The following is a 110,817-nucleotide window of genomic DNA, read 5'->3' as shown; positions in this document are numbered from 1 at the left end:
GCCCTGGTTCTTGGCGATCAGGCCCGAGGCGGCGGCCAGGATGTGGCCCGTCGAGCGGTAGTTGCGCTCCAGGCGGACCACCACGGCACCGGGAAAATCGTGCTCGAAGCGCAGGATGTTGTCGACCTCGGCCCCGCGCCAGCCGTAGATCGACTGGTCGTCGTCGCCGACGCAGGCGATGTTCTTGCGCACCTGCCCGAGCAGCCTGAGCCAGAGGTACTGGGCGACGTTGGTGTCCTGGTACTCGTCGACGAGGATGTAGCGGAACCGGTCCTGGTAGTTGGCCAGCACGTCCGGATTCTCGCGCCACAGCTTGAGGCAGAGCAGCAGCAGGTCGCCGAAATCGACCGCGTTGAGCGTGACGAGCCGGGCCTGGTAGGCGGCGTAGAGGTCGCCGCCCTTGCCGAAGGCGAAGGCCTGCGCCTCGCCGGCCGGGATCTGGTCCGGGCCGAGGCCGCGGTTCTTCCAGCCGTCGATGACGTGGCCGAGCGCGCGTGCCGGCCAGCGCTTCTCGTCGATGTTCTGGTCCTTCAGCACCTGCTTCATCAGGCGCAGCTGGTCGTCGGTGCCGAGGATCGTGAAGTCGGATTTCAAGCCCACCAGCTCGGCGTGGCGGCGCAGGATCTTGGTGCCGATGGCGTGGAAGGTGCCGAGCCAGGGCATGCCCTCGCCGGCCGGCCCGATCAGCGTGCCGATGCGGTGCTTCATCTCCCGCGCGGCCTTGTTGGTGAAGGTCACCGACAGGATGTCGAACGGCCGCGCCCGGCCGGTCGTGATCAGGTGGGCGATGCGGGTCGTCAGCACCCGCGTCTTGCCGGTGCCGGCGCCGGCCAGCACCAGGACGGGGCCCTCCGTCGCCTCGACGGCGCGGCGCTGCTCATCGTTCAGGCCGTCGAGATAGGAGGACGCGCTCGGGCGCAAGGCCCCCATGGCGCGGGCGGCGATGGAGCTGGAGCCACGCTCCGCGTCGGAAGGCGGCGTCGCATGCGAAGAGTTCGGCATGGGCAATCCCTGGACCAAAACGCGAACGGCGTCGAGACCCGGACGCCGAGGCCTCGACGCTGAGGCGCGATCGCCGAGGCCCGGAGCCCGAGGCCCGGACGCAATGTCGCCGCCCCGCGCGGCCGCCGGGCGGGAACTTGAAGCAGGCCGGCCGCTTGCTCACATCATCGACAGACATCCCCCACACAGGAGCGCCCGATGCGCATCGTGCCGATCGCCATCATCGCCGCCCTCGCCGCCACGCCCGCCCTCGCGCAGGTCCGGCAGGGCAACCCCGACGCCGCCAACGAGTCCTTCGCCCGCCAGGGCGAGTCCCGGGCGCTGCAGCAGAACCTCACCTCGCAGAACAACACCACGCGCATGGAGATCCAGCGCAGCCAGCAGATGCAGGCGCCCCAACCCACCCCGGGCGTGATCGTCGCCCCCCGGCGCTGAGCCGAGCCCGCGGGCGTTGAACCAAGGCCGCGGGCGCCCTGGCGCCTGCGGTCCCGCGCCGTGCTATGCCCGCCGTGAACCCGCCGGGTGGCGCGGGGTGCATGCGGAACGATCACGGTGCGTGACCTCCTGACCGCGCTCGCGGGCGCCGTCATCCTGATCCTCGTCGCGGCGCTCGCGGTGCCGCCCTTCATCGACTGGCCGACCCATCGCGCCTTCGTCGACGCGACCGTGAGCCGGTCCCTCGGCCTGCCGGTGCGCAGCGAGGGCCGCATCGACGTGCGGCTGCTGCCCTCGCCGCGCCTGCGCCTCGACCGCCTTCATCTCGGCGACGAGCCGGGACGGCCCGCCCTCGATCTGCGCTTCGTCAAGGCCGAGCTCGGCCTGAGCCCGCTGCTGGCGGGCGCGTTCCGCTTCACCGAGACCCGGATCGGCCGCGCCGAGGTCAAGCTGCCGGTGACCGAGGGCGACGCCCTCGTGGTGCCGGCCGGCCTCGGCGAGGCCCTGCGCGGCCGCGACCTCGCGATCGAAGACCTCCACGTCCAGCAGCTGCTGCTGACCACGGTGGTGCCCGCGACCGGGCGCACCGACCAGTTCTACGCGGAAGCCGTGCAGATCCAGGCGCCGGCCCTCGTCGGCCCCTGGCGGGTCGCGGGCACCAGCGGCGGCCTGCCGTTCACCCTGGTCAGCGGCGAGCCGGCGGCGGACGGCGCCGTCGCCCTGAAGCTCTCGGGCGGCGGCGACGCCCATCCGCGCTTCGAGGCCGACGCCCGCGTCGCCTTCGTGCCGGCGGATCCGCGCGGCGGCGCCCGCAGCACCGAGCCGCGCCCGCTCGTCGCCGAGGCCGAGGGCAGCGCCCGCCTCGTCGTCGGCCCGCCGGCCCAGGCCGCCGGCGCCTACCTGCCGTTCGCGCTGGGCGGCAAGTTCAAGGCCCGCGGCGCCCTCGTCCGGTTCGAGGGCGTCAACGCCGAGATCGATCCGGGCGGGCAAGCCTTGCGGCTTTCCGGCAGCGGCCAGATCGACCTGCGCCGCTGGCGCGCGGGGCTGACCCTGGAGGCGCGCCGCCTCGACCTCGACGCCTTCCTGCTCTCGCCGGGCGGGCAGGCCTTCGTGGCGCGCGGGCTGCCCAAGGTCGGCGCGAAATCGGGTGGCGGCCTGCCGGTGATGCTCGACCTCGACCTCTCGGTCGAGGCGGCCGTGCTCGGCTTCGAGGAATGGTCCACCCTCAAGGCCACGGGCACCCTCGACCGCACCGGCGGCCTGCTGCTGCGACGCTTCTCGGCCGTGGCGCCGGGTGCGGCGACCGTCACGGCCAGCGGCGAGATCGACACCGATCCGAGCCCGCGCTTCACCGGCCCGGTCGCGCTCGCGGCCCCGGCCTCCGACGGGCTCGGGCGCTACCTGCGCCGGCTCGGCCTCGACGGGCCGCCGACGGCGCTGCTCGACGGGCGGCCGGTCGAGGTCTCGGCCGAGGTCTCGGCGGCCGGCACCGCGTTCTCCCTGCGCAACCTCCGGCTCGCGCTGGGCGAGGCGCAGGTCACCGGAAATGCCCGCTACACCCCGGCCGAGGGCCGGACCCGCGGCCGGTTCGACGCGCAGATCCGCGCCCGCGGCCTCGACGTTGCCGGCCTGCCGCCGCTCGGCAACGCGCTCGCGGGGCTGCACGGGCACGACCTCGGCCTGACCATCGAGGCGCGCGACCTGCGCTACGGCGTGACCGGCACCGGGAACGGCACGCTCTCGGCCAGCATCCAGTCGGACGGCGCCGCCCTCGTCGTCGACAGCCTCGACGTGACGGACCTGGCCGGCGCCAACGCCAAGCTGTCCGGGCGGATCGGCGCCGACGGCACGGGGCGCGTCGCCGGCCGGCTCTCGGCCCCGGTGGCGGCGCCGCTGCTCGCCCTGGTCGACCGGGTCTGGATCGCGGAGACGCGCCTGATCCCGGCCTTCCTGCGCGCCGGCGCGCTCGACCTCGCCGTCACGCTGGAGCGCGACGCGGGCGACGCCGACGCGCTGCGGCTCGCCGCCACGGGCCAGGCCGCGGGCGGCAGCCTCGACCTGTCGCTGGTCAGCCGCGCCGGCGCGGTCGAGGGGGCGAGGATCCGCCTCGCGACGCCGCGGGCCGGCACCTGGCTCGGCCGCACCGACATCGCCGGCCTGCAGCAGCCCGCCGACCTGAGCCTGGTGGCGGCCCGCGCGGCCGACGGCGGCCTGACGCTCCAGGCGACCGGCACGATCGCCGGCGCCACGCTGTCGACCGCGACGCCGCTGCGGCTTCCCACCGAGGGCGGCCCGCCCCGATCCGGCGCGCTGCGGATCGAGACCGCCGACCTCGCGCCGTTCCTGACGCTGGCGGGCGCCGCCGCCCTCGCGCCGGGGCCGTGGCCGGCCGACCTTTCCGTCGCGCTGACCCGGCAGGGAGACGACGCGCGTGCCGCGCTCGCCGGCCGGATCGCGGGGGCGGCCCTCGATGCGACCCTCGTCCGCGCGCCGGACGGGGCGCTGTCGGGAGCGGCGCGCCTCGCCCGCCTGTCCCTGCCGCACCTCGCGGCCGCCCTGGCGATGCCGGCGGGCGCCGCCGGCCGGTTCGGCCCGGTGCCACCGCCGGGACCGCCGGTCTCCCTCGACCTCAGGGTCGACCAGCTCGAGCTCGGGCGCGGGCTCACCGCCTCGGGCGCCGCCATGGCGTTGGGGTTCGAGGAGGGGACCCTGACGCTGCGCGACCTCTCGGCCAGGCTCGCCGAGGGGCGGATCGCCGGCTCGGCGACCCTGTCGCGTCGCGGCGGCCTCGCCTCGATCGCGGGCGAGGGTACCGTCGCCGAGCTGTCGATCCCGGCGCTCGCGGGGGGCGGCCCGCTCGGCGGGCGCCTGTCGGCGGCGCTGCGCTTCGGCACCTCCGGCGAGACGCCCGGCGCGCTGGCGGCCAACCTCTCGGGCACCGGCAGCCTCACGCTCGCCGCCCTCAACCTGCCCGAGACCGATCCCGCCGCCGTCGGGCGCGCCCTCGTCCGCGCCCTGCAGATCGAGGACCCCTTGCGCGACGGCCGGCTCCAGGCCCTCGTCGCCGAGGAGCTGTCGAAGGCCGCTGCCGGCACGACGCAGCCGGCCTCGGCGCCGGCCACCATCATCGGAGGGGTCGTGCGCGCCGGGCCGCTCGACCTCGATTTCGGCGCGGCGCGCTGGAACGGGACGCTCGGCTACGATCTTCGAACGAGCCGGCTCGACGCCCGCGGCACGCTCGGCGGCGGTGTGGCGCCGAAGGGCTGGAGCGGCGGGCCGCCCGCGATCCAGCTCGGCTTCGCCGGCCCGCTCGCCGCGCCCGAGCGCAGCCTCGACGTCGGCCCGCTCACCACCGGGCTCGCCGCCCTGGTGCTGCAGCGCGAGCTCGAGACCATCGAGCTGATCGAGGCCGACCAGATCGAGCGCCAGCGCCGCCGCGCCCGGATCGAGATGGACAAGGCCCGCGCCGCCGCCCTCAAGGCCGCCGCCGAGAAGGCCGCTGCGGAAAAGGCGGCTGCGGAGAAGGCGGCCGCCGACAGGGCCGCGGCCGAGGAGGCCGCCCGCCAGGCCCGGCTCAAGGCGCAGGCCGCCGAGGAGGCTGCCCGCCGCGCCCGCGCCGAGACCGCCGAACCGCCGGCCGAGCGCCCGCTCGACATCCGCCCGCCGCCCGCCCAGCCGTGATGCGCGTCCTCCCTCCCCCGCAGTGGGGGGAGGGCGTGTTCCTATCTCGGCGGCGCCACCCCGCGTCCCCTCAAGCCTTCCCCACCGCCGCCAGCGCGAAGCCGTAGATCAGCGCCACCTCTTCGAGCCGGTCGAAGCGGCCGGCGGCGCCGCCGTGGCCGGCCTCCATGTTGGTGCGCAGCAGGACCGGGCCGCCGCCGGTCATGGTCGCGCGCAGGCGCGCCACCCATTTCGCCGGCTCCCAGTAGGTCACGCGCGGATCGGTGAGGCCGCCGAGCGCCAGGATCGCCGGATAGGCCTTGGCCGCGACGTTGTCGTAGGGCGAGTACGACAGGATCGTCCGGAACGCCGCCTCGCTCTCGGCGGGGTTTCCCCATTCCGGCCATTCCGGAGGGGTCAGCGGCAGCTCGGCGTCGAGCATGGTGTTGAGCACGTCGACGAAGGGCACGTCGGCGATGATGCCGGCGAACAGCTCGGGGGCGAGGTTGGCCACCGCCCCCATCAGCATGCCGCCGGCGCTGCCGCCATGCGCGACGATCCGCTTCTCCGACGTGTAGTTCGCGGCGATCAGCGCCCGGGCGCAGGCGACGAAGTCTGAGAAGGTGTTGGGCTTCTTCTCGCGCTTGCCGTCGAGGTACCAGCGCCAGCCCTTCTCGGTGCCGCCGCGGATGTGGGCGATGGCGTAGACGAAGCCGCGGTCGACCAGGCTCAGCAGGTTGGTGCGGAACGCCGCCGGCATCAGCGTGCCGTAGGCGCCGTAGCCGTAGAGCAGCAGCGGCGCCGACCCGTCGAGGACGAGGTCGCGCCGGTGCAGCAGCGAGATCGGGACCTGCTCGCCGTCGGCGGCGGTCGCGAACAGGCGCCGGGTGACGTAATCCTCCGGCGCGTGCCCGCTCGGGATGGTCTGGCGCTTGCGCAGGAGCCGGGCGCGGGTGGCGCAATCGTAGTCCCAGGTCTCCGTCGGCGTCGTCATGGACGAGTAGGCGAACCGGATCGTCGCCGTCTCGAACGCGTAGCCGGGCTGGAGGCCGAGCGAGTAGGCCTCCTCGGCGAACGCCACCGCATGCTCCTCGCGGGTCGCGAGGTCGCGCACGATGATCCGCGGGCGGGCGTTCTCCACCTCGAGGCGGACCAGATGCGCCGCGAGCACGTGCAGGTGGCGGATCATGGTGCCGGCGCGGTGCGGCACGAGGTCGGTCCAGTGCGCCCGGCCCGGGTCGGCCACCGGGGCTGTGACGATTTTGAAGTCCTCGGCGCCGTCGGCGTTGGTGAGGATGTAGAGATCCGTCCCGCGATGCTCGACCGAGTAGATCAGCAGCGGCTCGCGCGGCTGCACCACGCGCAGGCGCCCGTCCGGCCCGGCGCGGTCCAGGAGGTGGACCTCCGAGGTCTCGTGGTCGCTCGCGGTGATGGTGAGGTAGCCGCCCGACTGCGTCGCCCCGATATGGACGAAGAACCCGGAATCGCGCTCGGTGTAGACCGCGAGGTCGTCGGCCTGGTCCGCGCCGAGGCGGTGGTACATCACCCGTGCCGGCCGGTGGTTGGCGTCGACCGCCACGTACCAGAAGCCCATGCCGTCGGCCGACCACACCGCCTCGCCGGAGGTCGCCTCGACCCGGTCCGGCGCGTCGGTCCCGGTGGCGAGGTCGCGTACGCGGATGGTGTGGAGCTCCGAGCCCTTGGTGTCTGCGCCCCAGGCCAGGCGGGCGTGGTCGTCGGAATGGGCGGCCCCGGCGATCTCGAAGAACGCCTGGCCCGCGCCCTCCTCGTCGCCGTCGATCAGGATCTCTTCGGCCCCCGCGTCGTCGACGGAACCGGTCGGCCGGCGACAGATCAGCGGGTGCTGGCCGCCGTCGCGGTGGCGGTTGTAATAGGCGAACGGCCCATCCGGGGTCGGCACGCCGCTGTCGTCCTCGCGGATGCGGCCGCGCATCTCGGCGACCAGGGTCCTGCGCAGCGGCGCCGCGTCGGCGAGCGCAACCTGCGCGTAGTTGTTCTCGGACTTCAAGTAGTCCGCGATGTCCGCGGGCAGGGCTGCCGGGTCCTTGAGGACATCCTGCCAGTTCTCGGCCTTCAACCAGGCGTAGTCATCGGTGATGGTGCGGCCATGGACGACGTAGCTGTGCGGCCGGCGCGGCGCCTTCGGTGCGTCGGATGCGGGCGGGACGTGAGCCGTTTCGAACGCCATCTGAAATTTCCCGTGGAGAATCTTCGAGCCTGCGCATGTGCCGTGCGGCCCGTTCCCGGACAAGACCCGGCGTCGAAACGCTCGCGATCGGATGGTGTTGGCCGGGCGGGGCATCGCGCGGACGGGGTGCCCGGGCCGAGCGCGGCCGCGCCAGGGTTTGACCAGGACGAGGGCTTGGCGAGGACGAGGGCTTGGTGCGGACGAGGGCTTGATGCGGACGAGGACTTGGCGAGGACTTGGCTTGACAGCTTTCGCCGCGAGGCTCTCGGTGGCGGGCGGCGGCGTGGCGTCCGCCGAGGGAGGCGCAATCAGAGGTAGCGAAACTCGTCGCCAGCACTTCGCCCTTGAGTAGGCATCTGTTTGAGCGATGTCGGCAAGCTGAAATATTCTTCCGGATAGTTGACGTTGCGTATCCAAGCTGCCGTCGAGCAACTTGCGGCCGATCTGCAAATATCCTATTGAGATGTCGTGGCGAAAGGGGTCGCCGCATTTCACTCAGCACTTGCGGGCAGGACGACCATTGTTGCGGGAATGCCCGCATCGCACCACGAGACGTCGGGGCCGAGGGTCCGCGCCGCTCGGGACGCGTCGACTGCCTCAGCGTCCAGGGGACATCGCCGAACATGAACGACACAGACACCACGGTCGATTACGTGGAACTCGCCGCCGACATCGTGTCGGCTTACGTCAGCAACAATCCGGTCCCCCCGGGCGAGCTGGCGCAGCTGATCGGCCGCGTCCACGCTTCGCTGGTGCAGGTCGCGGGCGGGCAGGTCGAGGCGGCCGCCCCCGCCGGTCCGCTGACGCCGGCCGTGCCGGTGAAGAAGTCCGTCACCGCGGACCACATCATCTGCCTGGAGGACGGCCGGACCTTCAAGTCGCTCAAGCGCCACCTGCGCGCCAAGTACGACATGAGCCCCGAGCAGTACCGCGCCAAGTGGGGCCTGCCGCCGGATTACCCGATGGTCGCACCGAACTACGCCAAGGCCCGCTCAGACCTCGCCAAGGCGATCGGCCTCGGCCAGACCCGCAACGGCAACTACGACGAAGCCGCCTGAGGCGGCCGGAGGCGAAGCCGGGGCGCACCCGGCTTCGCTCGCGCTGCCAGAGGAACGAACCTTGCACTGCCTCAGTCCTGTCCCGTGAGCGGTCTGTTCCGATGAGCGATCCCAAGATCCCCACCGACGACCTCGACAAGGCGAACGACGTCCTGGCGGAGTGGGCCGCCCGGTCCGCGGCCGACAGCGACGGGCTGGTCGAGCGGCTCGCCGCGATGGGCTACGACGTTCGCGGCAAGTCCGAGGACGAGATCGCCGAGGTGCTGAAGCATCCGCCGACCCAACCCACGGCGTGAGCTGCGTGACGCTCCACAGCGCGCGGGCCGTCAAGTCTTGATCTAGGACGATTTTCAAGACTCTCCTGTTTCCTTCGCCGTGACGAAGATCGTTCGCGTTGGGAACAAAACATGAACAAAACTCCTCAGGCCCGGACCGCCCGCCCCGTGGCCGTGCCGCGCGCGGAGGCCGCGCTCGGGCGCGCCGGCGAGCGGCTGCTCGCGGCGCTCGCGCCCGAGGGCGCCTACGCCTTCCCGGACCCGGTCGAGGATGCGATGCTGATCGTGCGGTGCGGCGGCGGCGTCTCGCTCGGCGGCGGGCGCTTTCCCGCGGCGTCGGGCGAGCGCCTGCTGGCCGCGGACCTCGCCCACCGCGAGCCGGGTCCGCGCGGCCGCATCCTGCTGGCGCCGGCCGGCCGTGCCCGCCTCAGGCGCGGCGACGCCCCGGCCGGCGAAGCGTTCCGCGGCCAGCATCTCGACCTCGTGGTGGAGGGCGAGGGGGCGGAGCGACGCCTGCGCGACGCCGCCGAGAGCCCGATCGCCTGGATGGTGCGGCGGCGCGGCCGGGACGGGGCGCCCCTCCTCGACCGGGCCTCGTTCGAGGCCGGCGAGCGTCTGCGCCGCGACATCACCACGGGCCTGATGATGCCACGAATGGGCATCGACTGGAGCGCGATCCGCGTCGACGGTTCCGGCCCGCGCGACGCCGCCGGCGCCTCGGATGCGATGATGGCGGCCCGTGCCCGGGTGGAGCGGGCGATGGCCGCGGTCGGCCACGACCTGTCGGGCCTGCTGATCGACCTGTGCGGCCACGTGAAGGGGCTCGAGCGGATCGAGGAGGAGCGCCGCTGGCCGGCGCGCTCCGCCAAGGTGGTGGCGAAGATCGCCCTCGGGCGCCTCGCCGAGCATTACGGCCTGCAGCGCGAGGCGGTCGGGCCCGACCACGCCCGGATGCGGCTGTGGCGGGACCGGGCGTAAGCCCCGCGCGCTCAGGCGGCGAGGCGGACCGCGTCGCGATGGATGCGGTCCGCCATGGCGCGGACCCCGTTCGAGCGCTGCGGCGTCAGGTGCTCGCCGAGGCCGAGCTTGGTGTAGAGCGCGAAGGCGTCGGTGTCGGCCGCCTCGCGCGGGGTCTTGCCGTTGAACAGCGCCACCATCAGCGCGACGAGGCCGCGCACGATGTGGGCGTCGCTGTCGCCGCGCAGGTGCAGGCGCGGCACGTCGCCCGAGGCGTCGACGTTCAGGTCGATCCAGACCTGGCTGGCGCAGCCGAGCACCTTGTTCGACTCGGCATGCAGGGCCGGGTCGGCCGGCGGCAGGGTGCGGCCGAGCTCGATCAGGTAGCGGTAGCGTTCTTCCCAGTCGTCGATGAATTCGAAGTTCTCGACGATGGTCTCGATCGGAGGCAGCATGCTCGGCCGGTTTCGTGTCGGGGGGCGCGGGATATCCCGGATATAGGTCGCCGCCCCGGCCGATGCGAATCGCGACGCCCGCTCAGGCCGGGTCCTCGACCCGCGCCTCCGGCAGCTGCAGCCGCAGCGGATCCTCGGCGGTTGCGACGCCGGTGACCGCGATCTCGGCCTGGGCGGCGTAGGCCGCGATCAGCCGCGGCCCCAGCTTCGGGATGTTCGGCCGACCCGACTCCGCCTGGTCGCCGGCGCCGGAGACGATCGAGAGACGCACCGGTGCACCGGGGGCCGCGTCGATGTCGATGGCGATCGCGCAGGCGACGCTCTCGGCGGTGGCGTCGAGGCATTCGGCGACGATCTCGGCGACGATCATGCCGAGGGCGTTGGCGGTGCGCGGCTCGACCAGGCTGGTGCCGGCGCCGCCGAGATGGACGCCGATGCGGCCGGCCCGGCGCAGCTGGCCGAGGCCGGAGGCGAGCCGGTGCAGGTAGTCGCGCAGGTCGATCGAGGCGATGTGCGGCGCCTCGTGCAGGTGCTGCTGCACCAGCGCGATCGCCCGCACCCGCTGGCCCAGCGCCTCGAAGCTGCCGCGGCAGGGCTCGGGCGCCGCGCGGCCGTAGAGCCCGATCAGGCTGACCATCACCTGGAGGTTGTTGCGGACCCGGTGGTAGACCTCGGCGAGCAGGGTCTCCTTCTCCTGCAGCGCCTCCTCGATATGCACCTCGGCATGCTTGCGGTCGGTGATGTCGAAGCACGAGCCGAGATAGCCGCGGAACTCGCCGTCCTCGGTCAGCGGCCGGGCGGTGTCGAGCAGCCAGCGATAGGCCCCGTCGTGGCGCCGCAGGCGGAACTCCACGGTGAACGGCTCCCGCGCCGTGAACGCGGCCGAGACGATGCGCGCGTGGCGCTCGAAGTCGTCCGGGTGGAGCCCCGTGCGCCAGCCGGCGCCGAGCTCCTCCTCCAGCGGCCGCCCGGTGAACTGGAGCCAGCACTCGTTGTGATGGATCGCGTGGCCGAGATGGTCCGAGCGCCACATCATCAGCGGAACGTCGTCGGCGAAGCGCCGGAACTCCGCGCTGACCATGGGCGCTCCCGGCTCGCTGTCCTGACCGCCCGCACCGGCCGGCTTCGACTCACCGTTCATGATCTTCCCGATCCGCCCCTGTTCCGACCTGATGTGCGCTAGGCAAGCGCCGGTCAACGTGTCGGGCGATGGGCCGTTCCGATAGGGACGACGTCCTGTCACCCGCGCGGCCCCGCCCGGCCTCCCGGGCCGGCGGAACCGCGCGGTGGGCCGCGTCTCAGCGCGGGTCCGGCGGACCCTCGCCCTTGCCGACGAAGGGGATGCCGTCGATCGGGCATTCCTCGGTGCCGACGCCCTGCCGGGTGATGGCGCGCACCGCGTCGCGGGTGGCGTCGGGGTCCTCGATCCAGCGGCGGTAGAAGTCGTAGGGGCATTCCGACAGCCCGTGCCGGTTCTCCTTCGAGTTGATCATCCCGGTGTAGCCGCGGTGCAGCAGCTTGAAGAGGTGGTTCTCCGACTGCCCGTGCGCACGGAAGTCGCGGATCAGGAACTTCGACAGCGCCGCGTACTGGATGCCCATCTCCTCCTCGCCGCACTCGCCGAGGGTGCGCCCGTCGAAGCCGACGATCGCGGAGTGGCCGAAGTAGCTGTAGACCCCGTCGAAGCCGGCCGCGTTGGCCACCGCCACGTAGGTGTTGTTGGCGAAGGCCATCGCCTTCGACATCAGGATCTGCTGCTCCTTGGCCGGGTACATGTAGCCCTGGCAGCGGATGATGAGCTCGGCCCCGCGCATCGCGCAGTCGCGCCAGATCTCGGGATAGTTGCCGTCGTCGCAGATGATCAGGCTGATCATCAGGCCCTTCGGCCCCTCCGAGACGTAGGTGCGGTCGCCCGGGTACCAGCCCTCGATCGGCGTCCAGGGCATGATCTTGCGGTACTTCTGCACGATCTCGCCCTGGTCGTTCATCAGGATGAGCGTGTTGTAGGGCGCCTTGTTCGGGTGCTCCTCGTGGCGCTCGCCGGTGAGCGAGAACACGCCCCAGACCTTGGCCTTCCGGCAGGCGGCGGCGAAGATCTCGGTCTCCGCCCCCGGCACGGTGGAGGCGGTCTCGTACATCTCGCCCGCGTCGTACATGATCCCGTGGGTCGAGTATTCGGGGAAGATCACCAGGTCGAGGCCCGGCAGGCCGGCCTTCATCCCGACGATCATGTCGCCGATCTTGCTCGCGTTCTCCAAGACCTCGGCCTTGGTGTGGAGGCGGGGCATCTTGTAGTTCACCACCGCGACGCCGACGCTGTCGGCGCTGGACGAGATGTCTCCGTGCATCATGGCGTGGGTTCCTCCTGGCTTGGGTTCTTGCCTCCCCCGCGAGAGGGGGAGGGTGAGCTGCAGCCTAGTGGCTGATCATCCACGGCCGCGCGTTCGGAAAGCTCTTGGCGGCCGTGGGGTTGGACTTCGCCTTGGTCCCGCTGCAGCAGCCGCAGCCGGCCCCGTGCGCGGACGACTTGCGGGGCGCGTGCGCGCTGCGCTCGTTGGTGGCGAAGGCCTTGCGCCGGCCCGCATCCATGGAGGCGAGGTTCGGCGCGGTGAGGAAGGCGCGCCCGCACGCCGCCCCGCAATCGGGACAGTCGTGCGGGTCCCTGAACTGCGCCATCGGGCGCAGCACCGTGAACGGCCCGCAGGCCTCGCAAGCGTAATCGTAGACGGGCATTCGAGCGCTTTCAGGCAGGGTGCACGCGGTCTGCCGCCCGGAAGGCGCGGCAGACCCGAAGACTACAGATCCGGCGAGAGCGGCATCTGGATCGAGCCGTCGAGGAACTTCGTCGGCCCGGCAGCAGTGGGATTGATGTCGAACTCGAAGATCTTGGTCGGAATCCACAAGGTCGCGCAGGCGTTCGGGATGTCGACGACGCCGGAGATGTGGCCCTGGACCGGCGCGGTGCCGAGGATCGAATAGGCCTGCGCGCCCGAGTAGCCGAACTTCTTGAGGTACTCGATCGCGTTGAGGCAGGCCTGGCGGTAGGCCACCGTCACGTCGAGGTAGTGCTGCTTGCCGTGCTCGTCGACCGAGACGCCCTCGAAGATCAGGTGGTCGTCGAACTTCGGGGTGATCGGCGACGGCTTGAAGATCGGGTTCTTGATCCCGTACTTGGCCATGCCGTCCTTGATCAGGCTGACCTTGAGGTGGACCCAGCCCGCCATCTCGATCGCGCCGCAGAAGGTGATCTCGCCGTCGCCCTGGCTGAAGTGCAGGTCGCCCATCGAGAGGCCGGCGCCGGGCACGTAGACCGGGAAGTAGATCTTCGAGCCGCGCGACAGGTCCTTGATGTCGCAATTGCCGCCGTGCTCGCGCCCCGGCACCGTGCGGGCGCCGGCGGCCGCCGCCTTGTCCTTCGCCTCGCCCTTGAGCCGGCCCATGTGGGCGGTCGGCGCGAAGGGCAGGGTGGCCAGCGCCGGTACGCGGTTCGGGTCGGTGTCGAACAGCGCCTTCTCGCGGGTGTTCCAGGTCTCCAGCATCTTCGGGTCGGGCAGGCAGCCGATCAGCCCCGGGTGGATCAGGCCGGGGAAGCGCACGCCGGGGATGTGACGCGACTTGGTGAACATGCCCTCGAAGTCCCAGATCGACTTCTGCGCCTGGGGGAAGTGCTCGTCGAGGAAGCCGCCGCCGTTGTTCTTCGAGAAGAAGCCGTTGAAGCCCCACTGGCTCTCGGGCTTGGCGCCGATGTCGAGGAGGTCGACCACGAGCAGGTCGCCGGGCTCGGCGCCCTCGACGCCGATCGGGCCGGAGAGGAAGTGGACGATCGACAGGTCGATGTCGCGGACGTCGTCGGCGGAATCGTTGTTCTTGATGAAGCCGCCGGTCCAGTCGTAGGTCTCGACGATGAAGTCGTCGCCGGGCTTCACCGTCGCGACCATCGGGATGTCCGGGTGCCAGCGGTTGTGCACCATGTCGTTGTCGTAGGCCGATTGCGTCAGGTCGACCTTGATCAGCGTCTCGGGCATGTCTCGACTGTGCTCCCTGTTGTTCGAAAATCCGGGGCTTGGCGCATCCCCGCCCGGCCGGCGCACCGGCCGAAACCGTTCAGCTCGCGAGCAGCTCTTTGAGCGCGTCGTCGAGGGTCTTGATGTCGTCGGGGCTGGTGCCGGGGCCGCCGGCGAAGTGGCCCCACCAGGTGTCGATGACGCGCAGCTCCGCGTTCGGCATCGACTCCGCCTCGATGCGGTTGTCCTCGGGCGGGAAGTACAGGTCGGTCGAGGCCGGCATCAGGATCGCCTTGGCGGTGATCGCGCGAAGCGCCGCCTTGGTGTCCCCGTGGAAGGTGTCGTTGGCGCCGATGTCGCCGTTCTGCCAGGTCCACAGCATCGCGAGCAGGTCGTTGGCGTCGCGCGTGTAGAACAGCCCCTCCCAGAACCCGACGAGGAAGTCCTCGAGCGAGGCGTAGCCCATGTGGGTCTTGTCGGCCTCGATCCGGTAGAAGGTCTGCGACAGGCCCCAGCCGGCATAGACCCGGCCGAAGGCGCGCAGCCCCTTGTTCGGCGGGCTCGCGTACCAGCCCTCGGCGAAGGCGGCGTCGGCCTGGAGCGCGGCCTTGGCGCCTTCGAGGAAGACGAAGTTGTGCCGCGAGCACTTGGCCGAGCCCTGGAACGGCAGGATGCGCGGGACCAGGTCGGGATAGAGCGCGCCCCAATGGTAGGTCTGGAGCGCTCCCATCGACCACCCGGTCACCAGCACCAGCTTATCGATGCCGAAATGCTCGGTGACGAGCCGGTGCTGCGCGCGGACGTTGTCGTAGGCGGTGACGTTGGGGAAGCGCGGCCCGTTCCAGGGGGCCGGCGTGTTGCTCGGCGAGGACGAGAGCCCGTTGCCGAACATGTTCGGGATGATGATGAAGTACTTCTCGGGGTCGAGCGCCTTGCCCGGCCCGATCAGCCACTCGTTCTCGGTGTGCTGGCCGGAATACCAGGTCGGGTAGACGATGGCGTTGTCGCACGCCGCGTTCAGCGTGCCGAAGGTCTTGAACGCGAGCTTGGCGTTGCGCAGCGTCTTGCCGCATTGGAGAACGTGGTCGCCGAGCTCGAAGATCTCGTAATCGGCCATGATGTCCTCGTTCAGACCGAGAGGAAGCGGGCGACCTGGGCCTCGTCGATGTCGGCGCGCAGCGATTCGTGGACGATCTCGCCGTTCTCCATGACGAGCACCCGGTCGGCGACGTCGAGGGCGAAGCTCAGGACCTGCTCGGAGACGACGATCGACAGGCCGCGCGCGTCGCGGATCTTCTTCAGGGTCCGGCCCATCTCGCGGATGATCGACGGCTGGATGCCCTCGGTCGGCTCGTCGAGGAGCAGCACCTTCGGCTTGCTCGCGAGCGCGCGGGCGATGGCGAGCTGCTGCTGCTGGCCGCCCGACAGATTGCCGCCGCGCCGTCCCTTCATCTCGAGCAGCACCGGGAACATCTCGTAGAGGTCCTGCGGCACCTTGCGGGCGCCGGTGACGGTGAGCCCGGTCTCGATGTTCTCCTGCACCGTCATGGTCGAGAAGATCATCCGGCCCTGCGGCACGTAGGCGAGGCCCTTGGCGACCCGGGCGTGGCTCTTGAGGGCGCCGATCTCGGTGCCGTCGACGCGGATCGAGCCGGCCTTCACCGGCACGATCCCCATCAGGGTCTTCATCAGCGTGGTCTTGCCCATGCCGTTGCGGCCCATCACCGCGACGATCTCGCCGGGCGCGACCTGGAAGTTCAGCCCGTGCAGCACCTCGCTCTGGCCGTAGGCGGCGTGCAGGTCCTCGACGCTTAAGATCGGCGCGGCCGAGGGGAGCGTGGTGAGCGGAGGGGCCTTGGCCAGGGGGGGATGCGCGGTCTGCAGCATGATGCTCAGTGTCCCAGATACACTTCGATGACCTTCGGATCGTTCTTGACCCGCTCCATCGAGCCCTCCGACAGGACCTTGCCCTGGTGCAGCACGGTGACCCGGTGGGCGATGTCCTCGACGAACTTCATGTCGTGCTCGATCACCAGCACCGAGCGGCCGACGATGATCTGGTTCAGCAGCTCGGCGGTCTTGATGCGCTCGCCGACGCTCATCCCGGCCACCGGCTCGTCGAGCATCAGCAGCTCCGGGTCCTGGATCAGCAGCATGCCGATCTCGAGCCACTGCTTCTGGCCGTGGCTGAGGAACTCGGCCCGCTCCAGCAGCTGGTCCTTCAGGAAGATCGTCTCGGCGATCTCGTGGATGCGCTCACGGACCTGCGCGTCGCGCTTGAAGGTCAGCGCCCCGAACACCGAGCGCCCGCGCGGGAACGAGATCTCCAGGTTCTCGAACACGGTCAGGTCGTCGTAGATCGACGGGGTCTGGAACTTGCGCCCGACGCCGGCCTGGACGATCGCGCTCTCGGTGAGCTTGGTCAGCTCCTGGCCCTTGTACTTGATCGACCCGGCGCTGGCGCGCGTGCGCCCGCAGATCAGGTCGAGCACCGTGGTCTTGCCGGCGCCGTTCGGGCCGATGATCACCCGGATCTCGTTGGGGTCGACGTAGAACGAGACGTCGTTGACCGCCTTGAACCCGTCGAAGGAGACGGTGAGCGCGTCGACCGCCAGCAGGTATTCGGGGGCGTTCGGGTTGGCACCGATGACGGAGCCCGGGAGGATCGCGGCGTTCATGCTGTTCTCACTCGGCCGGTGCGCCGTGGGGGACGATCGCGGGGGGCGGGGCGCGCAGACCCTTCACCCGGCGCGTCAGGCGCGGCTCGACGTGCTCGCGCCAGATGCCGGCGAGACCGTTGGGGAAGGCGAGCACCACGGCGATGAACAGCGCGCCGAGGCCGAACAGCCACAGGTCGGGGAAGGATTCCGAGAAGCTGGTCTTGGCCCAGTTGACGAGCAGCGTGCCCCAGACCGCGCCGAACAGCGACATCCGCCCGCCGACGGCGGCGTAGATCACCATCTCGATCGAGGGCACGATGCCGACGAAGGACGGCGACATGAACCCGACCTGGAGGGTGAACATCGCGCCGCCGATCGCCGCGAAGGCGGCGGCGAGGCAGAAGGCGAAGACCTTGAACCCGGCGACCGAGTAGCCGGAGAACCGCACCCGGTCCTCCTTGTCCCGCATCGCGACCAGGATGCGCCCGAGCTTCGACTTCTTCACGAACTGCGCGATCAGGATGCAGCCGATCAGCAGGCCGCCGTTGACGAAGTAGAGGATGGTGTGGGCGCCGTCGGTGCGGATGTCCCAGCCGTGCAGCGTGCGCAGGTCGGTGATGCCGTTGATGCCGCCGGTGTAGCCCTGCTGCCCGACGATCAGGATCGTCAGGATCGCGGCGATCGCCTGGGTGATGATGGCGAAGTAGGTGCCGCCGACCCGGCGCTTGAACATCGCCGCCGAGATCACGAAGGCGAACAGCACCGGCACCGCGACGACGAGGATCAAGGTCAGCGGCAGGCTCTGGAACGGCTTCCAGAACCACGGCAGCGCCGTGATCTGGTTCCAGTCCATGAAGTCGGGGATGCCCGGCGTCGACTGGATCTTCGTGTTCTCGACGCTGGACGCCTCGAGCTTCAGGTACATCGCCATGCAGTAGCCGCCGAGGCCGAAGAAGCAGCCCTGGCCGAGCGACAGGATGCCGGCATAGCCCCAGCAGATGACGAGGCCGAGGGCGACGAAGGCGTAGGTGAGGTACTTGCCAACCAGGTTGAGCCGGAAGGCGTCGAGCAGGCTCGGCAGCACGACGAGCAGCACCAAAGCCAGCACCGCCAGGCTCAGCCACTCGATCGGCTTCATGAACGGGTTGTCGTTCACGGTGACGGACTTGGTCAGGGTCTGGACGGGGTTCTTCATCGTCGAAATCCTCAGCGCCGGACCTTGAGGGTGAACAGGCCCTGCGGCCGCAGCATCAGGATGCCGACCACCGCGAGCAGGGTGAGCACCTTGGCCATCGAGCCGGAGAGGAAGAATTCCAGCGTCGACTGGGTCTGGGAGATCGAGAACGCCGAGGCGATGGTGCCGAGCAGGGAGGCCGCCCCGCCGAAGACCACGATCAGGAAGGTGTCGACGATGTAGAGCTGGCCCGAGGTCGGCCCGGTCGAGCCGATCATCGTGAAGGCCGAGCCGGCCACGCCCGCGATGCCGCAACCGAGGCCGAACGTGTAGCGGTCGACCTTCTCGGTATCGATGCCGACGGCGCCCGCCATCGGGCGGTTGGCCATCACCGCGCGGACCTGCTGGCCGAAGCGCGAGCGGTAGATCAGCAGCGCGACGCCGACCGTGATCAGCGTGGTGACCGCCATCACGAACAGGCCGTTGATCGGGATCTCGATCGAATCGGTGACCTGCACCGAGCCGATCAGCCAACTCGGCAGCTCGACGCCGACCTCGCGCGCGCCGAAGATCGAGCGGTAGGCCTGCTGCAGGATCAGCGACAGGCCCCAGGTGGCGAGCAGCGTGTCGAGCGGGCGCTTGTAGAGGTGGCGGATCAGCGCCCACTCCACCAGCATCCCCAGCGCCCCGGAGGCGCAGAAGGCGAGGATCATCGCCAGGAAGAAGTATGCCGGGAACAGCGCCGGCAGGTAGGTCTGGAAGAAGGACGAGCACAGGTAGGTCATGTACGCGCCGAGGATCATGAACTCCCCGTGCGCCATGTTGATCACGCCCATCTGCCCGAAGATGATCGCCAGCCCGAGCGCCATCAGCACGTAGACCGAGAACAGGATCAGGCCGGCGAAGCCCTGCATCGCGAAGATCGCGCCGAGATCGCCGAGGGAATAGTCACCGAACATCCGTGCGCTCCGAGCCGTCGGGAATGCCGGAGGGCCGTGGCCCGCCGCTTTGCGCGATCGCCGTCTCCCACCCGCCCACCTCATCCTGAGGTGCCAGAGCGAAGCGGAGGCCTCGAGGGAGCCCTCCGGCGCGCTCGGCGATCCCCGGAGCCCTCCTTCGAGGCCCGCCGTCGCGGGCGCCTCAGGATGAGGTCGGGGGATGGGGGATCGTCGAAAGGCCGTCTGCAAATCGCGCGCCGCATCGGCGGCGCGCGCATGCGGCCTACTGGTAGCCCTTCGGGAACGGGTCGGGCTTGATCAGCTCGGGGCTGGTGTAGACGATCTCGAACTGACCGTCGGTCTTGGCCTTGCCGACCCGGGTCTTCGACCACAGGTGGTGGTTCGGGTCGATCCGGACGTAGCCCTCGGGGGCGCCCTTGAACTCGAGATCGGGCGAAGCGGCGACGACCTTGTCGACGTCGAACGAGCCGGCCTTCTCGCAGGCCATCTTCCACAGATAGGGCCCGAGATAGGCGGCCTGGGTGACGTCGCCGATGACGGTCTTCTCGCCCCACATCTTCTTGAAGTCGGCGACGAACTTCTTGTTGTTGTCGTTCTCGATTGACTGGAAGTACTTCATGCACGAGTACGCGCCGGCGATGTTGTCGCCGCCGATGCCGTCGATCTCGTCCTCGGTGACCGAGATCGTCAGCAGCACCTGCTTCGAGAGGTCGATGCCGGACGCCTTGAGCTGCTTGTAGAACGCCACGTTCGAGCCGCCGACCACGTCGGTGAAGATCACCTTCGGCTTCGTGAGCTTGATCTTGTTGATCACCGAGTTGAACTGCGTGTGACCGAGCGGGAAGTATTCCTCGCCGACGACCTTGCCCTTGAGCACGTTCTCGACGTGCTTGCGGGCGATCTTGTTCGAGGTGCGCGGCCAGATGTAGTCCGAGCCGACGAAGAAGAACGTGTCGCCGCCCTTCTCCTTGTGCACCCAGTCGAGGCCGGCGAGGATCTGCTGCGTCGCCTCCTGGCCGGTGTAGAACACGTTCTTGGACTGCTCCAGGCCCTCGTAGAAGGTCGGGTAGTACAGGAGGCCGTTGTACTGCTCGAACACCGGCAGCACCGCCTTGCGCGAGGCCGAGGTCCAGCAGCCCATCACCGCCGCGCACTTGTCGTTGACGAGGAGCTTCTTCGCCTTCTCGGCGAAGGTCGGCCAGTCGGAGGCGCCGTCCTCCTGGATGATCTTGATCTTGCGGCCGAGGATGCCGCCGGCCTCGTTGATCTGCGCGATGGCGAGCTTCTCGGCCTGCTGGGCGCCGGTCTCCGAGATCGCCATGGTGCCGGTGATCGAGTGGAGGATGCCGCAGGTCACCTCGGTGTCGGTGACGGCGAGGCCGGTGGTGCTGACCGCCGAGGTGGCAGGCCCCGCCGCGAACGCGGTGCGCGGCAGGAGCGAGAGGGCGGGCGCGGCCGCCAGCCCCATCAGCAGCTTGCGCCGCAGGGGCGAGCGCAAGCCGCGGTCCATGCCCCGATCCAGATCGTGATCCCCGTCAGCCATCGTGCCTCACGCCTCGCATCTCGCGTCCGGCGGCTCATGGAACGGCCGCGGATCGTGGAGCGCAGGCTAGGGGCTCGGTTGCGTTGCAGCATATACGCTGTTTTGCGTATGGCCGCCGGCGCCCGGGCGGCGCAGTCTGCTCCACCCTCGACGCCCGGGAACCGGCACGGCCGGATTAGTACAGCGGCTGCAGCCGCACGTTCGGGATCGCGATCGGCCCGAACATCATCCGGCCGTCGGCGAGGCGCAGCGGCGGCAGCGGCTTGAGCGGCACGTCGCCCCCCGGCTCGCCCTCGGGCTGGCGCCGAAGCCCGAGCAGGCCGCCGACGAGGTTGCCGATGAGCGCGCCGCGATCGGCGCCGAAGCGCTGCCCGACGACCGACGCGACCAGCGCCTCGACCCCGGCGGCCCGCAGGTCCAGCTGGCCCTCGACGCGATGATCCTGGTCGATCCCGAGATTGCCCTTGGCCTGCAGGCGGCGCGCACCCTTGGCCAGCGACAGCCCGGCGACGTCGAGGCTGCCGTCGGCCTGGCGCCAGCGTTCGAGCTCGCGCGCCACCGTGCCGGTGCCGAGCATCGCCGCCCGGTTGACCGTGGCGTCGAGGGTGAGGTCGGCGGGATCGGCGTTGCCGATCAGCGCATCCGCCATCGGCGCCAGGGCCTGCGACAGGCGCAGGCTGAGGTCAACCGCGCCGTCCGAATCGAATCGTCCCGGCGTCGGCCGCGCATGCAGCTCGAGGTGGCGGGCGGAGACGGCGATCGGATCGGGCGCCGCGCCGGCGACCGTCACCGAAGGCCCGTCGACCACGAGCGAGGCGCGCACGAACCCGTCCGACGCGCCGTGGAAGCTGCCTTCCAGCATCGTCCAGGTCGCGTCGCCGACGAGGTCGCCCTGTTCCACGTGAAACGGGCCCTCGGCGAGCATCAGCACGTGCCGGGGTTGGTAGACCTGCGTCACCGCGGTCAGCGGACCCAGCCGGAAGCGGCCATCGGCACGCGCGAGGCTGACCGAGGCGCAGCGCAGCTCGATCCGGAACGGATAGCCGGTGATCGACCGGTCGGCGCAGGTCCAGGTCCGGCCGGCCGCGGCCTCGCGGGCGACCCAGCCGTCCATCTCGGTGGCGGCGCGGCCGCGGAGGTAGACCCAGCCCGCCGACCACAGCAGCACCAGCGTCAGCAGCAGGATGTAGGGGAGGAACAGGCCGCGCCGGGAACGCGGCGCCTTCGGCGGGATCGCGGCGGGCTCGGCCGGGGCTTGCCCCGAAGGATCTTGCCGTACCGGATCCTGCATCGTTCGCTCCGCGCTCTCGCCCCGTCGCGGGTTCGTCCGCGATCGTCCATGCCGCACAAGGCATGAGGGGAGGCTCGGGGCGAAACTGGGGCGTGGGCGGCGTGATCCAAATCCGCATCACCTCGCCGGACCGGCGGATTCGGCCTTCGATCGCGCGCGGGCCTGCCGGATATGCCGACCGCCCTGATCGAGCGGAGGGATATCAGGCGTGCGCCGGATCCGCGCTCTCCATCGAGAGATCGTCGACGATGGCCTTGCGCTCGGCCTCGTCCTCGGCGAGCCGATGCACGTGCATCTCGGTCGCGCCGCCCTTCCGGGCGCGGGCGAGCCAGGTCCGGTGCAGGCGCTCGCGGGGGCTCTCGCCGGAGGCCGACACCGCGACCAGCTCGGCGATGCCGGCGGGATCGCGGCGGACCGCGATCACCACCGCCTCGCCCATCTCGTCGAGCTCGGGCGCGCTGAGGTCGTGGACGCCGACGACGTAGCGCCGGCCGGAACGTCCGCGCCAGGCGCTGAGCGCCAGGGCGGGGGTGCCGCGAAGGCCGGCGGTGGTCCTCAAGCGCTCTTCCCGCACGTCCTGTCTCCGTGTCCGCTCGTCCTTCAGGTCGCGCAGGGCGGCCGACCAGGACAAGGCTCTCTTGTTCGCCATTTGTTCCAACCTAGATCGGGCATCGCGCGCCCGTCAAGCGATTCGTCTCGTTCAATGGAAATGGGAATTCGCAGGCCGATTCGCAACGTCCCGACGGTTCTCTGCGCGCACGAATCGGGCGCGCGGGTCAGGCCGGACGCGAGGTTTCGCGGCGCGGCTCCGGGACCGTGCGGGCGGCCTGCCCGAGGTCGGCGAGGCCGGCCGCGAGCAGGGCCTTCGAGGCGGTCTCGATGCGGTCCTCGACGAGGTCGAGGAAGGCGGCGCGTGCCAGCCCGGGCGGGATCGGCGGCAGGAACTCGATCACCGTGGTGCCCGGGCGGCGGACGAAGCTGCGGCGCGGCCAGTACAGCCCGGTGTTCAGCGCCACCGGCAGGCACGGCACGGAGAGCGCGGCGTAGAGGTGGGACAGGCCCTGCTTGTAGGCCGGGGCCGCGCCGGGCGCCGTCCGGGTGCCCTCGGGGAAGACGATGAGCTGGCGCCCCTGCGCGATCGCGTCGGCGGCGGCCGCGTTCATCAGGCTCATGGCGCGCGCGCCCTTCGACCGGTCGATCGCCACCATGCCGCTGCGCGACAGGAACCAGCCGATCAGCGGGATGAACAGCAGCTCGCGCTTCAGCACGTAGGCGAATTCGGGAAACACCGTGCACAGGGCCAGGGTCTCGAGCGCCGACTGGTGCTTGGCCCCGACCAGCATCGCGCCGGACGGGATGTTCTCCAGCCCGCGGAACTCCACGCGGGTGCCGGCGACCACGCGCAGCAGCCACAGCGTCACCCGCCCCCAGAACCGCGCCAGCCGCATCACCGCCCGCCCCGAGACCAGCGTCGGCAACCCGCCGAACGCGATCAGCGTCGTGGCGGCGTAGAAGCAGAGATTGAACGCGAGGGAGCGGACGGCGAGCATCGGGACCTTCTGTGACGCTCGTCCTTTAGCGCGGGGGTGCGGCCAGGGCCAAGGGCGCATCGGGCGTGACGCTTGAGGTTGTCCCCGGCCCCACCTCAATACCCTTCGGCGAGCGTGTCGCGCTGGCGCGGGTCCGCGGCGCCCGAGAGCAGGCCGCCGCTGCGCAGGATCGAGTTGGCCGAGCCCGAGCTCGACCCGACCCTGACGTCGTGCCCCCGCGCCCGCAGGAGGGCGAGGGTGTCGGGCGACAGGCCCTGCTCGACCCGCAGCACGTCGGGCTTCCACTGGTGGTGGATGCGCGGCGCGTCGACGGCCTCGGCGAGGTTCATGCGGAAGTCGATCAGGTTGACGATCACGTCGAGCACGGTGGTGATGATGCGGCTGCCGCCGGGGCTGCCGGTGACGAGGTAGAGCTGCCCGTCCCGGAACAGGAAGGTCGGCGTCATCGAGGAGAGCGGTCGGGCGCCCGGCGCCACCGCGTTGGCGTCGCCGCCGACGAGCCCGTAGGCGTTCGGGGTGCCGGCCTTGGCGGAGAAGTCGTCCATCTCGTTGTTGAGCAGCACGCCGGTCCCCTCGGCCACCAGCCCGATCCCGTAGGAGAAGTTCAGGGTGTAGGTGTTGGCCACCGCGTTGCCCGCGGCATCGACCACCGAGAAGTGCGTGGTCTGGTCGGGCTCGGGCGGCAACGGGTCGCCGGCCGCGATGCTGTCGGCGGGCCGTGCCCGCTCCGGGTCGATCGCCCGCCGCAGCCGCGCCGCGTAGGATTCGGCGGTGAGGCCCTGCACCGGCACGCGGACCCGGTCCGGGTCGCCGAGCCAGGTCGCCCGGTCGGCGTAAGCCGGCTTCATCGCCTCGGCCAGGGTGTGGATCGCGGCGGCGCTGCCCGCACCCATCGCGGCGAGGTCGAAGCCCTCGAGGATGTTCAGGATCTCGATCAGGTGGACGCCGCCGGACGAGGGCGGCGGCATCGAGACCACCTCGTAGCCGCGATAGGTCCCGCGCACGGGCTGGCGGACCACCGGCCGGTAGGCGGCGAGATCGGCCTCCGTCATCGGGCCGCCGGCCGCGCGCACCGCCGCCGCGATCCGCCCGGCGATCGGGCCGGCATAGAACGCGTCCGGGCCGCCCTCGGCGACGGCGCGCAGCGTGTCGGCGAGGTCCGCCTGCACGAGGCTGTCGCCGCGGGGCAGGGGGACGTCGCCGCGGAAGAAGATCCGGCGGGTCGAGGGCCAGCGCCCGAGGAGGCCGGCCGACCGCGGCAGGGAATCGGCGAGGCCGCCGGTGACCGGGATGCCGGCGCGGGCCAGGGCCTCGGCCGGCGCGATCAGCTCGGCGAGGGACAACTTTCCCGATCCGTAGAGGCGGTGCGCCTCCGCCAGGCCCCGCACCGTGCCCGGCACGCCGACGGCCTTGCCGCTGCGCCGCGAGGCGGCGCGGTCCGGCTCGCCGCCGGGCGCCAGGAACATGTCGGCGGTGGCGGCCTGCGGCGCGGTCTCGCGGTAGTCGATCGCCACGGTCTCGTGCCGGTCCGCCAGGTGCACCAGCATGAAGCCGCCGCCGCCGAGGTTGCCCGCCTGCGGCAGGGTCACCCCCAGCGCGAAGCCGACGGCGACCGCGGCGTCGACCGCGTTGCCGCCGCGCTTGAGGATGTCGACGCCGATCCGCGTCGCCCGCGCCTCCTGGCTCGCGACCATGCCGTGCGCGGCCTGCACCGGCAGCATCCGTGCGTCGTCGGAGGGGATCGGCGGCCCCGAGCCCTGCGGGAGGGCGGGGCCGCCCAGCATGAGGAGAACGGCGAGGGCGGCGCGGATCGATCTCATTCGCTTCCCGATAGCACGGCCGCGACCGTCCGGCAGGCGCCGGTCATTCGCCCTGGCGCCGCGTCACCAGCGTGCGGCTCGGCTCCACCTCGTCCTTGTCCTGGTAGAGCGGCACGATCGCGCGCAGCCAGCCGCGGGTCTCCCGGCCGCCGTAGTTGCGCTCGACCACGTCGCGCGTGAGGTAGGCCTGCAGGTTCACCGGGCCGAAATTGTAGCCGACGAGGCCGCCCACCGCGATCTGCCCCTGGGGCCGGTCGCTGCCGACCCCGGTCGGCAGGTCGGTCGAGCCGAAGGCCACGGCGCCGACCTGCCACTGGCCGAGCTTCCTCGTCGCGGTGAGGTCGAGGTTGAGGTAGTCCGGGTAGAGCGTGCCCGTGGGCGAGCGGTCGTCGATGAAGATCCCGTGCAGCAGGTTGGCGGTCAGGTTCCAGCCGTTGCCGGTGTAGCTGACCGCGAAGCGCTGGGTGATCGAGGCCGACTGCGTCAGGAAGCGGGTCTCGATCGGCAGGTAGCCGCCGAACAGGTAGCTGAACCCGAGGTCGTTTCCGAGGTCCCAGGCGAGCTGCGCCGCGAGCAGCGGCTGCCCGACGCCGCTCTGGTAGGGCGCGCCGCGCCCGCTCGAGGCGACCACCGGCTGCGTGACGAAGAACTGCAGCCGCGCGTCGGCGATCGTCCACGGCGTCGCCCAGGCGAAGGTCGGCAGGTTGACGTTCGATTCCGAGTCCAGGGGCCGCGTGTCGCGGACGCCGAAGCTCGACAGGTTCACGAAATAGAACCCGACCGGCAGTTGCGCCCCCACCGGCAGGCCGACGGTCTGGCCCGGCTGCGCCGCCGAGCCGGCCCAGGCGGGGCCGCCGGGCAGGAGGGCCGCGAGCAGGGCGAGGGCGGTCCGGGTCGTCCACGGGCGGCGTGCGATCATCGTTCGTCCCTCGTCGCCGCCAGGGGGATCCTGCGCGGGCCGACCGGGGTTCGACGGTTCGACGCATCCGAAGCATCCCGCCGGGCCGCCCCGAAGCGCGCCCGTGTCGCGGAAACGTCACGCCCGCGTCGGGGGCCGCCCGGCGCTTCGCCCGGCGATCAGCCAGTACACGAGCCCGGCACCGGCGCCGGCGAGGAACAGGATCGCGGTGACCCGCGCCTCGGCCGCGAGCGCCGTGCCGCCGGGGTGCACGGCCCCGCGCGCGAGCCAGGGCAGGGCGGCGGTGATCAGGCCGCACCCGGCGCCGTACCAGAGCAGGCCGCGCCAGCGCAGGGTCTCGCCGACCAGCGCCACCAGGGCCGGCGGCACCGCGAGCAGCACGAAGGACGCCTTCGCCAGCCCCGCGAGGACCCACGCGAAGCTCTCCGGCGGCAGGCCGGCGGCGAGGTCCGACAGGCCGGCATCGAGCCCGGCGAGCGCGCCTTTCGTCAGCCAGACGCTCGCCACCGGATCGAGCACGAGCGCCATGAGCAGGATCGCGCCGCCGCTCGGGATCGCGAGGAGCAGGGCGAGGGAGCCGAGGAGAAGGCGGCCGAGGATGCGCATCGGCGCGGTATAGCTCGGCTGATCGGCTCGGGCCGCATCGCCCGGCGGGACGCCGCGCCGGCCCCTCCGCCGAGCCTCGCCGCGCCGGCCCGCAGCTTCGACCTGCCCGGCGCCGAATTCCGATGGGCGGTCGGCGCCGGGCGGGTGTAGGCTCGCGCCCATGCCCCTGCGTGCGCCCTTTCCGAAGACCGTCTTCGTCCTCACCGGAGCCGGCGTCTCGGCCGAGAGCGGGCTCGGCACGTTCCGCGACCGCGGCGGGATGTGGGCGCGGTTCGATCCGATGCGGCTCGCGACGCCCGAGGCCTTCGCGGTCGACCCCGGCACCGTCCTGGACTTCTACAACCTGCGCCGGCGCGGGGCGGTCGCGGCCGCGCCGAACCCGGCCCACGTCGCGCTCGCGCAGGCCGAGGCGGCGCTGGCGGAGCGCGGCGGGCGGCTGTTCCTGTGCACCCAGAACGTCGACGACCTGCACGAGCGGGCGGGCTCGCGTGCCGTCGTCCACATGCATGGCGAGCTGCTGAAGGGCCGCTGCACCGCCTGCGCCGGCACCTTTCCCTGTCCCGGCGACCTCGACGTCGCCGATGCCTGCCCGCTGTGCTCGGCGGTCGGCACGTCGCGGCCCGACGTGGTGTGGTTCGGCGAGATGCCCCACCACCTCGACGCGATCCAGGCGGCGCTGTCGGCGGCGGACCTGTTCGTCGCGATCGGCACCTCGGGGGCGGTCTACCCGGCGGCCGGCTACGTGCGGCTGGCGCAGGCGCGGAACATCCCGACCTGCGAGCTGAACGCCGAGCCCTCCGACAACGCGGACGCGTTCGACGAGGCCCGCTACGGCCCGGCCAGCGAGACGGTGCCGGCCTTCCTCGCCACTCTCACATCGTGATCCGATGCAATGGCGCAGGAACACCTGCAGAATAACGCAGGCTGCGACCGCACAGGTTTGAAAAACCACGGGAATTGCGTTCGGAAACTCAATATCCGCTTGCGCGCAATCGGACTTTCTCGGCCGAATCACGCAGGATCGCCGTGTCAAGACATGGACGCTCACGGCGCTGTGCGTACAATGGACAAGCTTGGTGCGGTTGCCGCGGCACGTACCGGCGTTCGATGAAGCCACACGGGAGCCAAAAGCCCATGCAGAACTTCACGGTCACGGCCCGCGAGCGCGACACCGTCCTGGCGGCCCTGCGCTATTACCAGTTCTACCGGATGCAGGGTCATCCGTTCGACCCCCGCCAGGATCACCTCATCGACGCCATCGCCGCCGAGACCGGCGAAGCCCTCGACGTCGCCGAGATCGACGACCTCTGCGCCGGGCTCAACGGCAACGCGCACGCCCTCGGCGCCGCCTCCGCCCGCCTAGCCTTCGACGCGATGGCCTGACGAAGCCTCCGCGGGGCGAGGACACGGTCTCCGCCCCCGACCCACGATCGTTTCGCCGCGACCGACCGTTTCGCAAACCGTTTCACCGCCGCCGGCGTCGTCGCCGCAAACGGTTTTTTTCAGCCCGCCGCACGTCCGCGCCCGACCGGCTCCGCCCCCCATGGGTCCTTCCGATCCGGCGCGCGAACCCAACCGAGCCTCCACCGGCCCCCGCATCCGACGGACGACGGCGGAGGCTCGCGCATCCGGCGGAGGCTCGTGCTTACGGCGCCGCCTTGAGCTGCGCCTCGGCGCGGGTCAACGCCGCCTCGCAGGCCTTGGCGTCGCCCTTGCCGTCGGCGGTGCGGGCCTCGTCGAGTGCCACCTTGGCCTGCTGGGCGGCGTCGCCGCCCTTTCCGGCCTCGGCCGACTTCTCCGGCGGGGCCTGCGGCGACTGGCCGGGCGCGTTGCCTTCCGTGCCGGTCACGCCCTCGCCGCCGCGCTTGGCCGCGGCGCCCTGGCCGCTGGTCGAGGCCGAGATTGCCTCGGTCGACTCCGCCTTCACCCGCTTCTCCAGCCCGGCGATCCGATCCGAGCAGGGCGAGGCCGAAGCCGGCCCAATCAGGCCGGGCGCCGCGAGCGCGGACACGGCGAGCAGGGTGGCGAGGTACGCAGGACGCGTCATCGAATGAGATCTCCGGTGGTTGGGAGCCGAGAGGGACCGACAGGACGATCCCGGTGGCTCCGTGACGGAAACGCGGCATCCACCGGCAAGGCTCCGTCGAAACGCGACGTCGCGGGAAAACAGAAGCCTCGGACACGGAGCTTTTCGCAAAACGCCGAGGGGCCCGCTCGTCCGGTGGAAGAGGGGCCCCTCGGTCGTCCGGTCCGTCGCCGCGCCGGCGGGCGGCGCGGCTTCCTTGGCTCAGGCGCTGAGCTGATCGCGGATCGGCAGCTGCCGCACGCGGCGGCCGGTGGCCGCGAACACCGCGTTGGCGATCGCTGGCGCCACCGGCGGAACGCCGGGCTCGCCGACGCCGCCGAGCGGCCCGTCCCAGGTGCCCGAGTTGACGAGGTGCACGCGGATCACCTTCGGCGCGGCGTCGATCCGGATGATCTCGTAGCCGTCGAAGTTGTTCTGCTGCGCCCGGCCGTTCTTGAAGGTGATCTCGGAGGTGAGCGCGAGGCCCATCCCCATCACCACGGCGCCTTCCATCTGCGAGCGGATGCGCTCCGGGTTCACCTGCGGCCCGCAATCGATCGCGATGTCGACCGCGACGACCTTCACGCCGCCCTTCGGGTCGACTTCGACCTCCGCCGCGACCGCGGTGTGGGTGACGAAGCTGTAATGCCCCGCGATCCCGAGGCCCCGGCCCTTCTCGAGCTTGCGGCCCCAGCCGGCGCCACCGGCCGCCGTCTCGATCACCCGGCGCAGGCGCCCGGTATCGATCGGGTAGAGCTTGGGATCCTCGCCGTGGTTCCAGACATCGCCGATCGAGGTGGGATCGATCTTGCGCGCCGGCCCGATCAGGTCGAGCAGGTAGTCCTTCGCGTCGCGCCCCGCCGCGTGCGCCAGCTCGGCGACGAACGACTGGATCGCGAAGGCGTGCGGGATGTTGGAGACCGAGCGGAACCAGCCGATCCGCACGTGGGCGGCCGCCTCCGGGTTCTCCAGCCGGATGTTCGGCACCGCGAACGGCGTGTTGACCAGGCCCATGCCGAGCTCGAACGGCAGCTCGTGCTTCGGATCGGGCGCGAAGATCGAGCCGATCGTCGGCGCCGCCGAGCGGTGGAGCCAGGCCACCGGCATGCCCTTGTCGTCCAGGCCCGCTTCGAGGTGCTCGGCCGAGATGGTGTGATAGTAGCCGTGGTGGATGTCGTCCTCACGGGTCCAGGTGAGCTTCACCGGCGCGCCGCCGACCTCGCGCGAGCAGAGCGCGGCCTCGACCACGTAGTCGGGCTTCGACTTGCGGCCGAAGCCGCCGCCGAGCAGCGTCACGTTCACCCGGACCTTGTCGGCGGGAAGCCCCAGCGCCTTGACCAGCCGGTCGTGCGCCGCCTGCGGCCCTTGCGTGCAGGCCCAGGCCTCGCACGCGCCGTCCTTCACCTGCGCCACCGCCGCCGGCGGCTCCATCGGAGCCTGGACGAGGTGGGGCACGAAGTAGTCGGCCGTCAGCTTGGTCTTGGCCTTGGCCATCGCCCCGTCGACGTCGCCCTGGTTGCGCACGACCTTGCCGGGCGCGCGCGCCGCCTTCTCGAGCTCGGTGCGGAACGCGTCGGTGTCGTAGCCGGCGTTCGGGCCGTCGTCCCAGACGATCTTCAGCGCCTCGCGGCCCTTCATCGCCGCCCAGGTGTTCTTGGCCACCACCGCGACGCCGCCGAGCGGCATGAACTCCGAGGGGATCTCGCCGCCGTCGATCTTGAACACCTTCACGACGCCGGGGACCTTCCGGGTCTCGGTATCGTCGAAGCTCACGACCTTGCCGCCGTAGACCGCCGGGCGCGCGACCAGCGCGTACAGCATGCCCTCGCGCTTCGTGTCGAGGCCGTAGACCGCCTTGCCGGTGGTGATGTCGCGGTTGTCGATGATGCCGATCTGGCCCTTGCCGATGTAGCGGAAGGCCTTGGGGTCCTTCAGCACCACGCTCTCGCGGGCCGGCACGGGCAGCTCCGCCGCGATCGCCGCGACGTCGCCGTAGCCGAGCGTGCGCTTCGATTTGGCATGCGTCAGCACGTGGTTCTCGGCCGTCACCTCGGAGGCCGGCACGTTCCACTGCTTGGCCGCCGCCTGGATCAGCATCAGCTTGGCCGCCGCGCCCGCGTGGCGGAAGTGCTGGAAGAAGTGGCGCAAGCTGCGCGAGCCGTCGGTGTCCTGGTTGCCGAAGCGCTCCTCGTCGCCCCAGGCCTGCACCACGCCGACCTTCGACCAGTCGGCCTCCAGCTCGTCGGCGACGACGAAGGCGACCGAGGTGCGCACGCCCTGGCCCATGTCGGAGCGGTGGTTGGTCACGGTCACGCGGCCGTCGGCGGCGATCGCCACGAAGATCTTCGGGTCGTCGCGCCAGCCGTGCGGCATGCCGTCGGCGCCGAACTTCGCCGGCTCCTGGGCCTTGGTCTCGGCCTTGGCGGTGTCGCGCAGGTTCACCGCGAGCACGAAGGCGCCGAGCCCGCCGAGGATGGCGCGGCGGCTGACGTTGGCGATCAGGGCCGGCCGGGTCGGCGCCTCGGCGGCGAGGTCGGCCATCATCTTTGCGTCATGGATCACAGGCGCTCTCCCTTGCTGGCGGGCGCCTGACCGGCGGCCTGGTGGATCGCGGCGCGGATGCGCGGGTAGGTGCCGCAGCGGCAGATGTTGCCGCTCATCTGCTCGTCGATCTGCGCGTCGGTCGGCTTCGGCGTATCCTTCAGGAGCGAGGCCGCCTGCATGATCTGGCCGCACTGGCAGTAGCCGCACTGCGCCACGTTGAGGTCGCGCCAGGCCACCTGCACCGGGTGGTTGCCGTCGGGGGAAAGCCCCTCGATGGTCGTCACCTCCTGGTCGGCCGCGGCCGAGATCGGGGTGGTGCAGGAGCGGGTCGCGGTGCCGCCGAGGTGGATCGTGCAGGCGCCGCACAGCGACTGGCCGCAGCCGAACTTGGTGCCGACCAGGCCGAGCTCGTCGCGCAGGTACCACAGCAGCGGCATGTCGGGGTCGCCGTCGAAGCTGCGTGGCGCTCCGTTCACCGTCAGTTTGATCATTCGCAAACGTCCTGTGTGAATGCGGATCGCACCGGGACGGCGCGACGGCCCGGGCGACGCGAAGGCCTCCCATGCCGCGACGCCCCCCGGGTCCGCATGTCGTTCTCAGAATGAATTCAATCTACGGCATGCCTGCTGCGCGGTGCAACGCGGGCAAACGACCGCACGCGGCCCGAGCCCGGCGCCTGGGGCATGCCGTGTGCGTTGGCGCACGCACACGGTGGAGGGCGCGGGTGGATAGCCGAAACCCGATCCGCCACCTACGATGATCAGCTCGGTGGTCATTGAGGGCGAGGGAGATGGTGAGCTCGGCAGAGGCAAAGGCGCGCCTCAGCGCGCTCGTCGACCGAATGGTCGCCGGCAAAGCCGCTGTCGTAACGCGTCGCGGGCGCGCGGTGGCACGGCACAGTGCCATGCCGGGACCGAAGCGGCCGATCGATCTCGAGACCCTCCGGGCCGTCACCGCCGCGATGCCGCTGCAGCCGGAGGGTGCCGCGACGTTTGTGCGCGCGATGCGGGACGACGAACGGTACTGATGCCGTATCTCGATACGTCGGTCTCGGTCGCGGCGTAGACCGAGGAGCGGGAAACCGCCCGGATGCAGGCTTGGCCCACCGCCTGGGCAGGCGGGGACCTCGCCATCAGTGCCTGGGTCGCCACCGAGTTCTCGGCACCGCTCTCGATCAAGTTCCGCACGGGCACGATCGATTCGCAGCATCGTTCGGTGTCCCCGTCGTCGTTCACGCGCCTGACGGCTACGTCGCTCGTGATGCTGCCGATCGACGAGAGGACGTTTCGGACGGCGGCACGCTTCGCGGACCAGACCCATCCCGGCTTTCGCGCTGGAGATGCGCTTCATCGGGCGATCGCCGCCGATGCCGGCCTGACGCTCGCGACCCTCGACACGCGCCCCGCAGAGGCGGGTGCGGCCGTGGGCGTGCCCGTCGAACGCCTGTGACATCGAGCGACGATGCGCGCCGCCATCCCGGCTGGCCTGGAAGTGGGGCGCCTCAGACCGTGACCTGCGTCCCCACCTCCACGACCCGGCCCGTGGGGATCTGGAAGAAGTCCGTCGCGTCGTTGGCGTTCTTGGCGAGCGTGATGAAGATCCGGTCCTGCCACAGCGGCATCCCGGAATGGGCGGCCGGGCGGATCGAGCGGCGCGACAGGAAGAACGACGTCGCCATGATGTCGAACTTGAAGCCCTCCTTGCGCAGCAGCACGAGGGTTTTTGGGATGTTCGGCGTCTCCATGTAGCCGAACTTCATCACGACCTTGTAGAAGCCCGGCCCGATCGGCTCCAGCCGCACCCGGTCCGGCCCGTTGGCGCGGGGGGTGTCGACGGTCTCGACCGTGAGGATGACGTTCTTCTCGTGCAGCACCTTGTTGTGCTTGAGGTTGTGCAGGAGGGCCGCCGGCGCGATCTCGGGATCGCTCGTCAGGAACACCGCGGTGCCGCGCACGTGGTGCGGCGGGCTCTTCTCCAGCATGCCGACGAGCTCGAGGATCGGCACGTCGGTCTTGCGGGTCTTGTTGAACAGGATCGTGACGCCCCGCACCCAGGTCCACATCAGCACGATCAGGCCGGCGGCGAGCAGCAGGGGCACGTAGCCGCCCTCGAACACCTTGAGCAGATTCGAGAGCAGGAACAGGAACTCGATCACGATGAACGGCAGCATCAGGGCGGCCGCCGCCACGGGCGACCAGTGCCACAGCCGCCAGACCACGAGGAAGGTCATGCTCGCGGTGAGCAGCATCGTGCCGGTGACCGCGATGCCGTAGGCCGAGGCCAGGGCCGAGGACGAGCGGAACACCACCGCCAGCACCACGACGCCGATCATCAGCAGGCCGTTGATCTGCGGCAGGAAGATCTGCCCCGAATGCGATTCGGAGGTGTGGCGGATCTCGAGCCGCGGCAGCAGGCCGAGCTGGATCGCCTGCCGGGACAGCGAGAACGCCCCGGTGATGACCGCCTGGCTCGCGGTGACGGTGGCGAGCGTCGCCAGGATCACCATCGGCAGCAGCGCCCATTCGGGAAACAACTGGAAGAACGGATCGGTGGTCTCGGGCTTTTCCAGCACCAGGGCCGCCTGGCCGAGATAGTTCAGGGCCAGCGACGGGAAGACGAGGCCGAGCCACGCGATCTGGATCGGCCGCCGGCCGAAATGGCCGAGGTCGGCGAACAGCGCCTCCGCGCCGGTGACGGCGAGGAAGACCGCGCCGAGGGCGACGAGGGCGCCGGTGCCGTGGCCGAGCAGGTAATGCACGGCGTACCACGGGTTCAGCGCCTTGAAGACCGTGAGGTTTCCGACGATGTGCGGCACCGCGGCGAGCGCCAGCGCCAGGAACCACAGCACCATCACCGGCCCGAAGAAGGCCGCGACCTTGCTGGTGCCGCGGCTCTGCACCAGGAACAGCGCGAGGATGATCGCCACGGTGATCGGCAGCACCGAGCCCTCGAAGGCCGGGGTGACGAGCTTCAGCCCCTCCACCGCCGACAGCACCGAGATCGCCGGGGTGATCACCGCATCGCCGTAGAACAGCGCCGCGCCGAGCAGGCCCAGCGCGAACACGATCCGCGATCCGCCGAGCGCCTTCCGCGCCAGCGCCATCAGCGAGAGGATGCCGCCCTCGCCGTTGTTGTCCATGCGCAGCAGGATCGCGACGTACTTCACCGTCACGATCAGGAACAGCGCCCACAGGATCAGCGAGGCGGTGCCGAGCACCTCTTCCGCCAGCAGGATGTTGTCGTAGCGGGCCGGCACCAGCGCCTCGCGGAAGGCGTAGAGCGGGCTGGTGCCGATGTCGCCGTAGACCACGCCGACCGAGCCGACGGCCAGCGTCCAGAGGCCCGGCGCGGCGTGCGCCCGGCCCTCCGCCGGGTCGACGGCGCCGGCGGGGTGCACGACGGTGCCGGGCGCGGCCAGGGCCGGGCCGTCCGCGGCGGGCTGGACGCCCGCGGCGTCGGGCTGAGCGGCGGTGCCGCCCGGTGTCACGGGTTGGGTCATCGGGTGCGATCGAGGCTCATCAAGCCTGCACGGCGTTTCGCGGTGTGGCGCATCGAGGGTCCCACCGGAGGATGCGACCGGGAACGCGAATGCCGGGCCACGGCGGCCGCTGGGCCTGCCGCTCACGGAATCTCGGCGCCCTGCTATCACGCCCCCGTGCGGGCGGGAACAGGGAGGTTTCGGGGAACGGGGCGTCCCTCCGCCCGACCGATCTCGGGCTCGCCCCAGACCTGCACCTTCATGTGCCCAAGCCGGGGTGTGCCCGACTGGGGTGCGGGGGAGGGGGAGGCGCGGCGGTGCTACTCCGCGGCGTTGCGGGCGCCCTGGCCGAAGCGGCGCTCGATGTAGTCGATCACCACCGTCTCGAAGTCCTTGGCCAGCGTCGCGCCGCGCAAGGTCATCGCCTTCTTGCCGTCGATGAAGACCGGCGCGGTCGGGGTCTCGCCGGTGCCGGGGAGCGAGATGCCGATGTCGGCATGCTTCGATTCGCCGGGGCCGTTGACGATGCAGCCCATCACCGCGACGTTCAGGCCTTCGACGCCCGGATAGGTCTTCTTCCACTCCGGCATCGAGGTGACGATCCAGTTCTGGATGTCGCGGGCGAGCTCCTGGAACGTGGTCGAGGTGGTGCGGCCGCAGCCGGGGCAGGCCGCCACCATCGGCACGAAGGTGCGGAAGCCCATGGTCTGCAGCAGTTCCTGGCTGGCCTTCACCTCGACGGTGCGGTCGCCGCCGGGCTCCGGCGTCAGCGAGTAGCGGATCGTGTCGCCGATGCCTTCCTGCAGCAGCACGCCGATGGCGGCAGACGCCGCGACCAGGCCCTTCGAGCCCATGCCGGCCTCGGTCAGCCCGAGGTGGATCGCGTAGTCCGAGCGGCGCGCGACCTCGCGGTAGACCGCGATCAGGTCCTGCACCGCCGAGACCTTGGCGGAGAGGATGATGCGGTCCTTCGGCAGGCCGAGCTCCACGGCGCGCTCGGCCGAGGATAGCGCCGACTGCACCATCGCCTCGCGCATCACCGCGCGGGCGTCGATCGGCCGGGGCAGCCGGGCGTTCTCGTCCATCAGGTGGGTGAGCAGCGCCTCGTCGAGCGAGCCCCAGTTCGCGCCGATGCGCACCGTCTTGCCATAGCGGATCGCCTGCTCGATGATCGTCGAGAACTGGACGTCCTTCTTCTCCTTGAAGCCTACGTTGCCCGGGTTGATCCGGTACTTCGCCAGCGCCTCGGCGCAGGCCGGGTGATCGGAGAGCAGCTTGTGGCCGATGTAGTGGAAGTCGCCGACCAGCGGCACGTGGCAGCCGATGCGGTCCAGGCGCTCGCGCACCTTCGGGACGGCGGCGGCGGCCTCGTCGCGGTCGACGGTGATGCGCACCAGCTCCGAGCCGGCCCGCGCCAGCTGCGCGACCTGCGCCACCGTGGCGTCGATGTCGGCGGTGTCGGTGTTGGTCATCGACTGGACGACGACCGGTGCGCCGCCGCCGACGGTCACGGCGCCCTCGCCCTGGCCGACGCGCACCCCGACGGTGCGGTGGCGCGGGGCCGGCCCGGCGATCTCCGGTCCGGTCAGGCCCGCGGCCTGCGCGGCGAGCGGGTTCTGGTCGAGGCTGGCGGCTTGCATGGCTTCCATCGTGGACCTTCGTTTAAGGCCTTGTGTTTCGCGACGTCGCGATCGGCCGGCGGCTGCGCGCAGCACGCCATCAGCTTGCACGATCGATCGTTTAGCTGCGATTGACGCGGGACCGCGTCAATCCTGCGGCGATGCATGTCTGCACCGCGCGTGTCATGTCGCATCCGCCCCGCGATGTCGAGTTCGCGCAGGCCACGGCCCGGTGCGATCGTGCCGGCCCCGCCTCGGATAAGCGTTGTCCGCCAACGGGATCGTGCTCGCCCGCCCCGGACCTCGCGCGCGCTCCGGTCGCGTCGCGCTGGCCGGGCCGCCGCCGTCCACCGCGCCGATTCGCGGAACCGCGACGCACCGGGCGCGCTTGCGCCGCCGCCGCGTCCGTAGAAAAATGCTGCGATGCGGCCTTTGATACCGCAGTGCAACAATCCATGTTGAGGCGATGATGACGCCGACTTCGCAGCCCTGCACCGATCGTCCCGAGCCCGGCAACCCGGTCACCGCCGTGCCCGGGCCTGTCTCCGACGGCATCGCCGACCGCCCCTCCGCCCACCCCTCGCATCACGTGCTCGCGGGGCCGCGGGCGGAGAAGAACGTCGCCCTGGCGCTGCAGGGCGGCGGCGCGCACGGCGCCTTCACCTGGGGCGTCCTCGACGCGCTGATCGAGGACGGGCGCCTCGGCTTCGAGGCGGTCACCGGGGCGAGCGCCGGCGCGATGAACGCCGTGGTGATGATCGACGGCTGGCTGAAGGACGGCCCCGAGGGCGCCCGCGCCGGGCTCGAGCGGTTCTGGCGCGAGGTCAGCCTCGACGGCGACTTCTCGCCGGGCCAGCGCAGCCTGTTCCACGGGATGTTCGGCGCGCTGAAGGGCAACCCGGTGATCGAGTTCTGGTCGAAGGTGCTGACGCCGAGCCCCTACGTCTCGAACCCGCTCAACATCAACCCGCTGCGCAAGGCGCTCGCCGCCCAGGTCGATTTCGAGCGCCTGCGCGAGGCGAGCACGGCCGGCGTCTTCGTCTCGGCCACCAACGTCTGGACCGGCAAGCTCGCGGTGTTCGAGCGCGAGCGCCTCACCGTCGACCACCTGATGGCCTCGGCCTGCCTGCCGACCGTGTTCCAGGCCGTCGAGATCGACGGCGTGCCCTACTGGGACGGCGGCTACCTCGGCAACCCGCCGCTCTATCCCCTGCATCGCGGCGCCGTGACCCGCGACATCCTCCTGGTGCAGATCAACCCGGTCGAGCGCCGCGAGACCCCGCGGACCGAGCGGGAGATCCAGGACCGGCTGAACGAGATCACCTTCAACGCCAACCTGATGCGCGAGCTGCGCGCGATCGACTTCGTCGACGGGCTGATCGAGGAGGGCGTGCTCGGCCAGGGCCAGTACCAGCGGGTGCTGGTCCACCGCATCGACGGCACCGACGCGCTCGACGCCTACAATGCCGGCTCCAAGCTCGACGCGCGCTGGCGCGTGTTCCAGCGCCTGCGCGACAAGGGCCGCCACGCCGCGCAGGCCTGGCTCGCCGAGAACTACGAGAAGATCGGCCGCGACTGCTCGCTCGACCTGCAGCAGGCGTACCAGTAAGCCGAGCGCGCCAGGCCGCGTGCGCCGGCGCACCCGACCCTTCGGGCACGCCGGCGCGCGGACGGATTAAATCCGCGCGCCGCTCCGTTAGCTTTCCATGATCGCCGACAAGACCAAGCGCCCCGACATCGTCGACCTCCTGGTGCCGTTGCGGCGCTATGCGCGCTCGCTCACCCGCGACACCCTGCGGGCGGACGACCTCGTGCACGACACGCTCGTGCGGGCGCTGGAGGCGGAAGGCAGCCTCCGGCCCAACACCAACCTACGCACCTGGATGATGACGGTGCTGCACAACGTCTTCATCGACGACCAGCGCCGCAAGCGCGTCGAGACGCGCCACGCCGACGTGCTGGTGCAGATGCACGAGGAGGTGGCGCTGCCGGCCCAGGAGGGGCAGGTGCGCCTCGCCCAGATCCGCCGCGCCTTCCTGACGCTCCCCGAGGAGCAGCGCGCCGCCCTCCATCTCGTCACCCTCGAAGGCATGGCCTATGCCGACGCCGCGGCGGTGCTCGGCATCCCGATCGGCACGCTGATGTCGCGCCTCGGCCGCGGCCGGGCGGCGTTGCGCGCCTTCGAGGAGGGCGAGGGCGCCGCGCGGGAGAACGCCGCGCGGAAGGGCGCCGACGAGCCTCGACCGCGCGCGCCCGAGCGGCCGGGCCTGCGCCTCGTGACCCGGGACGGCCGCACCGAGGGGCCGGGCGATGCGCCCTTTGCCCGCCGCGCCGTCGGCGACTTCTGACGGCGCGGAGCGAGACGACGGCGAACGAGACGACAGGACGAACCCGCGATGACCGACCCGATTGCAGACACCGACCTCATCGCCTTCGTCGACGGGCAGCTCGACGTGATGCGCCGCCTCGACGTGGAGGCGTACCTGGCGGGCAACCCCGACGTGGCGGCCCGCGTGATGGCCGAGATGCACGACCGCGACGCTCTGCGCGAATCCTTCGCGCCGTCGCCCGGCCCCGGGCCGGACCGCCTGCGCATCGCCGCCCGCCGCCTCGACCGGTCGCTGCGCTGGAACCGCGTCGCGTCGCGCTTCAAGCGGGCGGCGGCGATCGCCGTGCTCGTCGGCGCGGGCTGGCTCGCGCACAGCGAGGTCGGCCAGTTCGGGGTGCCCGACACCTTCGCCTCGCCGGTCGACCCGGCGCTCGTCGCCGACGCGCAGCAGGCCCGGCAGGTGGCGCAGCTCCGCGTCCGCATCGGCGCGCAGGGCGTGCCGGCCTACGACCGGGCGCGGCTCTCGGCGGCGACCGGCATCGCGCTGCCCGCGGTCCCCGAGGGCTGGACGGTGCGCGACGTGCAGGTGTTTCCCGCCCGCAGCGGCACCGGGATCGAGGTGGCGTTTGCGGCCGGCGAGCTCGGCGAGGTTTCCCTGTTCGCAACCCGGCGCCGCGCGACCGGGCTCGTGCACGCGGCCGGGCTCGCCACCGAGGTGGCCGATGCCGGCGACGGCGCGACGCTGGCCTGGACCACCGGCGACTCGGCCTACGCCGTCAGCGGCGGCCACGACGCGAAGGACCTGCGCCACGCCGCGCTCGCGCTCGCTTCGGCGCCCTGACGCCGGTCAGTCCAGCATCGACGGCGTCCGGTCGGCGGCGAGCATCGCCTGCGCCTCGGCCGAATCGATGTCCATGCGGGCGATCAGCGCCTCGGCGCTCGAGAATCGCTCCTCGCCGCGGATGAAGCCGACGAGCTCGACCGCGATCTCCTGCCCGTAGAGGTCGCCCGCGAACCCGAACAGGTTGACCTCGAGCAGCGGCGCGCCGTCGTCGAAGGTCGGGCGGCGGCCGTAGCTCGCCACCCCGTCCCGCATCGTGCCGTCGGGCAGGCGCACGCGCACCGCGTAGATGCCGTGGGCGAGGGCGCAGTCCGAGAGCGCGAGGTTGGCGGTCGGGTAGCCCAGCGTGCGCCCGCGCTTGTCGCCGTGCCGCACGGCGGCGATCACGAACCAGCGGTAGCCGAGCAGCGCGTTGGCGCGGGCCACCTCGCCCTTGGCGAGTGCCCGCCGGATCGCGCTCGACGAGATCGGGTCGGCCTCGGTACCGAGCGCCACCGGCGCGACGATGCGGCACGACAGGCCGACCTCGGCGCACAGGGCCGCCAGCATCGCCGGCGTGCCCTCGCGCCCGCGCCCGAAATGGAAGTCGTGCCCGACGACGACGCCCGACAGGCCGAGGTCGTCGCGCAGCAGCCGATCGACGAAGTCGCGCGCCCCGGTGCTGGCGAGGCCCGCGTCGAACCGGCGCACGATCACCCCGTCGAGCCCGAGCCGCCGGAAGACGATCTCGCGGGCGGCGACGCCGGTGAGGCGGAACATCGGCTTGTCGGGGGCGAAGTAGGCTCGGGGATGCGGCTCGAAGGTGAGGATCGCCGCCGGGACCCCGGTCTCGTCGGCGGCGGCGCGCACCGCCGCGACCAGCGCGCGATGCCCGCGATGGACCCCGTCAAAATTGCCGATCCCGGCGACGGCGCCGCGAAGCGCTGCCGGCACCGGCTCGTCCTCGCGGCAGATCGTGAAGGGCCCGGGAGCCGCCTCGGGAGCCGTCTCGTCGCCTGACGCCATCGGGAGCTTTTGCGGATCGTCCAGTGCGGCGGCCCTCGCCGGAACCGCGGATTGCAGCGCCGCGGACCCTGTCGAAAACCGCCGGGGCGGTCAAGCGAGGGGGGGGGCTCCGCAGGACCGTCGAGCCCGCCCGACCCGACATCCGCCCAGCCCGCTTGGTCGCCCGGCCGGAACATGCGATCACCGGCAGCATCCGAGGCGGTGGCGCCTTGCCGATGAAGGGGCCGAGACGCCCGGTGCGCGAGATCCGCTTCGACCCAGGTTTCGACCGAGCCCGGCGATGGCGCGGCCGGTGATGCCGCGCTCGCTGCGGGCGCGGCTGCTCGCGCTCTGGCTGCTGCTGCTCGCCTCCGCCGCGGCCACCGGCTACCTGCTGTTCGCGTTCTACAGCCAGTCGGCCGACGTGCAGGTCGGCCAGGCCGAGGTCGCGGTCGCCCGCGCCTGCCGCGAGATCGTCGACCGCACCGCCTTCGTCGCCGGCGCGATGCCGTCCACGCGCGCGGTCGACGCCGCCCTGCGCGCCGACCTCGCCGATGCGGTGAGCGTGGCGCTCGCCCGCTCGCCCGGCGTCGAGGGCGGGATCTGGACCGCGTCCGAAGGCTCGGTCGCCTACGCCTTCCCGACCTACGAGGGCACCGGGCCGAAGACCGACCTGCCGGCGGCCGAGCGCGACAGCATCGCGCAGATCAATGCCGACGCGCTGCGCACCGAGCGGCCCGTGGCGCTCCGCCGCCCGAGCCGGACGCAGGCCCTGCTGCTCCAGGCCTGCCCCCTGCGCGGCCCGATCGTCGGCGCGACCGCCTGGACCATGGCGCGGATCCAGACCGATCACGGCCCGGCCTACCGCCAGCTGCTTGCCGGCTTCGCCTTCCTCGCGGCGACCGTGCTCGGCTCGGCGCTGTTCCTCGGGCGCTTCCTCTACGGCTTCTCCGGCCACATCGCCCGGCTCAAGGCGCAGCTCGCCGCGCCGCGCTCCGAGCGCGGCGACCTGCCCGACCTCGCGCCGACCGGCGAGCCGGAGCTCGACCGCCTCGTCGACGCGCTGAACGCGGCGAGCGCGCGCCTGCGCGAGGCGCAGGGACGGGCGGTGGCGGCCGAGAAGCTCGCCGCGGTCGGGCGGCTCTCGGCGAGCGTCGCCCACGAGATCCGCAACCCGCTCTCGGCGATGCGCCTCAAGGCCGAGAACGCCCTGGCGAGCGGCGATCCGGCCCGCGCCCGCGGCGCGATCGAGACCGTGCTGGAGCAGGTCGCCCGCATCGACGGGCTGCTCTCGGACCTCCTCGGCCTGACGCAGGCGCGGCCGCCCGTGCGTGCGCCCGCCGACGTCGCCGCCCTGCTCGAGGCCAGCGCCCGCCTGCACGAGGATCTGGCCCGCGAGCAGAGCGTGCGGCTCGCGGTCGAGACCGACGGGCTGCCGGCCGGCGCCCGGGTCTCGATCGATGCCGGCCAGATCGCCCGGGCGCTGGACAACCTCGTGCTCAATGCGCTCCAGCACGTGCCCGAGGGCGGCCTCGTCCGGCTCGCCGCCGCGCGCATCGGCGACGCTCGCGGCGCGCGCCTGCTCCTCACCGTCTCCGATACCGGGCCGGGCGTCCCCGACGCGATCCGGGCCGAGCCGTTCGAGCCCTTCGCCACCGGACGTCCCGACGGCACCGGCCTCGGCCTCGCGATCGTGCGCGAGATCGCCCGCGCGCATGACGGCGAGGTGCGGCTCGTCGAATCGACCGTGGGCGCCACCTTCGAGATCGACCTGCCCTGGCTCTGATGGCGATATGGCTCTGATCCTCATCGTCGACGACGACGCGGCCCTGGCCGAGAGCCTCGCCGAGACCATCGCCGATCTCGGCCACCGGCCCCTGGTGGCGGCCTCGGGCCGCGAGGCCCTGTCGCGGCTGGCGGCCGAGCCGGGGGTCGCCGCGATCCTGCTCGATCTGCGCATGCCGGGCGACCTCGACGGCATGGCGGTGCTCGCCCGCATCCGCGCGCAGGACAGCCCGCCGCCGGTGACCGTGCTGACGGCCTACGCCAATGCCGGCAACACCATCGAGGCGATGCGGCTGGGCGCGCACGACCACCTGACGAAGCCCGTCGGCCGCGCCGACCTCGCGGCGGTGCTGTCCGCGATGCTCGACCGGCCGGCGATCCCCTCGGCCGCGGCCGGCGAGCCGGGCGCCGGCGACGGCCTCGTCGGGTCGAGCGCCGGGATGCGGCGGGTGCAGAAGACCATCGGGCTCGCCGCCGACAGCGATGCGACGATCCTGATCCAGGGCGAGACCGGCACCGGCAAGGAGCTGGTGGCGCGCGCGCTCCACACCTACGCGAAGCGCCGCTCCGGCGCCTTCGTCCCGGTCAACTGCGCCGCGATCCCCCGCGACCTCCTCGAGAGCGAGCTGTTCGGCCATGTCCGCGGGGCGTTCAGCGGCGCGGTGACGGACCGAACCGGCGCGTTCCGCGAGGCGAACGGGGGAACCCTGTTCCTCGACGAGATCGGCGACATGCCGCGCGAGATGCAGGCCAAGATCCTGCGGGTGATCCAGGACAAGGTCGTGGCGCCGGTCGGCGGCCGCCCGGTCGCCGTCGCGGTGCGGGTGGTCGCCGCGACGCACCGCGACCTGCCGGGGATGGTCGCCGCCGGCACGTTCCGCGAGGACCTGTACTACCGCCTCAACGTCGTCCCGATCGCGCTGCCGCCCCTGCGCGAGCGCCTCGCCGACATCCTGCCGCTGGCCGAGCATTTCCTGGCCGGCGCCGGGCTCGGGGGGAAGCGGCTGACGGCGGCGGCCGCCGCGCGGCTGCTCGGGCATGCCTGGCCGGGCAACGTCCGCGAGCTGCGCAACGTGATCGAGCGCGCCGGCGTGCTGGTGCGGGGCGACGCGATCGACGCGCCCGACCTCGACCTGCCCGCCGCCGCCCGCAAGGCCGAGCCGGTCGACTGGCTCGCCGGCGACCTGCCCGGCGCCGTGGCGCGGCTCGAGGCGGCGATGATCGCGGCGGCCCTGGAGGCGTCCGGCGGCAACCGCACCGCGGCCGCTCGGCGCCTCGGCATCCAGCGCCAGCTGCTCTACGCCAAGATCGAGCGCTACGGCCTCGGCGCGCCGGCCGACGGCGCGCGCCTGTCCGATCTCACGACGGTCGCTGTCGCGAATCCGGACGATCAAGCTTGACCGTTGCCGAGGCAACCATCTGATCCGTAAGCGTTTTGTCGATGGCACGGACGGTGCCATGGCCTTCCCGTGATCCGATCGGGACAGGGAGGCGTCGTGCGGCATCGGAAGACGGCTCTCCTCCCGGCCATCGCGGCGCTCGCCCTCTCGGCAGCGAGCGCCGCGGCGCAGACGGCGTTCGATCCCGCCGGCCTGCCCGAGACACGCGGAACGGTGCGGCAGTACACGCTGACGCCACGCGGCGACATCGACGGCCTGATCCTCACCGACGGCACCGAGGTGAAGGCGCCGCCCCATCTCAGCGTGCAGCTGGCCTTCGCGGTGCGCCCCGGGGATGCCGTCACCATCCACGGACTGAAGGCCCGCGCGCTGCCGCTGGTCGACGGGACGATGATCCGCAACGACGCGACCGGGGCGACGGTGATCGACCTCGGGCCGCCCGGGCGCGACCGCAGCGAGACGACGGTGACCGGGCGCGTGGCCATGCCGCTGCACGGCAAGCGCGGCGAGATCAACGGGGTGCTGCTCGCGGACGGCACGCAGGTGCGGATGCCGCCGCGCGAGGCCGAACGCTGGAACGCCGAGCTCCGGGCCGGGCGCGCCCTGACCGTCCGCGGGGTTCTCGCCCGCAGCGCGCTGGGCACCGTGATCGAGGCGCACGCCATCGCCGCCGCCACCGGCGCGATGACCGAGATCGATCCGGGGCGGCCCCCGCCGCCGGACGCCCCTCCGCCGCCACCGGACGCCGCGCCGCCGCGCTGACCGACCCACCACCCCTCAGAGAGACGATCATGACGACGACGAACGCCACCGGAACCGTCTGGGCCATCTTCGGGCACCGCTTCGCCATCGAAGGCGCCGACGGGCGACACCTCGCCGACCTCGGGCCGAAGGGGGCCGAGGGCATCGCGCTCCGCGTCGGCGATGCCGTGACGGTGGAGGGCGAGCGCAAGCCGTCGGAGATCAAGGTCGCGCGCCTCACCGCCGCCGACGGCACGGTGCACGCGGTGACGTGGCCGGCGAAGGCTGCGGGCTCGGATGCGGATCCGGCTGCGGCGATCGCCGCCGCGGAGGCCGCCGGCTACCACGTGACCGGCGAGCCGAAGCGGCGGCCGAAGCACTTCGACTTGCCGGCCGAGAAGGACGGGCAGGCCGTCCGGCTGCACGTCGACCACGACGGCACCGTCCGCAAGCCGAAGCCGGCGGCGGCCGAGGCGGCCTGATCGCAGTCGGGCGGCGGAACACAGGCGCGATCAACGACTTGAGCACCCGGCCGAGCGGAGGCGATCCGCCCGGCCACCCGACCAGCGAGGGCGACGACGTGAGCACGACACAGGCGGGGGCGAGGGACGGCACGGCCGGTTCGATGCCGTCGGCGAAGACCCTGCGCGGGCTCGACGCCCTCAACTTCTTCCTCGCCGACGTGCGCGACGGCCTCGGGCCCTATCTCGCGATCTACCTGATCGCCGTGCGCGGGCCCGACCAGGGCTGGAACGAGGCGACGACGGGCCTGATCATGACGATCGCGGGCATCGCCGGGCTGATCGCGCAGACGCCGGCCGGGATGCTGATCGACGGCACCAACGCCAAGCGCGCCGTGGTGATCGCTGCCGCCCTGGCGGTGACGGCGAGCTGCCTCGCGCTGCCGTTCATCGGCAACTTCTACCTCGTCGCCGCGACGCAGTCGGTCGCCGGCGTCGCTGGGGCGATCTTCCCGCCGGCGCTCGCCGCCATCACCCTCGGGATCGTCGGCCCCAAAATGTTCTCGCGGCGGATCGGCCGCAACGAGGGCTTCAACCACGCCGGCAACGCCGTCTCCGCCGCGCTCGCCGGCGGGCTCGCCTACTTCTTCGGGCCCGTCGTGGTGTTCTGGCTGATGGGGGCGCTCGCCGTCTGCTCCATCGGCGCGATGCTCTTGGTGCCGGCGCGAGCCATCGACGACGACCTTGCCCGCGGCATGACCAAGGAACAGGACGTCGTCGAGGAGGACGCGCCGTCGGGCTTCGCCACCCTGCTGAAGAACAAGCCGCTGGTGCTGTTCGCCGGCCTGTGCGCGCTGTTCCACCTCTCGAACGCGGCGATGCTGACCTCGGTCGGGCAGCTGCTGACGCACCTGTCGGGCAAGGACCACGCGACCTCGCTGATCGCGGTCTGCATCGTCGCCGCGCAATGCGTGATGGTGCCGGTGGCGATGTTCGTCGGTGCCAAGGCCGACGCGATCGGGCGCAAGCCGATCTTCCTCGCGGCCTTCGGCGTTCTGGCCCTGCGCGGCGTGCTCTACACGCTGTCGGACAACCCGTTCTGGCTCGTCGGCGTCCAGCTGCTCGACGGCGTCGGTGCCGGCGTCTACGGCGCGCTGTTCCCGGTGGTGGTGGCCGACCTCACCCACGGCGGTGGCCGCTTCAACGCCGCGCAGGGGGCGGTGGCGACGGCGCAGGGGCTCGGTGCCGCGTTCAGCGCCACCTTCGCCGGGCTGATCATCGTCTCGGCGGGCTACTCGGCCGCGTTCCTGGCGCTGGCGGCGACCGCCGGGCTCGGCTTCGTCCTCTACCTCGCGCTGATGCCCGAGACCCGCGACGCGACCGCGATCGGAGGCCGCCCGGACGGCGGCCTGCCGGCCGCGATGCCCGCGACCGCTTGATCGGACGGACCCACCCGCAATGTCCGACGCCTCCATGCCGACCGCCGCCGAGCTCGGGACGCCGACCGCCGAACCGCTGGTGTTCCTGCACGTCGGCGACCTGCACCTGACGAAGCCCGACGCGCGCAACGCCGCCGACTTCCGCGCGATCCTCGACCAGATCGCAATGATCGCGCCGCAGCACCTGCTCGACTTCGTCTACCTGCCCGGCGACCTCGCCGAGAACGGCTGGGCCTGCGAGTACGCGATCCTCGCCGACGCCCTCGCCCGGCATCCGCACCTGCCGGTGCGCCTGATTCCCGGCGACCACGACCGGCAGCAGGGGGCGATGGCCGACTTCCAGGCGTTCCACGCCGGCCTGGTCGCGTCGCGGGGCCTGCCGGCCCCGACGGTGTGGACGCTGGACCAGCCGCCCGTGGGGTCGCCCGAGGAGACCTGGCCGCCGGCCGAGATCCCGCATTTCTGCGCGTGCGAGGATTTTCAGGGCGTCCGCTGCCTGTTCGTCGACATCGTCAGCCCGGGCTACGGCCGGAAGGGCATCGGCCTCGATTTCCGCCTGGGGCCCGACCAGACGCAGTGGCTGAGCGCGGCGCTGACCAAGGCGGCCGAGGACGGCGTTCCCGTCGCGGTGTTCATGCACGCCTACCCCGACGACCTGCGCGAGCCCGACGACCGCCTCGACGTCGCCGGCCTGTTCCGGGCCACGGGCGTGCGCCTCGTGGAGATGGGCCACACTCACTACAACGAGCTCGCCCATGACGGGCGCACCCTCTACGCCGCGGCGCGCTCGGTCGGGCAGAACGAGGACGGCTCGGTCGGCTACGCGGTCGCGGCGATCGACGGCCCGGTCACGAGCTGGCGCTTCAAGGCGCTCGACCGCCCGTGGCCGTTCGTGCTGATCACCAGCCCGGCCGACCGGCGCGTCGCCGCGCGGCCGGCGACGCCCGAGACCTCCGGCATGGTCGCCGACGCGCGCGGGCGGATCGCGGTCCGCGCCGTGGTGCTCTCCGACGCGCCGCCGCGCTACGTGCATGCCCGCGTCGGGACAGGGCCATGGGTCCGCATGGCGCACGCGGGCGGGCGCACCTACGCGGCGCGGCTGGCCTGGCCGCGGGACGCGCGCAGCATCCAGGTCGAGGCGGTGCACGCGGACTGGTCCGGCCACGGGCCCGACTTCGTCGACACCGACGTGATCGAGCCGGTCGTCGCCTTCGACGAGCCCGGCTTCGTGCCCGCGATCCCGGGCAAGCCCGGCAGCGACGTGCCGAATGTCGGCCGCTGGCTCCAGAAGGGCGTGCGCGGCGACCAGCTCGGGCCCAACCGGGCCGGGCGCAAGTGGTGAGCGCCTGACCCAGGATTTCAGGACGAGACGCGCCCCGCGGGGCGCCGGGGGATGCAAGACGTGATCGCTGGACTGGCCATGACACCCAACCTCGCGACCTGGGGGATCGCGGGCGCCGCGACGCTCGGCGTGATCCTGCGGCCGTTCGGATGGCCGGAGGCGATCTGGGCGGCGCTCGGGGCTGTCCTCCTCGTCGTCCTCGGGCTGCTGCCGTGGCACGACGCGCTCGACGGCGTCGCCAAGGGGACCGACGTCTACCTGTTCCTGATCGGCATGATGCTGCTCGCCGAGATCGCGCGGAAGGAGGGCCTGTTCGACTGGCTCGCGACGATCGCGGTGCGGATGGCCAAGGGCTCGGCCACGCGGCTGTTCCTGCTGGTCTACGTCGTCGGCACGGTGGTGACGGTGTTCCTCTCGAACGACGCCTGCGCCGTGGTGCTGACGCCGGCCGTCTACGCCGCGACCAAGGCGGCGAAGGTCGAGAACCCGCTGCCCTACTTGTTCATCTGCGCCTTCATCGCCAACGCGGCGAGCTTCGTGCTGCCGATCTCGAACCCGGCCAACCTCGTCGTGTTCGCCGACCACATGCCGCCGCTGGGGGAATGGCTCGCGACCTTCGGCCTGCCCTCGGTGCTGGCCATCGTCGCCACCTACCTCGTCCTGCGCGTCAGGCAGAACGGCACGCTGAAGCGCCAGGCGATCGCGACCGACGTCGAGGCCGCGTCGCTCGGGCTCGGCGGCAAGGTCGCGGGCGCCGGCATCGTCGCCACCGCGGCCGCGCTGATCGGGTCGTCGGCGGCCGGGATCGAGCTCGGCCTGCCGACCTTCATCGCGGGGCTGGCCACCACCCTCGTCGTCCTCGCGATCAAGCGCAGCGGCCTCGTCGCGGTGGTGAAGGACGTGTCATGGAGCGTGCTGCCGCTGGTCGCCGGCCTGTTCGTCCTGGTCGAGGCGCTGGAGAAGTCCGGCGTGCTCAAGATGATCGCCGACCAGCTCAAGGCCTACGCCCAGGCCGACCCGGCCGGCACCGCCTGGGGCTCGGGCGTCGTCGTCGCCGTCGGCTCCAACCTCGTCAACAACCTGCCGGCGGGCCTCCTCGCCGGCGCCGCGGTGCACGCCGCGGCCGTCTCGAAGACCATCGCCGCCGCGATCCTGATCGGCGTCGACCTGGGGCCGAACCTCTCGGTCACCGGCTCGCTCGCCACGATCCTCTGGCTCACCGCGATCCGGCGCGAGGGCGAGGATGTCGGCTTCTGGCGCTTCCTCAAGCTCGGCCTGCTGGTGATGCCGCCGGCGCTGGCGCTGGCGCTCGCCGGCCTGCTCCTCGTCTGACGCCTCGGCCAAGCCCTCAGCCCTTCGGATCGGAGATCCCCCCGTGAACGCCGCCCTGCTCTATCCCTTCATCCTCGTCGCCGGCGCCCTGCAGGCGCTCGGCAACTCCATGAACGCCCAGCTGCGGGGGCGGCTGGTGAACCCGTGGCTGGCGGCGACGGTGTCGTTCGCCCCGATCGTGTTCGTGTTCGCGACGTTGTTCTTCATCATGCCGGTGCCGCTCCCGACCCTGGAGACGCTGGGCAAGATGCCCTGGTACGCCCCGCTCGGCGGCGTCGCGGGCGCGGTCGCGGTGTTCGGCGGCCTCGCCTTCATCGACAAGGTCGGCGCCGGGCCGTTCAACGGCCTGACGCTGACGGCCAACATCCTGGCCTCGCTGGCGATGGATGCGTTCGGCCTGTTCGGGCTGCAGGGCGGCGGCTTCAAGCCGATGCCGTGGCTCGGCGGCCTGCTGATGGCCGTCGGCGTCTTCTTCATCGCCCGCACCACCGCCGACACGGGCGGGGAGAAGGACGAGGGCCACGGCCTCAACCCGAAGCTGCTCTACCCGTTCATCGTCGTCGCGGGCATCCTGCAGGCGGTGGGCGTGGTGTGGAACTCCCAGCTGCGCGGCGCCCTGGTGAACCCCTGGCTCGCGGCGACCGTCTCGTTCCTGCCCGTCGTCTTCGTGTTCGCGCTGGTGTTCCTGGTGCGGCCGACGCCGCTCCCGACCCGCGAGGACGTGAAGGGCGTGCGCTGGTGGATGCCGCTCGCCGGCATCACCGGCGCGGTGGCGGTGTTCGGCGGCCTGCTGTTCGTCGACACGGTCGGCGCCGGCGCCTTCAACGGCCTCTTGATCACCGCCAACCTGCTGACCTCGGTGGCGCTCGATCATTTCGGCTGGGTCGGCATGAAGCAGGTCAAGGCCGGCCCGGCGCGGCTCGGCGGCGCCGCGCTGATGGTGGCCGGCATCCTGCTGATCTCGATCTTCTGACGATGCGGCCCCCGGCGGACGGCGCGTCAAACGTCGTCCGGGCCCTCGCTGCCCGTGTCGGGACCCGTGCCTTTGCGCTTGCCTTGCGCGACCGCGCCGGCGCGGATCGCGTCGAGCGTCTGGGTCGGCGTCAGCGCTTGCGGGTCGACGAGGCAGTGCAGCATCGCCGGCAGCCCGGAGGCGAGCGCCCGCTCGAAGGCCGGCGCGAAGTCCTCCGTCCGCTCCACGCGCCCGCCGTGGCCGCCATAGGCGCGGGCCAGCGCCGCGAAATCCGGGTTGCGCAGCCGCGTGCCGGAGACGCGGCCGGGATATTCGCGCTCCTGATGCATGCGGATGGTGCCGTACATGCCGTTGTCGAGCACCACGACGACGAGCGGGATCGCGTATTGCACGGCGGTCGCGAATTCCTGGCCGGTCATCAGCAGGTCGCCGTCGCCCGCGAGCGCGACCACGATGCGCTCGGGGTGCGTGCGCTTGGCCATGATCGCGGCGGGCACGCCGTAGCCCATCGAGCCCGAGGTCGGCGCGAGCTGGGTTCGGAAATCCCGGAACCGGTAGTAGCGGTGGATCCAGGTGGCGAAGTTGCCCGCCCCGTTGCAGAGGATCGCGTCGGCCGGCAGCCGCCCGCGCAGGAAGGTCACCGCCTCGCCGTACTGGAAGGCGCCGGGCGTCGCCGCCGGTCGCTCCGACCAGTCGCGGTAGCTCGCATGCGCCGCGACCGCGCGTCCACGCCGCGCCGCGACGGCCGGCGGCGATGCCCGGAGCGCCGCGAGCAGCGGGCCGGGCGCGGCCTGGATCGCCAGGGCCGGCTGGTAGACCCGGCCGAGCTCGTTCGCGTCCGGGTGGGCGTGGACCAGCGGCAGGCCGGGATCGGGGATGCCGAGCAGGCGATAGGACTGCGCCGGCATCTCCGAGAGCCGGCCGCCGATCATCACCAGCAGGTCGGCCGCGCGGATGCGGGCGACGAGGGCCGGGTTCGGGCCGATGCCGAGCTCGCCGGCGTAGTGCGGATGGTCGGCCGGAAAGAGGTGGGCGCGCCGGAACGAGGTCGCCACCGGCAGGTCCTCGGCCTCGGCGACGGCGACGAGGTCGTCGCGCGCGGCCTCGTTCCAGCGCGATCCGCCGACGAGGACGATCGGGCTTTGCGCGCCGTCGAGCCTCCGGCGCAGGTCGGACACGTCCTCCGGGCGGGGTGCGGGCTCCGCCGGCTCGACGGGCCCCGCATCGGCGACCGCGACCGCGTCGTCGAGCATGTCCTCCGGCAGCGCCACCACCACCGGGCCGGGGCGCCCCTGCATCGCCGTCCGGAAGGCGCGGGCCACGAACTCGGGGATGCGCGCGGCGTCGTCGATCTCGACCACCCACTTGGCCACGGTGCCGAACATCGCGCGGTAGTCGATCTCCTGGAACGCGTCGCGGTCCCGCATCGCGCGGGCGACCTGGCCGACGAACAGGATCATCGGCGTCGAGTCCTGCTGCGCCACGTGCAGGCCGGACGCGGCGTTGGTGGCGCCGGGGCCGCGGGTGACGAAGCAGATGCCCGGCCGGCCGGTGAGCTTGCCCGCCGCCTCGGCCATCATAGCGGCCCCGCCCTCCTGCCGGCAGACCAGCACGTCGACGTCCGTGTCGTAGAGCGCGTCGAGCACGGCGAGGTAGCTCTCGCCGGGGACGCAGGTCAGGCGCCCGACGCCCTGCGCCAGGAGCTGGTCGACGAGCACGCGCGCGCCGGTTCGGGTTCGGGCCATCGGCGGTTTCCTCGTGCGGACCGGAGCGGTCGCCCTCGCGCGGGGAAGTCTGGTTCGCCGGGCGTCGAAGGCAAGGCCGCAGCCTGCGCGCGGCGGCGGGAGACGAGGCCGTCACGAACATGCTCGGCCTCCGTTCGAGGCCCTGCCGCGCGGGGCGGCCCTGTCAGTCGGTCGCGTCATCGGCGCCGGACACCGCATCGCGGAAGCGAAGCAGGCGGGCGCGGGCCGAGCGCGAATCCGCCTCGGGTGCGTCGCCGTCCGGACGAAGGGCGGCGGCCTCGTCGAGACCGGTGGCGTGCTGCGCCCGCACGAGCGGTGCGCCGATCGCGGCCATCAGGATCCGCAACCCGTCGATCCAGTCCTCGACCTCGGCCAGCGAGGCGAAGCCCTCGCGCCGATACGTCTTGTCGGGTGCGAGCGTGGCGACGGCGTCGAACAGGCCGTCGTCCCGGTCGTGAATGCGATAGGAAACCAAGCGAGGCATGACGAATAGATACCTCAACCTTCCCCGTGCGAGAAGGTTGCCCGTGAGGAAATCGGACGCGATGGTATCGGTTCCGACCTTCAGGCAGCGCATTCGGGTCGCACGGTCCCGTGATCCGCGAAGCTCAGCATCCGGGCGCGATTGCCTGAGCCCGTGATGCGCGGCACGGTGATTCCGAAGGATGGGGCGTTGCTTGCCGAGGCAACGATTTCTGAAGTCGCTCGCGATCGCGCCCCGTTCATCACCGGCTCAGAATTTAATATGCAATTACCTTAGACTGGCTCAAAAGAGCTTGACCGTAAGAACCTTGGGACGCTCCATCGGCATGACGCACGCCATCTCCAACGGTCGGGACGAAACCTTCGAGACCGAGCTGAACGAGGTCGACGTCGCGGCCGCGGTCCGCAACCATCTCGGCGGCGAGCTGCGCGCCTACTTTGCCCTGCCGACCTGCGATGCCCTGCCGGAACCGCTCCTCGTGCTGGTGCGCCGCTTCGAGGCGGTGCTGGCGAGCCGCGGCGAGACGCCGACCACGGCGTTCCGCGACGACCTGATGGCGGTGCTTCCGGCTTTGCGCACCTTCGCGTTCTCGCTCGTCGGCGACATGAGCCGGACCGACGACCTGGTCCAGGAAACGCTGATGAAGGCGTGGATGAACCAGCACCGGTTCCAGCCGGGCTCGAACCTGGTCGCGTGGCTGTTCACGATCATGCGCAACCAGTTCTACACCGAGATCCGCAAGCGCAAGCGCGAGGTCGAGGATGCGGACGGGGTTCAGGCCGGCAAGCTCACCGCCGTGCCCGATCAGGAGGACGTCGTCACCCTGAAGCGGCTCTACGCGGTGATGGAGACGCTGCCGGCGACGCAGCGGGAGGCGCTGCTCCTCGTCGGGGCCGAGGGCCTGACCTACGAGGAGGCGGCGGTCCGGCTGCAATGCCAGGTCGGCACGGTGAAGAGCCGGGTCAGCCGGGCGCGGGGCCAGCTCGCCGGCCTGCTCGGGCTCGAGCGGGAGCCGCCGCCGCGTCACGCCCCCTGACGCGCGGCGGCGCCCGGCCGCCCGGAGAGCGGTCCAATGCCGCGTCGGGTGGCGGCGGCCGCGCGGGGCGCCACTTCGGGTCTCGGCGACCGTCCAGCCGGGCTCGAGCGACCCAGGATCCATGGCGACCTACTTCACGGCCGACACGCATTTCGGCGATGCCGACCTCGTCCGGCGCCGGCGCAGCGCCTTCGGGTCGGTCGAGGACCACGACGAGGCGCTGGTCGCGCGCTGGAACGCGCGCGTCGGCGCCGACGACGAGGTCTGGCACCTCGGCGACTTCGCCGCCGAGGCGAGCCGCGCGCATTGCGCCGCGATCTTCCGGCGGCTGAACGGCGTGAAGCGGCTGGTGCGCGGCAACCACGACACCAACCGCGTGCTCGACCTGCCCTGGGCCGAGCCGCCGGTCGACAGCGCCCGCATCAGCGTGATGGATGCCGCCGGCCGCCCGCAGCGCCTGTTCCTGTCGCACTACCCGCATCGCTCGTGGCCGGGCTTCTGGCGCGAGACCCGGCACCTCTACGGCCACACCCACGCCTGCCTGCCCGACACCAGCCGATCCTGCGATGTCGGCGTCGACGCGCAGGATTACCGACCGGTCGACCTCGCCGAGGTGCTCGCCCGCCAGGACGCCGCCGAACAGGCGCCCGAGGAGATGGCGATCCGCGGCCTGCGCTGAGACGCGCCTGCGCCGGCCCGCCGGCGTCAATCGGCCGGGACGAAGCGCAGCGTGCCCGCGCGCCGGGTCGGCTGGCCGGTGTCGCTGGTGTGGTTGATCCCGTCCATCACCGGAACCTCCGCGAAATCGAACGGGCTGACCCCGTCGAGGCAGGCGACGTTGACCGCGTACAGGGTCCGGTCGGACCGGCGCTGGTGATGGGTGTAGACCCCGCAGCGCGCGCAGAAGAAGTGCTGTGCCGTGCCGGTGTGGAAGCGGTAGCGCGTCAGCGCCGCCTCGCCCTCCAGGATCTCGACCCCGCCCATCGCCGCCATCGCGACGACGGCGCCGCGCATCCGGCAATAGGAGCAGGTGCAGCGGCGGATCGACCGGAAGCCGTCGCCGAGCGTCGCCGAGAACCGGACCGCGCCGCAATGGCACCGGCCCGTCAGGGTCGTCGTGTCGTTCGCCATGTCGCCTCCGTCGTCCACTCCCGATCACGCGCGCCGCGGCCTCGGTGGTCCGCCCCGGCCGGATCACCACGCCAGGCATGCCGCGCCGAGGGCGACGGCGAGGCAGGACGCGATCCGCCGCGGGCTCAGTTCCTCGCCGAGAAAGAGCCGTCCGATGAGGGCGGCGTAGACCACGCTGGTCTCGCGCAGGGCCGAGACCGCCCCCATCGCGTCGGACTGCATCGCCCAGATCACGATGCCGTAGGCGAGCAGCGAGACCAGGCCGCCGGCGAGCGCCATCGCGGTCTGCGCGCCGGTATAGGCCGGCGGCGTCCCGCGCATCGCCCAGTAGAGCGGCGGCATGGTCAGGCTCCACAGCAGGAACATGCTCGCCGCGTAGGACAGGCTGTTCCCCGACAGCCGCACCCCGATGCCGTCGACGACGGTGTAGGCCCCGATCAGCGATCCGGTGGTGAGCGCGGCCGGGACGAAGTCCGCCCGCATCCGCCCCTGGAAGGCGAGGGATAGGATGCCGCCCGAGACCAGGACGATGCCGAGGACGGCGACCGCGCCGGGCGTCTCGTGCGCGAACACCGCGGCGCCGAGGGCGACGAGGACGGGCGAGGAGCCGCGCGAGATCGGGTAGGTCTGCCCGAGGTCGCCCGAGCGATAGGTCCGCACCAGGGAGAGGTTGTAGGCGGTGTGGATCAGCGCGGAGGCGATCACGTAGGGCCAGCTCGCCGCGTCCGGCCACGGCAGGAGCGCGACCGCGACCGCCGAGACGGCGGCGACGGCGATCATCATCAGGGTCATCGACCACAGCCGGTCGCTGCCGCCGCGCAGCACCGCGTTCCAGCCGGCATGGAGGATCGCGGCGCCGACGACGCAGGCGAGGACGAGCGGGGTCATGCGCGGTCGCCGGGCATCGGCGTCACGACCGCCGCGCCGGCGCGAGCCGGGGCGACAGGGCGAGCATCAGCGGGATCACGGCGAACGCCGTCGCCGCGGCCGCCATCGCCGCCCAGCCGGGCCCGACCGCATCGCCGAGCGGCCCGTAGAGCAGGGGCGTCGCCAGCGCGCTGAAGCCGAGGGTGCAGGTGTAGAACACGGCGAAGGCGCGCTCGACGCGCCCGCCCGGCGCGAGCTCCGGCACCGTGCCGTAGAGGACGGAGGAGGTGCCGTTCAGCAGCAGGCCGAGCAGCGGCAGCACGGCGATGGCAGGCGCGAGCGGCAGGGCGACGACGGCGAGGATCGCTGCCGCCGTCCCGGCCTCGGTGACGATCACGCTCGGCGTCACGCCAAAGCGGGCGCCGAGACGGCCGAACGCCGCCTTGCCCAGCGCGCCGCCGACCGCGACGAGGGCGAACGCGATCCCGACGGTCGCGAGCGCCGCCCCCTTCGCCTGGAGCAGGAACGGCAGGTAGATGAGGAAGGCCGGCCGCGCCGCGTTGTCGAGCATGCCGATCGCCACCAGCAGCCCGAACCCAGCCCGGCCCTCCCGCGCCCCGCCGGCCGGGGTCGCCTGCGGCTCGCCCGGCTCGGCTTCGCGCGACGCCGGCTCACGCGGCAGCAGGACGGCGACGGCGATCGCGACCGCGGCACCGAGGCCGGCGACGATCCACAGCACGGCGCGCCATTCGGTGCGGAGGAGGAGGAAGCCGACGAGGGGCGGCAGCGCCGCCTTCCCGAGGTCGCCGGTGAAGTTGTAGGTGCCGAGCGGCCCGCGCGCGGCCTTTCCATACGCCCGGGCGATCACCGCCGAGGCGAGCGGATGCTGCGTGCTGCTGCCGGCCCCCGAGAGGGCGAGGGCGAGGCACAGGGTGACGAGGCCGCCCGACGCGCCGGCGAGAGCGTAGCCGGCCGCGCCGAGCAGCGTCCCGAGCACGAGCACGGTGCGCAGGCCGAGCCGGCGGGCGACGGCGGTGGCCGGCATCTGCAGCCCGGCCAGCGCGCCGACGTAGAGCGAGCGCAGCACGGCCAGCGCGACGTAGCCGAGGCCGAACTCCGCCTGCCACACCGGTAGCAGCACGTAGATCAGGTCGGTGTAGCCGTCGTGGAGCGCGTGGTTCAGGCCGACCACCGCGAGCGAGCGCCCCGCCTCCGCGACCTGAGCCGGCTCGGATGGGGCGGCGAGGTTCGGTGGGCGCGCGGAGCGGCTGTCCGTGTTGCTGGCCGTGTTCATAGCCGGCAGGATGCCGTCCTCGCCGCTGGCTGACAAACGCCTTATGTTGACGTGCGTGTGAGGAAAGCTGACGCGCATGCATCGTCGACTGCCGCCGCTCAACGCGCTCAAGGCGTTCGAGGCCGCTGGCCGGCACCAGAGCTTCACGCTGGCCGCGGCGGAACTCGGCGTGACGCACGGTGCCGTGAGCCGGCACGTCCAGGCGCTCGAGGCCTGGCTCGGGACGCCGCTGTTCGAGCGCCACAACCGTCGCGTCGTCCTGACGGAAGCCGGGCGGGGCTACCTCGCCGAGATCGGGGCCGCCCTCGACCGCGTCGCGCTCGCGACCGCGCGGCAGATGGAGCGGGGGCAGGCGCGCGTGCTGCACGTGAACGCGCTCGCGACCTTCACGCTGCGCTGGCTGATCCCGCGCCTCTCGGCCTTCCAGCGCGGCAACCCGGCGATCGAGGTCCGGCTGACCACCTCGAACGTGCCGCTCGCCCACATCGTCGAGCCGTTCGACGTCGCGATCCGCGGCGGGCCGGACACGTGCCCCGGCTATGTCCGGCAGCGTTTCCTGACCGAGCGGCGCATCCCCGTCTGCAGCCCGGCGCTGCTGCAGCGCCTGCCGCTCCGCACGCCGGCGGACCTGGAGCGCCACACGCTGCTGCACGCGGCGACGCTGCCCGAGGTGTGGCCGCACTGGCTGCAGGCCGCCGGCGTGCCGAACCTCGGCCCGGCGCGCTCGGTGACGCTGGAGCACTTCTACCTCACGCTGCAAGCCGCCCTCGACGGGCTGGGCGTGGCGATGGGCCCGGAGCGGTTGATCGCCGACGACGTGGCGGCCGGCCGGCTGACGCTGCCGTTCGACGGCCCGGCGCTGCCGGCGCGCAGCTACCACGCCTACGTCCCGGAGGCCCGCGCCGAGGACCCGGCCGTGCGCGCCTTCTGCGACTGGCTTCCGAAGGCCGCCTGAGCCTCGCCGACGGGAGCCCGCCGCATGCAACCGGACTGACGCTGGATACCGACGACGCGCATTAGCGGTTGCCATCCGGACGCGGCCTCGGGCATGGCGGGGCGACGACGATGAGCCGGCCTCCGGGGGCGGAGCCGGGCGGCGGGGTGGCGATGGCGATCAATCAGGAAGCAGTCGAGCGGCTCGCGGAAGCCTCCGCCCTGCGGGTGCTCGTCCAGACGGTCGCGGTGCTGGTGTTCGAGCAGAGCGGCCTGCCGCCGGACCGGGTGCGCGCGCTCGGGCGCAGCCTCAGCGCCGAGATGTCGGACATCGAGATCCCCGGCGCCGGCGGCCCCGACCTCGACGCCATCCGCCAGGCGAATGCGCAGGCGGTGGTGGCCGCCTTCGAGAGCGTCGCCGAGGCGATGCGGGACGGCGGCGCGGCGACCTCCGGCGCCTGACCGGTTCCGGACCGGCCGCGGCGCCTCCGGATCGGCGTCGGCGAGGATGCCGACGGCCACGTTGCGTGCGGTCCCGATCACGGCCGACGCCGCCGACGAAGCGGCTTCCCGCCGGCGTATCGCGACCCGGCACAGCCGGCACGATCGCCGCAGCGCGCGGCGCCGCCGGCCCTCAAGCCCCGGCCGGGTCCATCGCGCGGCGAACGAGCGCCCCCATTCAGCAGCAGCGCGCCGACGGAACATCGCGTCTCGCCGATGACGTCCCCCGACCTGCGGAAGTGCGCGTCACGGACGATCTCAGCAGAGACAATCGCCTAGACATACTTTTCCTATATTATCCTTATTTCATAAATTGAAATTTTATCTCAGAATATGCTGCTATTTTGAGTGCCGAATCACGAAACTATTCGGACGATCGCCGGCGATATTCGTCGGGTCCGACGATCGCGGAAAAGTGATGCCTGCCATCGTCGCGGGATTCGGGCAAAACAGATAGCTCCTTTTGCATAGATAAAAGTCGATCGTTGCAGCGGTAGAAAATTCGGAAGCTACAACCAACTTACGATTGTTTCATGAGATGTGGCACGATTCAGTAACGTTCGGCATCCCCTCGCGCGGATACGCCGAGGGTCGCGGATCGAAACGTCGGGGATCTTGGATCAGCTCGATCCGTGTCCTCGAAGCGCCTCGCGACGGGGGCCGCCGCAGGTCTTTCGACGGACGTTGCATGCAGCCGAAGAGATCGCGGGTCGGAGATCCCGATCCTCACGTCCTTCGCGGAATGATCGTCGGTGCGGTCGGGAGATAGGCCAGGGCAAGAACAGGGCACGATGAAGGGCAAGGCGAATTCGAGGTCGGGGATCTGGCGACCCAGGGGACGCATAGCCGAGTCGATCGGCTCCGCGACGAACGTCCGGGATTTCAACGATCGGGACATGGTCCCGGTGCAGTTCGAGATCGGGCGGTCGTCCGAGATCAAGATCGAGCTCGTCGGCAGCCAGAGCGATCTGCTCAGTTTCTGGGACGTGAGGTCCGTCGGCCCCTACAGCAGAAGGCCGAAATCCGCTTACGACATCGTGACGATCAACTTCACGTTGGGCGGGCATACGAACTACGTCTTCCGGGACGGTCGTGCCATGGGGGCGCCGACGACCGCGATCCTCGCCGATCATCAGGATCTGAGCGATGCGCAATCGTCGGACGGGTTCCACCTGTTCGGCTGCTCGATCTCGAAACAGGCGTTGACGACCATCAACGCGGCTCTGACCGGCGGCGAAGCGACCGGTTTCCCGCCCTTCGCCCGGGGCGCCGACATGGGGGCGCCCGGCATCAGAGCCTTGTACTGCGCGATGCGGCAGATCTATCGCCGATGCCTCGAGGTCGAGCCTTCGGGCGATCACACCCTGGCGCTGATGCAGGAGATCCTGGGGTATCAACTGCTTTCGGCCTGGCCGAGGCGGGCGGAGGCGATCGCCGACGTCCGGCGGCAGGCCCGGCCGTCGCGCCTGAGCCTCGCGAAGGACTACATTCAGACGTATCTCGCCACGCCCCTGGCGTTGAGCGACATCGCCGCGGCCGCCGGGCTGAGCGTCCGGGGGTTGCAGGACAACTTCCGCCGGTCGGTCGACCAGACGCCGTTCCAATACATCATCCAGCAGCGCCTGATGCGCGTCCACGAAGATCTCGTCGCGACTTCGAACATGAATCTCTCCGTCGGAGACATCGCAAGACGGTGGGGCTTCGTCCACATGAGCGATTTCGGGCAGCGCTATCGCCGCATGTACGGGTGTGCACCGACCCAGACCCGTCGCGAGGCATCCGGTCGCCCCTGACCACCGACATCCCATCGCGGGCGAGGCGGTGATGCCGCGGTGGAACCCAGGATCACCCAATGTTCAACCAGAGGTATGGAAAGTCGCGGAAAGTATCAATTTTGCGATGCGTAGTATCATAAACGTGATCTCGTCGGCGGATCGTCATGTCGACGTCAATTCTGACAGGAGTATAAGCCGGTCTTAACTATTTATAGTCTAGGTTGTGCCTGGAATTCATCGCCTGCCTGTACGAATTCTCGCCTCGAAGGACGAGCACGCTGGGAAGCCGATGATTGGACGGGGGGACGGCATGTTGACATTTCGAAATCATCGCGCCTCGATCGCGGCGGATCTGCTGGACAAATCGCAGGCCGTGATCGAGTTCGACCCCGGCGGCAAGATCCTCACCGCCAACGCCAACTTCCTCGCGGTGATGGGATACGGCCTCGACGAGATCCAGGGGCGGCATCACAGCCTGTTCGTCCCGCCGTCATACGCGACCAGCGAGGCGTATCGGCAGTTCTGGGCGGATCTGGCGCAGGGCAAGTCGCAACAGGCCGCCTTCAGGCGCATCGCCAAGGGAGGCCGCGAGGTCTGGGTCCAGGCCTCCTACAACCCCGTGCTCGACCGCGCCGGCAAGACCGTCAGGATCGTGAAGTTCGCGACCGACGTCACCGCCCACAAGCAGGAAGCGCTGGAGCTCGAGGGCCAGATCGCCGCCCTGCACCGGTCGCAGGCCGTGATCGCCTTCGAGCCCGACGGCACGATCCTCACCGCCAACGCGAACTTCCTCGATGCCGTCGGCTACCGGCTCGACGAGGTGACGGGCCAGCACCACAGCATGTTCGTCACCGAGGCGGATCGCGCCACGGCCGCCTACCAGGAGTTCTGGAAGGCGCTCGCCCGCGGGGAATACCAGTCCGCCGAGTACCTTCGGATCGGCACGGGCGGACGCGAGGTCTGGATCCAGGCGACCTACAACCCCGTCACCGATGCGGAGGGGCGCACGGTCAAGGTCGTCAAGTTCGCGACCGACATCACCGAGCAGGTGCGCGAGCGGCAGCGCCGCGTCGAAGCGCAGCGGGCGATCGGCACGGATCTCGATGCGATCGGCGCGGCGACCGAGGACGTCATGCGGCAGACCTCGGAGGCGGCCACCACGGTGGCGCGCGTTTCCGGCGACATCCAGAGCGTGGCCTCGGGCGCGGAGGAGCTCTCGGCCTCGGTCGGCGAGATCAGCCAGCAGGTCAGCCACGCCGCTCAGATCGCCGGCCAGGCCGTCCATCAGACCGAGCGCACGGGCAACATCGTCGCCGGCCTGAGCAGCCAGGCCGCCCAGATCGGCGACGTCGTCGCCCTGATCCAGGGCATCGCCGCCCAGACCAACCTGCTCGCGCTGAACGCCACGATCGAGGCGGCCCGCGCCGGGGCGGCGGGCAAGGGCTTCGCCGTGGTGGCGGCCGAAGTGAAGGCGCTGGCCGAGCAGACCGGCAAGGCCACGGATCAGATCCGGGGCCAGATCGTCGCGACGCAGAACGCCACCCGCGATGCCGTCGACGCGATCGCCTCGATCCAGACCACGATCCAGACGCTCAACGACGTGTCGAACGCGATCGCGGCGGCGGTCGAGGAGCAGTCCGCGGTGACGCAGGAGATCTCGGGCAGCATGCAGACCGCCTCGCGCGGCGTGTCGGTGATTGCGTCGGGCATGGACATGATCGCCCAGGCTAGCGAGCGGGTGGATCACGCGACGCGGCAGGTCCGCGAAGCGTCGCGGGCGCTGGGATGATCTCGAGCATGGATCTGCCGCTCCCGGCGCCAGACCATCGAGATGATGGGGGAGGTCTATCTGTAATCTGTCCAAGCTGAGCGCGACAACGAAAATCCAACATGGACCGCCGCCATGGCCGAGCTTCTTCTGATCAGCGACGACCCGGCCCGCACGGCACGGCTGGCCCGGGACCTGCGAGACTTCGAGGGCTCGACCATCTACGACCTCTACGACGACGAGCCGTATCCGGGGCCGCCGCGACTGATCGTCAGCGACGTGAAGGCGCTGACCTCCGAGGCGCTTCAGCGCCTGCGCCAGGTGCTCGAGCGGGTTCGCGGCCAGCACGTGCCCTACGTCTGCCTGCTGCACGACGACGGCGGCCGCACGCGCGCGTACGCCGACCTCCTGGGCGCCTCCAGCCTGCTGAGCGCCGCCGCCGGCGCGGGTGCCCTGGTCGATACCCTGACGGGCCTGCTGGAGCGGGCGGCGCCGATGCCGGCGGCGATGCAGCGCTACGGCGAGATGGCCGAGCAGTTCCTGCGCAAGACCTTCGTGCCCGGCCGCTCGGTCACGCCGGCCGAGATCGAGGCCGGAACGAAGCTCGTGGCGAGCGCGGTGGAGGAGGTCGACATCCGCTCCTGGGTGCGCGCCGTCCGTCGCTTCGACGACGCCACCCACCGGCACTGCATGCTCGTGGCCGGGCTGTCGGCGGCCTTCGGCGGCATCCTCGGCCTGAAAGCGGCCGACCGCCATCACCTCGTCAAGGCGGCCCTGCTGCACGACGTCGGCAAGATGGAGATCGACCCCGCCATCCTGAACAAGCCGGGCAGGCTCGACGACGGGGAGATGGCCGTGATGCGCACCCACGCCGCGCTGGGATACGCCATGCTGGTGGGGCGCGGGTTCGACGACACCCTGCTCGCGGTCGTGCGCTCGCATCACGAGATGCTCGACGGCTCGGGCTATCCCGACGGGCTCGCCGGCCGCGCGATCCCGGATCTCGTCCGCCTCGTCACGATCTGCGACATCTTCGGCGCGCTGATCGAGCGCCGCCCCTATCGCGCGCCGATGCCGAACGCGAAGGCCTACGACATCCTGGTCGGGATGGGCGGACGGCTCGACACCGACCTCGTCCGCGCCTTCAGGCCGGTCGCGAACGCGTTCTGACGCCGACGCCGCGCGCCCGGTCGCGCGCGTGCGCTCAATGTGCGGCGGGCGCGTCGTGGACGAGGTCGGCGAGCGGGACGCCGACCTTCGCCAGGGACAGGGGCGGCGTCCGGCCGCTCGGGAACGTCGTCTCCCACCCGCCGCCGAGCGCCCGCGACAGGGAGACGAAGTCGGTCGAGATCGCGGCGGTGGCCTGAGCCAGGTTGACCTCCGCCTGGAGCACGGTCTGCGACGCCTGCAGGACCGTGGTGAAGGTGTCGACGCCCTGCTCGTAGCGCGACCGCGACAGCGACAGCGCCTGGCGCGCATCGCCGACCTGCCTGGACAGGCGCGCCCGCCGGCCCTCGTCGGCGCGCAACGCGGCGAGCGCGTTGACGATGTCGTGCCAGCCCTGGAGCACGGCCTTCTGGTAGGCGATCGCCGCCTCCTGCTGCCGGGCGCGCTGGAGCACGAGGTTCGCCTTGAGCCGGCCGCCGTCGAAGAGCAGAATCGAGATCGACGGGCCGACGTTCATGTACTGCAGCGACGAGACCCGGAAGATCTTGCCGGGATCGACCGCGTTGCCGGTCGGGCTGGCGCTCAAGGTCACGGTCGGGAAGAACTGCGCCTCGGCGACCCCGATCTCGGCCACGGCGGCGTGCAGGTTGGCTTCCGCGGCGCGGATGTCGGGACGGCGCAGGACGAGGGTCGACGGGATGCCGACCGGCACCCGCGGCGGCACCGGCGGGATCGCCCGGGCGGTGACCAGCTCCTGCGACAGGGCGAGCGGCGCCTCGCCGAGCAGGAGCGAGATCGCGTTGATCTGCTGGATCTTTGCTGCTGCAGCCCGGGCAGCTGCGCCTTGATCGCCTCGACCTGCTGCGCCGCGCTGGCGATGTCGAGGCCGGTGACGAGGCCCTTCTGCTGGCGCACCCGCACCACGTCGAGGATCTGCTCGTTGACGCGGATGTTGGCGAGGTTGATCCGCATCTGCTCCTGGGTGCCGCGCAGCTGCACGTAGTTGCGGGCGAGGTCGGACTGGCTCGAGACCAGGATGTCGCGGCGCTGATCCGCGGACGCGTCGGCCTGGGCCTCCGCGGCCTCGACCGAGCGGCGGACCCGGCCCCAGAGATCGAGCTCCCACGATGCGTCGAGCCCGAGGGTGTAGCTCTCGAACCCGTTGGTCAGCGGTGCGGTCGGGTTGGCGCCCCCCGCCCCGCCGCCGGTCAGGCCGCCGAGGGAGCCGGACAGGAGGCCGATCGTCCCGTTCTGGCTGTACTGCATGCGGTAGGCGTTGCCGGTGCCGCCGATCGTCGGCAGCGTCGCGGCGTTCGCGGTGGTGAGCTGGGCCCGGCTCTCGAACAGGCGCGCGGTCGCGGTCTTCACGTCGAGGTTCTGCGCGGCCACGCGCTCCTCGAGCCGGGTCAGGATCGGATCGCGGAAGGCCTGCCACCAGGCGATGTCCGGCTCGGCCTGGCTGGTGCGCGCCGTCAGGCGCCGTGTCGCCCGGGCCGGGACGCCGGTGTCGAGGTAGTCGCTCGCGTCGGCGAGCGGCGTCGGCGGAACGGAGAAGTCGGGGCCGACCGTGCAGCCGGCCAGGCCGAGCATCGCGGCGAGCGCGAGGAGGGAGGCCCGGCCCGATAGCGCAGCCGAGGCCTTCGCGCGGGACCGGCCTTCGAACATTCGGCGGGATGTCATGTCAGTGTCCTCCGCCCTCGGCCTTGGCGGTCCGGGCCGATATCAGGAAGCAGAGCGGCACGACGAGGAACGCCAGCAGCGCCACGTATTGGTACACGTTGCTGTAGGCCAGGATCTGAGCCTGCTTCGTGTAGGTCTGGTAGGTCTGCGCGACCGCCTGCTGGTGCACCACCGAGGCGGCACGCCCGAGCGAGCGCAGCGTCTGCTCGGTCTCCTGGATCAGCGTGGCGTAGCCCTGTCGCAGCGGCGTCATGAACGTCGAGAGGTGGGCCTGGTCGGCCTGCGTCCGCTCCGTGACCGCGGCGGTCGAGAGCGAGATCCCGACCGAGCCGAACACGTTGCGGAACATCGAGAACAGCGCCGACGCGTCGCTGCGGTACTTCTGGGGCAGCGTCAGGTAGGCGACGGTGGAGATCGGCACGAACAGGAAGGCGAGCGCCGCCGTCTGGAGCGTGCGCATCCAGACCAGGGTCCGGAAGTCGATGTCGGGCGCGATCCGGCTTGAATAGAACATCGCCGCGCCCATGAAGGCGAACCCGAACATGATCAGGTAGCGGGTCTGCACGACCTTCATCATCAGGCCGACGAGCGGGATCAGCACGATCACCGCCACGCCGCCCGGCGACAGGATGAAGCCGGAATCGAGCGCGGTGTAGCCCAGCACCTGCTGCGCGAATTGCGGGATCAGGACCGAGCCCGCGTAGAGCAGGGCGCCGACCGCGCCGATGAGCAGGCAGCCGACGGCGAAGTTCCGGTCCCGGAACACCATCAGGTCGACCACCGGCGCCTTGGCCGTCAGCAGCCAGCAGATGGCGCCGAAGATCCCGAGGAAGGCGACGACGGCCATGATCTGGATGAAGGACGAGCTGAACCAAGCGTTGACCTCGCCGCGGTCGATCATGATCTGCATGCAGCCGATGCCGACGACGATCAGGGCCAGGCCGACGTAGTCGAGCCCGCGCGCGCGCTTCTCGGCCGCGGCCGGCGGGTCCTGGACCAGGTAGGCGTTGACGAACAGCGTGACGATGCCGACCGGCACGTTGATGAAGAAGATCCAGCGCCAGGTCGCGTGCTCGACGAGGTAGCCGCCGAGCGTCGGCCCGAGGACGGGCGCGACCACCGTCGCCACCGCCGTGACCCCGAAGGCCGCCCCGCGCTTGGCCGGCGGGAAGGTGTCCAGGATGATCGCCTGCTGGCTCGGCTGCAGGCCGCCGCCGAAGAAGCCCTGCATCAGGCGGAACAGGATGATCTGCCCGAGGCTCTGCGACAGCCCGCACAGGAACGAGGCCACCGTGAACATGCCGATGCAGATCAGGAAGTAGCGCTTCCGGCCGATCGTGTCGGAGAGCCAGCCGGCGATCGTGAGGACGATGCCGTTGGCGACGAGGTAGGCGGTGAGCGTGTAGGTCGCCTCGTCGTTCGAGGCGGCGAGCGAGCCCGCGATGTAAGGCAGGGCCACGTTGACGATGGTGGTGTCGAGCACTTCCATGAACGCCGCCAGCGTCACCGCGATGGCGATGAGCCAGGGGTTGTGGGCGGGTTTCCAGCCGTCCGAGGCCCCGCTCACTTCAGCATCACCGTCGGCACCACGCTGATGCCGAGCGGCAGCGGCTCCTCCTTCCTCAGGCCGGAATCGATCACGATCTTCACCGGCACGCGCTGGACGATCTTGATGAAGTTGCCGGTGGCGTTCTCGGCCGGGAAGGCGGAGAATTTCGAGCCCGACCCGCGCTGGATCGACTCGACGTGCCCCTGCAGGTCGAGGTCGGGATAGGCGTCGATCGCGATCCGCACCCGCTGCCCGGTCCGCATGCCGTCGAGCTCGGTCTCCTTGTAGTTGGCCGTCACCCAGACGTCGGTGGTGACCAGCGACATGACCTGCTGGCCGGCGGTGAGGTAGTCGCCGGCGTTGACGTTGCGCTTCGTCACCCAGCCGTCCTGCGGCGCCCGCACCACGCTCCATTCGATGTTCAGGTTGGCCTGCTCGACCTGCGCCCTGGCCTGCTCGGCCTGGCCCTTGATCTGGTCGACCTGCTGCTCGGACTGGCCGATGTTCTGCTGGACCGGCATCGCCTGGACGAGGCGGGCCTGGGCCTGCTCGACCTGCGCCTTGGCCTGCTGGTAGTTGGACGCGTTGGTCTCGACCTCCTGCTGCGTCGTGGCCAGCTTGGGCAGGCTCCTCTGCCGGTCGTAGTTGGCCTGCTGCAGGGCGAGGTTGGCCTTGGCCGAGTCGAGGTTCGCCTGCGCGAGCTGGAGGGCCGCGGGGAAGTTCTTCTTGGCGATCTCGACGCCGAGCCGCTGGCTGGCGATCTGGGCGTTGCTCGCGGCGAACTGGCCCTGGGCCTGCTCGCGGCTGTAGACGAACTGGCGCTGGTCGATGCGGAACAGCGTGTCGCCCTTGTGCACGAACTGGTTGTCCGTCACCTCGAGCGCGATCACCTGCCCGGCCACCTGCGGCGCGATCGTGACGATGTTGCCGTCGGTGTAGGCGTCGTCGGTGCTGATCGTCCCGCGGGTCGCGAGCCAGTAGGTCACGCCGCCCCCGGCGAGCAGCAGCAGGACCACCACGGCGATCCCGATGACCCAAGGCCGCCGCTTCCTGCGCGCGCGCTCGTCGGCTCCCTTGTCGTCTCCGTCCGATTTCTTGCCGCCGCGGTCGTCCCGGTCCTTCGCGTCGCCGCCCTTCCGATCATCGTCGTCCTGCCGATGGTCGTCTCGCCCATCGTGGTCTTGCCGATCGTCGTCGCCGTGCCGATCGTCGTCGCCTTGCCGCTCGCGGGCCTGCCAGCCCTCGAAGCGGTGGTCGCGCGCGTCGCGGCTGCGACGGGGATATCCGTGATCCCGCTCGTCCGCGTACGGCTCCTCGTCCCTGCCGTCGCGGGGCCGATCCCGGACGACGCGCAACGCATCGCGGGCGGGGCGACGCCGATCGTCGGCATCGCGCGGCTCGGCATCGCGTCCGGCACGCCCTGCCGGGGCGGCGAGCCGACGTCGAGCAGGTCGCGTCGACTCCGCGACGGCCTGGACAGGCCGGACGAGGTGCTTGCATCGACGTCGCGCATGGAATGAATGCAAACCTTTCGTCCCACCGCACGTTCAGCGAGACGGCGTGGGCGATCTTCCGTACGGTGCGGCGGGTTATCCGAACCGAACGTTTCGTTTCTACCCTCAATCTGGATGGTGATGTCAAGCGAAACGAACGGTTCGGCTGATGGCTCTCGGATTCGTGTGCCGCGCGGATCGCGCCGTCGCGAGGAGATCGCCGCTGTGGCGGAGCGCGTGTTCCTTCAGCACGGGTTCTCGGACACCACGATGAAGATGGTGGCGAACGAGGCCGGGGCCTCGACCGAGACGCTCTATCGCCATTTCGGCTCGAAGGACGACCTGTTCATCGAGGTCGTGAGCAACCGGACGCGCGATCTCAGGCAGCGGATCGAGACCGATCTCGGGAGCAAGGGCCCGCTCCCGGCGGTGCTCCGGGCCTTCGGCACGAACCTCTACGGCGCGATGATCATGCCCGAGATGACGGCGCTCGCCCGCATCATCGTCGCCGAGGTCCAGCGCAACCCGGCCCTCGGCGAGGCGTTCTACGCGATGGCGCCGGGCCGCACGCAGCGGCACCTGACCGACTACCTCGAGGCGGCCCGGCGCGACGGCGCGTTCATCGGCGACGACCCGTCGCTCGCCGCGACCATGTTCATCGGGTTGATCATCGGGAAGGTGGTTCCGGTGTGCCTGTTCATCCCCCACAAGGACGACGGCAGCCGCGCCGACATGGAACGGCACGTGGACGAGGCCGTCCGCATCTTCCTCGCCGTGTATCAGGCGGCGCGCCCCGCAGCGTGACGTGGGCCGGCTTCGTAGGCTCCGCGCTCAGCGCAGGAACCGACGGCGCGCCGGGGCGGCGACGAGGATCGCCGCCGGGCCGAGGGCGGCCGCGAGCATCACCACGAAGCCCAGCGTGATCATCGCAAGACCATTGCCGGACGAGCGCGGGTGCCGGAGAAGCGCGCCGGCGTCACGGGCGCGGCCGGACGTGGAGGAAGCTGCGCTCCCCCGTCGCCGCCTCGGTCACGTGCTGGATCGCGTCGAGGAGGTCCGCCATCCGCTTCGGCGCCGAGGCGGGCATCAGGCGGGCGGCATCTACGCGCCGGGTGTCGGTCCGGCCGGCGGCGATCTGTGCCTGGCTCAGGGCATCGAAGTCGCGGCTGGGGCGTCGCTTCATGGCGGTGTCTCTCCTCGGGACACCGTGGCCGGCGCGTGGTTGATGAAGCGTTAACGCGGCGCCGAGGCCCGGCCCCGCAGCCTCACGCCGGTCTCGCCGTGTCCTCGGTGGCGACGGCGAGCCGGAGGAAGCTGACGACGCTCGCGACGGCGGCGAAGGCGCCGCCGAGCCCCAGGGCGAGCGCCGGCCCGTGCGCATCCGCGATCGCGAAGCAGGCAGCGACGAGCGCGGCGCCCATGGTCTGGCCGAGGAGACGGGAGGTGGCGACGATGCCGCTCGCCCCGCCCGATCGCGCCGGCGGCGCGCTCGTCATGATGGCGCGCAGGTTCGGCGCCTGGAAGAAGCCGAAGCCCGCGCCGCAGATCGCCATGCGCCAGCCGATGTCGAGGACGGTCGGGCTCGCCGGCAGGGCGGCGAGCAGCCCCATGCCGACGGCGAGTCCGGCGAGCCCGATCCCGCCGAGCAGGCCCGGCGGGTAGCGGTCCGAGAGGCGTCCGGCCAGGGGGGCCATCAGCGCGACCACGACGGGCCACGGCGTCATCAGGAAGCCGGTCTCGACCTGCGTGCGCCCGAGCGTGTGCTGGAACAGGAAGGGCAGCGAGACGAAGGCGAGCCCCTGCGCCGCGAACGAGCACACCGAGGTCGTGGCGGAGAGGGCGAACAGCGGGCGCCGGAGGAGGTCGGCGGCCAGCATCGGCGCAGGATGCCCTGCCTGCCGCCGCAGCAGCAGCAGGAAGCAGGCGACCGAGCCGGCGGCCTCCGCCAGGATGCGCCAGAGCGGCCCCTCGTGCGCGGCCTCGCCGAGGCCGAGCACGAGCAGGGCGAAGGCGGACGCGTTGAGCAGCGAGCCGATCCCATCGAAGCGGTGGCCGGAGCGGCCGGTCTCCGGCAGCGCGGTCCAGGCCAGCAGCAGGGCGGCGAGCCCGATCGGCACGTTGACGGCGAAGAGCCACGGCCACGGCGCCGCGACGAGGATCAGCGAGGCGACGGTCGGGCCGACCGCGAAGCCGACGCCGACCACGAAGGCGTTGAGGCCGACGCCGCGCCCGAGCTGGTGGGCCGGATAGATGAAGCGGATGAGGGCGATGTTGACCGCCATCAGGGCGCTCGCGCCGACGCCCTGGAGCACGCGGGCCGCGACGAGCGTCGGCAGCGACCAGGCCAGCGCGCAGACGAGCGAGGCGCCGGTGAACAGGATCAGCCCGCCGACGTAGATCCGCTGCTGGCCGACGATCTCGCCCAGCGCCGCGATCGGTAGCAGCGTTGCCACCACCGCGAGCTGGTACGCGTTGACGATCCACACCGAGGCGCCAGGATCGACCCCGAGATCGGCGGCGATGGTCGGCAGCGCGGTGTTGGCGATGGCGGTGTCGAGCGTCGCCAGCGCGACGCCGGTGAGCACCGCCACCATCGCCCGCCCGCGCTGGGCCGGAGGCAGGCCGTGATGGGTCGGCGTGCTCGACGGTGCGGGCGGAGGGGACATCGTGGGCTGGGGCTCGCGGCGGCAACGCGTGCTGCATGCGGCCATGGCGGGGATGCTGGCAAGTGCGCCGGCAAGCGCAACCATACGGTGTTGCTACGCTCCAGGTGCATATCTGCAACGGGCCGACCGTGCCGTCGGCGAACCGGCGGCCGCCGTCGACCCTGCGCGGCTCTCCGGCCGGGCTTGGCCAGATCGCCTTCGCCCGGCCGTCGTGCCGGCCGACCGCGTCGTCGGAGGCTCAGCAGCTCAACCGCCGGCCTTCGCGCCGGCCGAACACCCGGTAATGCGCCGCGCCCGAATCCACCTGCCCGCGGCTCACCGCGCGGCGAACGTCGGGGTTGCAGCGAAGGTACTCCGCCTCGTCGAACCCGAAGCGGCCGCCGCCGCGGCCGCGGTCGTCGTAGCCCCGGTCGCGATCGCGGTAGCGGTCGTCGCGGCCGCCATACCCGGATTCGCGCTCGCCGTAGCCGTAGTCCCGGCCGCCGTAGGGCTGGGACAAGGCCGGCGCGACCGTTCCGGCGATCGTCAGGCCCACCACCATCACCGTGCAAAGCGTCTTCATCGATCCACTCCCGTCGCTGGCACTTGCAACGGCGTGCGAAGGCTTTGGTTCACATCGGCTCGGAGCGCGCTGCGCCCGGGACTTCGCGACCCGCGGCATGTTGCATCGCCTGCCGAACGTCGAGGACCGACCGGTCCGATGTCGCGTTGCCCCCGCATCACCCCTTCGGATCGCGAGGAAGATCGACATGGCACAACCCACCTTTCCCGACAGGCCGGGCCACGGCGCCAACAGCGTCGAGCATCGCATCGGCCAGGACGTGGACGGCGTCGACCAGCTCAGCAGCGTCGTCCTGATGGGCCTCGCGATCGGCGGCGCGGCGCTGGCGCTGATCCTGGTGCACTTCCTGATCGGCTAAGGCGGGTCGGCTGGCACCTTCTCAACCGGAAGGCGAGGAACGATCGGATCGTGGCCGTGGTTTCACGCCGTGGCACCGACTCGGTGCGGCAGCAAGGACCCGGCACCGATGACCAAGACCCGTTTCACAGCCTCTGCGATCGCGGCCGCGGCCTTCGGCGCCGTCCTGATGTCGGCCGGCGCCGTTTCCGCCGCGACGCCGGCGCCCGCGCCGAGCCTCGTTCAGCCCGAGGCCCCGACCGTGCAGGTGCGGATGACGCGCCGCTCGATGATGCGCCACCACACCATGCGGCGCCACATGATGCGCCGTGGCGGCGGACGGACGATCAGCACGAAGCTCGGTGCCAGGACGCGCTGAAGGCGCCTTTGAAGACGCGCCGATCGAAGCCCGACGATCGAGGGGCCCGGCCGGGGAGATCCGGGCCGGCTTTCTCGTGTGGAACGGAGACGGCGCAAGCTGGTTCTTCAGCAGAGTTTGGTAATCCACCGGAGGAAAAACATTGTCTTTCAAGTCGATCACGCTCGCGTCCGCGTTCGTCCTGACCATGGGCACCGCCGCCTTCGCCCAGGGCGGAGCCTCCGACGGCGGCCCCGGCAGCCCGGGCGCCGGGCCGTCGGCCGGCGGCACGATCAGTGAGGGGTCGGCCGCGGGCCGGTCGTCCACCACCACCGGCACCGTCCCGAACGCAGGCACCACCGCGCCGAGCGCCACCACGGCGCCCGTCGCGCCCGGTGCCGCCGGCAACGGCGCGGGCCCGAGCGCGGGCGGCACCGTCAACAGCGGCAGCGCCCCGACCGCGAAGTAGCCTTCGCGACGACGGCACGTCGTTCAGCCCGCCCGGTTCGCCGCGGCGGGCTTCTTCGTGCGCTCGCCCGCCCTGCCGGCATCGCGCCCAAGGGCGGGGCGATGCGATCCCGCGTCGTCGCCGTTTCTCGCGCGCGACGGCGCCGTTTGACGAGACCTGCGCCGACCGGACCGGTGGACGCGCTGGAGATCCCCGTGCCGCACAGACAGCCGCTTCACCTCTGGATCGTGCGCCACGGCGAGAGCGCCGGCAACGTCGCCCGCGATGCGGCGCAGGCCTCGGGCGCGGCGCGGATCGACATCCCCGAACGCGACGTGGACGTGCCGCTGAGCCCGCTCGGCCATCGGCAGGCCGAGGCGCTCGGCCGCTGGTTCGCCAGCCTGCCCGAGGACCAGCGTCCGAACCTCGTCCTGGCCTCGCCCTACCGCCGCGCGGTCGAGACCGCCGAGGGGATCCGCGCTGCCGGTGCGCTGGCCGCGGACACCCCGCCGCTCCTCGTCGACGAGCGCCTGCGCGAGAAGGAGTTCGGGATCCTCGACCGGCTCACGCGCGCCGGAATCGAGCAGCTGCACCCGGAGCAGGCGGCGCTGCGCAGCGACCTCGGCAAGTTCTACCACCGGCCGCCCGGCGGCGAGAGCTGGTGCGACGTCATCCTGCGCCTGCGCGGCGCGCTCGACACGATGGCCCTGCACTACGAAGGCCAGCGCATCCTCCTCGTCGCCCACCAGGTGGTCGTCCTGTGCCTGCGCTACCTCCTGGAGAACATGACCGAGGGGGAGATTCTGGCGATCGACGCCGAGGGCGACATCGCCAATTGCGGGGTCACCGAGTACGTCCCCTCGGCGCGCGCCACACCCGGTGGTGCCCTCGACCTGATCCGCTACAACTTCGTCGCACCCCTTGAGGCACAGGGCGCCCCCGTTACCTCCGAACCCGACACCAAGAGCTGAGCGACCGTCAGACCCTTGGGGCAAGGACCGGAGGGAAGCCATGAGCGCCGTCACACCGCTGACCGAGCACGTGCTCCGCGGCATGGCCCCTCCCGATCCGGACGGCGACAGCAAGGACGGTCGCGGCTGCGTGCTGATCGTGGCGGGCTGCACGGCGCTGCCGGGCGCCGTCCTGCTCGGCGCCAACGCGGCGATGCGCGTCGGGGCGGGAAAGCTGCAGATCGGCGTCTGCCGCGACCTGGCGATCCCGATCGGGATCGCCGTGCCGGAAGCCCTGGTGATCGGCCTGGCACAGACCGAGGCCGGCGGCATCGGGCGCGCCTGCGCCGACGATCTCGCGCAGCGGGCCGGCGCGAGCGACGCGATCCTGTGCGGGCCGGGGATGAGCGAGGACGCGGACACGGAAGCCGTGGTCGCCGCGCTCGTCCGCGGGGCGGACACGGCAGCCATCGTCCTGGATGCCGGGGCGCTCGCCGCGTTGCGCGCCGATCCGGACCTGACGCGCCGCCTGCCCAAGCCGGCGATCATCACCCCGCACGCGGGCGAGATGGCCAAGCTGCTGGACATCGACCGCGAGGCCGTCGAGGCCGACCCGCTGGCGGCGGCCCGCCGGGCCACCGAGCGCTTCGGGACGATCACGGTGATGAAGGGCGGCCGGACGCAGGTCGTCTCCCCCGACGGCCGCGTCTGGTGCTACGAGATGGGACATGTCGGGCTGGCGATCTCGGGATCGGGCGACACGCTGGCGGGCCTCATCGTCGGCCTGCTCGCGCGCGGAACAGAGCCCGAAGCCGCGGCGCTGTGGAGCGTCTACGCCCACGGCGAGGCGGGCCGCCGGCTGGCGCGCCGCTACGGCGGAATCGGCTTCCTCGCCCGCGAGCTTCCGGCGGAGGTGCCGTGCATCCTCGCCGAGGTGATGACTTAAGCCGCGGCACCGCCGCCCCACGCATACGGGAGAACCATCGATGTCGGAGCCGCCGGACGACAACCTGGACCACTACGCGCTCGGCTTCTACGCGCCGGGCAAGAACCTCCGCCGCGAAGACTGCCCCTATGCCGAGGGCATGGCGGCCCACGACCAATGGCTGGCCGGGTACGACGCGGCGGTCCGCGGCGACAGGCTGGACGATCGTCCCGCGTGACGCGCCTTTACGGATCGCCTTAGTTCGGGCGGCGGTTTGCTTTTCGGGCCCGAAGCGTCTCGACGCAGGGCATCGGTCCGAACGATCGCCTCCGACCGGCGCACGGCTCCGGCGGGAATCGTTCGAAGCCGGAGGGATGGCCTGTCCGGCGTTGCGATCGCGCCGCGACGCCGAAGACGGACCTCGATCCGGCGGCGTTGAGTTCGAGGGGCTACCAGGGCACGACCTCCCCGGTATGGTCGAGGAAGACGCAGCCGGATCCCCCGAGGCGACCTTCCAGGACGGCCACCATGCCCCGCGCGCTGGTCTCGACGTCGAGCGTCGCCCGCCGGCCGCCGAGATCCGTGCGGACCCAGCCCGGATGCATCAGCACGACGCCCCAATCGGCCTTGGCGTGCTGCCCGGCGAAGGAGCGGGCCAGGGTGTTGAGCGCCGCCTTGCTCGCGCGGTAGCTGCTCCAGCCGCCGCCGCGGTTCAGCGACACCGAGCCGAGCTTCGACGTCATCAGGACGACGAGACCGCCCGGTGCGACGCGCTTGTGGAAGGCCTCGGCGAAACGGATCGGGCTGAGGGCGTTCGTCTCGAACACCGCCGTCGCGACCGCGCGCGGCATCGCCGCGGCCGGCGTGCCGGCCTGCGTCGCGACGCCCGCGACCACGAAGACCAGATCGAAGGCCGGAGCCTCCGCCAGCCGCGTGCGCAGGGCGGTCACCGCCGCATCGTCGTCGATGTCCACGCCCGTCTCGATCCGCAGCGTGCCGGCGCTCGCGAGCTCGGACAGGGCGGCCGACGGCCGGCGCACGGTGGCCGTCACCGCCCAGCCGCGCTCGAGGAACCGGGCGACGAGACCGAGGCCGAGCCCGCGGGAGGCGCCGACGATCAGCGCGCGGCGCGCACTCATCGCGCGCCTGCCCGGGCGCCCCGGAAGGACGTCGCCGGGCATGGCGAAGCGGGGCTTGGCCCGTCGCTTGCGCGGGAACCGGGACGGGCGGGGCGGGACAGGGGCATCGCCTCAAGATAGCCCCCGCGGGCGGCCCGTCGAGAAACCGGTTTGTCGCGTGCGATCCGGAGCGGATGGCGCCAGCTCGCGTTGACCCCACGACCCCGCCCTTCAGGACAGCCACGATGCATGCGACACGACTCGCGGAGACCGAGGCGACTCTCGCCCAGACCGATCGGGTCTGGCGAACCGAGGTGAGCCGCCTCTACGGTCCCGAGGGCGTCCTCCGTTTCGGCTACGGCCCGGAAGGGCGCGGCGCCGACGGCTCGCCCGTCCGGCGTGCCTACGAGGCGCGGCGTGCCGCGGTGGCGTCCTGGCGCCACGAGCGGCGGCCGCCGGGCTAGGTCCGGCAGCCCGGCCATGTCGCCTGCGATGGCCTCGATCCTCGGCCTGTGGTCGGCCTACTGGGCGGCGATGTTCGCCCAGATCGCCCACCTGCGTTCCCTCGACGACGGCGTCGGCGCGATAACGTGCGGCCGGGTCGCGCGAAGCCTCCTCGTCGTCGGCGTCGCGTTCTTCCTGGTCGCGAAGGGCGGCTAGAACGTGCGCTGCTCCGGTCGAAAGGACGGCGTCAGGCGTCGTCTTCCGGGGCGAAGACCTCGCCGACCTCCGCCAGGCGGACGTTGGCCGCGTCGGTCGGGAGATGCAGCAGCCCGCGGTACTCCGCGAGCAGGCGATGCATCTCCCGGTCGGCGGCAGGGGCGTCGGCCGGCACCGGCGAGGTCGTATCGCAGCGGTCGACGAGCTCCGCCGTCCTCCGGTCGACGGCAGCCCGATCGGATGGGCTCAGCCCGGCGAGCCCGTCGAACCCGAGATCGCGGGCGACGAGGGCCGCGATCTCCTCCCGCTTCGTGTCCAGGTCCGACATCGCCGCCTCCCCGAGCCTGCTTCCGGCTCTCCGTCGCCGCATTCCGCGTCCGGAGCGACAACCGTGCCGCCGGCGGTCGCCCGCGCGGCCCGCTAGGTGAAACGCTGCGCCGAGATCGGGTCGCTGGCGGGGAAGGTCTCCTCGAGCCCTTCGTCGAGCAGCCGCTCCCGGCGCTGCGCGGGGCCGTCCACCCCGTTGCGTCCGGCCGGGATCGAGGCCGTCGCTGGGTTCACGCCCCGGCTCGCGCCGCCGGTCGCGCCGCGGCGGCCGCCGGCTCGACCGAGGAAGCCCGCCTGCCACAGAAGGTAGCCGAGGCCGACCGCCAGGGTGCAGACGATGACCCGGAGGTCGAACTCGCTCCGCGGTGCCGGTGCCGGACGGTCGCGGCCCTGCAGCATCCAGCGCTTGGCTTGAACGAACGTCTGGCCCGCATCGCGGACCTCGCCCTCGGACAGCAACGCCCGCGCTGCCGGGATCAACTCGTGCTTGTGGCGGTGAAGGTACTGGTCGACGAGGAAGGTCGCGTCCTCGAAGGCATCCAGCCACCCCTCGGAGCCCGTCCGACGCTGTCGCGCCAGGTCCGCGAGCTGGCTCATGAACGCCCGGTGCTGCTCGTCCAGCGCATCAACCAGCGTCCGCGTCTGCGCGCGCCGGCCGAGGGGGGCGTAGAGGCTGACGGAGACCGCCTCGGCATGTGCTTCGAGGCGATCGATGAGCTCGCCGAGAAGGCGCTCGCGGCTCCGCACGGCACCCGGCCCCTGCGATGCCTTCGGCGCATCGTGGATGAGTTGCTCGATGTTCGCGTGGTCGCGCCCGATGAGCTGCCAGACATCCATGATGGTACTCCTTACCGTTGTACCTGCTAACCGCCCCGCCCACCGGCCGTTCCTCCATCCGCCCGTGCTCAGGGCGCAGCGTGCGCAACGAATCGCCGGGGCGGGCCGCGTGAATGAACCGCCGGTGCACTGCCGCATTGGGGGAGGCAGGAGCACCCCATGCCGATCGACGACACGCACGAGCCTCAGACCGTCAACCTCTCGACGCCGGACGCGGCCGCCTACTGGGCGCGCAAGCTCCAGGTGCCGGTGGAGACGCTCGGGGCGGCTGTGGAGGCCGTCGGCCACGACGCCGAGAAGGTCGCGGCGCATCTCGGCCTTCCCTGGCCGTACGAGGCCAGCGGCATCGTCTGACGCGACGCTTCGCCGGCCCATCGGGCCGGTGGGCGATCGAGCACCGTTCCGACCGTGCCTGTCGGGACACGCCGCGCGACGACGTGGGCCGGGCGGCGCAACCCGGACGCATCCCGCAACGTTCTGGCACCGGACCCGGGTCAACCGGGTGCCTCAGGAGAAGACGATGTTGGTACGTTTTGGAGTCGGCTTTGCGCTCGCGACGTTTGCGGCGACCGCAGCGATCGCCGCTCCGGTGTCGCAGGAAGACAAGGCCGCGATGCAGCTGCTCTGCGCCGGCGACTTCGCGACCTTCTGCACCGGCCTGCCGCTCGAGGACGGCCCCGAGACGCGCGCCTGCTTCAACAGGAACATGTCGAAGCTCTCGCCCGGGTGCCGCAACGCGATCGAGGCCTACAAGAAGAAGGGCTGAGGCCCGCCCCACCGGCGCCCCGAGCCGCGTCGCGCGGGCGGTTCCCGCCCGGCGGTAGGCATGGAGCTCCGCGAGGCGGGATCCGGCTCTCGTCGCTCGGCCTTCCGGCGGCAAGCGTGCGCCGATCCGGACCGCACCCCGAGGCCGCGCTCACCCCAGGGTAATCGCGCCGTCGCTCTGGTCGATCGTTGCGACGCGCGGGCCGCGAATGTCCGGATCACGCTGTTCCCAGGCCGATAGGGCGGCGTTGACGGCTTCGACGATCGCGCCCGGGGAGCCGCCCATCTGCGGGCGGATCGCCTCGACCAGCCGGGTGACGATCGTCTGCTCCTCCAAAGGGTGAGCCGGCATGGTCGCCTGGCGGCAGTACGCCGCATAGACGTTCTCCGCGATGGCGCGGGCCGCGCGGTCGGGATCGGGCGTCTCGCTCATTCCAGAAAAGCCTTTCGCGTCGGGGTGCTCGGAAGACGCTGTTTCGCGCGTCGCCCGCTTCGTTGGGTGCAGCTTCGGCAGGCCCGCGGTCAGGGGGACGGCTCCTGCAAGGGCTTGCCCTTGTCGACCACGTAGACCGACAGGACCTTGATCGTCCTGTCGCCGACCACCGTGTAGCCCGCGTGCGGCACGCCGCGCGGGTTGATCCCGCGCTCGCCGGCCGGCCGTTGCTTCGGTTCCTTGCCGGACACCTGCACCGTGCCGCCCTCGATCACGTAGAACGACTCCTCGCCGTGGTGGACGTGGCGGGGCGAGGTCGCACCCGGCGGAAACTCCACCAGCTGCATGATGATCTCGCGCGTGTCGTCGCCGGAGACCGGCGCGCGGCCGAGCTCGGTCCGCATGATCTCGTGCACCACCGCCTCCTGCGCCATCGCCGAGCCCCCGAAACCGAATCCACCGGCCGTGCAGGCCAGCGCGAGCCCGACGCTTGCGTACCATCGCCTCATCGCCTCGCTCCGTTCCTACGGTGCCACCGCATCCCCATCGAAGCCGTGGGCGTCGAAGATCCGGCGCACGAGGCCCGACCGCTTCGCCTCCGCAAGCCACGCCGTCACCGAGGCGAGCGCCGCCGGCCGGCCCTTCGGCACCGCGACGGCGACCTGCGTCCGCTGGAAGCCGCCGGTGACGATCCGCGAGCCGGGGACCTGCGCCACGATCGGCTGCAGCGTGTCTCGCGACAGGGCGAAGGCGTCGGCCGCTCCGGTTCGCATCCGCTCGATCGCCTCGGCCACGGAAGGGACGGCCACCGGCCGGGTCCGCGTCAGCGTGCGGGCCGAGGCGCGGATCGTCGTGGTCCCGTCGATCGCCACCACCTTGAGATCCGGCCGGTCGACCTGCGCGACGTCGACGATGCCCGACGCGCCGGTCACCAGGTAGGTGCTCTCGAGGTCGTAGTAGCCCGGCCCGAAATCGAGCACCTGCCGACGCGCCGCATCGACGGGCATGAAGCTCACGTCGATCGTCTCGGCCTGGAGGGCCGCTGCCGCAGCGCCCGAGTTCGGGAAGAGGGTCACGGCCAGCGGCAGGCCCACCTGTCGCGCAAGGTCTGCGCCGAGATCCGCGGTGACGCCCTCGGGCGTCCCGTCCGGCGAGCGGGCGACGAAGACGAGGCCGGCGGACGGCGCCTCGACGAGGCCGACCCGGAGCGTGCCGGTCGGCGCCAGCGCGGCCTTCGCGGCGGTCTCCTGCGCAAGCCCGGGAAGCGTCATGGCGGCGAGGATGGCGAGCGCGGCCGGCAATCCCTGGGCGGGCGGCATGGGTGGCGTTCCCGGAGTGGTTTCTCGCCGTCCGCTGTACACCGTCGTCGAAGCGGGTCCCATGCGGGCGGAGCGGGAACCGCCGACGAACGTTGCGCTATGACACGCGGTCGGAGCGAGCCCATGGAAGTCAGCGATCTGAAGAACCCGCCCTTCGTGGTGCTCACCTACCGGGACGGGCACGTCGTCGTCGAGGAGGATGCCGCCACCGAGGTGGCTGCCCGCCTGCGCTTCGCATCGGCGGTCGACCTGTGCGAGACGCGGGACGATGCGCATGCCCACCGGGTCGAGCTGCGATCGGGCGAGGCCGTGATCGACACTTGGCCGAAGGCGGAGCGTCCCTAGGGCGACCGGCGCTCGCCGACACAGGAACCCCGGATCGCGCGAGCGTCCCGGGGTTCCTGCGTCGTGCGCCGATCGAGAGGGCCGGTCGCTCAGCGGTGGTGACGCCGGTGATGGCGCCGCATCATCCGCATCCCGCCCATGCGGGGGCGCATCATCCCGCCGGTGCGCGCGCCGGCGTGCATTCCGCCCATGCGACCGTTGCCGGTCGTCGCCGCGTTGCGATCGAGGCCATCGCCCGGTGACGCCATGCCGGCGGTGTTGGCGCCGAGCAGGAGGCCGAGCGCCACCGTTGCGCCGAGGATGAGCTTGTTCATTCTGTAGAGCCTTACACGGCGCTGCGCCGTGACGTCAGAACAGGGATCGGCAGTCCTGGTTCCAGAGATAGGATCGTCGCACGTCGGGATCGCTCGGTTTCTGCAATATTACATCCGATACCCACGCGTTTCGTTCGAACGGCACTTGACGAGATAGGCGAGCCCGCAGAGCCATAGCTTTTCCGGAAAAGGAGTGCCGCCTTGGAAGATCAGCTCGAATATCAGCCCAATACCCCCGTCGGTCTCACGGCCGACATCGTCGCGGCCTATGTCTCGGGCAATCATGTCCAGGTGGCCGAGCTGCCGACGCTGATCGCCAACGTGCACGCGATGCTGTCCGAACTTCGCAACGGCAAGCCGGCCGAGCCCGCGGGCCCGGAGAAGCCGACGGCGGCTCAGATCCGCAAGTCGGTCACGCCCGACGCGCTGGTCTCCTTCCTCGACGGCAAGCCCTACAAGACGCTGAAGCGCCATCTGAACGGGAACGGCCTGTCGTTCGAGGAGTACAGGACCCGCTACGGCCTGCCGGCGGACTACCCGTCGACCTCGGCGAACTACTCCGCCACGCGCTCGGCGTTGGCGCGCTCGCTCGGCCTCGGTCAGCAGCGGCGGAAGCAGCCCGCGGCCGCCGCAGCGGTCGAGGCGACCGCCGAGGCTCCGAAGGCGCGCGGACGCAAGCCCAAAGCCGCCGAGTCGCCCAAGGCCGTAGAGGCGTCCCAGGCCGAAGGAGCGCCGCCGTCGGCTCCGAAGACGCGTGGCCGCAAAGGCAACGCCAAGACGGTCGCCGAGCCGGCCTGACGCCGTTCGACGCCCCGTCCCGTGGGCGGATCGGGACGGGGCCGGATCGCCCGGCGAGAGCGTGCTACTCCGCCTTGCGGTGCCCGCGCCCGTGCTGCGCCTTACCGGCGCCGGCCGCGGCTGCCGCCTCCTTCTCGGCCTTCCCGACCGTCGCCGAGCTGGTGGCGGCGTCGCTCGTCGCACCGGCCGGCGCGTTCGAGGCCGCGGATTTCGGCTGCCCTTTGCCCTCCGTCGGCGCCTCCGCCTTGCCGCCTTCGAGAACTTCGGGGTGGCCGGCCCCCGCCTCGGCGCTTCCGGCCCGCTGCACCTCGGCCGCCCGCTCGGCCTGCGCGCTCGTCGTCTCGTGCTGCTGACCGTCGCCGGACCGACCCTTGGCTGGGTTCGACATCATCACATCCTCTCTCGTGGTCACGCGGCAACCGCCCGCATCGATCACGGTTCGAGCGCCGCCGAAGCGTGCGACGAAACGCCGAGCCGCGTCGTCCGCTCTGGACATCGGCCGCCGGCCCGGGGGGGACGAGCGCGTACGGGCCGCGACCGTCGCGAGGACGGGCGAGCGGATGGTCCGCACCGGGACGAGGCGGCTGCGGACGAGAGGGGCAGCCGATCGGATCAGCGTTGCGGCATGCGCCTGATCGAGCCGACGTTCTCGGGGGAGAGGTCCGCCTCGAAGGCGCCGTGATGGTGGATGGCGACCTGCCTCGGCTCGGCCGGGCGCGTCTTCTCGGACGACGCGTCGCCCTCCGGACGATCCGGCGTGACCGATCCGAGCCGGAAAGAGGGCCGATCCTGCAGGTTCCAGGCCTTGGCCGGCTTCTGGTCTCCGCAGCCCTCGCACACGGAGACCAGCCACGATTGCCACAGGCCGTTGGTCTTCTCCTGCACCGATTCCGCTCGCTCGCGATGGGCCGAAGCGAGAGAGAAGGTATCGAGGTCGCCCTGCTTGCTGGGTTCGGGCAACTTGCGAAGCCGCTCGAGCTTCGTATTCCAGGTTTCGCCCCCGGTCCTGGGGGGAACGTTCGTCGTCACCGTGTCGAGCGTGCTGCGATCCGGCTCGCACCCGATACAGATGTTCCGGATCATGCCGTCCCCGACGTCGCCGGGTGATCTCGATCGGTCCGATACCGCGCCCGCATCACGGCTCGGCTTTTTGGTCTGCCCGACGGCGGTCGTGGTCACCGCCTTCTCGTTGACGGGCGGGATCGCACCGGTCCGGATGTCGCCGGTCTGAGCGGTCGCCGTCGCCGCGGGAAGGATACACAGCACAAGGGTGGATAGGATCATGCGCGTTGCTGTCATGGCTGCCTCCATGACAAGTCAATCTTCTGCGCTGTCGCTGGTTCGAGGCCATTCGGCAGCGAAAAACAGAAACTATTTCTTCCGTTCCGATCGGCTCTCGAGAATGTCCACGAACGGCTTCGAGATCACGTGCCGGCCCGCCGCATCGTAGATCTCGACCGTCCAGGCCGACCAATCGCGCCGCGCGCTGCCGAGCATCAGGTCGATCGCGACCCGCTCGGCGTGGAGGCGCATGAGCGCCCAGGTCGGCAGCCGCCTGCCCTGGAGATCGGCCACGAGGTCGAAGCCGTTCGTGCAGTGGAAACGGTAAAGCGGTGTCGGCATTGGCCTTCTACCCCGCCCTCCACAGCATCTCACCGTTCCGTGGCCCACCGTGCTCGCCATGGTTGAACCGTCGGCCCGCTTGCTATTTGTTCCTTGTATGTTCTTGGACAACTCGGAGCCGCGATGCACCCCCAGCCCCACCAACCGCCTGTGGAGATCCGGCTCACCGAGGCGGAGACGATCGCGCTGGCCTACCGGAGGGCCGCCCGCGGCGATGCCTGGATCGCGCTGGTGCAGGTGGTCGAGGACGCGCTCGCAGACCTGGCCGAGGCCGAGCGCCGGTCGCTGCGGCGGGACCGGCTGGTCTCGCGCGGCTACGTCCGCGGGCAGCTCTGACGGAGCGCGGCCACGGCCATCGCGGGCGCCGGATCATCAGGCGGCCTTGGGCGGGCCGGACGGCACGTCTCGGCGGTGCGGGCTTTCCTTCGCCCCGCGATGAGGCCGACTGCGATCCCTTCTCCCGCCCTCTGGCGATCGATCGGCGGCTTTCTCGGGAGCACGGTCGGCGTACGCGAGCCGACACCCGCGCACCGTGCGGCGCGGCCGAGGGTCGCTCCGCGCCGGGCGATCGGAACGGCCGTTTCGACCCGGGGTTTGCTCCCCATGTCCCGAGGCTGCGGCGCAGGCTTCGCGCCGGCCGACCGATTGGAGCACCCATGTCGAACAAGCACCCGAAGACCGATACGCCGACCGATGCCGATCTGAAGGGCAATCCGGGGATCGGCCAGTCCCGAGGCCTGACGGGTCACGACATCGAGGACATCGAGGCGGACTCGACGGTGGAGGGCGACACGGCCAACGAGACGAAGCTCGACGGCGGGATCGATCCGAACCACCAGGGCCGGACCAACAAGTAAGGGTCTTGCTTTCGCGGGGCGCAACACGTGCGCCCCGCCCCTGACCGCCCGCGCATCCGCGCCGATTTTCCGGCCGGCAGCATGGGCGATGGCACGATCGGCATGGGCCGATCCGCGCCCGATCCGCGAGCGGGGGCGCACCGGTCCATGACCACGCTGCCGAAAGCGATCCGTCGCCTCCGCCGCGGCCCAAGCCGGCACCCAAGCCGACCGGGAACGAGACGGTCCCGACAAGGTGGTGTTCGGGGATGTCGATCGGGCAGGGGGAGCTTGGCTCGCCCGCGTGCCGCCCATGCGAGAAAGCGCGCCCGGGGGGACAGCACCCTACCGGTCGATCTCAGTGCTCATCGGAGGCGTGGATTGATGGTGCTGCGAGGGGGGATCGAACCCACGACCTCCTCATTACCAAACTTCAGTCCTGCGCGGCCAATTTGTGACAGGCGCTGCATAATTATCGTTATTTCAGAGGGTTAGCAGGCGGACCACATTTCTTTTGTTGCCAAGGGCTGCCGGAAAATGCACGGAGTTGCTTCCCAGAAAATTCCCAGCCGGGCGCCTGATGCGGTTTACGCGGTCCAATATCGCCGGTCTCGAAATCGGCGAGGGGAAAACCGAACGAATCATTTTTGACGATTCACTCGCCGGGTTCGGCCTTCGAATGAGGGCTGGCGGAAAACGGACGTGGATCGCTCAATACAGGGTCGGCGCGAAGCAGCGTCGAATTTCCTTTGGGACCACGGAAACCCTGGACGTGGATGAAGCGCGGAAACGCGCTCGGGACATCCTCGCCAAGGTCCAGTTGGGCGCCGATCCGCAGGGGGAGAAGGCGGAGGCGCGATCACGCGCGTCCGTGACGCTCGGGGCCGTGGCTACGCACTATCTGGCCCACGCGAAGACGCGCCTGCGGGCAAGTTCGTTCTCTGAGGCGGAACGGCACCTCACACGCCATTGGGCGCCCCTACGGACCACTCCAGCGCATGACCTGACCCGTCGCCACGTGGCTGTGCGCCTCAGCGAGATTGCGGCTGAGAACGGTCCCCACGCGGCCAATAGAGCACGTGCCTCGTTGTCCGCGATGTTCACGTGGGCGATGCGCCAGGGGGAGGTGGACAGTAACCCCGTGGCCGCCACCGGGAAACCTGCCGAGAACGTGGCGCGGACCCGTGTGCTGTCTGACGATGAGATTTGCGACGTGTGGAACGCCTGCCGGGATGATGACCATGGCAGAATTGTCCGCCTCTTGCTTCTGACTGGGCAGCGTCGGACCGAGGTGGGCGCGATGCGCTGGTCCGAAATCGACCGTCCCCGGAAATTGTGGCAGCTACCACCCGAGCGGACGAAAAACGGGCTACCGCACACCGTCCCATTATCCCCGGCTGCGCTGGCGATAATCGAAACCGTGCCGGTGCGCGGGGGGCGCGATTTCCTGTTCGGGGATTCGACCGGGCCATTCCAGGGCTGGTCAAAATCCAAGATGAACCTCGACAGGCGAATTTCCGAAAAACGCGAATGGCTGTCTGGAAAACCCGACGCGGGGATTTCCGAATGGCGCTTACACGATTTGCGCCGCACCGCCGTGACCCACATGAACGAGCATCTGCGAATATTGCCGCACGTGGTCGAGGCTATCGTCAATCACATTACCGGACCAGCAAAAATGGGCGTGGCCGGAATTTACAACCGGGCAACATACGCTGACGAAAAGCGGGACGCCCTCAACAAATGGGCCGAGTATCTGACGGGGAAATTGAAGTGATTTTGCTGAAAGTGCGGACCTCGAAGCAGTCGCCGAATTTTCCAGGCGGCCTCAAATAAAATTACAGAAACAGTCAGCTCGAATTTGATACCACCACCGAATTAATTTCTCCGATTTGCTATAAATAAAAATCGGACTAAAAATTATTGCCTGTTGCCTTCGGACGTTTGATGTCTATCCTAGGCGGTGCTTGGCTAGACCTAGCAGCGCATGGCAGACCCAACGTGACAAGCATCAGTGCTAGAGACCCAAACCAGATAATCAGCATATCGGAGGCGGCTGAGCTTTGTAATTGCTCAGTTAGGCATTGGCACCGGCTGTATAAAGACAAAAAAGTACCCCCTCCCGTAAGATTAAGCGCCCGCAAGATTGGGTGGCGGTACGGCACCTTGGTTGAGTTCAACGCTCAGCGGGTGGGGTGAGCCATGGGCGAGCATCGTCGTATCGCAACGGACGGCGCCCCAGGCAGGGCAGGTATCGGGAGCGCTCTGGAGGCCGCCCAGCGCCCCGCCAGCCGTCGCGACCGCATCCGTGGGCCAGTGGACGCTGCCGTGGGCGTAGGGCACCCGCAGATGCCTGCGGAGCATGTCGCGCGCCGCCTCGCCCGCATAGCCGAGAGAGGCGTGCGGACGGCCAAGGTGCAGGTGCTAGGGGGCATCCCGTGCGTCATGACCAAGGACCTCCCCGAGGGTGTCCACGCGGTCATGCTGGCCGACAGGATCGAAGCCGTGCGGACAGCGACGGGGGCGGTGGTGGCAACCGTGCCCCGGGGCATGCCCGGCACCGTCATGCCAGCCCAAAGCCACCGCGCCCCGGATGACGGGCGGGATGCTGTTGGCGTTCGATGAGGTTTCCGGGGGGGGCGCATATACGTGCCTCCGCAGAATAAACCCTACGGGCACTTAGCTCCGGGGCCTGGACGGAAATTTGATGCAATCGGCCTTCTGGTTTCAGCCTTGGCTAATTAAGCAATTTCCCCCTACCTCGGCTAATTGTTGCCTATGCTTGGAATTTCCCTCGCATGGCGACAGCAGGTAATTAATTACCCAATTCGCGAGGACGACCGGTCGGCTCTTATCGAGCACGGCCCTAGCGTTTTCGCGTGACGACCAATTCCGCGCGATGGCTTGAACCCCACCCATTTAGCGGACAAGTCGAATGGCAGATAAGTATTACTCGAACGATTCCGGAATTGATCGCACCGACCAAGCAACCGATGGTTATTTGCTTGGCGAGGCGCTGCGGGATGATGGTGACGCCTTTGCCGGTTATTATGGTCCGGTTGAGGTAGGTGATAGCTGGACGCGTCATCCACTATCACCAGAAATTACCGAGCTCAAAATCCGACAGCGTCGGCACCGGGTTTCTCTCTTAGTCTACCATTTTAGGCCGCGAACCAGAGCCGAAGCCGAGGCACGGGCAAAGGCTATCGAAAGATACTACGAACGCACCGAATAATGGGCGCATCCGGGTGGCGACACTGACCGTACCATCGTCACCCTCATTCAAAAGAAACGGGAGCGCACCCGCAAAAGATACGCTCCCGCCCTTGTGGGCTCCCAGATCGCAGACGTCGCCAAACATCCTGCAAACAGGTAACGAGACTGAATTTAATGACCGTGCCAGTCAAGTCAACGCTAAGTTTCGGCGCCGCGACACAGCATTTCGTGGATGCGGGTATTCCCGAACGCGCGATTATCCCCATTGCACCAGTCGGTGCCCCGATATCCAGCAAAGGGCACTTGGAGGAACACAGCCTTGGAAAAGCCCCCGGGAGGTTCATTCACCGGGAGAACGCTTGGTGCGGCCTCGGGTCAAATAGCAATGGGGACCGATGCATTATCGAAGGCGGCACCGCGGATGACTGCCGAGAATGGCTGGATTGGCCTACCGGCAACGCGGGGCTGTTGGGGCGGTATTTCCCCGCTATCGATAGCGATGCGGAAACCCCGGAGGCTGCCGCCCTAGTTGCCGACGCAGTTGAACAGAGTTTCGGCCGAGGTGTTTTGGCCGCGGAAAGGTTGCGCGGAGATTCGTCCCGCCGGCTCTACGCTTTCGAGTGTCGCGACCCGGACGACGCCGAGGCCCAGGTGCAATGCTGGAGCTTGAGATTCCGGCTCCCCGCGGACCCCGAGGGCGAATTCCCCCACGGTCTCGATTTGATTGGGCGAGGCAAGCAATTCGTGGCGGCCGGTATGCACCGGAGCGGTTCGCCCTATCGCTGGCACCGGGACTATGACCTCTGTGCCTCGTACCGGTCGGGAGACCTTGCCCGCACAGACAACGCCGCCATGAGCGAATTCCGGACCGTCCTGGTGGACATGATTGAGGCCCGGGGCGGCGAGGTTCGGCAAGGGGCCATTGGCGGCGGCGCCGGCAAAGCGCAGGACCATTCCGACGCCGAACCGGTATTGCCCGTGGAGGACATATTCCGCGGCCTGGAGCGCTTACCGAACAACGAGGACAATTTCCCCGGCCGAGACGACCTTGTGGGTATTCTGGCGAAGCTCAGGGCCGCTCTCGGATGCGAAGCCGAGCCGAACCGCGACCGGATCGAAGCATGGGCGTGCGCGGACCCGGTGTGGTGCTGGCCTGAGTATTTCGCCAAGGCGTGGGACAGCCTGGACCGTGGCGTGCGGGCCGGCCGCCATGCCTTGGACGAGACGTTTCGGAAATACCGGATCGCGGTAAGCGCGAGGTCGGATTTCCCGCCGCTTAGCGACGATGAAATTGCGGGCATGGCTGAGCAAGTTAAAAAATCCAAGGATCACAAAGACGCCTTGCTTGAGGTTTTTGCAGCCGAGTATGCAATCGGTACCGTGAATATCGTGAGCAACAAACTCGTCTGCGAGATACGCCGAAAATCCGTTCCGGGAGTAGCCATACGCGGATTGGATTTTTACATGGGCCGGTGTGATTGGGTTGACACCAAGCCTATGGATGCACTCCGCCAGAGCGGCAGATATCCGGCAAACGAGCTAGGGTTTTGGGATTTTCTCCGCGGCCTCAAATTAAAGCACCCCGGGGTGTTTTATGACGGCGAAACGCTGGACCCGCGTTACCCACGCGGGACGGTGGTGCCCGAGGAAAACCCGGACGGGCGGCCCACGCTGAAACTCAATATGCGGTTTCAGTCCCCGGTTATCCCATTGGCTGGAAAGCCCCCGCGTAATCCCGAGCAAGCGAAGGGGGACCTTGAGGCTTGGCTTGATTTCGTGCGTCGGCTGTTCGGTCCTGATGCGGACTATGAGTTGGATACCCTCGCGTACATGGTGCAGACCGGCAATCGCCCGGGGAATTTCCTATACATGGTCGGAGAGCCCGGCGTGGGGAAAACATCGCATATTCAAATCCAGGCGGCGCTGTTCGATGGTCTCGGCCGAAACCAAGGGGTGATTGACGGCACCAAACTTGTGGCGGAGGGGTCTCGCCGTTTCGCTCTAGCCAATATAGAGGGCCGCCGCATCGTCAGCATTCAGGAATTACCGGATAATATTTCTTCCACTGCAAGGTCGCAAATTACGTCCATCCTCAAACAGGTTGTCGATATCGGCGGTGGCGGCGACCACATCCAAATCGAGCGAAAAGGAAAGGATATAACCACGGTCGCAAATCACGCTCGATTTTGCGTGAGCACAAACTATGAAAATGCTCTGCCGATAGAGCCGAACGACCGCCGGTGCTTTTATGTCCGGTGCAACATCACGGCCGCGGATAAGCCATCGTCAGCCTTCTATGAGCGCATTGCGGCTATTGGGAAAACCCCGGAGCGATTGGCGGCTCTATGGCGGTACCTCCACACCCGAGACATCGGCCGTTACGATCCGGCAAAACCGCCGCCGCTCTCACACGCCAAATTGGAGGCCCAGATTACCGCCATCGAAAATTCAGCGATGCGGCATGTCATGGCCGCGCTTGAATTGCTCGAAAGCCATAACCGCCATATCACCGATATGCAGGAAATAGCCGAGATTTGTTCTCGGATGAGCGAGAATGAGTTTCGAAATTCGGACGGTGCGATCGATTGCCGTCAAACCTACAGTTTCCACGGTGCTGACGCCGGCATGCAGGCAGTTATTAAATATATCCAGACCAAAGCGGATAAGGTGGGCGCCGGAGCGGATGGGCGAGGCTACAAGGTCGATAGCGGCCGGCGACGCCTACCCATCATCTACGCCTTCAAAGGCGCGGGGGCCGGCAAAAGGCTAGTAGGCGCGAGCCGCACCGATGTGGTGGACGCGCTAGAGCGGGACCGGGAGCAGCACCCGCTTAGCGAACGACACCCACTGCGGGCCTTCGCCGGCCCTGTCGAGCCCGAGGGCGACGGGGGCTGGTAGGCGCCGGCAGGGAGCCTGTGGCTGGGCGCGTGGCGGCTCGGGGTGTCCGGGGCCGCCTCCCGAGCCGCATAGGGTCACCGTGCGCCCTGGTGGCCCCCATGCCAGCGGCCGGAGCGGCCATTCACGCTCTTGGGGTCGCGGATCGGATGGCACCACACGGTCGAGGTCAAACCGCGTTGTCGAGCTACCGTTGGGGCTTGACCCCACTCCAAGCCTCATGGAGGTAGCCGCATCGCAGTAGCGTTAGCTCGACAAAGCGAGCCGAGCGTGCACCGGCTACCATGATCGAGGCGCGACCCCGTGCCAACCAAAGCCTTGACGGCTTATTTCTGCTAATTAATTCCGCGTCGGCCAGTTCGAGTTGATTAGGGCGGCTCGGCCGGCTGGAGCTAATTAATTCGGTTCGGACGGGGGGCGGGTAGCACGCTCGGGCCATTCGCGGATGAAAGCGCCAAGCAGCGGCCGATAGGGACCAGGGTCGGGACCAGGGTGAGTACCACGGTAGGGACCAGGATAGGGACCAGGGTAAGGACCAGGGTATTTTCAATCTAAGTGTTTGTTTTGTATAGGAATTTTTAGATAGGTCTATCTGAGAGGTGCACATCTAACGCGGGCGTGCGCTCGCATGCGCCCGCACACGTCACGCGCCCGCGCGGCGGATTGGGGGGTGACCCTGGTCCCCCCTGGTCCCTGACACCGGACTAACGCGCGTGCCGCTCGCAACCCGGTGCCGAATTATTCCGGGCCAAGCGATTGGGTTCTGGAATGTCAAATCAGCGACCCGGTCGGTCCGTTCGGCCCAAGCGCTGATATCTCGCTTGCCCACAGCCAATCATCCGTTACAAAGCAAGCAACGAGCGTTGATAGTTATGTAATGCGTGGATTTTGATGGCAGAGGCTCAATTCATCAGCTACCTGCGAGTGAGCACCGCAAAGCAAGGCGCAAGCGGCCTTGGGCTGGAAGCTCAGCGCGCTGCCGTGACCGATTATCTTAACGGCGGCCGGTGGACGCTCGTCAGCGAGGTGGTGGAGGTCGAGAGCGGTAAGCGGAACGACCGGCCCAAACTCGCCGAGGCCCTGCGGCTCTGCCGGCTGCACAACGCCACGCTAGTGATTGCCAAGTTGGACCGGTTGTCTCGAGACGCCGCGTTCCTTCTTAACCTACAGGCGGGCAACGTGCGCTTCGTGGCCGCCGACATGCCCGAGGCCAACGAAATGGTGGTCGGTATCATGGCGGTGGTGGCACAGGCCGAACGGAAAATGATTTCGCTACGTACGAAAGCTGCTCTTGCCGCCGCCAAGGCCCGCGGCGTGAAGCTCGGGGGCGATCGGGGCGGAATGCCTCCAGTTGGTGCTAGTGCCCGCGGAGGCGAGGCCACCAAGGCGAAGGCGACTACCCGTGCGTGGGACGTGGCCCCGGTGATCGATGAAGTCCAGGCGGCCGGCGCTGTATCCCTCCGGGAGATTGCCGCTGGGTTGAATGCCCGGGGCATCCCAACCGCACGGGGCGGCACGTGGTCGGCCGTCCAGGTGAAGCGGGTACTGGCGCGGCCCTGACGGGCACAACGCATGCGCGAATCGGGCGGCATTGCCCGGCGGCCCGGTACCCACTGCAGGCCGCGCACGTGCGCGGCGCGAGTCCGCGGCCTCGCCTTCGAAAAGTTGGAGCGAAGCGCAGATACCCAAGTGAGATATTGCGTCGCTAGGCCCGCGGTGCGCCGATAAGAACCGGCGCTTCGATCATCAGGGTGGTCCGTTGCCACGGTTGGACACAAGCGCACCCGCGGTACGAAGCTGCACGCGGCGGTCGATCCACTTGGACAAATGCTGGTGCTGCACGTCAAAACGCTTAATACTGACGATCTGACTGCCGTGGGGAAGCTGACTTATGCCGTGTAGGAGGCAACCTGCGACAGTTGAGATTCCGCCTTTCACAATCAGCGCTACACGGACGGGTGTGCAGCGAAGGCGACGGTCAATCACGGCGTTAGCCTAGAGGTCGTGCAACTGCTCGAGGCCAAGCGCGGCTTCGTTCTGTTGCCACGACAGTGGGTGGTGAAGCGCACCCTCGCCTGGATGGCGCGCTTTCGCCGCCTCGGCAGCGACTATTTGCGCTTGCCCAATACCCTAGGGGGGCCACCTTCGCGACCAGTGGGGAGCAGCGGTGTAGGCACGCATCCGCGAGAGCACGGTCGAATGCGGGTCGGGCATCGTCGCGTCCGCTTTCAATCTCCCGCTGCTCAGGAATGACGTACCTATCACCGCCGTTAAGGTTAGACCGGCGCGGCCTGGCGCCGTGCGCCAAGACCTGGGGTGCTGCGACCCTGCTCTTCCCAGCTAATACGAGTGTAGATGAGATACCCACCGAGCATTCGAATACGTTAGTTATTCCGTCAAGCGATGCCAGGTCTATAAAATAATAAATACCAAGCATTCTATAATACTCTCTCTTCTATCTAGAGTATATTGCGTGAGGATAAAATTCCAAATTGATTGACAGAAGCGTTTGATGGAGAATTAGATATGCGCTTCCTTTGCAAGTATATTGGTGAAAGCTTGGCGAATTTCGATGGGCGCGAAACCGATGTTATCTACCAGTATAAAATTTATCACGTATTGCATCAGCTTGCCGGCCTGCTGCTTAGTGATGCTCTGTATAGAGGGGAAAGCATTCAGGATCATCTGCTCTAATTTGTGATCGTCCATTAAAAAGTAATTTTCGTCCACTTGGATTTTAAATCCATTCTCATACTCAGATGTAACTTGTTTAGTCGCCGGCGATTGAAGTATCTGCATGACAACCTGATCTACAATGGATTGCAGATGTGTTTGGTCAAATTGACAAAATGCGATAAAGCTCGTATTTTTTGCAAGTCCGATTTGTTCTTTATGTTGTTGACAATCTCTGCAAATCAGAGCGGCAATCAGTAATGGATCAAATAGAATATTCTCTAGGCCGTTTCTCGTTCCATGCGCAAGCACTAACAGCCTATCTTTTGGGTTGTTTCGGCCATCCCAGTCTATCAACCCAAATACAGAAATATTCCCAGCAGCAGAAAGTTCATTTACAAGTCTTTTTACAACATCGCACCCTGTATTTTTGTCGCTACCGGTGAATGCTTTTGTAGACGTAGCAATAAACTCAATTGAACGCTCTGAGGCGATCGATGTTTTGAATAAAACGTACAAGTTCTCATAAGTAACGGCATCGGCAGAACTTTCAACAAAAACTTGACGTCTTCCACTGTAAGATATTGCGACTGTTGGAACACCGACAGTAAGAATATTAAGGGCATCCGAGATGCGTGCTTTATGAAGGCCCGGCTTCCCAGCATCCATTAGGTACAATGACTCCTCAGGGGCCATCGCTACAGTAGAAGGAGAATGGGTTGTCGCTATAACCTTGATGCCAAAATCTTTTACCAAAACTTCGGTAATCGTTTTTATTATATTTCTTGACATAGACGGATGTAACGGAGCATCGATTTCATCGAGAAGGAGTAATTTTGGGTAGTCTGACAATTGCCTTCTATCATTTGCATAATACACACAAAAAGCGAATGACATCAAAATCTTTTCCCCTGAAGAAAGATTTGCAAAGGGAATATTAACGCCAGACGAGATTTTCGCGATTTGGGGTTGAAAATGGGAGAAGTCGTCCATTCCGGGCTGATTGATCTTAAAATCAAGGTTTGCTTCGGAGAGTGTTTGATTAACAAATTCCCATGGGGGTATGCCATTTTCTTTTACAAATTCTGCTTCACTCAGGAAGGCGCTGTCGGTGTCACCTTTCATATAACGAAGATGGGCCAATTGATTACTCAAATTCATATCTCTATAAGCAACGAACATTCTTGCAAAAGATTGTTGAAACAGTGTTGCGCCTCCCCAGTTTGGAATATATGTTGATATTACATCAGTCTCATTTAGCGAAATTATCGGCTTTTTTCGGATTTCGGCAATTTGACCAAGTGTATTTCGCGCATTTTGGTCTGGCCAATAGTTAAATAATTGATTTCCAGCTTGCTCTGCTGATGCCTTAATATTGATAGCTATTTCGTTAGCTTTGGGGTCGTGCGCGATCAAATTCTCGATCTCTGGAATGCTCAAAGCAATTAGGTTTGCCGGATTTGCCAAATATTTATCTGGTAGTCCATGATTGCGTATCAGCGACCTTATCGGCTCAAGTATATTATTCGAAGCACGCAGGTTATTCAGATTTTGAAAAATTCCGACCTTTTCATTCCGAATCTGTTCGCTGGAAAAATATCCGGTGTCCTGAGGCACCATGTTTGACCAATCAAACATCCGGATCTGCGATTGATTATTGGGGCCGTGACCAGGCGCACAATCAGCCTGCAAACTACCTTGCATGATAGCCTGCAAAAAATGTGACTTTCCAGCGCCATTATGACCAGTTATGAGAGTGAAATCTGGTATTTGAACATCTGGAAAAGCATTTATCGATAGATACGAAGTCGCAAAGCTGATGCGCATTTGTCTGATTCCTAAACAAATTAAATTCTGACTTTGCAGCAGATCATAGACTATTGTTTAGGCTGATGATGTTGTAGAAAAACATCACAGTGTGAAATTCCTGGAGCCTTTAAGGCTGTTCGGTAAAGAAAAGAGGCCTATCACATATCTATATAAGTGTATGGATGTGTGATGGTCAGTATAAGCACACCTACGACAACACCCATTCGAATTTTGGTCTCCTATTTTCCCCCTTAACCGGGGCGCAAGGCAAGAGTGGTTTCGGCTTGGAAGCGCAGTGTGCCGCTGTTGCATCGTTCGCCGCCTCCGGCTGCTTCACTATCGTGGCCGAGCATATCGAGATTCAGACAGGCAAAGGTCCCGACGCCCTAAAGGGCCGTCCTAAGCTAGCCGGAGCGTTAGGCGCGACCAAGCGCCAAAACGCGCCTTCGTCGCTGCAAGGCTGGATCGGCTGCCTTGCTATGTCGCCTTCGTCGTAGGGCTTATGGCTCAATGGGTGCCCTTCCGAGTCGCTGAGTTGGGTGAGCGCGTAGATTCGTTCGCGCTACACCTTTATGCAGCCCTCGCCGAAAAAGAGCGGTCAATAATTTCAGTGCGAACAAAGGCAACGCTGGGGGTCAAGAAGGCGCAGGGTCTAAATCTCGGCAATTTGTCAGATTGCGCCGCGGCTGGCAGGGCGGGTGGTGTAACTATGTCACCTTGAGCCGATTCTTTCGCCAACAGTGACTCACCAACTATCGCTAGCCTCCATGAGGCAGGTGCGGTTTCACTTTGCGACATCGCCGAAGCTTTGAACGTAAGGCGGGTGCAAACGGCTCGGGCTGTGCCTCTGAGTGTCGCTAGCGGCGTAACAGACGGGCGTACGGGCTTGGCGGACTCGCAATTCATTAGCTACCTCCGGGTGAGCACTGCCAAGCAAGGCGCCAGCGGCCTCGGCCTGGAGGCACAGCGTCAGGCGGTTACCGACTATCTCAACGGTGGCCGGTGGAGCTTTAATCGTGAGGTCGTGGAGGTCGAGAGCGCGAAGCGGACGCCCTAAGCTCGCCGAGGCGCTACGGCTCTGCCGGCTGCACAACGCTACGCTGGTAATTGCGAAATTGGACCGGCTGTCCCGTGACGCCGCGTTCCTGATGAAGCTCCAGAACGAGAGCGTGCGCTTCGTGGCTGCCGACATGCCCGAGGCCAATGAAATGGTCGTCGGGATCATGGCCGTGGTGGCGCAAGCCGAGCGCCAGATGATCTCGGATCGCACAAAAGCCGCGCTTGCCGCCGCCAAGGCCCGTAGCGTGAAGCTCGGAGGCGACCGGGGCGGCACGCCTCCAGCCGGTGCCAGTGCCCGCGGCGGTGCGGTCATGAAGGCCAGGGCCTCCGCACGTGCATGGGATGTGGCCCCGGATATCCAGGCGGTCCAGGCGGCCGGCGCTGTATCCCTCCGGGAGATTGCCGCAAGGCTCAACGCCCGGGGCATCCCGACAGCGGCAGGCGGCACGTGGTCCGCCGTCCAAGTGAAGCGGGCGCTGGAGCAGTTTTGACCGGCACGGGGTACTCGGTAGGCGGGTAGTTCTGCCGCGGGGCGGACGCGGCATGCGCCAGCGCACGCCAGCACACGTAGACGCACGCATGCGCCAGCCCTGAGCCCGATCCTAGGCGATAGCCGCCGCGAGGTCCCCCCGGGGCGCCGATGGGACCCGACGCTGCGTTCATACGGGTGGTCATGCGCCACGGTGCCCCAAGCCAGGCCGGGGAACGCCGGGTGGGGAGTGATTGGCCTCGCGATAGTTGCGCAAGCCGAAAGGTGAAGAGCGGAAATCGTCTAGTCCCCACCACGGGGCCTTTTTTAGCCAAGCGCTACCGCCCAAAAATTGGGGGCAATTTTTCACCCCTCAAACCGTACCTTCGCCTTTGCGGAAAAACCGACTGCGATCCATCCAAGTGCCCGGCTGAGGACATATACCGCGACACTGATTCCTGTCGCGAGTTTGAAGAGTGTCACCAGTCCGCCCGCGACCAAACCGTTTTGTAGGTGCAGGAGAAGCGCGAGGCGCCCAAAGGCAATCAGGCATCAAACGAGCAGGACGACCCGGACCCGATGTGCGACCACATGCGCCCGCATAAAATTTCCTCGGCAAACCTGACGTGCGACAACCGAGGGGAGTTGAGGCCGAAAAACCCTACCGCGGGAAGGGACCAATAAAATCAGGTGGCAGTCGCCCTGCGTTTCCCATGCGCTTCCCAACGCTGGAAACTGGGAAACGCTCGAACGGGAAAACCGAAGATAAATGTCTGATTTAAATGGTGCTGCGAGGGGGGATCGAACCCACGACCTCCTCATTACCAATGAGGTGCTCTACCACTGAGCTACCGCAGCAACGGCGATCCGGGGCCCGCGAGGGGGCGTCTCCGTCCGACCGAGAGGGGCTTTAAGGGATCGACGGCGGCTTGGCAATCGCGCTTGGCGGTCCCGAGGGCGCAATCGACCGGGTGGATCACGTTTTGGGGCGGCCGTCGCGCTTCAGCGCCGCGCGGATGATCGCGGCCAAGCCCGGCTCGGTCACCGCCTCGGCGGCGTCCGCGGGGGTGAACCAGCGCTGCTCGCGCTGGTGCTGCTCCGGCCAGGTCTTGCGGTGCTTGCGCACCTCGAGCGGAAACACCTTCACCTGGCACAGCACCGCGTCGCGGTTCTTCAGGCGCTTCTGGTAGAGGTAGAAGCCGAGCGGCCGCTTGCCGATCTGGCCGATCACGCCGGCCTCCTCGTAGGCCTCGCGGGCCGCCGCCTCAAAGGGCTTGCGCCCCTTCATCGGCCACCCCTTCGGGATCACCCAGCGCCGGCTCTCGCGGGAGGTGACGAGGAGCACGCTGTAGCTGCCGTCGGGCTCGCGCCGGAACGGCAGCGCGCCGACCTGCGGCCGCGCCTCGCGCTCGTCGTCGAGCGGCATCGTCGTCATGCGCGTCGGCGCCATGCGGGCGCTCCGATGCGGTTCCAGCGCTCCGAGGCGTGCGGCCCGATCGCGGAGGGAACGATGCGGTGTGCTGGGCCGGAACGGAACTGGAACAGTGGTGGGGCCTCTCGGAGGAAAAGTTATCCGGCAAATAATCGATCGGACCTGCCCTGGGAAGCGGGCGTACCGCCGATTGCAGCCGTCTTCACCACCAAAGGTTGGTCGTTTCGTGGGTCAAACGCACCGGAGCGCAGAACGGTGCCGCGCGTCGGAGCCTACCACAGGATGTATCTTGCCGTGGCGATATGGCCGTTCGATGAAGCCCGACGCCATGCCCGTGTCGCACCCGCCGGCCGCCCGGCGGGGCCGGGCGGCGCGGGAACGATCAGCCGAAGCGACGGGCCTTGGCCTCGGCGTCCTCGCGTGCCGTTGCGGGCGAACCGGTTGCAGGCGGACCGGCGGGACGCGGCTGCGGCAGCACCACGGGGCTCGCAGCGCCGGCCGGCATCGGCCCGGGTTCGGCGACGGCAGGCTTGTCGGCCTCGGTCGGCGCCCGCGCAACGCTCGCCGGCGTGATGCCGGCCGGGATGGTGGTCGTCGGCTTGGGCCCGGCGGCGGGAGCGGGCGCCATCGTGCTCGCGGCCGCAGGCGCGGCGGCGTGGGGCGCCGCGAGGGCGACCGTGTCGGTGTCCGGCGCCGGCGTCTCGAACGGCTCCTGGCCGGCGAGCAGGTTCGGCGGCGCCTGCCAGACGAAGGCGTCGATGCGGCCGGAGACCGGCGAGATCGGCTCCCAGGTCGGCGAGGCGACGCCGTCGGCGATCCAGACGGGATCGCGCGGGGCATGCGCGGCGCGGGCGAGCCATTCGCGGGCGCGGCCCGAGCCGGCGCCGTGCTCGGTCTCCTCGATCCGCGCCATCATCAGGCAGGTGCGCACGCTCGGGCCGTCGTCGAGCAGGGGCCGGATCGCCTCGCGGGCCTTCTCGAAGTCGCGGGCGTCGAACGCGGCCTGCGCCAGGGCGAGGCGCGCCTCGGGGGCCCAGGACGAGAGCTTGGCCAGCGTCTCGGCCCGCGCCAGGCGGTCCCGCACGGAATCGCCGGTGCGCAGGTTGAGGTAGACCTTGGCGAGGTCCGGGTGCGGGTTGGACTTCCACGCGGCCTCGACGATCTTGGCCGCCTTCTTCAGATCGCCGCGGCGGGCGAGCAGGCGCCCGGCGATGCTGGCGGCGGGAACGAGATCGGGCGCGAGCTTGACCGCCTGGAGCGCGCGCTCGGTCGCCGCCTCCGGCTCGCCGGCCTCGCGCACCTGCGCCATCGCGGTGAGCAGGACGGCACGCTGGCGCCGCGCCTCCGCCTTGTCGATCAGCCCGAGGGAGCCGCGGCGCTCGACGATCTCGAGCGCGCCGCCCCAGTCGCCGTCGGCGCATTGCGCCTCCAGCACGGCGTCGTTCGCCCAGGTGACGCTGGGGGCGAGGCGTGCGGCCTCCGCCGCGTAGGCGCGGGCGGAGACGTCGTCCTCGCGTCGGCGCGCTTCGACGAACAGGCCGCGCAGGCCGAGCACCCGCGTCTCGGGGTCGTCGACCATGCGCTGGAACGCGCTCTCGGCAGCTTGCCGGTCGCCGGAGATCTGCGCCGCCTGGGCCTTGAGCAGCAGGGTCAGCGGTTCCGCGCCGAGCAGGCGCTCGGCGTCGCCCGCATGGCGGCGGGCGGCGAGGGGATCGCCCGACCCGACCGCGACCATGCCGCGCGACAGGGCGGTGAAGCCCTTGGCCCGGCGGCGCTCGCGCGAGCCGTTCACCAGGGTGTCCGGCAGGGTGATGATGCCGCGGACCACGGCCCAGACGAGGCCGAGCGCGATCGCCGCGATGCCGACGCCGATGAGGGCGATGGCGAGGCTCGTGGCCACCTCGTAGCCGTTCCACACGATGGTGACCGACCCGGGTCGGTCGGCGATCCACACCGCCCCGAAGGCGGCGACGGCAAGCAGGGCCAGGAAGGCGAGAGCGCGCCACATGAGGTCGGGTACTCCTGTCAGCCGCGAGGACGGCGTCGCGTCGCGACGAGGATGTGGGCGGGGGCGATGGCCGCCCCCGCAGGATGGCGTATCTCTGCGATCACCTCTGGGGGGGCGATCACGGCTTGGCGGTCGGCGCGGTCGTCGGCAGGCCCTTGAACGCGTCGGAGAGCAGCGCCTGGGCCGCCTGGGCCGCCTGGGCCCGCGCCTTCAGCGTCGCGCCGAAATCGCCGGCCTGCGCCTTCAGATCCTGCGGCATCGCCTCGTAGGCCTGCGACGCCTCGATCAACGCGCCGCGGTCGAGGGCCGCCTGCACCTTCGCCGTCGGATCGCTGGCGGCAGCCTCCTCGGCGGCCGGCGGCGCATCGACCTTGCGGACCTGCACGATCGAGTCCGCGATGCTGAGGAAACGGCTCTTGAGGTCGCCGTTGGCGGCGACCTCCTTGGCGGCGGCGGCCTTGCGCGCGGCGGCGACCTTGTCGGCGATCGGGCGGAACGCGGCGGCGAGCTGGTCCGCGGTCGGCGCGCCCTTGTCGGCGAACGGCGCCAGGGCGTCGACGCGGCTCGCGTCGCCGGTCTCGAGCTTGCGCAGGGTCGCCAGCGGCTCGGCATACGGGACGCCGGCCTCCAGCGCGGCGGCGATCCGGTCGGCGGTGACGACCTTCAACGCGGCCTGGACGGTGCTGGCCTCGGCCCGAAGCGCCACCGCCTTGTCGAGGGTGGCGATCTTGTCGGCCTGATCCTGCAGGCGCCGGTCGAGGGCCTTGGTCGCCGACTCGGCCGTGCTCCTGCCGGCCTCGGCCGCCTCGCGGCTCGCCTGCGTTGCCGTCTGCACCGCCTCGGTCGCGGCCTTCACCCGCTCGTCGAGGGTCTTTTGCAGGGCGTCGAGGCGTTGGCCGAGGGCCTGGTCGGCCTCGGCGTTCGCCTTGGTGCGCGCCTCGACCTCGCCCTGGAGCGTGGCGAGCTTCGGCGCGAGGTCGACGGCCGGGGGGCGCGCCGCCTTGTCGGGCGCCTTGTCCTCGAGCGCCTTCACGCGCCCGTCGAGGGCGGCGATCTGCTTGGGGTCGCCGCCGGCCTGGGCCACCCCGAGGCGGGAATCGCCAGCCTGGTCGCGGCCGGGCTCCTCCTGCAGGGCGGAGACGCGCTGGTCCAGGCTGTCGAGCCGGGCGGCGATGTCGGCCGGAAGAGCGGCCTGGGCGGTCGCCGCCGGGGTCGTGCCCTGGCCCTCGGCGGGCGCGGCCGTCGCGCCGGAGGCACGGTCCAGCGCCTGCCTGGCCGCGGCCTCCGCCGCCTTCACCGCGTCGGGCAGCGGCTTCAGCGTCGCCTCGTTGGCGGAAACGCGCTTGTCGAGGGCGGCGACCGCGTCGCGTGGGCTCAACGATGCCATGCGCTGGTCGAGGCCGGTGAGCTGGCCGGAGATGCGCTGGTCGAGGGCGTTCAGGCGGGCGTCGTCGCCGGCATTGCCGAGGATGCCGGCGCGCTCCACCGCGAAGAGCAGGCCGGCGCCGATCACGCCGCCGAGAAGGCCGGCGGTCGCCACCGAGCCGAAGCCCGGCCCGCGGGCGGCGGGCGCCTCGGCCGGGCCGACCCGCGGCGGGGTGCTGCCGGAGCCCGCCGGCTTGGCGCCGGCCTTGGCATCGGACGCTGCCTTGCCGTCGGACGCTGCCTTGATGTCGGAAGCAGGCTTGGGACCGGATGCCGCCATGCCGGCCGCGACCCCCGCGGCCCCGGCAGCGGCGGCCTTGGCGTCGCCGCGGACGTCGCCCTTGTTCGCCCCGGCGTCCTCGACGCGCTTGGCCTTGAGGTCGATGATCGGTCCATCGGTGAGGGCGCCGGAGGGCCGCGGCCCGCCCGCCGTTGCGCCGCCGGCGGATTTCGGCGGCTCGGCGGCGGTGCCGGCCGCGGACCGGCCGAACTCGGGCTTCGCCGGGTCCGGCTTGCCCAGCTCGGCTTTCCCCGGCTCCTTCGCCGCGGACGGGCCGCCCGGCGCGCCGGCGATCCCGGGCTTGACCGCCTCTGTCGCAGGCTTGCTCGGGAACGCTGCAGATGCGGCGCCCGCCCCGCCGGCAGGCCTGGCGTCGAGCTTCGCCGGATCGGCGGAGGGCTGGGCCGGGCGGCCGGGCTCGGCCTTCGTCGGCCCGGCGGTGATCGGAGGATCGGCGCGGCCGGCCTCCGGCTTCGGCGCCTGGGCCGAGGACGACGGAACCGCGGGCTTGGCCGTATCGGGCTTGATGGTGTCGGGCTTGGCCGTATCGTTCTTGGCCGTATCGGGCTTGCCGGTCTCGGATTTGGCCGGCTCCGACTTGACGTGGACGCCCGGCGGCAGGGTCTCGGGCGGACGGCCCTGCGGCGTCGACACCGTTCCGGGCTTGCCGCCCTGGGTCTGGGGGGCGGTCGAGCTCGGGGCACCGTTCTTCGCGGCACCCGGAGCCTGGGAGCCGGAATTCGGACGGTCGGCGTCGTTGGATGGTGGCTTCACGGCCGTTGTCTCTCCCGTCTCGACGTCCCGGGCGCGGCGGCTGTGCCGCGCGCCCCGATCCTAACGTTCCTCACGACCCGCGCCGGTGCGGGCGGCGCCTACCTATCACCGCCGCTTCCGCCCGGGCGAGACCCGATCTGACGGCGGCGCGGCGATGTCAGGACAGGCCGGCGAGGAGGTCGTCCTCGCGCGGTCGCCCAGCGACGAAATGGGCCGCGACCCCGGCTTGGTCCAGGGCTGCGGCCACGTCGTCCGACAGGCAGTAATGCCTCAACGCGCGGAAAGCTCCGCCGTGTCCGGCCGCTTCCGACAATCGATGCGCCACGCGCGCGCTGCGGCGGGAATAGTGCAGGGCGGCGTCGAGCCCTCCGGGGACGGCAGCGAAGGCCGCGAAGACCGGGTCCGGCAGGTGCGCCACCGCCTCGGCCGCGTAGGCGACGTGCGTCGCGATCCGGTAGCCGGCGGCCGTCAGCCGGGCGGCGGGTTCCGCCTTGCGCTCCGCGCCGGCCACGTGGAGCAGGGATGCCCCCGGCGCGACGGATCCCTGCACGATCGCTGCGAGCGCGGCGGCGTCGCCCGTCCCCGCCGTCACCGCGCCGAGCCGCGCTTCGGCGAGCGCCGCCGTCCGCGGGCCGACGGCGAAGACCGGGATTCCGCGCAGGGTGGCCGCCTCGGTCGTCGCGAGCAGCGCGTCGAGGGCGTTCGCGCTGGTGAGGATCAGCCCGTCGAACGGGCCCGGCGGCAGGGCTGCGCCGGTGGGGCGCACCACCAGCACCGGCGCCACCAGGGGCAGGTGGCCGAGCGCCGCCAGGCGTTCGCCGGTGCGTGCGGCGCCGGGCTCCGGCCGCGCCACCCAGACCCGCACGGCCTCACCCCTCCAGGGTGAGGCGGATGCCGTGATCGGCGGTGGCGCCGGGCGCCAGCAGGCGCTGCGCGTCGCGCTCGGCGAGCTCGCCCGAGAATCCGGCCCAGTCGGCATGCCCGGTCCAGGCTTCGAGCGACAGGAACGGCGCGGTCGGCTTCGTCCACACGGCGAGGTGCGGAAAATCCTCGACCGCCATCCGGATCGCCCGCCCGCCCGGCCCGGTGAAGCGCATCGTGCGGCTCAGCGCGTCGCGGAACACCAGCGCCTCGGTGAAGAGCGCCGGATCGAGGGGCAGGACGTTGCCCTCGAGGCGGATCGGGCGCTCCTCGCGCAGCAGCAGGCCGCCGGGGCCGACCTCGGGGACGCTGGCGCGCTCGGCCCGCTCGAATGCGACCGCGTAGCCGCCGCCGGCCGCGCGCGTCCCGCCCGCGAACGGCCAGGGGAAGGCCGGGTGGAAGCCGAGCCCGTAGGGCAGGGCGGTCTCGCCCGGATTGTGGACCGCGATGGCGAAGTCGAGCCCGGCGGGGCGCACCCGCGCGGTGATGTCGAGGCGGAAGCGGAAGGGATAGTGCGCCAGCGTCTCGGCCGTTTCGGTCAGGCGCAGGGTGACGGCCTCGTCCGTCCGCTCCACCACCGCGAAGGGCAGGTCGCGGGCGAAGCCGTGCTGCGCCATCGGATAGGTCCGGCCTTCGACCCGCACCATCCCGCCGGCGGAGGCGCCGACCACCGGGAAGAGCCAGGGCGCGTGCCGGTTCCAGTGCTCGGGATCGCCGCTCCAGAGGTATTCGGTGCCGCCCACCCGCCACGACACCAGCTCGGAGCCGGCGAGCGTCAGGGTCGCGGTGGTGCCGTCGGCGGCCTTCAGGTGGATCGGATCGGGCATGGGGCATCGGCTCCGGATCGGGGTGGGTTCGTCGGCGCGCGGCTCACGCGGCCGCCCCGACATGCTGCGTCACCGCGTGAAGCGGGCCCGACGCCACGAGGCGGCCGCCGTCGAGCACGTGGACCGTGTCGGCCGCTTCCAGGCTGGTGAGGCGGTGGGCGATCATGATCAGCGTGCGCTGGCCGGCGAGCGCGTCGAGCGCGGCCATCACCGCGCCCTCGGTCTCGCCGTCCAGCGCCGAGGTCGCCTCGTCGAACACGATCACGTCGGGGTCGTGGTAGAGCGCGCGGGCGATGCCGATGCGCTGGCGCTGGCCGCCGGAGAGGCGCGCGCCGCGCTCGCCGACGCGGGCGTCGTAGCTCTCGGGCAGGGCGGCGACGAAGTCGTGCGCGCCGGCGAGCCGCGCCGCCCGCTCCACCGCCGCGCGGTCGACCGGCTCGAGGCCCAGCGCGATGTTCTCGGCCACCGTCCCGTCCACGAGGAACACGTCCTGCGGGACGTAGCCGATCCGGTTCTGCCAGGCCGGCAGGGCCTGTGAATCCAAAGGCGTGCCGTCGACGGTGATGCGGCCGGCATCCGGCGTCAGGATGCCGAGCATCAGGCCGACCAGGGTCGACTTGCCCGAGCCGGTGCGCCCGACGAGGCCGACGGTGGTGTTGGCCCGGATCGTCAGGCTCACGTCCGCGAGCGCCGCCCGCCCGGGCGCGTAGGCGAAGCCGACCCGCTCCAGGCGGATCGCGTCGCGGAACGGCAGCCGTGCGTCGGTCCGCGGCGAACTCTCGCTCTCGCCGTCGAGGTCGTCGACGATCACCCGCACCGCCGGCAGGTAGAAGCGCAGCAGAGCCAGCGAGTTGAAGATGTTCTGGAAGGCCGGCAGCATCCGGTATCCGGCGAAGGCGAACAGCCCGAGCAGCGGCAGGATGCCGGCGGTGTCGAGCCCCTGGGCGAGGGCGAACAGCACCACCACGATGACGCCGCCGAAGGCCAGGGCCTCGATGACGAAGCGCGGCATCTGCCCCGTCAGCAGGCTCTCGGCGGTGGCCTTGGCATAGGCGCGGGCGGGGGCGTCGAATTTGCCGGCGAAGGCGTCCGCCCGGCCGTAGAGCTTGAGTTCGGTGAGCGCGCCCAGGGTCTCCTGCACCACGCGGTAGCGCTGCGCGTTGTCGGCGACCGAGCGGGCGCCGAGCGAGGCGAGGCGCGCGCGCATCACCAGGTAGATGCCGACGTAGAGCCCGCCGAAGCCGCCGCCGAGGATCAGCGCCAGGCGCGGCGCGTAGACCAGCAGGAAGCCGATCACCGCGAGGGCCGAGATCGCGCGGGAGGCGACGACGGTGGCCGGCGTCAGCACGCCGACGACCAGGCGGTCGGTCTCCGAGAGCACGGTCTTGGCAAGCTCCGCGCTGTTGCCCTGGGTGAAGAACAGCTTTTCGCGGGCGAGGTAGCGGAACAGCAGCCGCCGGGCGAAGCCGTAGCCGGTGAGATGGGTGAACAAGAGCTGCGCGTAGGTCAGCGCGGCGTTGACCACCGCGGTCACGAGGATCGCGAGCAGCGCCGCCATCCCGGCCGCGATCAGGAAGCTGCGGTCGTCCGACAGCCCGAGCGTGTCGCGGATCTGCGCGAGGTAGGGCAGGCGGGTGGCGGCCGCGGGATCGCCGACCAGCGTCAGGAACGGGATCACCGAGGCGACGCCGACCACCTCGAGCAGCCCTGCGCCGGCCAGCCCCAGGGCGATCAGCGCGAGCCGGCGCCGGTCGCGGGTCCGCATCGCGCGCACGAGATCGATCAGCGTGCGCAACGGGGTGTCCTCGGGATCGGCGGAACGCACCTCTCCTTCTCCCCTTTGCCGGGAAGGGTACCCTGCGGAGCAGGGGGGCAGGGAAAGGCGCCCGGCGCGGTTCTCTCTGTGAAGCGCACGTTCATGTGGGCCGAGCGCATAGAGGCCCGGCGCCGGGCTGTCCACGCGGGCGGGCCGAAGCCCGCCCGCGATCAATCGACCTTCTTCAGCGAGCCGAGGTCGACGTCGCCGTTCTGGCTGGTGAAGGTCAGCGACTTGGATCCGCCGTCCTGCTGCGAGACGCCGCCGATCTTGTGGTCGCCGCTGTCGTAGGTCGTGGTCTTGCCGTCCTGCTCGATCAGCAGGCGGTGCTTCTCGGGGAAGAAGGCGTACTTCATCCCGTTCTGCGCCCCGCTGGTCGAGGGCTGGCCGAGGTCCTCTGGCCACCAGGGCTCCATGCCCTTCATCGGCTTCATGGGTTCCATGGGCTTCATCGGTTCCATCGGCTTCATCGGTTCCATCTGGGGCAGGCTCCTTGCGGGTGTCTCGCGTGCGGTCCGTCTCTCGCCAAGACGCGGCAGGGCGGGATCGGTTGCATCGCGCCGGGCCCGTCGAGGCGAGGATCGTGCCGCGCCGCCGGATCGGCGGCGCGGCCGACGACCTCAGAACACGCGCTTCTCGCGGATCTGACCGTCGAAGCCGACATGGAGCTGGCGCTCGCGCCCGTCCTGGCCCTTGGCGGCGACCTCGAGGTGGCGCGGGCCGCGGCCGGTGACGCGGACGTCCGAGTAGCCGGCCGCCTGCACCGAGGCGGTCAGCGCCGGCACGTCGGGGTTGGGCCCGAGCCCGACCTTGTCCTTCGCCCAGTCGAGGGTGCCGGGGGGCGGGCCGCCGGCCGGGCCGAGCAGCACGCGGTTGCCGTCGCCGTGGGTCAGCACCGCCGCGTGCAGTAACCCGTTCTCGAAGCGCCCCTGCACGGTGACGGTCTCGCCCTTGGCGACGAGCTTGCCGTCTTCGCCCTGGCGCCCGGTCTCGACCAGCGCCCGCCCGGTGCCGTCCTGCAGCACGAACTTGTTGCCGAAGATCTCGGCGACCTCGCCCTTGGCGGCGATGCCGCCCGACGGCACCAGCGCCGAGATCGCCACCGGGGCGATCGGCGTGGTCGAGGGCGCGCCGTTCTGCGCCAGGGAGAGGCCGACGGCGCCGAGCGCCAGCGGCGCGGCGATCGCCCCGACGACGAGGGTGCGGCGGGGCAGGCGGCGTGCGGGTCTCGATGCGGCTCCCTCGGCGGCGGCCTGGCGAACCTCGGTGGCGGTGCCGTCGATGACCTGTTCGTTGCTCATGATGAAACGTGTCCTGTTCGGTTGGGCCCTTTCGGGTTGACGGCGTTCTAGGAGAGGCCCGCCAATCCACCCTGAACCGCGCGGTTCAGCCCCGGTTAAACCGGCCGGCCTAACCCCCGACGCCCGTTCCCCGAAGGTGCCGAGAACCATGAAAGTCCTGTTGGTCGAGGACGATGCCGCGCTCGGCGCCGAGATCGCGAAGGCCCTGCGCGCGGAAAGCTTCGCCCTCGACCACGCGCGCGACGGCGAGGACGCGCAGCATCTCGGCGAGACCGAGGATTACGACGCGGTGGTGCTCGACCTCGGCCTGCCCAAGCGCGACGGCGTCTCCGTGCTGCAGGCGTGGCGCGCCGCGGGGCGCACGCTCCCGGTGCTGATCCTCACCGCCCGCGACGGCTGGAGCGACAAGGTCGCGGGCTTCAAGGCCGGCGCCGACGACTATCTCGTCAAGCCGTTCCGCACCGAGGAGCTGGTGATCCGCCTGCGGGCGCTGGTGCGCCGCGCCCAGGCCAGCGGCGCGAGCCGGCTCGTCTGCGGGCCGCTGAGCTTCGACCCCGGGCTGGGCGCCTTCGAGCGCGACGGCCTGCCCCTGAAGCTCACCGGGCTCGAATGGCGGGTGCTGTCCTGCCTGATGCTGCGCAAGGACGCGGTGGTGCCCCGCCTGCAACTGATCGAGCGGGTCTATGACGGCGACGCCGACGTCGACTCGAACTCGGTCGAGGTCATCATCACGCGCCTGCGCCGCAAGATCGCCCCGGCGCAGATCGAGGCGGTGCGCGGCCACGGCTGGCGCCTGCACGCGGACGCCGCGTGATGGCGCACGCATCCCGGCTGGAACGCGCACCGCGCACGGGCTCGCTGGCGCGCCGCCTGCTCGCGGCCGCCTTCGTCCTCGTCACCGTCGCGCTGGTCGTGGCGGGCATCGCGATCGGCTTCATCCTCCACCGTTTCGTGCGGGGGCAGATCGACGGCCGGCTCGACGCGCAGATCGTGGCGATCCGCTCCGGGCTGGAGCAGGGCCCCGACGGTCCGCGCCTCGCCCGCGACTTCGACGCGCCGCCCTTCGACCGCGCGGGCTCGGGCTGGGCCTGGCAGGTGCGGCGCGGCGGGACGCGCCTGCGCTCCGCCTCGCTCGGCAGCGACGTGCTGCCCGTGCCGGCCGGCCCCCGTCCCGACGACGGGTCGGAGCGGCCTCAGCCCGCCGACGCGACCGATGCGAACGGGCGCGGCCTGATCCTGCGCGTCCTGACGCTGCCGGCGGAGGACGGCGGCGCGGCGACCGTGATCGCCGCCTCCGCGCCCGCCGCGGCGTTGCGCGGGCCGCTGCGCGAGGCCCTGACCACGCTGGCGCTGGCGCTCGCGGTGCTCGGCCTCTGCCTGATCGGCGGGGTGCTGGCGCAGGTGCGCCTCGGCCTCGCGCCGCTGCAGCGCCTGCGCGCGGACCTCGCCGAGGTGCGTGCCGGGCGGCGCGAGCGGGTGCCGGTGGCGCAGCCGACGGAGATCCGGCCGCTGGTCGCCGAGCTCAACGCGCTGCTGGACCAGAACGCGGCCAACCTCGAGCGGGCCCGCACCCATGTCGCGAACCTCGCCCACGGCCTGAAGACGCCGCTCGCCACCCTGACCCTGGCGCTCGCCGACCCGGCCCGCGACGCCGACGGCACCTTGAGCGACCTCGTCGGCTCGATGGACCGGCAGGTCCGCCACCACCTGCGCCGGGCGCGCGCCGCGGCGCTGGAAGGCACGGCCCGCGGCCGGATCGACCTCGCGAGCCCTGTCGGGGACCTCGCCGCGACGCTGGGGCGGCTGCATGCGGCCAAGGGCGTGCGGATCCAGGCAAACCTCGCCGAGGGGTTGGCCGTGGGATGCGAGGCGCAGGACCTCGACGAGATGCTCGGGAACCTAATGGACAACGCCTGCCAGTGGTGCCGCGGCGAGGTCCGCGTCTCGGCGGCCCCGGCCGAGGGGGCGGTGGCGATTCGCGTCGAGGACGACGGGCCGGGCCTCGATCCGGCCGAGGCGGCGTCCGTCCTGCGCCGCGGGCAGCGGCTCGACGAGAGCGTGCCGGGCAACGGCTTCGGCCTGTCGATCACCCTGGAGCTGGCCGAGCTCTACGGCGGCGGCCTGACGCTCGACCGGTCCGGCCTCGGCGGCCTGCGGGCGACCCTCGTTCTGCCGGGCTAGAGCCGAACGCGGAAAGCCCTCGACGGCACGAAGCCGGAGGGCTGATTCGGTCTGGATGGGGAGGGAGGAAACGTGGCGCGGGCGACGGGACTCGAACCCGCGACCTCCGGCGTGACAGGCCGGCACTCTAACCAACTGAGCTACGCCCGCACGGCGCATCCGCTCGAAGGCCCGGTGGGCCTCGGCGACGAGCGGGGGTTTATGTGGGGGGGCAGGGAGTGTCAAGCGCGAGCTTGCCACGCGGAGCGCGATTGTCCGCATGGCCCGATCCCGGTGCCGCCGGGCCGGCTCGGACCTTGCCGGGCCTGCGCCGATCTGCCGTGTTGGCGAAGGCCTGACACAGCGCCACCTGTCTGTCTCAAGCCGCGATTGTGCGACGCGCAAACGGCTTGTTTCACCGGGTCGGCTCGACTAAGCCTCGGCCCGCGCGCACTCTGGCATTGGAGCAATTCCATATCGCCGTTCGGTGAAATTCAGGGCGGCGCAGTCCAGCGCGTGAGAGGTGTCGCATGACCGGTCTCCTGGCGGATTACCTGCCGCTCATCGTGTTCCTCGGCGTATCACTGTTCATCGCGGCGGCTCTCCTGGTGGCCCCGTTCCTGGTGGCCTATTCGAGCCCGGATCCGGAAAAGCTCTCGGCCTACGAGTGCGGCTTCAACGCCTTCGACGACGCCCGCATGAAGTTCGACGTGCGGTTCTACCTCGTCGCCATCCTGTTCATCATCTTCGACCTCGAAGTCGCCTTCCTGTTCCCCTGGGCCATCACGTTCGGGGATCTCGGCTGGTTCGGCATGTGGTCGATGATGGCCTTCCTCGGGGTCCTCACCGTCGGCTTCGTCTACGAGTGGCGCAAGGGCGCCCTCGAATGGGATTAGCCCGCGTCGTCGCCCCGCCCGTCCGCTCCTGAGGCATCCATGGCCTTCACTCCCGAACTGTCCCGCGCCCCGGCGATCGCGCCGCAGGCCAAGGGGCTCGTCGACCCGAACACCGGACGTCCGATCGGCGCGGACGACCCGACCTTTCTGACGATCAGCGCCGAGCTCGCCGACCGCGGGTTCCTGATCACCTCCACCGACGACCTGATCAACTGGGCCCGCACCGGCTCGCTGATGTGGATGACGTTCGGGCTGGCCTGCTGCGCCGTCGAGATGATGCAGATGTCGATGCCGCGCTACGATTGCGAGCGCTTCGGCTTCGCCCCGCGCGGTTCGCCCCGCCAGTCCGACGTGATGATCGTCGCCGGCACGCTGACCAACAAGATGGCCCCGGCGCTGCGCAAGGTCTACGACCAGATGCCGGAGCCGCGCTACGTGATCTCGATGGGGTCCTGCGCCAACGGCGGCGGCTACTACCACTATTCGTATTCGGTGGTGCGCGGCTGCGACCGGGTCGTGCCGGTCGACATCTACGTTCCGGGCTGCCCGCCGACGGCGGAAGCGCTGCTCTACGGCGTGCTGCTCCTGCAGAAGAAGATCCGCCGCACCGGCACGATCGAGCGCTGAGGTGACGCGATGACCAACGGCATCTCGATCCTCGCCCACACCCAGCCGGTCTCTGGCGACGCGGCGCTGCAGGCGCTGTCGGACCACGTCGCCGGGGCGCTCGGCCCGGCGGTGGTCGAGCGCGCCATCGCGCTCGGCGAGCTGACGCTGATCGTCCAGGCCTCGGACATCGTCTTCGCGCTGACGTTCCTGCGCGACGACCCGGCCTGCGCCTTCCGGAACTTCATCGACATCTGCGGCGCCGACTATCCGAGCCGCGCCGAGCGCTTCGACGTGGTCTACCACCTGCTCAGCCTGCGCCACAATTGCCGGATCCGGGTCAAGGTGCGCACCGACGAGGTCACGCCGGTCCCTTCCGTGATCGAGGTGTTCCCGGCGGCCAACTGGTACGAGCGCGAGACCTACGACCTCTACGGCATCCTGTTCTCGGGCCACCCGGACCTGCGCCGGCTGCTCACCGATTACGGCTTCGAGGGCCACCCCCTGCGCAAGGACTTCCCGCTCACCGGCTTCGTCGAGGTCCGCTACGACCAGGACGAGGCGCGGGTGGTCTACGAGCCGGTGAAGCTGACCCAGGAATTCCGGAACTTCGACTTCCTGTCGCCGTGGGAGGGCACCGAATACGTGCTTCCCGGCGACGAGAAGAAGACGGCTTGAGGCGGAGGGCTCACCATGACCGAGCATAACATCCGCAACTTCGCGATCAATTTCGGTCCGCAGCATCCGGCGGCGCACGGCGTGCTGCGCCTCGTGCTGGAGCTCGACGGCGAGGTGGTCGAGCGCGTCGATCCGCATATCGGCCTGCTCCATCGCGGCACCGAGAAGCTGATCGAGTACAAGACCTACCTCCAGGTCACGCCGTATTTCGACCGGCTCGACTACGTTTCGCCGATGAACCAGGAGCACGCCTTCTGCCTGGCGATCGAGAAGCTCGCCGGCATCGAGGTTCCGCGGCGGGCCCAGCTCATCCGCACCCTGTTCTGCGAGATCGGCCGGCTGCTCTCCCACCTCCTCAACGTCACGACGCAGGCGATGGATGTCGGCGCGCTGACGCCCCCGCTCTGGGGCTTCGAGGAGCGCGAGAAACTGATGATCTTCTACGAGCGGGCCTCGGGCGCCCGGCTCCACGCCAACTACTTCCGTCCCGGCGGCGTGCACCAGGACCTGCCGCCCGCGCTGATCGACGACATCGAGGCGTTCTGCGACCCGTTCCTGCAGGTGGTGCAGGACCTCGACGACCTCGTCATGTCCAACCGCATCTTCAAGCAGCGCAACG

At 70.1% G+C, this 110,817-nt stretch carries 109 protein-coding genes, 2 tRNA genes and 1 pseudogene (2 of these 112 only partly in view); 54 read left to right on the top strand and 58 right to left on the bottom strand.

The genetic code is table 11. The annotated features are described in order from the left end of the window. A protein-coding gene (locus tag MKK64_RS06485; RefSeq protein WP_243932721.1) for an ATP-dependent helicase crosses the window boundary here: on the bottom strand, positions 1-1,002 show its 5' portion. The gene continues 1,386 nt to the left of window position 1, outside the view; the window shows 1,002 of its 2,388 coding nt (coding positions 1-1,002); its start codon is at positions 1,000-1,002; its stop codon lies off the left edge, out of view. Between the two features lie 198 nt (positions 1,003-1,200). Between MKK64_RS06485 and MKK64_RS06480 the strand changes: the two genes are divergently transcribed. Both MKK64_RS06480 and MKK64_RS06475 read left to right on the top strand, forming a co-directional pair. After that, the gene (locus MKK64_RS06480; RefSeq protein WP_147843467.1) at positions 1,201-1,437 is read left to right on the top strand and encodes a hypothetical protein; all 237 of its coding nucleotides are present in this window, start codon (positions 1,201-1,203) and stop codon (positions 1,435-1,437) included. 117 nt (positions 1,438-1,554) lie between these two features. Next, entirely contained in the window at positions 1,555-5,118 is a 3,564-nt protein-coding gene (locus MKK64_RS06475) for an AsmA family protein (protein WP_243932719.1), read from the top strand. 70 nt (positions 5,119-5,188) lie between these two features. Here MKK64_RS06475 and MKK64_RS06470 read toward each other — a convergent pair whose 3' ends face one another. Continuing rightward, positions 5,189-7,306: a S9 family peptidase gene (locus tag MKK64_RS06470; protein ID WP_243932716.1), complete on the bottom strand. Its 2,118-nt coding sequence runs from the start codon at positions 7,304-7,306 to the stop codon at positions 5,189-5,191. A gap of 623 nt (positions 7,307-7,929) precedes the next feature. Here MKK64_RS06470 and MKK64_RS06465 point away from each other — a divergent pair. From MKK64_RS06465 to MKK64_RS06455, 3 genes are all read left to right on the top strand, one after another. Then, positions 7,930-8,364, top strand: a complete 435-nt coding sequence (locus tag MKK64_RS06465) for a MucR family transcriptional regulator (protein WP_147729091.1) — start codon at positions 7,930-7,932, stop codon at positions 8,362-8,364. 101 nt (positions 8,365-8,465) lie between these two features. After that, positions 8,466-8,660 (top strand): hypothetical protein, encoded by a 195-nt coding sequence (locus MKK64_RS06460; RefSeq protein ID WP_147729092.1) that lies wholly within the window; start codon positions 8,466-8,468, stop codon positions 8,658-8,660. A 111-nt stretch (positions 8,661-8,771) separates the two neighbouring features. Next, entirely contained in the window at positions 8,772-9,617 is an 846-nt protein-coding gene (locus tag MKK64_RS06455; RefSeq protein WP_243932714.1) for a DUF6456 domain-containing protein, read from the top strand. 11 nt (positions 9,618-9,628) lie between these two features. Here MKK64_RS06455 and MKK64_RS06450 read toward each other — a convergent pair whose 3' ends face one another. The 17 genes from MKK64_RS06450 to MKK64_RS06370 all read right to left on the bottom strand — a co-directional run bounded on the left by MKK64_RS06450 (position 9,629) and on the right by MKK64_RS06370 (position 26,577). After that, the gene (locus tag MKK64_RS06450; protein ID WP_147726948.1) at positions 9,629-10,051 is read right to left on the bottom strand and encodes a SufE family protein; all 423 of its coding nucleotides are present in this window, start codon (positions 10,049-10,051) and stop codon (positions 9,629-9,631) included. A gap of 82 nt (positions 10,052-10,133) precedes the next feature. Next, positions 10,134-11,132, bottom strand: coding sequence for a sensor histidine kinase (locus tag MKK64_RS06445; RefSeq protein ID WP_243932837.1), 999 nt, complete (start codon positions 11,130-11,132; stop codon positions 10,134-10,136). Between the two features lie 217 nt (positions 11,133-11,349). Continuing rightward, the gene (locus MKK64_RS06440; protein ID WP_147842655.1) at positions 11,350-12,402 is read right to left on the bottom strand and encodes an aliphatic amidase; all 1,053 of its coding nucleotides are present in this window, start codon (positions 12,400-12,402) and stop codon (positions 11,350-11,352) included. Positions 12,403-12,466: 64 nt separating this feature from the next. Continuing rightward, on the bottom strand, positions 12,467-12,784 hold the full coding sequence (locus tag MKK64_RS06435; protein WP_147726951.1) for an FmdB family zinc ribbon protein: 318 nt from the start codon (positions 12,782-12,784) through the stop codon (positions 12,467-12,469). A 62-nt stretch (positions 12,785-12,846) separates the two neighbouring features. Beyond that, a complete protein-coding gene (gene fmdA, locus MKK64_RS06430; protein ID WP_147726952.1) occupies positions 12,847-14,076 on the bottom strand; it encodes a formamidase in 1,230 nt (409 codons plus the stop codon). Between the two features lie 79 nt (positions 14,077-14,155). Next, complete coding sequence (locus MKK64_RS06425) at positions 14,156-15,172, bottom strand: alpha/beta fold hydrolase (RefSeq protein ID WP_243932712.1); 1,017 nt, start codon at positions 15,170-15,172, stop codon at positions 14,156-14,158. 11 nt (positions 15,173-15,183) lie between these two features. Next, positions 15,184-15,873, bottom strand: coding sequence for an urea ABC transporter ATP-binding subunit UrtE (gene urtE / locus MKK64_RS06420; protein WP_147842657.1), 690 nt, complete (start codon positions 15,871-15,873; stop codon positions 15,184-15,186). A gap of 74 nt (positions 15,874-15,947) precedes the next feature. After that, a complete protein-coding gene (urtD, locus tag MKK64_RS06415; protein WP_147726955.1) occupies positions 15,948-16,733 on the bottom strand; it encodes an urea ABC transporter ATP-binding protein UrtD in 786 nt (261 codons plus the stop codon). A gap of 7 nt (positions 16,734-16,740) precedes the next feature. Continuing rightward, complete coding sequence (urtC, locus tag MKK64_RS06410; RefSeq protein ID WP_147726956.1) at positions 16,741-17,910, bottom strand: urea ABC transporter permease subunit UrtC; 1,170 nt, start codon at positions 17,908-17,910, stop codon at positions 16,741-16,743. Positions 17,911-17,921: 11 nt separating this feature from the next. Next, entirely contained in the window at positions 17,922-18,848 is a 927-nt protein-coding gene (urtB, locus tag MKK64_RS06405) for an urea ABC transporter permease subunit UrtB (protein WP_243932704.1), read from the bottom strand. A 262-nt stretch (positions 18,849-19,110) separates the two neighbouring features. Continuing rightward, positions 19,111-20,358, bottom strand: a complete 1,248-nt coding sequence (gene urtA / locus MKK64_RS06400) for an urea ABC transporter substrate-binding protein (protein WP_147842652.1) — start codon at positions 20,356-20,358, stop codon at positions 19,111-19,113. Between the two features lie 208 nt (positions 20,359-20,566). After that, a complete protein-coding gene (locus tag MKK64_RS06395; protein WP_147842651.1) occupies positions 20,567-21,682 on the bottom strand; it encodes a DUF2125 domain-containing protein in 1,116 nt (371 codons plus the stop codon). A gap of 202 nt (positions 21,683-21,884) precedes the next feature. Next, on the bottom strand, positions 21,885-22,331 hold the full coding sequence (locus tag MKK64_RS06390; protein WP_147729237.1) for a hypothetical protein: 447 nt from the start codon (positions 22,329-22,331) through the stop codon (positions 21,885-21,887). 127 nt (positions 22,332-22,458) lie between these two features. Continuing rightward, on the bottom strand, positions 22,459-23,232 hold the full coding sequence (locus tag MKK64_RS06385) for a lysophospholipid acyltransferase family protein (protein WP_147729236.1): 774 nt from the start codon (positions 23,230-23,232) through the stop codon (positions 22,459-22,461). Between the two features lie 95 nt (positions 23,233-23,327). Next, positions 23,328-25,052 carry a gamma-glutamyltransferase gene (gene ggt / locus MKK64_RS06380; RefSeq protein WP_409567910.1) on the bottom strand — a complete coding sequence of 575 codons (1,725 nt, stop codon included), beginning with the start codon at positions 25,050-25,052 and terminating at the stop codon, positions 23,328-23,330. Between the two features lie 43 nt (positions 25,053-25,095). After that, positions 25,096-25,971 (bottom strand): transporter, encoded by an 876-nt coding sequence (locus MKK64_RS06375; RefSeq protein WP_243932702.1) that lies wholly within the window; start codon positions 25,969-25,971, stop codon positions 25,096-25,098. A gap of 117 nt (positions 25,972-26,088) precedes the next feature. Continuing rightward, complete coding sequence (locus MKK64_RS06370; protein ID WP_243932696.1) at positions 26,089-26,577, bottom strand: hypothetical protein; 489 nt, start codon at positions 26,575-26,577, stop codon at positions 26,089-26,091. A 160-nt stretch (positions 26,578-26,737) separates the two neighbouring features. Here MKK64_RS06370 and MKK64_RS06365 point away from each other — a divergent pair, with 160 nt between their 5' ends. Together MKK64_RS06365 and MKK64_RS06360 are read left to right on the top strand one after the other, a co-directional pair. Next, positions 26,738-27,460, top strand: a complete 723-nt coding sequence (locus tag MKK64_RS06365) for an SIR2 family NAD-dependent protein deacylase (RefSeq protein ID WP_243932694.1) — start codon at positions 26,738-26,740, stop codon at positions 27,458-27,460. A 251-nt stretch (positions 27,461-27,711) separates the two neighbouring features. Beyond that, complete coding sequence (locus tag MKK64_RS06360; protein ID WP_147843828.1) at positions 27,712-27,960, top strand: hypothetical protein; 249 nt, start codon at positions 27,712-27,714, stop codon at positions 27,958-27,960. Between the two features lie 262 nt (positions 27,961-28,222). Here the strand turns inward: MKK64_RS06360 and MKK64_RS06355 are convergent, their stop codons facing one another. From MKK64_RS06355 to MKK64_RS06345, 3 genes are all read right to left on the bottom strand, one after another. After that, the gene (locus MKK64_RS06355) at positions 28,223-28,624 is read right to left on the bottom strand and encodes a hypothetical protein (RefSeq protein WP_147859714.1); all 402 of its coding nucleotides are present in this window, start codon (positions 28,622-28,624) and stop codon (positions 28,223-28,225) included. 240 nt (positions 28,625-28,864) lie between these two features. Further along, positions 28,865-31,204, bottom strand: a complete 2,340-nt coding sequence (locus MKK64_RS06350; protein WP_243932693.1) for a xanthine dehydrogenase family protein molybdopterin-binding subunit — start codon at positions 31,202-31,204, stop codon at positions 28,865-28,867. Next, positions 31,201-31,677, bottom strand: a complete 477-nt coding sequence (locus MKK64_RS06345) for a (2Fe-2S)-binding protein (protein WP_147728433.1) — start codon at positions 31,675-31,677, stop codon at positions 31,201-31,203. The genes MKK64_RS06350 and MKK64_RS06345 overlap by 4 nt, the downstream gene beginning before the upstream one ends. Before the next feature lie 299 nt (positions 31,678-31,976). On the opposite strand from MKK64_RS06345, the gene MKK64_RS06340 reads away from it, so the two are divergent. Further along, positions 31,977-32,213 (top strand): type II toxin-antitoxin system Phd/YefM family antitoxin, encoded by a 237-nt coding sequence (locus MKK64_RS06340; protein ID WP_243932691.1) that lies wholly within the window; start codon positions 31,977-31,979, stop codon positions 32,211-32,213. A gap of 62 nt (positions 32,214-32,275) precedes the next feature. Further along, the gene (locus MKK64_RS06335; RefSeq protein WP_243932689.1) at positions 32,276-32,635 is read left to right on the top strand and encodes a type II toxin-antitoxin system VapC family toxin; all 360 of its coding nucleotides are present in this window, start codon (positions 32,276-32,278) and stop codon (positions 32,633-32,635) included. Positions 32,636-32,687: 52 nt separating this feature from the next. Here the strand turns inward: MKK64_RS06335 and MKK64_RS06330 are convergent, their stop codons facing one another. Together MKK64_RS06330 and ispG are read right to left on the bottom strand one after the other, a co-directional pair. Next, the gene (locus MKK64_RS06330) at positions 32,688-34,685 is read right to left on the bottom strand and encodes a potassium transporter Kup (RefSeq protein WP_243932687.1); all 1,998 of its coding nucleotides are present in this window, start codon (positions 34,683-34,685) and stop codon (positions 32,688-32,690) included. Between the two features lie 299 nt (positions 34,686-34,984). Next, positions 34,985-36,304 (bottom strand): flavodoxin-dependent (E)-4-hydroxy-3-methylbut-2-enyl-diphosphate synthase, encoded by a 1,320-nt coding sequence (gene ispG / locus MKK64_RS06325; RefSeq protein ID WP_147729028.1) that lies wholly within the window; start codon positions 36,302-36,304, stop codon positions 34,985-34,987. A gap of 445 nt (positions 36,305-36,749) precedes the next feature. Here ispG and MKK64_RS06320 point away from each other — a divergent pair, with 445 nt between their 5' ends. The 3 genes from MKK64_RS06320 (at position 36,750) to MKK64_RS06310 (ending at position 39,453) form a co-directional block, all read left to right on the top strand. Continuing rightward, positions 36,750-37,892, top strand: a complete 1,143-nt coding sequence (locus MKK64_RS06320; RefSeq protein ID WP_147729027.1) for a patatin-like phospholipase family protein — start codon at positions 36,750-36,752, stop codon at positions 37,890-37,892. Between the two features lie 97 nt (positions 37,893-37,989). Beyond that, positions 37,990-38,631, top strand: a complete 642-nt coding sequence (locus MKK64_RS06315) for a sigma-70 family RNA polymerase sigma factor (RefSeq protein WP_147843667.1) — start codon at positions 37,990-37,992, stop codon at positions 38,629-38,631. Positions 38,632-38,679: 48 nt separating this feature from the next. Continuing rightward, on the top strand, positions 38,680-39,453 hold the full coding sequence (locus MKK64_RS06310) for an anti-sigma factor family protein (RefSeq protein ID WP_147843668.1): 774 nt from the start codon (positions 38,680-38,682) through the stop codon (positions 39,451-39,453). Between the two features lie 6 nt (positions 39,454-39,459). Here the strand turns inward: MKK64_RS06310 and MKK64_RS06305 are convergent, their stop codons facing one another. Then, positions 39,460-40,458 (bottom strand): bifunctional riboflavin kinase/FAD synthetase, encoded by a 999-nt coding sequence (locus MKK64_RS06305; RefSeq protein ID WP_243932685.1) that lies wholly within the window; start codon positions 40,456-40,458, stop codon positions 39,460-39,462. 280 nt (positions 40,459-40,738) lie between these two features. Here MKK64_RS06305 and MKK64_RS06300 point away from each other — a divergent pair, with 280 nt between their 5' ends. The 8 genes from MKK64_RS06300 (at position 40,739) to MKK64_RS06265 (ending at position 49,910) form a co-directional block, all read left to right on the top strand. Further along, positions 40,739-42,223: a sensor histidine kinase gene (locus MKK64_RS06300; RefSeq protein WP_243932683.1), complete on the top strand. Its 1,485-nt coding sequence runs from the start codon at positions 40,739-40,741 to the stop codon at positions 42,221-42,223. A gap of 7 nt (positions 42,224-42,230) precedes the next feature. Continuing rightward, positions 42,231-43,622, top strand: coding sequence for a sigma-54-dependent transcriptional regulator (locus tag MKK64_RS06295; protein ID WP_243932676.1), 1,392 nt, complete (start codon positions 42,231-42,233; stop codon positions 43,620-43,622). Positions 43,623-43,718: 96 nt separating this feature from the next. Next, a complete protein-coding gene (locus MKK64_RS06290; protein ID WP_147859918.1) occupies positions 43,719-44,384 on the top strand; it encodes a hypothetical protein in 666 nt (221 codons plus the stop codon). A 29-nt stretch (positions 44,385-44,413) separates the two neighbouring features. Next, on the top strand, positions 44,414-44,845 hold the full coding sequence (locus MKK64_RS06285; RefSeq protein ID WP_243932669.1) for a hypothetical protein: 432 nt from the start codon (positions 44,414-44,416) through the stop codon (positions 44,843-44,845). Positions 44,846-44,988: 143 nt separating this feature from the next. Next, the gene (locus tag MKK64_RS06280) at positions 44,989-46,263 is read left to right on the top strand and encodes an MFS transporter (protein WP_243932832.1); all 1,275 of its coding nucleotides are present in this window, start codon (positions 44,989-44,991) and stop codon (positions 46,261-46,263) included. A 19-nt stretch (positions 46,264-46,282) separates the two neighbouring features. Continuing rightward, positions 46,283-47,605 (top strand): metallophosphoesterase family protein, encoded by a 1,323-nt coding sequence (locus tag MKK64_RS06275; RefSeq protein WP_243932667.1) that lies wholly within the window; start codon positions 46,283-46,285, stop codon positions 47,603-47,605. Positions 47,606-47,683: 78 nt separating this feature from the next. Continuing rightward, a complete protein-coding gene (locus tag MKK64_RS06270; RefSeq protein WP_243932665.1) occupies positions 47,684-48,937 on the top strand; it encodes an arsenic transporter in 1,254 nt (417 codons plus the stop codon). Positions 48,938-48,980: 43 nt separating this feature from the next. After that, entirely contained in the window at positions 48,981-49,910 is a 930-nt protein-coding gene (locus tag MKK64_RS06265; protein ID WP_147728234.1) for a DMT family transporter, read from the top strand. A 26-nt stretch (positions 49,911-49,936) separates the two neighbouring features. Here the strand turns inward: MKK64_RS06265 and MKK64_RS06260 are convergent, their stop codons facing one another. Beyond that, positions 49,937-51,655 (bottom strand): thiamine pyrophosphate-binding protein, encoded by a 1,719-nt coding sequence (locus tag MKK64_RS06260; protein WP_243932663.1) that lies wholly within the window; start codon positions 51,653-51,655, stop codon positions 49,937-49,939. A gap of 163 nt (positions 51,656-51,818) precedes the next feature. Further along, positions 51,819-52,139, bottom strand: a complete 321-nt coding sequence (locus MKK64_RS06255) for a hypothetical protein (protein ID WP_187274904.1) — start codon at positions 52,137-52,139, stop codon at positions 51,819-51,821. Between the two features lie 325 nt (positions 52,140-52,464). Between MKK64_RS06255 and MKK64_RS06250 the strand changes: the two genes are divergently transcribed. Continuing rightward, a complete protein-coding gene (locus tag MKK64_RS06250; protein ID WP_147844590.1) occupies positions 52,465-53,175 on the top strand; it encodes a sigma-70 family RNA polymerase sigma factor in 711 nt (236 codons plus the stop codon). Between the two features lie 121 nt (positions 53,176-53,296). Further along, on the top strand, positions 53,297-53,854 hold the full coding sequence (locus tag MKK64_RS06245; RefSeq protein WP_147844576.1) for a metallophosphoesterase: 558 nt from the start codon (positions 53,297-53,299) through the stop codon (positions 53,852-53,854). A 26-nt stretch (positions 53,855-53,880) separates the two neighbouring features. Here MKK64_RS06245 and MKK64_RS06240 read toward each other — a convergent pair whose 3' ends face one another. The 3 genes from MKK64_RS06240 to MKK64_RS06230 all read right to left on the bottom strand — a co-directional run bounded on the left by MKK64_RS06240 (position 53,881) and on the right by MKK64_RS06230 (position 56,467). After that, on the bottom strand, positions 53,881-54,306 hold the full coding sequence (locus MKK64_RS06240; RefSeq protein WP_147729667.1) for a GFA family protein: 426 nt from the start codon (positions 54,304-54,306) through the stop codon (positions 53,881-53,883). Positions 54,307-54,369: 63 nt separating this feature from the next. Continuing rightward, entirely contained in the window at positions 54,370-55,194 is an 825-nt protein-coding gene (locus MKK64_RS06235; RefSeq protein WP_147844577.1) for an EamA family transporter, read from the bottom strand. Positions 55,195-55,216: 22 nt separating this feature from the next. Continuing rightward, on the bottom strand, positions 55,217-56,467 hold the full coding sequence (locus MKK64_RS06230; RefSeq protein ID WP_243932656.1) for an MFS transporter: 1,251 nt from the start codon (positions 56,465-56,467) through the stop codon (positions 55,217-55,219). 76 nt (positions 56,468-56,543) lie between these two features. On the opposite strand from MKK64_RS06230, the gene gcvA reads away from it, so the two are divergent. From gcvA to MKK64_RS06205, 5 genes are all read left to right on the top strand, one after another. After that, positions 56,544-57,422, top strand: coding sequence for a transcriptional regulator GcvA (gene gcvA, locus MKK64_RS06225; protein WP_243932654.1), 879 nt, complete (start codon positions 56,544-56,546; stop codon positions 57,420-57,422). A 110-nt stretch (positions 57,423-57,532) separates the two neighbouring features. After that, positions 57,533-57,862, top strand: a complete 330-nt coding sequence (locus MKK64_RS06220; protein WP_147729600.1) for a hypothetical protein — start codon at positions 57,533-57,535, stop codon at positions 57,860-57,862. A gap of 830 nt (positions 57,863-58,692) precedes the next feature. Further along, entirely contained in the window at positions 58,693-59,694 is a 1,002-nt protein-coding gene (locus MKK64_RS06215) for an AraC family transcriptional regulator (RefSeq protein WP_243932652.1), read from the top strand. 292 nt (positions 59,695-59,986) lie between these two features. Next, a complete protein-coding gene (locus MKK64_RS06210) occupies positions 59,987-61,465 on the top strand; it encodes a PAS domain S-box protein (RefSeq protein ID WP_243932651.1) in 1,479 nt (492 codons plus the stop codon). A 114-nt stretch (positions 61,466-61,579) separates the two neighbouring features. Continuing rightward, positions 61,580-62,614 (top strand): HD-GYP domain-containing protein, encoded by a 1,035-nt coding sequence (locus tag MKK64_RS06205; RefSeq protein WP_243932649.1) that lies wholly within the window; start codon positions 61,580-61,582, stop codon positions 62,612-62,614. Positions 62,615-62,648: 34 nt separating this feature from the next. Here MKK64_RS06205 and MKK64_RS06200 read toward each other — a convergent pair whose 3' ends face one another. The 4 genes from MKK64_RS06200 to MKK64_RS06185 are packed head-to-tail and all read right to left on the bottom strand — an operon-like array spanning position 62,649 to position 66,856. Continuing rightward, entirely contained in the window at positions 62,649-63,245 is a 597-nt protein-coding gene (locus MKK64_RS06200; RefSeq protein ID WP_243932647.1) for a TolC family protein, read from the bottom strand. Then, entirely contained in the window at positions 63,200-64,291 is a 1,092-nt protein-coding gene (locus tag MKK64_RS06195) for a TolC family protein (RefSeq protein ID WP_243932645.1), read from the bottom strand. The genes MKK64_RS06200 and MKK64_RS06195 overlap by 46 nt, the downstream gene beginning before the upstream one ends. A gap of 1 nt (position 64,292) precedes the next feature. Next, complete coding sequence (locus MKK64_RS06190; protein WP_243932643.1) at positions 64,293-65,858, bottom strand: DHA2 family efflux MFS transporter permease subunit; 1,566 nt, start codon at positions 65,856-65,858, stop codon at positions 64,293-64,295. Beyond that, positions 65,855-66,856 (bottom strand): HlyD family secretion protein, encoded by a 1,002-nt coding sequence (locus MKK64_RS06185; protein WP_147727100.1) that lies wholly within the window; start codon positions 66,854-66,856, stop codon positions 65,855-65,857. The genes MKK64_RS06190 and MKK64_RS06185 overlap by 4 nt, the downstream gene beginning before the upstream one ends. Positions 66,857-66,997: 141 nt before the next feature. On the opposite strand from MKK64_RS06185, the gene MKK64_RS06180 reads away from it, so the two are divergent. Together MKK64_RS06180 and MKK64_RS06175 are read left to right on the top strand one after the other, a co-directional pair. After that, a complete protein-coding gene (locus tag MKK64_RS06180; protein WP_243932641.1) occupies positions 66,998-67,360 on the top strand; it encodes a hypothetical protein in 363 nt (120 codons plus the stop codon). 198 nt (positions 67,361-67,558) lie between these two features. Further along, positions 67,559-68,137, top strand: coding sequence for a TetR/AcrR family transcriptional regulator (locus tag MKK64_RS06175; RefSeq protein ID WP_243932640.1), 579 nt, complete (start codon positions 67,559-67,561; stop codon positions 68,135-68,137). A gap of 172 nt (positions 68,138-68,309) precedes the next feature. On the opposite strand, the gene MKK64_RS06170 is transcribed toward MKK64_RS06175, so the two are convergent. The 3 genes from MKK64_RS06170 to MKK64_RS06160 form a co-directional block, all read right to left on the bottom strand. After that, positions 68,310-68,516 carry a hypothetical protein gene (locus tag MKK64_RS06170; RefSeq protein ID WP_243932639.1) on the bottom strand — a complete coding sequence of 69 codons (207 nt, stop codon included), beginning with the start codon at positions 68,514-68,516 and terminating at the stop codon, positions 68,310-68,312. 82 nt (positions 68,517-68,598) lie between these two features. Beyond that, positions 68,599-69,999, bottom strand: coding sequence for an MFS transporter (locus MKK64_RS06165; protein ID WP_243932638.1), 1,401 nt, complete (start codon positions 69,997-69,999; stop codon positions 68,599-68,601). Between the two features lie 238 nt (positions 70,000-70,237). Then, complete coding sequence (locus MKK64_RS06160) at positions 70,238-70,561, bottom strand: hypothetical protein (RefSeq protein ID WP_243932637.1); 324 nt, start codon at positions 70,559-70,561, stop codon at positions 70,238-70,240. Between the two features lie 187 nt (positions 70,562-70,748). Between MKK64_RS06160 and MKK64_RS06155 the strand changes: the two genes are divergently transcribed. The 6 genes from MKK64_RS06155 (at position 70,749) to MKK64_RS06130 (ending at position 73,816) form a co-directional block, all read left to right on the top strand. Further along, complete coding sequence (locus MKK64_RS06155) at positions 70,749-70,919, top strand: hypothetical protein (protein ID WP_187274771.1); 171 nt, start codon at positions 70,749-70,751, stop codon at positions 70,917-70,919. A 108-nt stretch (positions 70,920-71,027) separates the two neighbouring features. Beyond that, positions 71,028-71,276 (top strand): hypothetical protein, encoded by a 249-nt coding sequence (locus tag MKK64_RS06150; RefSeq protein ID WP_147841898.1) that lies wholly within the window; start codon positions 71,028-71,030, stop codon positions 71,274-71,276. A 142-nt stretch (positions 71,277-71,418) separates the two neighbouring features. Beyond that, on the top strand, positions 71,419-71,724 hold the full coding sequence (locus MKK64_RS06145) for a hypothetical protein (protein WP_243932636.1): 306 nt from the start codon (positions 71,419-71,421) through the stop codon (positions 71,722-71,724). A 194-nt stretch (positions 71,725-71,918) separates the two neighbouring features. Further along, on the top strand, positions 71,919-72,674 hold the full coding sequence (locus MKK64_RS06140) for a histidine phosphatase family protein (RefSeq protein ID WP_243932635.1): 756 nt from the start codon (positions 71,919-71,921) through the stop codon (positions 72,672-72,674). A gap of 40 nt (positions 72,675-72,714) precedes the next feature. Continuing rightward, positions 72,715-73,599: an NAD(P)H-hydrate dehydratase gene (locus MKK64_RS06135; protein WP_243932634.1), complete on the top strand. Its 885-nt coding sequence runs from the start codon at positions 72,715-72,717 to the stop codon at positions 73,597-73,599. 40 nt (positions 73,600-73,639) lie between these two features. After that, positions 73,640-73,816, top strand: a complete 177-nt coding sequence (locus MKK64_RS06130; RefSeq protein ID WP_147729007.1) for a ribosome modulation factor — start codon at positions 73,640-73,642, stop codon at positions 73,814-73,816. Between the two features lie 211 nt (positions 73,817-74,027). Here the strand turns inward: MKK64_RS06130 and MKK64_RS06125 are convergent, their stop codons facing one another. Then, positions 74,028-74,717 carry an SDR family NAD(P)-dependent oxidoreductase gene (locus MKK64_RS06125; protein WP_243932633.1) on the bottom strand — a complete coding sequence of 230 codons (690 nt, stop codon included), beginning with the start codon at positions 74,715-74,717 and terminating at the stop codon, positions 74,028-74,030. Between the two features lie 224 nt (positions 74,718-74,941). Between MKK64_RS06125 and MKK64_RS06120 the strand changes: the two genes are divergently transcribed. Both MKK64_RS06120 and MKK64_RS06115 read left to right on the top strand, forming a co-directional pair. Next, complete coding sequence (locus MKK64_RS06120; protein WP_147729005.1) at positions 74,942-75,160, top strand: hypothetical protein; 219 nt, start codon at positions 74,942-74,944, stop codon at positions 75,158-75,160. A gap of 16 nt (positions 75,161-75,176) precedes the next feature. Beyond that, positions 75,177-75,356, top strand: a complete 180-nt coding sequence (locus tag MKK64_RS06115; protein WP_147729004.1) for a hypothetical protein — start codon at positions 75,177-75,179, stop codon at positions 75,354-75,356. 31 nt (positions 75,357-75,387) lie between these two features. Here MKK64_RS06115 and MKK64_RS06110 read toward each other — a convergent pair whose 3' ends face one another. Together MKK64_RS06110 and MKK64_RS06105 are read right to left on the bottom strand one after the other, a co-directional pair. Then, a complete protein-coding gene (locus MKK64_RS06110; protein WP_243932632.1) occupies positions 75,388-75,684 on the bottom strand; it encodes a hypothetical protein in 297 nt (98 codons plus the stop codon). 92 nt (positions 75,685-75,776) lie between these two features. Further along, positions 75,777-76,520, bottom strand: a complete 744-nt coding sequence (locus MKK64_RS06105; RefSeq protein WP_147858966.1) for a hemerythrin domain-containing protein — start codon at positions 76,518-76,520, stop codon at positions 75,777-75,779. A 159-nt stretch (positions 76,521-76,679) separates the two neighbouring features. Here MKK64_RS06105 and MKK64_RS06100 point away from each other — a divergent pair, with 159 nt between their 5' ends. Together MKK64_RS06100 and MKK64_RS06095 are read left to right on the top strand one after the other, a co-directional pair. Next, entirely contained in the window at positions 76,680-76,874 is a 195-nt protein-coding gene (locus MKK64_RS06100) for a DUF3606 domain-containing protein (RefSeq protein ID WP_147728722.1), read from the top strand. A 166-nt stretch (positions 76,875-77,040) separates the two neighbouring features. After that, entirely contained in the window at positions 77,041-77,286 is a 246-nt protein-coding gene (locus MKK64_RS06095) for a hypothetical protein (RefSeq protein ID WP_147728721.1), read from the top strand. A 150-nt stretch (positions 77,287-77,436) separates the two neighbouring features. Here the strand turns inward: MKK64_RS06095 and MKK64_RS06090 are convergent, their stop codons facing one another. The 3 genes from MKK64_RS06090 to MKK64_RS06080 form a co-directional block, all read right to left on the bottom strand. After that, positions 77,437-77,718 (bottom strand): hypothetical protein, encoded by a 282-nt coding sequence (locus MKK64_RS06090; RefSeq protein ID WP_243932631.1) that lies wholly within the window; start codon positions 77,716-77,718, stop codon positions 77,437-77,439. A gap of 89 nt (positions 77,719-77,807) precedes the next feature. Further along, positions 77,808-78,227 carry a cupin domain-containing protein gene (locus MKK64_RS06085; RefSeq protein WP_243932630.1) on the bottom strand — a complete coding sequence of 140 codons (420 nt, stop codon included), beginning with the start codon at positions 78,225-78,227 and terminating at the stop codon, positions 77,808-77,810. A 15-nt stretch (positions 78,228-78,242) separates the two neighbouring features. Then, the gene (locus MKK64_RS06080) at positions 78,243-79,037 is read right to left on the bottom strand and encodes a transporter substrate-binding domain-containing protein (protein WP_243932629.1); all 795 of its coding nucleotides are present in this window, start codon (positions 79,035-79,037) and stop codon (positions 78,243-78,245) included. 123 nt (positions 79,038-79,160) lie between these two features. On the opposite strand from MKK64_RS06080, the gene MKK64_RS06075 reads away from it, so the two are divergent. Then, the gene (locus MKK64_RS06075) at positions 79,161-79,382 is read left to right on the top strand and encodes a hypothetical protein (RefSeq protein WP_147728718.1); all 222 of its coding nucleotides are present in this window, start codon (positions 79,161-79,163) and stop codon (positions 79,380-79,382) included. A gap of 89 nt (positions 79,383-79,471) precedes the next feature. On the opposite strand, the gene MKK64_RS06070 is transcribed toward MKK64_RS06075, so the two are convergent. After that, positions 79,472-79,696: a hypothetical protein gene (locus MKK64_RS06070; RefSeq protein ID WP_243932628.1), complete on the bottom strand. Its 225-nt coding sequence runs from the start codon at positions 79,694-79,696 to the stop codon at positions 79,472-79,474. A 201-nt stretch (positions 79,697-79,897) separates the two neighbouring features. Between MKK64_RS06070 and MKK64_RS06065 the strand changes: the two genes are divergently transcribed. After that, positions 79,898-80,494, top strand: coding sequence for a MucR family transcriptional regulator (locus tag MKK64_RS06065; protein ID WP_147728716.1), 597 nt, complete (start codon positions 79,898-79,900; stop codon positions 80,492-80,494). 64 nt (positions 80,495-80,558) lie between these two features. Here the strand turns inward: MKK64_RS06065 and MKK64_RS06060 are convergent, their stop codons facing one another. The 3 genes from MKK64_RS06060 to MKK64_RS06050 all read right to left on the bottom strand — a co-directional run bounded on the left by MKK64_RS06060 (position 80,559) and on the right by MKK64_RS06050 (position 82,117). Next, positions 80,559-80,885, bottom strand: a complete 327-nt coding sequence (locus tag MKK64_RS06060) for a hypothetical protein (protein ID WP_243932627.1) — start codon at positions 80,883-80,885, stop codon at positions 80,559-80,561. 221 nt (positions 80,886-81,106) lie between these two features. Further along, positions 81,107-81,805, bottom strand: a complete 699-nt coding sequence (locus MKK64_RS06055) for a hypothetical protein (protein ID WP_243932626.1) — start codon at positions 81,803-81,805, stop codon at positions 81,107-81,109. A gap of 60 nt (positions 81,806-81,865) precedes the next feature. Then, on the bottom strand, positions 81,866-82,117 hold the full coding sequence (locus MKK64_RS06050; protein WP_147729059.1) for a DUF6894 family protein: 252 nt from the start codon (positions 82,115-82,117) through the stop codon (positions 81,866-81,868). A gap of 123 nt (positions 82,118-82,240) precedes the next feature. On the opposite strand from MKK64_RS06050, the gene MKK64_RS06045 reads away from it, so the two are divergent. The 6 genes from MKK64_RS06045 (at position 82,241) to MKK64_RS06020 (ending at position 90,624) form a co-directional block, all read left to right on the top strand. After that, positions 82,241-82,453 (top strand): hypothetical protein, encoded by a 213-nt coding sequence (locus MKK64_RS06045; protein WP_147729058.1) that lies wholly within the window; start codon positions 82,241-82,243, stop codon positions 82,451-82,453. A 320-nt stretch (positions 82,454-82,773) separates the two neighbouring features. Continuing rightward, positions 82,774-82,974: a hypothetical protein gene (locus tag MKK64_RS06040; protein ID WP_147729057.1), complete on the top strand. Its 201-nt coding sequence runs from the start codon at positions 82,774-82,776 to the stop codon at positions 82,972-82,974. 559 nt (positions 82,975-83,533) lie between these two features. Next, on the top strand, positions 83,534-84,730 hold the full coding sequence (locus tag MKK64_RS06035) for a tyrosine-type recombinase/integrase (protein WP_243932625.1): 1,197 nt from the start codon (positions 83,534-83,536) through the stop codon (positions 84,728-84,730). A 1,158-nt stretch (positions 84,731-85,888) separates the two neighbouring features. Then, positions 85,889-86,188, top strand: a complete 300-nt coding sequence (locus tag MKK64_RS06030; protein WP_243932624.1) for a hypothetical protein — start codon at positions 85,889-85,891, stop codon at positions 86,186-86,188. Positions 86,189-86,343: 155 nt separating this feature from the next. Beyond that, positions 86,344-89,067, top strand: a complete 2,724-nt coding sequence (locus MKK64_RS06025; protein ID WP_243932623.1) for a DUF5906 domain-containing protein — start codon at positions 86,344-86,346, stop codon at positions 89,065-89,067. Between the two features lie 888 nt (positions 89,068-89,955). After that, positions 89,956-90,624, top strand: coding sequence for a recombinase family protein (locus tag MKK64_RS06020; RefSeq protein ID WP_243932622.1), 669 nt, complete (start codon positions 89,956-89,958; stop codon positions 90,622-90,624). Positions 90,625-91,584: 960 nt separating this feature from the next. Here the strand turns inward: MKK64_RS06020 and MKK64_RS06015 are convergent. Then, on the bottom strand, positions 91,585-93,564 hold the full coding sequence (locus tag MKK64_RS06015) for an AAA family ATPase (RefSeq protein WP_243932621.1): 1,980 nt from the start codon (positions 93,562-93,564) through the stop codon (positions 91,585-91,587). A gap of 868 nt (positions 93,565-94,432) precedes the next feature. On the opposite strand from MKK64_RS06015, the pseudogene MKK64_RS06010 reads away from it, so the two are divergent. Further along, a pseudogene (locus MKK64_RS06010) lies at positions 94,433-95,096 on the top strand (recombinase family protein). A 761-nt stretch (positions 95,097-95,857) separates the two neighbouring features. On the opposite strand, the gene MKK64_RS06005 reads toward MKK64_RS06010, so the two are convergent. From MKK64_RS06005 to MKK64_RS05965, 9 genes are all read right to left on the bottom strand, one after another. Next, positions 95,858-95,932, bottom strand: a tRNA-Thr gene (locus tag MKK64_RS06005). Positions 95,933-96,050: 118 nt separating this feature from the next. Beyond that, on the bottom strand, positions 96,051-96,509 hold the full coding sequence (locus tag MKK64_RS06000; RefSeq protein WP_147729062.1) for an NUDIX hydrolase: 459 nt from the start codon (positions 96,507-96,509) through the stop codon (positions 96,051-96,053). Between the two features lie 379 nt (positions 96,510-96,888). Next, on the bottom strand, positions 96,889-98,514 hold the full coding sequence (locus MKK64_RS05995) for a heme biosynthesis protein HemY (RefSeq protein ID WP_243932620.1): 1,626 nt from the start codon (positions 98,512-98,514) through the stop codon (positions 96,889-96,891). A 118-nt stretch (positions 98,515-98,632) separates the two neighbouring features. Then, positions 98,633-100,993 carry a translation initiation factor 2 gene (locus MKK64_RS05990; protein WP_243932619.1) on the bottom strand — a complete coding sequence of 787 codons (2,361 nt, stop codon included), beginning with the start codon at positions 100,991-100,993 and terminating at the stop codon, positions 98,633-98,635. 157 nt (positions 100,994-101,150) lie between these two features. Next, complete coding sequence (locus MKK64_RS05985; RefSeq protein ID WP_147844693.1) at positions 101,151-101,858, bottom strand: uroporphyrinogen-III synthase; 708 nt, start codon at positions 101,856-101,858, stop codon at positions 101,151-101,153. A 4-nt stretch (positions 101,859-101,862) separates the two neighbouring features. Beyond that, positions 101,863-102,741: an aldose 1-epimerase family protein gene (locus MKK64_RS05980; protein WP_243932618.1), complete on the bottom strand. Its 879-nt coding sequence runs from the start codon at positions 102,739-102,741 to the stop codon at positions 101,863-101,865. Positions 102,742-102,784: 43 nt separating this feature from the next. Then, entirely contained in the window at positions 102,785-104,536 is a 1,752-nt protein-coding gene (locus MKK64_RS05975) for an ABC transporter ATP-binding protein (RefSeq protein WP_243932830.1), read from the bottom strand. A 191-nt stretch (positions 104,537-104,727) separates the two neighbouring features. Next, a complete protein-coding gene (locus MKK64_RS05970; RefSeq protein WP_313898894.1) occupies positions 104,728-105,000 on the bottom strand; it encodes a hypothetical protein in 273 nt (90 codons plus the stop codon). A 177-nt stretch (positions 105,001-105,177) separates the two neighbouring features. Then, positions 105,178-105,858 carry a DNA-binding protein gene (locus MKK64_RS05965; RefSeq protein WP_243932617.1) on the bottom strand — a complete coding sequence of 227 codons (681 nt, stop codon included), beginning with the start codon at positions 105,856-105,858 and terminating at the stop codon, positions 105,178-105,180. Between the two features lie 148 nt (positions 105,859-106,006). On the opposite strand from MKK64_RS05965, the gene MKK64_RS05960 reads away from it, so the two are divergent. Both MKK64_RS05960 and MKK64_RS05955 read left to right on the top strand, forming a co-directional pair. After that, positions 106,007-106,672 (top strand): response regulator transcription factor, encoded by a 666-nt coding sequence (locus tag MKK64_RS05960; protein WP_147729022.1) that lies wholly within the window; start codon positions 106,007-106,009, stop codon positions 106,670-106,672. Then, positions 106,672-108,039, top strand: a complete 1,368-nt coding sequence (locus MKK64_RS05955; protein ID WP_243932616.1) for a sensor histidine kinase — start codon at positions 106,672-106,674, stop codon at positions 108,037-108,039. The genes MKK64_RS05960 and MKK64_RS05955 overlap by 1 nt, the downstream gene beginning before the upstream one ends. 73 nt (positions 108,040-108,112) lie before the next feature. Here the strand turns inward: MKK64_RS05955 and MKK64_RS05950 are convergent. Next, positions 108,113-108,189 (bottom strand) — tRNA-Asp (locus tag MKK64_RS05950). A gap of 359 nt (positions 108,190-108,548) precedes the next feature. Between MKK64_RS05950 and MKK64_RS05945 the strand changes: the two genes are divergently transcribed. The 4 genes in view from MKK64_RS05945 to MKK64_RS05930 are tightly spaced (at most 39 nt apart) and all read left to right on the top strand, a layout consistent with a single transcriptional unit that may run on beyond the window. Then, the gene (locus MKK64_RS05945) at positions 108,549-108,914 is read left to right on the top strand and encodes an NADH-quinone oxidoreductase subunit A (protein ID WP_147728471.1); all 366 of its coding nucleotides are present in this window, start codon (positions 108,549-108,551) and stop codon (positions 108,912-108,914) included. A gap of 39 nt (positions 108,915-108,953) precedes the next feature. Further along, on the top strand, positions 108,954-109,541 hold the full coding sequence (locus MKK64_RS05940; RefSeq protein ID WP_147728470.1) for a NuoB/complex I 20 kDa subunit family protein: 588 nt from the start codon (positions 108,954-108,956) through the stop codon (positions 109,539-109,541). A gap of 9 nt (positions 109,542-109,550) precedes the next feature. Continuing rightward, positions 109,551-110,198, top strand: a complete 648-nt coding sequence (locus tag MKK64_RS05935) for an NADH-quinone oxidoreductase subunit C (protein ID WP_243932615.1) — start codon at positions 109,551-109,553, stop codon at positions 110,196-110,198. A 15-nt stretch (positions 110,199-110,213) separates the two neighbouring features. Next, on the top strand, positions 110,214-110,817 hold the 5' portion of the coding sequence (locus MKK64_RS05930) for an NADH-quinone oxidoreductase subunit D (protein WP_147728467.1). It continues 587 nt past the right edge of the window; 604 of the gene's 1,191 nt are visible here — the first part of the coding sequence; its start codon is at positions 110,214-110,216; the stop codon falls past the right edge of the window.

This window comes from Methylobacterium sp. E-025 (genome assembly GCF_022829705.1).
Classification (GTDB): Bacteria; Pseudomonadota; Alphaproteobacteria; order Rhizobiales; family Beijerinckiaceae; genus Methylobacterium.
Note: the sequence above shows the minus strand (reverse complement) of the source record. Positions and strands in the feature narration are given on the sequence as shown.

Excerpts from the sequence above, each read along its gene's own strand:
- MKK64_RS06480 (WP_147843467.1), top strand. The coding sequence starts at position 1,201 with ATGCGCATCGTGCCGATCGCCATCATCGCCGCCCTCGCCGCCACGCCC.
- MKK64_RS06470 (WP_243932716.1), bottom strand. The coding sequence starts at position 7,306 with ATGGCGTTCGAAACGGCTCACGTCCCGCCCGCATCCGACGCACCGAAG.
- MKK64_RS06465 (WP_147729091.1), top strand. The coding sequence starts at position 7,930 with ATGAACGACACAGACACCACGGTCGATTACGTGGAACTCGCCGCCGAC.
- MKK64_RS06460 (WP_147729092.1), top strand. The coding sequence starts at position 8,466 with ATGAGCGATCCCAAGATCCCCACCGACGACCTCGACAAGGCGAACGAC.
- MKK64_RS06455 (WP_243932714.1), top strand. The coding sequence starts at position 8,772 with ATGAACAAAACTCCTCAGGCCCGGACCGCCCGCCCCGTGGCCGTGCCG.
- MKK64_RS06450 (WP_147726948.1), bottom strand. The coding sequence starts at position 10,051 with ATGCTGCCTCCGATCGAGACCATCGTCGAGAACTTCGAATTCATCGAC.
- MKK64_RS06445 (WP_243932837.1), bottom strand. The coding sequence starts at position 11,132 with ATGGTCAGCGCGGAGTTCCGGCGCTTCGCCGACGACGTTCCGCTGATG.
- MKK64_RS06440 (WP_147842655.1), bottom strand. The coding sequence starts at position 12,402 with ATGATGCACGGAGACATCTCGTCCAGCGCCGACAGCGTCGGCGTCGCG.
- MKK64_RS06435 (WP_147726951.1), bottom strand. The coding sequence starts at position 12,784 with ATGCCCGTCTACGATTACGCTTGCGAGGCCTGCGGGCCGTTCACGGTG.
- fmdA (WP_147726952.1), bottom strand. The coding sequence starts at position 14,076 with ATGCCCGAGACGCTGATCAAGGTCGACCTGACGCAATCGGCCTACGAC.
- MKK64_RS06425 (WP_243932712.1), bottom strand. The coding sequence starts at position 15,172 with ATGGCCGATTACGAGATCTTCGAGCTCGGCGACCACGTTCTCCAATGC.
- urtD (WP_147726955.1), bottom strand. The coding sequence starts at position 16,733 with ATGAACGCCGCGATCCTCCCGGGCTCCGTCATCGGTGCCAACCCGAAC.
- urtC (WP_147726956.1), bottom strand. The coding sequence starts at position 17,910 with ATGAAGAACCCCGTCCAGACCCTGACCAAGTCCGTCACCGTGAACGAC.
- urtB (WP_243932704.1), bottom strand. The coding sequence starts at position 18,848 with ATGTTCGGTGACTATTCCCTCGGCGATCTCGGCGCGATCTTCGCGATG.
- urtA (WP_147842652.1), bottom strand. The coding sequence starts at position 20,358 with ATGGACCGCGGCTTGCGCTCGCCCCTGCGGCGCAAGCTGCTGATGGGG.
- MKK64_RS06395 (WP_147842651.1), bottom strand. The coding sequence starts at position 21,682 with ATGCAGGATCCGGTACGGCAAGATCCTTCGGGGCAAGCCCCGGCCGAG.
- MKK64_RS06390 (WP_147729237.1), bottom strand. The coding sequence starts at position 22,331 with ATGGCGAACAAGAGAGCCTTGTCCTGGTCGGCCGCCCTGCGCGACCTG.
- MKK64_RS06385 (WP_147729236.1), bottom strand. The coding sequence starts at position 23,232 with ATGCTCGCCGTCCGCTCCCTCGCGTTCAATCTCTGCTTCTACGCCGCC.
- ggt (WP_409567910.1), bottom strand. The coding sequence starts at position 25,052 with ATGAGATCGATCCGCGCCGCCCTCGCCGTTCTCCTCATGCTGGGCGGC.
- MKK64_RS06375 (WP_243932702.1), bottom strand. The coding sequence starts at position 25,971 with ATGATCGCACGCCGCCCGTGGACGACCCGGACCGCCCTCGCCCTGCTC.
- MKK64_RS06370 (WP_243932696.1), bottom strand. The coding sequence starts at position 26,577 with ATGCGCATCCTCGGCCGCCTTCTCCTCGGCTCCCTCGCCCTGCTCCTC.
- MKK64_RS06365 (WP_243932694.1), top strand. The coding sequence starts at position 26,738 with ATGCCCCTGCGTGCGCCCTTTCCGAAGACCGTCTTCGTCCTCACCGGA.
- MKK64_RS06360 (WP_147843828.1), top strand. The coding sequence starts at position 27,712 with ATGCAGAACTTCACGGTCACGGCCCGCGAGCGCGACACCGTCCTGGCG.
- MKK64_RS06355 (WP_147859714.1), bottom strand. The coding sequence starts at position 28,624 with ATGACGCGTCCTGCGTACCTCGCCACCCTGCTCGCCGTGTCCGCGCTC.
- MKK64_RS06345 (WP_147728433.1), bottom strand. The coding sequence starts at position 31,677 with ATGATCAAACTGACGGTGAACGGAGCGCCACGCAGCTTCGACGGCGAC.
- MKK64_RS06340 (WP_243932691.1), top strand. The coding sequence starts at position 31,977 with ATGGTGAGCTCGGCAGAGGCAAAGGCGCGCCTCAGCGCGCTCGTCGAC.
- MKK64_RS06335 (WP_243932689.1), top strand. The coding sequence starts at position 32,276 with ATGCAGGCTTGGCCCACCGCCTGGGCAGGCGGGGACCTCGCCATCAGT.
- MKK64_RS06330 (WP_243932687.1), bottom strand. The coding sequence starts at position 34,685 with ATGACCCAACCCGTGACACCGGGCGGCACCGCCGCTCAGCCCGACGCC.
- ispG (WP_147729028.1), bottom strand. The coding sequence starts at position 36,304 with ATGCAAGCCGCCAGCCTCGACCAGAACCCGCTCGCCGCGCAGGCCGCG.
- MKK64_RS06320 (WP_147729027.1), top strand. The coding sequence starts at position 36,750 with ATGATGACGCCGACTTCGCAGCCCTGCACCGATCGTCCCGAGCCCGGC.
- MKK64_RS06315 (WP_147843667.1), top strand. The coding sequence starts at position 37,990 with ATGATCGCCGACAAGACCAAGCGCCCCGACATCGTCGACCTCCTGGTG.
- MKK64_RS06310 (WP_147843668.1), top strand. The coding sequence starts at position 38,680 with ATGACCGACCCGATTGCAGACACCGACCTCATCGCCTTCGTCGACGGG.
- MKK64_RS06305 (WP_243932685.1), bottom strand. The coding sequence starts at position 40,458 with ATGGCGTCAGGCGACGAGACGGCTCCCGAGGCGGCTCCCGGGCCCTTC.
- MKK64_RS06300 (WP_243932683.1), top strand. The coding sequence starts at position 40,739 with ATGGCGCGGCCGGTGATGCCGCGCTCGCTGCGGGCGCGGCTGCTCGCG.
- MKK64_RS06295 (WP_243932676.1), top strand. The coding sequence starts at position 42,231 with ATGGCTCTGATCCTCATCGTCGACGACGACGCGGCCCTGGCCGAGAGC.
- MKK64_RS06285 (WP_243932669.1), top strand. The coding sequence starts at position 44,414 with ATGACGACGACGAACGCCACCGGAACCGTCTGGGCCATCTTCGGGCAC.
- MKK64_RS06280 (WP_243932832.1), top strand. The coding sequence starts at position 44,989 with ATGCCGTCGGCGAAGACCCTGCGCGGGCTCGACGCCCTCAACTTCTTC.
- MKK64_RS06275 (WP_243932667.1), top strand. The coding sequence starts at position 46,283 with ATGTCCGACGCCTCCATGCCGACCGCCGCCGAGCTCGGGACGCCGACC.
- MKK64_RS06270 (WP_243932665.1), top strand. The coding sequence starts at position 47,684 with ATGACACCCAACCTCGCGACCTGGGGGATCGCGGGCGCCGCGACGCTC.
- MKK64_RS06260 (WP_243932663.1), bottom strand. The coding sequence starts at position 51,655 with ATGGCCCGAACCCGAACCGGCGCGCGCGTGCTCGTCGACCAGCTCCTG.
- MKK64_RS06255 (WP_187274904.1), bottom strand. The coding sequence starts at position 52,139 with ATGCCTCGCTTGGTTTCCTATCGCATTCACGACCGGGACGACGGCCTG.
- MKK64_RS06250 (WP_147844590.1), top strand. The coding sequence starts at position 52,465 with ATGACGCACGCCATCTCCAACGGTCGGGACGAAACCTTCGAGACCGAG.
- MKK64_RS06245 (WP_147844576.1), top strand. The coding sequence starts at position 53,297 with ATGGCGACCTACTTCACGGCCGACACGCATTTCGGCGATGCCGACCTC.
- MKK64_RS06240 (WP_147729667.1), bottom strand. The coding sequence starts at position 54,306 with ATGGCGAACGACACGACGACCCTGACGGGCCGGTGCCATTGCGGCGCG.
- MKK64_RS06235 (WP_147844577.1), bottom strand. The coding sequence starts at position 55,194 with ATGACCCCGCTCGTCCTCGCCTGCGTCGTCGGCGCCGCGATCCTCCAT.
- MKK64_RS06230 (WP_243932656.1), bottom strand. The coding sequence starts at position 56,467 with ATGAACACGGCCAGCAACACGGACAGCCGCTCCGCGCGCCCACCGAAC.
- gcvA (WP_243932654.1), top strand. The coding sequence starts at position 56,544 with ATGCATCGTCGACTGCCGCCGCTCAACGCGCTCAAGGCGTTCGAGGCC.
- MKK64_RS06220 (WP_147729600.1), top strand. The coding sequence starts at position 57,533 with ATGAGCCGGCCTCCGGGGGCGGAGCCGGGCGGCGGGGTGGCGATGGCG.
- MKK64_RS06215 (WP_243932652.1), top strand. The coding sequence starts at position 58,693 with ATGAAGGGCAAGGCGAATTCGAGGTCGGGGATCTGGCGACCCAGGGGA.
- MKK64_RS06210 (WP_243932651.1), top strand. The coding sequence starts at position 59,987 with ATGTTGACATTTCGAAATCATCGCGCCTCGATCGCGGCGGATCTGCTG.
- MKK64_RS06205 (WP_243932649.1), top strand. The coding sequence starts at position 61,580 with ATGGCCGAGCTTCTTCTGATCAGCGACGACCCGGCCCGCACGGCACGG.
- MKK64_RS06195 (WP_243932645.1), bottom strand. The coding sequence starts at position 64,291 with ATGACATCCCGCCGAATGTTCGAAGGCCGGTCCCGCGCGAAGGCCTCG.
- MKK64_RS06180 (WP_243932641.1), top strand. The coding sequence starts at position 66,998 with ATGGTCGTCTCGCCCATCGTGGTCTTGCCGATCGTCGTCGCCGTGCCG.
- MKK64_RS06170 (WP_243932639.1), bottom strand. The coding sequence starts at position 68,516 with ATGAAGCGACGCCCCAGCCGCGACTTCGATGCCCTGAGCCAGGCACAG.
- MKK64_RS06165 (WP_243932638.1), bottom strand. The coding sequence starts at position 69,999 with ATGTCCCCTCCGCCCGCACCGTCGAGCACGCCGACCCATCACGGCCTG.
- MKK64_RS06160 (WP_243932637.1), bottom strand. The coding sequence starts at position 70,561 with ATGAAGACGCTTTGCACGGTGATGGTGGTGGGCCTGACGATCGCCGGA.
- MKK64_RS06155 (WP_187274771.1), top strand. The coding sequence starts at position 70,749 with ATGGCACAACCCACCTTTCCCGACAGGCCGGGCCACGGCGCCAACAGC.
- MKK64_RS06150 (WP_147841898.1), top strand. The coding sequence starts at position 71,028 with ATGACCAAGACCCGTTTCACAGCCTCTGCGATCGCGGCCGCGGCCTTC.
- MKK64_RS06135 (WP_243932634.1), top strand. The coding sequence starts at position 72,715 with ATGAGCGCCGTCACACCGCTGACCGAGCACGTGCTCCGCGGCATGGCC.
- MKK64_RS06130 (WP_147729007.1), top strand. The coding sequence starts at position 73,640 with ATGTCGGAGCCGCCGGACGACAACCTGGACCACTACGCGCTCGGCTTC.
- MKK64_RS06125 (WP_243932633.1), bottom strand. The coding sequence starts at position 74,717 with ATGAGTGCGCGCCGCGCGCTGATCGTCGGCGCCTCCCGCGGGCTCGGC.
- MKK64_RS06120 (WP_147729005.1), top strand. The coding sequence starts at position 74,942 with ATGCATGCGACACGACTCGCGGAGACCGAGGCGACTCTCGCCCAGACC.
- MKK64_RS06115 (WP_147729004.1), top strand. The coding sequence starts at position 75,177 with ATGTCGCCTGCGATGGCCTCGATCCTCGGCCTGTGGTCGGCCTACTGG.
- MKK64_RS06110 (WP_243932632.1), bottom strand. The coding sequence starts at position 75,684 with ATGTCGGACCTGGACACGAAGCGGGAGGAGATCGCGGCCCTCGTCGCC.
- MKK64_RS06105 (WP_147858966.1), bottom strand. The coding sequence starts at position 76,520 with ATGGATGTCTGGCAGCTCATCGGGCGCGACCACGCGAACATCGAGCAA.
- MKK64_RS06100 (WP_147728722.1), top strand. The coding sequence starts at position 76,680 with ATGCCGATCGACGACACGCACGAGCCTCAGACCGTCAACCTCTCGACG.
- MKK64_RS06095 (WP_147728721.1), top strand. The coding sequence starts at position 77,041 with ATGTTGGTACGTTTTGGAGTCGGCTTTGCGCTCGCGACGTTTGCGGCG.
- MKK64_RS06090 (WP_243932631.1), bottom strand. The coding sequence starts at position 77,718 with ATGAGCGAGACGCCCGATCCCGACCGCGCGGCCCGCGCCATCGCGGAG.
- MKK64_RS06085 (WP_243932630.1), bottom strand. The coding sequence starts at position 78,227 with ATGAGGCGATGGTACGCAAGCGTCGGGCTCGCGCTGGCCTGCACGGCC.
- MKK64_RS06080 (WP_243932629.1), bottom strand. The coding sequence starts at position 79,037 with ATGCCGCCCGCCCAGGGATTGCCGGCCGCGCTCGCCATCCTCGCCGCC.
- MKK64_RS06075 (WP_147728718.1), top strand. The coding sequence starts at position 79,161 with ATGGAAGTCAGCGATCTGAAGAACCCGCCCTTCGTGGTGCTCACCTAC.
- MKK64_RS06070 (WP_243932628.1), bottom strand. The coding sequence starts at position 79,696 with ATGAACAAGCTCATCCTCGGCGCAACGGTGGCGCTCGGCCTCCTGCTC.
- MKK64_RS06060 (WP_243932627.1), bottom strand. The coding sequence starts at position 80,885 with ATGATGTCGAACCCAGCCAAGGGTCGGTCCGGCGACGGTCAGCAGCAC.
- MKK64_RS06055 (WP_243932626.1), bottom strand. The coding sequence starts at position 81,805 with ATGGAGGCAGCCATGACAGCAACGCGCATGATCCTATCCACCCTTGTG.
- MKK64_RS06050 (WP_147729059.1), bottom strand. The coding sequence starts at position 82,117 with ATGCCGACACCGCTTTACCGTTTCCACTGCACGAACGGCTTCGACCTC.
- MKK64_RS06045 (WP_147729058.1), top strand. The coding sequence starts at position 82,241 with ATGCACCCCCAGCCCCACCAACCGCCTGTGGAGATCCGGCTCACCGAG.
- MKK64_RS06040 (WP_147729057.1), top strand. The coding sequence starts at position 82,774 with ATGTCGAACAAGCACCCGAAGACCGATACGCCGACCGATGCCGATCTG.
- MKK64_RS06035 (WP_243932625.1), top strand. The coding sequence starts at position 83,534 with ATGCGGTTTACGCGGTCCAATATCGCCGGTCTCGAAATCGGCGAGGGG.
- MKK64_RS06030 (WP_243932624.1), top strand. The coding sequence starts at position 85,889 with ATGGCAGATAAGTATTACTCGAACGATTCCGGAATTGATCGCACCGAC.
- MKK64_RS06025 (WP_243932623.1), top strand. The coding sequence starts at position 86,344 with ATGACCGTGCCAGTCAAGTCAACGCTAAGTTTCGGCGCCGCGACACAG.
- MKK64_RS06020 (WP_243932622.1), top strand. The coding sequence starts at position 89,956 with ATGGCAGAGGCTCAATTCATCAGCTACCTGCGAGTGAGCACCGCAAAG.
- MKK64_RS06015 (WP_243932621.1), bottom strand. The coding sequence starts at position 93,564 with ATGCGCATCAGCTTTGCGACTTCGTATCTATCGATAAATGCTTTTCCA.
- MKK64_RS06000 (WP_147729062.1), bottom strand. The coding sequence starts at position 96,509 with ATGACGACGATGCCGCTCGACGACGAGCGCGAGGCGCGGCCGCAGGTC.
- MKK64_RS05995 (WP_243932620.1), bottom strand. The coding sequence starts at position 98,514 with ATGTGGCGCGCTCTCGCCTTCCTGGCCCTGCTTGCCGTCGCCGCCTTC.
- MKK64_RS05980 (WP_243932618.1), bottom strand. The coding sequence starts at position 102,741 with ATGCCCGATCCGATCCACCTGAAGGCCGCCGACGGCACCACCGCGACC.
- MKK64_RS05970 (WP_313898894.1), bottom strand. The coding sequence starts at position 105,000 with ATGGAACCCATGAAGCCGATGAAGGGCATGGAGCCCTGGTGGCCAGAG.
- MKK64_RS05965 (WP_243932617.1), bottom strand. The coding sequence starts at position 105,858 with ATGAGCAACGAACAGGTCATCGACGGCACCGCCACCGAGGTTCGCCAG.
- MKK64_RS05960 (WP_147729022.1), top strand. The coding sequence starts at position 106,007 with ATGAAAGTCCTGTTGGTCGAGGACGATGCCGCGCTCGGCGCCGAGATC.
- MKK64_RS05955 (WP_243932616.1), top strand. The coding sequence starts at position 106,672 with ATGGCGCACGCATCCCGGCTGGAACGCGCACCGCGCACGGGCTCGCTG.
- MKK64_RS05945 (WP_147728471.1), top strand. The coding sequence starts at position 108,549 with ATGACCGGTCTCCTGGCGGATTACCTGCCGCTCATCGTGTTCCTCGGC.
- MKK64_RS05940 (WP_147728470.1), top strand. The coding sequence starts at position 108,954 with ATGGCCTTCACTCCCGAACTGTCCCGCGCCCCGGCGATCGCGCCGCAG.
- MKK64_RS05935 (WP_243932615.1), top strand. The coding sequence starts at position 109,551 with ATGACCAACGGCATCTCGATCCTCGCCCACACCCAGCCGGTCTCTGGC.